Genomic DNA, 97967 nt, shown 5'->3' with positions numbered 1-97967 from the left:
AGGCATGTGGAAAAGATGTGGACTTCGCAAATTCCACGATAACCAGCGAAAACGAGGTCTTTTCGGCAAAAGCCTCAACCTCAGATTCAGGGTTATCCACAACCGGAACCTGTCCGCACACAGCGAAAAGATCGTTGAGAGCCATTGTTACTCACAACCTGTCAGTCGGTCTAGATGAGCCTGTGGTCCAACTTTTGTGATGCCGGTGTGGACATCCGACTTCCGCAGCGTCTCCCGCAAAACTGGGCAGTGACCTGCCCGCAAACACAGTTATGTAATTCCGGGGGTACCCAGGCAGGAGGCGTGGCGTGCGGGGTGTGTCGATTTGTTCGCGCCGCGCCGACTGCCGTAGTCTGAACGGGTCTGTCACATACCTCGAGTCTTTCCGCATGCGGTCGACTCGTCGATGTGCTTGTGAAAGCGGTGACTGCACCGAATCCCCGGACCGCGGCTTTTCCCCGCGCGTCGGTGCCGGCTCCCGCGTCTGTGCAGCTTGAAACTTGTGCGGTTTTGCGACGACCGGGTCCGCGAACCGCAGCGAAGAACAGGAGATCATCGTGGCTAAGGGCAAGATGACGTACCAGCCGAACAACCGCCGTCGCTCCCGCAAGCACGGCTTCCGTACCCGCATGCGCACCCGCGCCGGCCGCGCCATCGTGGCGGCCCGCCGCAAGAAGGGCCGCGCTAAGCTCACCGCTTAAAGCGCCGCCCGTGCTGCCGAAGAAGTATAAGTTCACCTCGCCGGCGGAGTTTTCCCGCACGGTGAAGAAGGGAACGCGGGCAGGCAGCAAAACCGTGGTCGTGCACTTCCATGACCTAAAGGCCGGACCAGGCGCCGCGTTTGTCACCACGGGCGGGCCTCGGTTCGGCCTCATTGTGTCCAAAGCGGTGGGCGGCGCCGTCGTCAGGCACCGCACCTCCCGCCGGTTGCGCCACATCTGCGCCGCGCTTATCGACGACCTTCCGCCCACCGCCGGCATCGTCGTCCGCGCCTTACCCGCCGCCGGTGGTGCGGACAGTGACCAGCTGCGTCGTGACATCGTCAAGTGCCTCACCAAGGCCCGGTCGAAGTGGCCGAGCTAACGAACACCGACGGCGATGAGATCCCCGCCCCGAAAGGGCCGCTGGCCCGGGCCGGGGTAGCGCTAGTCAGCTTCTATCAGGAGCACCTCTCCGGGTTGAAACCGGCGTCCACCTGTCGTTTCGAACCGACGTGCAGCGCCTATACCTTAGAGGCCATCGCTCGGTACGGTTTGTTGCGCGGGATGGTGATGGGCCTGGTTCGTCTGTCGAAGTGTGGTCCCTGGCACCCTGGCGGGTACGATCCCGTACCGGAACACGATTAATCCCCGAATTCATACGCTGATCTAGGAGATTCGAGGCCCCGTGCTCGATTTCATCTACTACCCCATATCGGCCGTCATGTGGTTCTGGCGCGAGGTACTCACGTTCCTCGGCCTCCCGGAAGACGGCGGCTTCACCTGGCTGGCGGCCATCGTGCTGCTCACCGCCACGGTGAAGGCCCTGCTCGTCTACCCCACCGTGAAGTCCCTGCGCTCTGGGCGGCAGATGCAGGAACTCTCGCCGAAGATCCAGGCCCTGCGGGAGCGCTACAAGAACGATAAAGAAAAGCTCGCCCAGGAGACCCAGAAGCTCTACAAGGAATCCGGGTTCAACCCGATCGCGGGCTGTCTGCCGATGCTCGTGCAGATCCCCGTCTTCCTGGGTATCTTCCACGTCCTGCGCTCGTTCAACCGCACCGGCACTGCCTTCAACGGCCTGGGGATGACGCCGGAGGAAAACCGGTCGATTGGGAACTACTTCTTCTCGGTCGAGGACGTCAACTCCTTCCTGGATGCCCGTATCTTCGGCGTGCCGCTGTCGGCCTTCATCGGCATGCCGGAGGAGCAGTACGCGGCCTTCGAACCCGTCGACTTCACCCGCCTGAACATCATCCTGGTGGCGGTGCCTTTCATCGCGCTGATCGCCACCTTCACGCACTTAAACGCCCGGTACACGCTCAACCGGCAGAAGCAGCGTCAGGCCTCCGGTAAGGTCTCCGCCCCCACCGGGGACAACGCCGAGATGATGCAGATGCAGCAGCAGATGATGGGCAAGATGATGCTCTGGGTCTTCCCGATCATAACGATCGCGACCGGCTTCATCTGGGCCATCGGCCTGCTGTCCTACATGCTCACCAACACCCTGTGGACCTTCGTGCAGACCCGCATCGTCTACGCCGCCATGGACCGCGAGGAGGAGAAGGAAGAGCAGGAGCGCCGCGAGGCCGCCCAGGCCAACGCCCCGAAGCCGGGTGCGCGCAAGCGCGACAAGCGCTCCAAGAAGCAGCGCGCCGCCGACCAGGCCCAGCAGAACCAGCAGGCCCAGCAGGTCGACCGGAAGGCCGCCGAAAGAGCCCGCTCCCAGGCCAAGAAGAAGAAAAAGAAAAAGAAGAAGAAATAGCACTAAGACACCGCTCCCGGGCAACCGGCGGGCGGTGTCTTCGTCTCTGGCAGTCAGAGCGGTAAAGTCGAGTTTTGCGAGTACCCCCGGCAGCAAAGGAGCATCATGACCAGCGAGCTTCCCGCCCCGCCCGCGAGCGCCGCAGACGTCTTCGGTGAGCGCTTAGAGCTGGCGATCGCTTATCACCGCCTGCTGGCCACCGACGGCTCCACCCGCGGCTTCATCGGCCCGCGCGAGGTTCCCAAGCTCTGGGAGCGCCACGTGCTCAACTGCGCCGTCATCGGCGAGGCCTTCGATGAGTCTATAAGCGTCGCCGACATCGGCTCGGGCGCCGGCCTGCCGGGCATCCCGCTGGCGATTGCGCGCCCGGATCTTCACATCCGGCTCGTCGAGCCGCTGCTCAAGCGCTCCACGTTCTTGAACGAGGTGCGCGAGGAGCTGGGCCTGGATAACGTCACCGTGCTGCGCGGGCGGGCAGAAGACCGCGAGGTGGTGCAGGCTGAGAAAGTGGACGTCGTCACCTCCCGCGCGGTGGCGCCGCTCGGCCGGCTGGCGCGCTGGTCGCTGCCGCTGGTGAAGCCCCGCGGAGCGATGATCGCGATGAAGGGCGCCTCGGTGGCCGACGAGCTCGAGCGCGATCGCGCCGAGATCACGAAGGCCGGCGGCGGTGAAGCGGAGATCTTCACCGTCGGCGAGCAGCACCTCGAGCAGCCGACGACCCTGATTCGTATACCGCGGGTGCAGTGATTGGTGGAGCAACTAAGGTAGGACAGCATGGATGAAGCGCAGTGGGACGACACCCCGATCGCCGCGGCCGCCCGCCGCGCGGCCGAGGTGCTCACCCCGAACCGCCTCTCGCTTGAGCGCCCGAAAGAAACCCGGCTGATCACGATCGCGAACCAGAAAGGCGGCGTCGGCAAGACCACCTCGTCGGTGAATCTGGCGGCGGCGCTGTCCCACCACGGGCTCAAGGTGCTCGTGGTGGACCTCGACCCGCAGGGTAACGCCTCGACCGCCCTCGGTGTCGAGCACCGCGCCGGCACCGAGAGCTCCTATGAGCTGCTCATCGGCGAGATCTCCCCGCAGGACGCGATCCAGCAGAGCGCGAACGAGAACCTCTTCTGCATTCCGGCCACGATTGATCTCGCCGGCGCGGAGATCGAACTCGTCATGCTCGAGCGCCGCGAGTACCGGCTCGCTGACGCCCTGCGCAAAGGCCACGTCAAAGAGCAGGACTTCGACTTCATCATCATCGACTGCCCGCCTTCGCTCGGCCTTTTGACCATCAACGCGATGGTGGCCGTCGATGAGGTAGTCATCCCCATCCAGTGCGAGTACTACGCGCTGGAGGGCGTGGGCCAGCTGCTCGGCAACATCTCCATGATCCGCGAGCACCTGAACCCCTCGCTGCACATCTCCGGGATCCTGATGACCATGTACGACGGGCGTACCAAGCTCGCCGAGCAGGTCGTCGAGGAGGTGCGCGGCCAGTTCGGCGACGTCGTGCTGAAAAACGTCATCCCGCGCAGCGTGAAGATCTCCGAAGCCCCTGGCTACGGCCAGACCGTCATCGACTACGACCCGGGATCGCGCGGGGCGCTCGCCTATCTGGATGCCGCGCGCGAGTTCGCCACCCGCGGCGACTACCCGGCGCACGAGACTACCGGTCCGATCGGCGTGAGCCCCGCCACGCGCGCGCTTCTCGACGACCCCGCCAACGACACTCACCACGACGCCTGAGAAAGAGAGAGGATGTCACTGTGGCAGACAAGCCGCGTAAGGGAGGCCTCGGCAAGGGCCTCGGAGCCCTGATCCCGTCGGGGCCCGGGCCGGAGGCCGGAGACGCCCCGCGCCCGAAGATCGGCAACGGGGCCGCCGACGTCATCTTCGGCGCCGAGAAGAAGGTCCCCGGCGCCCCCGTGTTCCCGGCCGGAGGCAGCCGCCAGAAGCCGTCGAAGGCGATGCGCAAGGCCGTCCACGCCGAGGACACTAATTCCGAGAACGCCAACGAGGACGTCGGCGCCACCTACGCCGAGCTGCCCATCGGCACGATCGAGCCGAACATCAAAAACCCCCGCGAGGTCTTTGATCCCGACGAGCTTGCCGAGCTCGTCCACTCGATCCGCGAGTTCGGGCTGCTGCAGCCCATCGTCGTGCGTCGCGCCCCAGATGACGACGGCTACCAGCTCATCATGGGCGAGCGCCGCTGGCGCGCCGCCGCGAAGGCGGGCCTCAAGACCATCCCGGCGATCATCCGCGACACCTCGGATGAGAACATGCTGCGCGACGCGCTGCTGGAGAACATCCACCGCGTCCAGCTCAACCCGCTCGAGGAGGCAGCCGCCTACCAGCAGCTCCTCGAGGAATTCGGCGTCACCCAGGCCGAGCTCGCCGACCGCCTCGGCCGCTCGCGTCCCGTGATCACCAACACCATCCGCCTCGTGCAGCTGCCCGTCGGCGTGCAGAAGCGGGTCGCCGCCGGGGTCCTGTCCGCCGGCCACGCCCGCGCCCTGCTCGGCGTGAAGCTCGACGACGACGGCCAGGCCCAAAACGAGCTCGCCGAGCGTATCGTGCGCGAGGGGCTATCCGTGCGCGCGACCGAGGAAGCTGTGACTCTTATCAATCGCGGTGGGAAGGCGCAGGCGGCGCCGTCGAAACGCACGCCCACCCCGACCCCGGAGTTCGCCACCGCCGCCGCCGAGCGCCTGTCCGATACGTGGGATACGAAGGTCTCGGTCTCGATGGGCAAGCGCAAGGGCAAGATCGTCGTCGAGTTCGGCGACCGGGATGACTTCGAGCGCATCATGTCGCTCATCGAGAAAGACGACTAGCCAGCCATGCAGCAGCGGCTGTTTCCGCTCGGCACGCAGAACCTGGATCAGTTGCAGGTCGATGCGGCGGAGAGTGTGTTCTGGGAGATGGAGCCGTCGATACGCGAGCGCCTCGATCGCACCTCGTCGCGCTTCGAGAAGGAAGCCTGGCTCATCGCCCGGCTCACCGACTACGGCCGCTGCGGCTTCCTCGTGCGCTTCCCCGCCGGCCAGCGCGCCAGCATCATCTACTGCGCGCCGGCTGATGCGCCCGGCACCCAAGTTGTCCCCACCGCCCCGGTGAGCCTCGATGCCCAGCTCATCTCGTCGCTTTTTATCGACGAAGCGCTCACCGGCGGCGGCATCGAGTCCATCCTCCTCGACGCCGCGGTCATGGACCTCTCCCAGCGCGAATACCCGGCGGTCGAGGCCTTCGGCCTGCGCTCGGATGTCGAACCCGCCGAAGCCAGCGAGGCGGTGCTCGACATCGTCGCCCGCCGCCGCGAGATCGGGCTTATCGACGCCCACCAGCTCGAAGGCGCCGGCTTCCAGGTCGTGCGCGACCATCCGGTGCTCCCACGCATGCGCCTCGAGCTGCCGCCGATTACCCCGGTGCTCACCGCGCAGGGGCGCGAAACCCGGCTGCGCGAGGCCGAGGTTTTGGTGCAGGCCTAAAACCGCTTTTAGACGCCCTCGGCGCGCAGCAGGTCAGTGAAGTGGTAGGTGCCCGTCGGCTGGTGGTCCTCGTCGACCAAGTAGAGCCGCTTGACCGCCACGACGATGGCCTCCGCGATCACGTCGCGCTTGGCCGGGTCGGTGAGGATGGATACGTCGTGCGGGTTGGTGAGATACCCCAGGACCACCTCGACGGTCGGCATCGTGGTCAGGCGCAGCACCTGCCAGGTGCGGGCGTGGTTGCCGCAGTTGGTCAGCTCGGTGCGGGCGACGATCTCGCGCTGGATGTAGCCGGAGAGCATCTCGCCGGTGAGCGAGTTCGCGCCGATCTCGGAACCGAAGTAGAAGGTGGCCGCGCCGTTGGCCTTCTCGTTCTGGTAGCGATCACAGTGCAGCGAGATCATGAGGTCCGCGCCGAAGGCGTTGGCCATCTCGGAGCGATCGCTCGGCGCGGGGTCGTCGGTACGCGGGCGGGAGATGATGGTCTCCATGCCGGCGGCGATCATCCGGCCCTCGACGCGGGTGGCCAGATCCCACAGGATCTCCTCCTCCGAGATCTCACCGTAGAGGCCCTGGACCACCTGGCCCTTGTGGGAGCCGCCGAGCGCCGGGTCGAGGACCACGCGCTTGCCCGCGAGCTGCGGGCCGGCTTTGCGCATGTACTCGCGCTCGCGCAGCGCCTGCGGGGAACCACCGGTTATGCGCCGGCCGAGCAGCGAGAGGGCGCGCAGGGTATCGGGGCCACACGTGCCGTCGTCCTGCAGCCCGGAGTTGAGCTGGTAGGCGGCGACGGCGGCATGCGTCTGCTTGCCGAACTGGCCATCGACCCGGTGCGAGTAGAAACCCAGATCCTGCAGCTGGGTCTGCAGCTCGATGACATCATCGCCGACCAACTCGTTGTGCGGCTGGTAGCTGAGCACCCGCGCGCCGAGGCGGTAGGAGGCGTGGCGCAGCTCCCGCAGGGTGGTGGTATCGAGGCTTCCCGACGGCAAAATCCCCCGGGACTGCTGGAAAGCTTTGAGGACTTCGGCGAGTTCGGCGTCGAAAAGCTTGTCTTCCTCGCTGAACTTCTGGGACTTCCAGTCCGGGGCGCCGGAGTCGCCGCTTAAGTACCCCAGCCGGGTGAGCGTGGAGCGCGCCTCCGCGACGCGCGCGCTGGAGTCACCAACGCGCAGTGTGTGTTCCACGTCCATCCTCCTGTGCTTTAAAGCCGTGCCCTACGAAGCTTACCCGCTTCGTCGCGGTTGCCCGCCCCAAACAAGTATAAGTGATGAAATATTTATAATTGCGAGGAAATCATGTCGACGATCTCCTCCTTCGGGCGCACGCCCTGGAACTCGTCGACCTTCTCGCCGTCCTTGAACAGCATGACGGTGGGGATGGACATCACCTGATACATCGCCCCGAGCATGCGCTGCGCGTCGACATCTACCTTAGCGACGGTCACCTTGTCGCCCAGCTCCTCGGAAATCTCGTCGATGACCGGGGAGAGCTTCTTGCACGGGCCACACCACTCGGCCCAGAAATCGACGAGCACGGGCTTATCCGACTCGATGACAGTGCTACGGAAGTTGTCCTGCGTGACCTCAACGGGAGGTGTCATGGTTGAATTCTCCTTTCCCCTAAGACTCAGCTAGACGAGCCCACCGAGGTACGCCTCGGCGTCGAGCGCGGCCTTGCAGCCAGAGCCGGCGGCGGTGATCGCCTGGCGGTAGTGATCGTCGACCAGATCCCCGCAGGCGAAGACACCCTCCACGGAGGTGCGGGTCGAGGGGTTGGCGACGGTGACGTATCCGCCGTCGTTAAGCTCCACCTGGCCACCCAAGAACTCCGAACGCGGGTCGTGGCCGATGGCGACGAACATCGCCGAGACATCCAGATCCGAGGTCTTTCCGGTGGCGGTATCCCGCAGCTTGAGGCCGGCGACCTTGCCGTCGTCCTCGATGACGGACTCGACGGTGCGGTTGGTCAGGATCTCGATCTTCTCGTTGTTGCGGGCGCGCTCCAACATGATCGCGGAGGCGCGGAACTCCTCGCGGCGGTGAATGATGTAGACCTTCTCCGCGAACTTGGTGAGGAAGTTCGCCTCCTCCATCGCGGAATCCCCACCGCCGACGACGGCGATATCGTAGCCCTTGAAGAAGAAGCCATCGCAAGTCGCGCAGGTGGACACGCCGCGGCCGGTGAGCTCCTGCTCGCCCGGAATACCCAGGTGGCGCGGGGCGGCGCCGGTGGCGAGGATCACCGCGCGGGCGCGGTAGGTCTCGTCGCCGACGTGGATGGACTTCACCGGGCCGTCGAGCTCCACGCTGTCGACGAGCTCCATGCGTAGGTCAGCGCCGAAGCGGATGGCCTGGGAACGCATCTCCTCCATGAGTTCAGGGCCCATGATGCCCTTCTGGAAACCGGGGTAGTTCTCCACTTCGGTGGTGTTCATGAGCTCGCCACCGTACTCATAACCCTCGAAGACGATCGGGGACAGCTCCGCGCGGGCCGCGTACAGCGCAGCGGTGTAGCCGGCCGGGCCGGAACCGATGATGGCGACATCATGGATGGTTTCGGACATGAAGGTGTACTACTCCTGACATTGGCTGGATTTGTGGTCATATTGTAGCCGCGGAATCGCGGGCGCTTTAATTCCAACCGCACCAGGCGCGACAGTATTTCGCGGCGTTGCAGGACTGTTATACATCCACCGTCTCCTGCAACACGGCCCGCGCCCGCGCCCGGCGCGACTTCACCGTCCCCGGTCTCACCCCGAGCGCGCGGGCGGCGCTGGAGACGTCGTGGCCCAACATGTCCACTAAGACGAGCGCGGTGCGCTGGTACTCCGGCACCTTGGCGAGTATCTGCTGCATGAGCATGGTGTTGACCACGTGCTCGTGCGGGGTGTGCGAGAGCTTCGTCTGCATGCGGTGCGCCGTGTCCTCCTCGTCGAGGACGGGGCGCTCCCTGCGTGAGCGGTGATGCACGAAGTCATAGCCCTGGTTGGAGACAATGCGGTGCAGCCAGGTGGTCAGTTTCGCCTCGGCCCGGTAGCCGTCGAGGCTGGTGGAGGCCTTCAGCCAGGTCTCCTGCATGATGTCTTGGGCATCATCCTCGTTGGCGGCATAGCGCCGGGCCACCGCGATCAACCGGGCGCGGTGACGTTCGATGATGATGCGGAAGGCGCGGACGTCGCCGTCGAGAAAGTCCTCGACGAGTTCGTCGTCCGTGCGGTGGTCGTCGTCTGGGCAGGCGTCGTCGAATACAGGCGCCATGATCGTTTCCCCCCGAAAATGTCGTGGCGTGTGCCTGAAGACATTGTGACCCGAAACTCAGTGGCTGTCGCCTCAACTGCGCCCACCATGTTGGTCAAAAAAGGGGGAACCGAATCTAGCCGCGGACAGTCTGACCTATGAGCTCCACCTCGCGGACTTCGATGTGATCGTCGTTTTCCGGCATGTCGGTAAACCAGATGAGCACGCCGGCGACCGGATCCGCCGACTCGCTGTCGATCTCGATGGTCTCGCGGCCCGGGCCGATCTCGCCGGTGGCCGCGCGCTCGAGCTCGGTGAGGTCGGTGAGCACGGCCGGGTCTTCGCCTTCGCGCAGCAGGTAGACCGAGTAGCGGGCGCCTTGGGACGGGGAATCCAGGCGCACGCGCTCGAGATACATCGGCTCTTCGCGCACAGTGGCAAGCCCCACGCCCGCCTTCGTGCCGAGGCCGTTGGGATAGTCATCGGTCCGCCAGGCGGTCTCCCGGTTGTCGTCGATGACGGTGCCGGCCAGATCCGGGTTGTCGGCTGCCGGGTCCTGGCCCGGGGCCTGCCAGGTGCCCGCGGCATCGGGGTGGACGATGATCGGCAGCTGGCGCGGCGTGCTGGTGGCGCTTTCGCCCTGGATGGACTCGGGATTGACCGGGGCGGTGTCCGAGTTGCCGGCGATCAGCGAGGTCAGGATCGTGGTCGCGGCGGCGACGAGCAACACGAGCGTCGCCACGGCGCCGAGGATGAACGCGATCGCCTTCGTCGAGTAGCCCGAGGAACCGAAGCCGTGCTCCTCGCCCTCCAAATCGGCGTCCGGCATCTGCTCGTCCGCGCGCCCGCGGGCCGCGACGGCGGCGTTCGCGATGGCCTCGGATTCCTCCGGCTTGGCGTCGGCCTCGGCGTCGGGGCCCAGACCGAACTCGCGCAGCCGGGAAGCGAGGTCGCGGATCTTCTCGTTGGCGGTCAGCTCGTTGGAGCTCGACGGCAGGCACACGTCGTTCTCGCCGATCTCCCCGGCCACGGCGTGGGCGTCGTAGGCGATCTGGGCGAGCACGCTATCGACGTCCGCTCCCCCGCTAGCCGTGGCCTCGGAGAGCAGGTTGATCGCCGCGGCCAGAGACTCGCCGTCCTGGGCGGCGGAGGCCTGCGGGAGCACGCCCGGGAAGGCGAGCACCGCGCGGCCGTCGGTGGTGATGCGGATGCGCGAGGAGTTATCGAGGCCCAGCGGGGTGCCGGCGGTCTCGGCTTCTGCGGCAGCCTCGGCCAGCGGCGCCAGCGCCAGGGCGACGGCCCGGGAGTTCAAGGTGACGTCGAGGTCCTCGTCGTTGGAGGCGTCGACGATCGCGCGCAGCGAGGAGCCCTCCACCCAGTCGGCGACGATGAGGCAGCCCGAACGATAGGACAGGATGCGGATGTTATCGGCGATGCCCGGGTGGTCGAGCTCCGCGAGCCAGCGGGTGCGCTTGGCCACCTCGGCGGCGGTGCGGGCGGACTCGGCCGGCGTGCGCGGGGCGAGCGGCGCCTGGCCGGAGGTATCGACGAACGTGAGCGCTACATCCTCGCCCGTGGCGACCTCGCGGGCCTTCCAGAAGCGCGAGCCATACGCCGTGCCGGCAGCGTGGAGCAGGCGGAAGCGGCCGTCGGAAACCGGCGCACCCGGCACGAGCTTCGGGCCACGCACCACGCCGGCGGACATCGGCGGCGGGGTCGGCGAGGCGTTGAAGGCGTCGTAGCTGGCGATCTGCGAGGACATGTCGACCTCGTCGACCGCGCCGACCTCGAGGGCCTTGTCCTCGTCGACGTTGATGAAGAGGCCCAGGATCGGCACGCGGGTGAACATCTGGCCGATGTTGTGCACCTCCGCCAGCCCGGAGCGCGAGAGCACCAGCCCGGTGACGATGAGGAAGACCACGCCCATGATGCCGATGACCACCAGCTGCCCGATCGTGCCGAGCAGCACGAACAGCCCCCCGAGCAGGTTGTTGAGCAGGAAGCGGGTGAGCATCGCGGCGGCCAGGCCGACGAGCGAGGCGGCCATCGCCCACATGGTGGTGCGCATGATCGTGGCCAGCCCCAGCGAGCCCAGCTTCGCGCGCAGAAGCAGCGCGCCGATGGCGGCGCCGGTAACGAAGCCGAAGCCGTTGGCCGCGCCGAGAAGGATGACCACGTGCGCCGGCGAGGAGGCCACGTAAGGCGCCAGGTAGGCCAGCAGCACCTTCGTAAAGGTGATGCCGGCGATGATCCACGTCGGCGTCCAGGCCTGTTCGCGGGCGTAGAAGACACGCAGGTGCAACATCACCAGCGCATAGGGGATGAGCGTGAACGCCGAGAAGCTCAACGTCAGGCCGAGCAAGTCCGCGGATTCTTCGTCGAAGTTGCGGAACTGGAACAGCGCGTGCGAGATCTCCGTGCCGAAGCCGGTGAAGAACACGATGATGGGCACCAGCGCGATGAACGTCAGCTTGGTGGCCATCGTGAGGTCGTTGACGACGGCGCGGTCGTCGCCATCCGCCGCGTTGCGCGACAGGCGCGGCATGATGGCGGTCAGCAGGGTCACGCCGATGACGCCGTAGGGCACCTGCAGCAGCAGCCAGTGGTACTGGTAGATCGTGATCGCGCCGACCGCCGAATCCGAGGCGATGCGGTTGTTGATGATGAAGCCGAGCTGGCTGATCGCCACGTAGACGATGATCGCCAGCGCCATGCCCCCGAACTGCTTGAGGCGGTCGTCGATACCCCACAGCGGGCGCAGGTCCACGCCCGCGCGCCGCAGCGGCATAATCATGATGCCGCACTGCACGACGACGCCGAGGGTGGTGCCCAAGCCGAGCAGCAACACGTGCGGATCCCACACCGGGGCCTGGTCGCTCGGGTCGAGCATGCCGGGCACCGCCATGTAGGTCATGAGCACCGCGATGGAGATGAGGTTGTTCGCCACCGGGGCCCACGCGCCGGGCTTGAAGATGCCCTTGGTGTTCAAAATCGCCATGAACAGCGAGAACAGCCCGTAGAAGAAGATCTGCGGCAGCACCAGAATCGCGAAAGAGGTCGACATGTAGACGTTGACCTCGCCGTCGGATTCCAGCATCAGCCTGGTCAGCAGCGGCGCGCCGAGTACTGCGATCACCGTCACCACGGTGACCAGCGCGAAGGTCAGGGTGAACAGGCGGCGGATGAACTCCGCTCCCCTATCGGCGTCCTCGCGTTCGGCGCGCACGAGCACCGGGACCACCAGGGCCGTGAGCACCGAGCCGAGGACGATCTCCGTAATGAGGTTGGGCAGTGTGTTCGCCGTGTTGAACGCGTCGGCCACGGCCACGCCCAGCGCGCCGCCGATGAGCGCGGTGCGGATGAAGCCGGTGATGCGCGACAGGATCGTGGCGATCGCCATCGAGCCCGTCGAGCGCACCACGTCCGTATCGGAGGCCTTCTGGGCGGCCTCGTCGGCCGGGGCCGCCGTGGCGGTGGCGGTGGCCGAGGCGGCCGTGGAAGCCGAAGCCGTCGCCGCCGTCTCCCCCGGCGCGAGGGTCAGTCCGGAGCGGTCCTCTTCCTGCGTGTTCCGCGCCGGGGTGGGAACGGGCCGCGGGGTGGGCACCGGTGCCGGCGGAGAGGGACGCACGTGGCGGGCCCGCAGTCCCGCGGAGCGGGGGTGGAAGTCCTCGGTCACAGTAGGCAACTTTCTGCATCGAAGGGCTGATAGTTCTTAACAAGGGAAAAGAGGCACAATCAGCCGGTGTCCGGCCCGCGGGCACGCCGGCGCGCGCGGATGGTGCGGATCACCGCGACCATCGCCACGATGCCTAGAAGCAGGCCCGCAAAGATTATGGTGCTGGTCCCGCCGCGGGTCTGCACGGTGACGCTCACCGGGGCGGAGATATGCGCTCCGTCGTCGGTGGCCAGCCACATCCGCACCTGCGAGCGGTCGGCCTCGGCCGGAAGGTCGGCGGTCATCTCGACGGTGATCGAGCCGTGGGCGGGGATGCGGATCACCTCGGGCGTCGATAAGCGCGCCCCGGGCACGTCGACCTCGTAGTCGATTGCCGCCTCCACCGGCAGCGGCAGCCGGTTTTCCGCCACGATGAGCAGCGGGGAGTTATCGGAGGTGCGCGTGAACACGTTGCCCGGCGGCAGCAGCACGATCGACTGGCGCAGCTCCTGGAGCATCGCGCCGTTGCCGTCGAGGAGGTGGGCGGTGGTGGCCACGCGGTCGTCGAAAAGCGAGGCGGCATTGCGGCCGGGGACCGCCAGCGCGCGGATCTGGTCGCGGCGCAGCGGCAGCGTATACGCGTAGCGGGTCAGCGCCAGGGCGGGGTCGTTGGCGAGGATCCGGGTGAGATCGCCCGTGTAGTCGGCCTGCTGGCGCGCCTGCAGGATCTCTGTTTCGGCGTAGGTGCCCGGATCCACAAAAGGCGAGCCGAAGCCTTCTGGGCCGGTCTCGCTCAGCGGGGCCGCCTCGTTGAGACGCTGCTCCTCCTCCGGGGTGGGGGTGAGGTAGTCGGCCACGGGCAGGGGGCGGGCGGCGCCGTCGTCGATCAGCCGGTCGGCGGTGGCGATGAGCTCGCGCGCAGTCTCCGGGCTTAAGGTGAGCGGCAGCTGGGCGAGGACGGGTTGTTCGGAATTATCGACGCTCGCCAGCTGCAGTGCGCCGCTGGCGGTGAGGTTGCGGGCGCGGGGGCTGTCGTCGATCAGCCGGTAGCGCGACTGCGGGTTGGCATAGCCGACGGTCGCCGGGTGCTCGCCGGTCGCCGCCAGCGTAGCGGCCAGCGCGTCGTGGTAGGTCACGGCGGTGACGGTGTCGGTGAGCGGCTGGAACCTCCCCGGGGTGGCGCCGCCGAAGATGGTGTTGTCGGCGACGAGGACGCGCACCTCGTTCGGGCGCTCGGGCGGGGGTGCCTCCGGGTTGGCGACGGCGCGTTCCCATGCCGGGGCCATACCGTCGGCAGCGACCTGGGAGGACTCGTGATCGGCCCAGCGCAGCGCCGGGGCGGCCGGCGGGGTGACATAGCCGGTGGGCGTGATGACGGTGTTGAGCATGCCGGGGGTGCCGAGGATCCGGTGGAGCACCGCTGGGCCGCGCTCCACGGTCTCGCGCATGAGCCACTGCGAGTTGGTGCCGGCCACCGCGTTGGGATCGGCCGCGGCCCAGGGCAGCGAGATCACACAGTGCTGGGCCGCTATGGCGCGCAGGCGCTCGATGAACGCGGCCGCGTCCGCGGAACCGGTGCCAGGCTCGCCGGGGTCCTCGTTCGCGTTGCTGCCCCAGGAGTCACGCAGGCGCTCCGGGCGGCTCGTGCCGGGACGGGTCTCGGAGACGGTGTAGCCCTCGGACATGCGCTGCACCACGTCCACCAGCTCCGGGTCGAGCGCCAGGCACAGCGTTTGGGGGTGGGTGGCGGTGTCGTGGGCGTCGAGAAGCTCATCTAAGCGTCCACCCGGGGCGAGCTCGCCCGCGAGCTGCTCCGAGGCCAGCCGCAGCGGCTGGGTGTCCGGGGCGCTGCCGGTCTCGCCGGGCACGATGTCGACCTCGGCGGTCACCGGCATGATCATGCTCATGCCCTGGGCTTCTGCGGGGCGCGGCGTGCCGACGGGCAGCAGCATGCGCTCCGTGGTGATCAGCTCCGTCGTGCCGAGCGCTGGGTCGATGCCCTGCAGCGAGACGAGCACGGGATACAGCCCGTCCTCGGTGATCGACAGCGTCGATTCCGCCTCCGGGTCCGTGGCGACGGTCAGGGTGATCTCGCGGCTCTCCCCCGGTGAGAGGGGCTCGAGGGTCGTCGATTCGCCGTAGTAGCCGTACGTGGTGCTCTCCGCCGCGAGCGTGGCGCGGCCCTCGCTGACCGTGGCCACCTGCTCCGCGCGCTGCGGGGTGGCGGTCAAAGACTCCAGCGTTTCGCCCGAGTTGTTGGTCACGGTGAGCGTGAGGGTGATCTCGCCGCCCGGGCGCGCCGGGTCCGCGCCGGTGACGTTGGTATTAACCAAATCCAGCTCGACCATGGGGTCCTCTTCGCCCGGGCGGGTGGCCGGGGAGACCCAGTACTCGCGGCTGGCGTCCTCGTCCGGTGACATCGGGGTCGCCGGCGGTAAGGCGGGCACGGCCGGCGCGCTCAACGCGCTCAGCGCAGACACGACTCCCGCGGTGCCGGCGACGAGGGCGCGACGCGCCAGTCTGCGCAGCCGGCTCACCGCGGGGTCGCCTTTCCCTCGGAAAACTCCTTTCGCGCCAGTTCCTCCAACTGATCCAGGGCCTGGCGGGCGAGTTTGCGCTCGTCCGCGTAGGCGAGGTGCTCGATGAGCGTGGTCACCGGCACCCAGGCGACCTCGGTGACCTCCGGGTCCTCGTCGTTGAGGTCCCCGTCGGCATAGCGCAGCAAGAAGTGATGCACCGTCTTATGAATACGCACGCCTTCGGAGACGAACCAGTAGTCGATGACCCCGAGCTCGCTGATCACCTCGCCGGTGACCCCGGTTTCCTCCCAGACCTCGCGCTCGGCGGTGGCGGCGCGGTCTTCGTTCTTCTCGACGTGACCCTTCGGCATCGACCACAAAAGGCGCCCGCGCCGGTCGAGGCGGCCGATGAGGGCGACGTAGATCGTCGACAAGTTGACGGTGCCGTGCTTATCGACGGACTCCGCCAACCCCGACAGCACCAGACCGCCGGCCGAGGTCTCATCCCGGGTCTCCATCCGCGACTCGCGCGCATGCTGGCGCTGCGGGGAACGCGCCTTCTTGCGGTGGCTCGCCGCCCCGCCGCGCCGCCGGCGCCCGCCGCGCTTCGCGGAGCTGGACGAGGACTGTTCCGCGTTCGGGCCCCTCCCCCGCCGCTTCCGGCCGCCGCGCCGGTTACGCCCGCCGCGCTTGCGGCGTCGAGAGCTTTCCGACGAGCTCTCCGCCTGCTCGCTGTCCTTCCGGCTCTGCTCGGCTGTTTGTTTGCCCGCGCTGGGTTTGCCCGCGCCCGACTGCCCACGACGACGCGAGCGGCGGCGCTTACGCCGGCGCTGGGACGAAGGGGTGGAGGCATTGTCGGTCATTGCACTGATCGTATCCGTTCGTGCGTCTACGGTGAATTCCCCGCACCGGGAAGCTAAGGAAATAGGACATGGGAAATAGGCCTGGGCCGGCTTCGGCGGTAGAGTGTTGCGCATGAACGAGACCTCCCTGGCGCAGCTCGTACGGGCGGAACGCACCGTCCGTGGCCTAGAGCCGGTGCTGGGCGCACTCGTCGACGCCTTCGACGAGCGGGGCGCGGAGCTCTACCTCGTCGGCGGCTCCGTGCGCGATGCGCTGCTCGGCCGCCTGGGCAACGACCTAGACTTCACCACCGACGCCCGGCCGGAGACTGTCAAAGAGATCATGGACGGCTACGCCGAGGTGGTCTGGGAGACCGGCATCGAGTTCGGCACCGTCTCGGGGCAGGCGCAGGGCCAGCAGATTGAGATCACCACGTTTCGCTCCGATCTCTACGACGGTGATTCCCGCAACCCCGAGGTCACCTTCGGCGACACCCTCGAGGGCGATCTCGTGCGCCGTGACTTCACCGTCAACGCGATGGCGATCCGGCTGACCAGGGCCCAAGGATCGCTGGAGGTGGAGTTCTGCGATCCCGTGGATGGGCTTAAGGCCTTGGCCGCCGAGGTGTTGGACACGCCGAATACCCCGGAGCAGTCCTTCCGCGACGATCCGCTGCGCATGCTGCGTTGTGCGCGTTTCGTCTCCCAGCTGGGCTTCAAAGTCGCCCCTAGGGTGCGAGAAGCCCTAGAGAACATGGCCGGGGAGATCACCCGCATCACCCCGGAGCGCATCCAGGTGGAGCTGGACAAGCTCATCGGCGGCCAGGACCCGTCGGCGGGTATCGACCTGCTCGTCGAGACCGGCCTCGGCGAGTTCGTCTTTCCCGAAATCGGGGCGATGAAGATGACCTCCGACGAGCACAAGCAGCACAAGGACGTCTACTTGCATTCTTTGCAGGTGATGCGCCAGGCCATCGACCAGGAGGAGCCCGAAGAAAGCCCCGATCTGGTGTTGCGCTGGGCGGCGCTGCTGCATGACGTCGGCAAGCCTGACACCAAGGAGACCAAGCCGGGTGGCGGGGTGAGCTTCCACCACCACGAGGTCGTCGGCGCGAAGAAGGTGCGCCGCCGGCTGCGGAAGCTGAAGTACCCGAAGAAGGTCGTCGAGGACATCTCGCAGCTGGTGTATCTGCACATGCGTTTCCACGGCTTCGGCGATGGGCAGTGGACGGATTCGGCGGTGCGGCGCTATGTCACCGACGCCGGGCACTTGCTGCCGCGGCTGCACAAGCTGGTGCGCGCGGACTCGACTACCCGGAACCCGAAGAAGGCGGCGCGGCTGCAGCGCACCTACGACCACCTCGAGGAGCGCATCGCCGAGATCGCCGAGAAGGAGGATCTCGCCCGCGTGCGCCCGGATCTCGACGGCAACGAGATCATGGAGGTCTTGGGCCTCTCCCCCGGCCCCGAGGTGGGCAAAGCCTGGGCGTATCTCAAGGAGCTGCGCCTGGAGCGCGGGCCTTTAGAGCGCGACGAGGCCATCGCTGAATTGAAGTCCTGGTGGGCTGGCACCAACGAAGACCCGCGCCTAAAGTGATGGGGCACGCGCCGAGAACGTTTTAGAGGGTGAGATTCGCTGTGCACAATTACTACGCTGACCGTCTGTTTACAGCTTTAGAACGCGGCGAACCGGGCCCGGGCCAGCTGCTCGTGGCCGCCCCCGGCATGTTAGATGATACCTTTGCTCGTTCGGTGATCCTCATCATCGAGCACAACGAGCAGATGACGTTCGGCGTGAACCTCACCAAGCGCAGCGAGCTCGCCGTGTACAACGTGATGCCGGATTGGATCTCGGCGGTGGCGAAGCCGCAGGCGCTCTACATTGGCGGGCCGGTCAACCAGCAGTCCGTCGTCGGCGTCGGCCGCACCCGCCAGGGCGTGCGTTTCGACGAGCACCCGCAGATCAACCGGCTGGCCAACCGCCTGGCGCACATCGACTTACGCTCGGACCCGGAAGAGGTCGCCCAGCTTGTCGACGGCATGCGCCTCTTCGCTGGCTACTGCGAATGGGCGCCCGGCCAGCTCGATGGCGAGATCGAACGCGGCGACTGGTACGTCGCGCCCGCCCTGCCGGGCGATGTCATCATGCCGGCGCGCGCGGATCTCTGGGGAGACGTCATGCGCCGCCAGCCCATGCCGCTGCCGCTCTTTTCGACCTATCCCGCCGAAGTCACCGAGAACTGATGACAGATTCATCGCGCTCGGTGCGCGCGGAGGTTGCCGCGGGCCTGCGCGATTCGTGGATCGTCGGTCTGGGCCTGATCCCCCTTGGCCTCGCCTTCGGCCTACTGGTCGTGCAGATGGGTTTCGCGTGGTGGTGGGCGCCGATCTTCTCCTTCGTCATCTACGCGGGCTCGATGGAGTTCCTCGCCCTCGGGTTGGTCACCGCCGGCACCGGATGGCTCTCCGCGTTGGTGACCGGGTTCCTCGTGAACTTCCGCCACATCTTCTACGGCCTGACCTACCCGCGCCACCGCATCCGCAGCCGCGTGGGCAAGGCCTATGCAACGTATGCGCTCACCGATGAGGTCTACGCGATCACCGGCCGCTTCGGCGCCGACGGCCGCGGCATCAGCGGTGCGCGCCTGCTCACCATCACCGCGTTCTGCCAGGCGTTGTGGATCATCCCCGGAATGCTGGGTGCCCTCGGCGGCACCGCGCTCCAGATCGATCTCGAGGGCCTGGATTTCGCTTTGACCGCGTTGTTCGTCGTGTTGGCGCTGGAGGCTTTCGACAACAACCGGGACGTCTCGCTGGTGGTGAGCGCGGTGATTCTGGCGTTGCTGGCGGCGGCGATTGCGCCCGGCCAGCTCCTCATTTTCGCGCTCTGCGCCTACTTCGGCGTGCTGCTGGTGCGCTATCATCTCCCGCGTCTCGACGAGCGGCTCACCTGGCGCCCGCTGGGTAGGAAGGAGGATTAGGTGTCCTCTTTACCTGCCGGGGTGGATCTGGGCATGGTCGCCGCCGTGCTCGTGCCCATCGCGATTGTTACGGTCTTGATTCGCGCGGTTCCTTTCGGGGTGCGGCGCTCGCTCGGCTCCTCGCCGCTGGTGGATTTTTTGGGCGTGACCATGCCCGTCGGGGTGATGACGGTCCTGGTGATTTACACCCTGGCAGGCAGCGCCGGTTCGGTGGCGGGCCTGGCGCCCGCGTTGATCGCCGGGGCGGGGACCGTGGGTGTGCATTTGTGGCTGCGCCGCCCCGCGGTGTCGATCCTGGGCGGTACGGTGTTGTACGTGATCCTGGCGAACTGGGTGTTCTAGGGTTTCGCTTTCCCGTCTAGGGCAGCCGCGGGAACTTCGCGGCGGCCTCCGAATAGAGTCCCTCGAACTCCTCTGGGTCGAGGCGCGTGGCCGTGATGTCCGGGAAGTCGGCGTAGGTATCCGGGTGCGGGACGACCTCGCTGGGGGCGGTGATCTGGCCTTCGGTCACGCCGCCGGCGGCGGCACCCATGATGGTCTCGTCGCCGGCGAGCTCAATGATGCGGAGCATGGTGCACGACTGGGCGTCGATCTCTTCGAGCTCGGCGACGTGGATGGCCGTGCCCACGCCGGGGACGGTGAGTTCGGTGCGAATATAGTGCTTCGGTTTCACGTGAAACATCGTCTCCGATCGGGCGGGCGGAAAGCAAGCGCGCGGGTTAGTGGTCCTGTGCCTGCTTGCCGTAGCGGGCGGCGAGCCAGGAGCAGATCATCAGCTGGACCTGATGGTAGATCATGAGCGGGAGGATCAGCAGGCCCAAAGAGGCGCCGCCGAAGATGACCGTGGCCATCGGCAGGCCGGTGGCGAGCGACTTCTTGGAGCCGCAGAACTCGATGGCGCGCACATCCCGAGTGGAGAACCCGAGCGCCTGGGACGCGGTGCGCGTCAGCCACAGCATGGCGAGCACCAAGACGATGGAGAAGCCGATGAGGAAGACGATCTCCCAGACCGCGACCTCGGACCACACGCCACTGACCATGCCGGAGGAAAACACGGAGTAGACCACCATGGTGATGGAACCACGGTCGACGATCTTCGTCCCCTTCGCCTTCGCGAAGTCCTTCACCCACCGGCGGAAGATCTGGCCGAGCACAAACGGCAGCAGCAGAAGCAGCGCGATGTCGATGAAGACCTGAGCGTCCACCGAGATGCCGTCGCCTTGTCCCATCAACAGCATGACGAGCACCGGCGTGGTGACGACACCCACCAGCGAGGACACCGACGCCGCCACGATCGCCCCCGCCACGTTGCCCTTCGCAATCGAGGTAAACGCAACCGAGGATTGCACCGTCGAGGGCACAAGGGTGAGAAAGAGGATGCCGCGATAGAGGTCGTCGGTAATAAACATCGTCAGTAGCGGTCCGAGCGCTAACCCGATGAGGGGGTACACGAGGAACGTCGCGGCGAGGATCGTCGAGTGCAGTCTCCAGTGGGTGAGACCTTGGAGCGCGTCGCGCGTAGACAGGCGCGCGCCGTAGAGGAAGAACAGCAGCGCGATGGCGAGATTCGTGGCGACGGCGAACCAGTCCGCGAACCACCCACGCGCCGGAGCGATGATCGCGACGATCACCGCGAGGACAATCAGGACGATGAGCGGATCGAGCTTTTTGAAGGGAGCGAGCATGGTACTTCAGTTTAGGGGCGCGGAAGCGCTTGGGCAGGTAAGTTCGGGGGCATGACGCATCTCCACTCCCCCATCACTCTGCGCGAGCTGCACGTGAACAACCGCATCTGGCTGGCGCCGATGTGCCAATACCACTGCATGGAAGAAAACGGCGTTCCCGAAGCGTGGCACTTCGCCCATTACGGCGCGCGAGCGATCGGCGGGTTCGGGCTGATCACCGCCGAGGCCTCCGGCGTGGTCCCCGAGGGGCGGATCTCCCCGAAGTGCGCGGGGATTTGGAACGACGAGCAGCGCGACGCCTGGGCGCCGATCGTCGACTTCGTGCACTCCCAGGGATCGAAGATGGCGATTCAGTTGATTCATGCCGGAAGGAAGGCTTCTTCCGTCGCCAAGCGTCCCGGCGAGAAGAAGTACGCGAACGACACCGTTCCACGTGAAGACGGCGGCTGGGAGACGGTCGCGCCGTCTGCGATTGCGGCCGAGGGGCTGGATGCGCCGCGCGAGTTGAATCGTGACGAGATTCGGGAGATTCCCGACCAGTTCGGCCGCGCGGCCGTCCGCGCGATGGAGGCGGGATTCGACGCAGTCGAGATCTCCGCCGGGCATGGCTACCTGCTCCATCAGTTCCTGGATCCTATTGCGAACCAGCGCGAGGATTCCTGGGGCGGCAGCTTCGATAATCGCACCCGCCTCCTGCGCTTGGTGGTGACGGCGGTGCGCACGGCCGTCGGCGATGGCGTGCCGGTGATCGTGCGGATCTCCGCGACGGACTGGATCGAGGACCGCGAGGCGTGGGACCTCGAGCAGTCGGTGACGCTCGCTCTCCTACTCGAGACGGCGGGCGCCGACATGATTAGCGTGTCGACGGGCGGGATCGCCCCAGCCCAGATTCCGACGGGGCCGAACTACCAAGTGCGCTTCGCGGAGGAGATCAAGCGGCGCACGGGGGTGCGGGTTTCGACCGCCGGGTTGATCACGACTCCTGAGCAGGCGGAGGCGATCGTCGCGGAGGATCGTGCCGATGTTGTGCTGCTGGGCCGAGAGGCGCTGCGCGACCCGAACTGGCCGCTGCGCGCGGGACACGAGCTGGGTCTGGAGCGCGAGGCTATCCCCTACCCCGGCTCGTATCTCCGCGGCGCGCGTTAGGTGCTTGTGCCCTAAGCGGTGGCGGTGACGGTGCCGCCTTCTTCGGTGGCGGTGCCTTCCTGAAGCGGGTCCCGGGCGACGCCGTCGACGACGGAGCCATCTTCAATCGAGAAGGTCGAGTTGTGGGCGGTGCACGTGACGGTGTCGCCGTTGATCTCGTCGATGGTGTTGCCCTGATGCGGGCAGGTACGCGAATATGCGAGGAACTCCCCTTCTTTGGGCTGCGCAATAATGAGGTTGCCCACGAATACTGCGCTGCCGACGGGGACTTCGGTGGCGGCTACTTCCTCACTCGCTTCGGTGCCGCAGGCCGCGAGCGCGGCGCCTGCGACCGTGGTGGCTGCGCCCAAGAGGAAGGTGCGGCGGGAACAGGAGAACCGGGGATTATCCATGTCCCCTATTATGCCCCAGGGGTTATGGGCATGCCTCGTCGGCATGTCTTGGTTGCGTGACGTAAAGGTGACGGAAAGCTGGGGCTGTCTTACATGCGTGTAATTACGTCACGTGGTGGAACGTGGGGCGGACTTAGGGCAGATTAGTCAGGTTTCGTGTGCCCGCTGTCGGTGCTGGTTTAGTCCTGATCTACGGGCGGCCCCCAATTGCCCGATGTGCCCGTCATGAACGCCTCGCCGTCCACTACGCTGCCCAGGTGCGGCGCCGGGCTAATGTGAATCGGTAGCGCGAGGGCGACGTCGAATCCGCAGTCCGCGATGGCTTTGTACCACTTGATGCCGGTGAGATGAATCGTGACCACCTCGATCTCTTTGATCACGGCCTTGAACATCGCGATAGGGCTTGCTTCCTCAGCCTTTGATCGCCCATCGTGCAGAGTGAAGGCATAGGGGCTCAACACCAAGCGCGGTCCGGTTGGTGGGCTGATGGCCCCCGGTTCTTGGGCTTTATCCCATTCTTCCTCGGAGTCATACACGGTGAGGTCTACGGCCACGGCACCGATATGGTACTCGTTGTACCGTGCCGGCTCCCCTATCGCATCTAAGGAATACCAGGGGTACATGTGGGGGTCGTCGACAAAGGAGATAAACCGGGTAAGGAACTCGCCGTTAGAGTCCAGAAGGTTGACCTCCGCGATTCCGGGCATGACCTGCCACACGGCGACGTTGTGGCTCCCGGATGCCTGAAGCGAGAACATCACCTCGACATACCCGTCATGAGTATCGAGGCGACCACAACAGTAGCCTGATTTGTCTAGGTAGACGGAAACGTCGCGGTAGATGGCGTAGTTTTCGATGAGTCTTCTGCGCTGACCGTCAATAGCTTTCTCGACGCCATCCCAGTCTCCGGGCATTCCCAGGGCGCGCAAGTATGTTTCGCTCAGGAACCTATTGTGTCAATCGGTTCCCAGTATGTTGAAGGTTTAGTCGGGATTTTTGTCGGACGTTGGCGGTTTTTCGTTGGATGATTTGGGATCCGTGCTTAGGGAATCGGAAGGAGTTTGTATAGGGGTGTGGCACGATGTGGGCTGGAGAACTCTGGTGTGGTTCTGGCCGCTTCATCGTGATCTGGGTTGATCAGTCTTGCTATTAGTTCCACGTGAAACGGAGCCTGGGGTGCAGGTGTGGTTCGTTGGGGGTTGCGTCCGTTAGCGTGGTGTATCTGTAGCTGCCGGTGAGGACCCCATGGAAGATGTGGGCGGCCACCGCAGTACCTTTCGAATCCGTAACCACACTTCCTCGAAAGGGACACCACGATGGCCGCTGGCTTCCATTCTATCGACCCGACTACCTACCTCGACGAACTACTGGCCCAAGCCTCCCCGGACCTAATGCGCGAGATGCTCCAAGGTTTATCAACCAGATCCTTTTCGACCCAGGCCGACTAAGTCTGCGGCGCCGAGGACGCCACCGTCAGTGACAACCGCACCAACGTCCGAAACGGCTACCGCCACCGCGACCTCGACACCAGAGTCGGCACCGTCGACGTCGTCGTGCCCAAACTCAGAACCGGCTCGTTCTTCCCGGACTGGCTGCTTAAACGGCGCACCCGCACCGAACGGGCCTTGACCACCGTGATCGCCACCTGCTACCTCAAGGGTATCTCCACCCGCAGGATGAACGACCTGGTCGCCAGCCTGGAGATCAACAACCTGTCGAAGTCTCAGGTCTTAAGAGATGGCCAAAGATCTTGATCAGATGGTGGAGGACTTCCGCACCCGACCCCTGGATACCGTCCCCTACCTGTATGTTTCCTGTGACGCGTTGACGATGAAGGTCCGTGAAGGCGGACGGGTGGTCAAGACTTCCGTGCTGCTGGCCACCGGCGTCCATGCCGAAGGGTATCGGGAGTTGTTGGGCATGCAGGTCGCCACATCCGAGTCTGTGGCCTCGTGGACCGGCTTTCTTTCGCGACCTGAAAGCCCGCGGCTTAAACGAGGTGTACCTGGTCACCAGCGACGCACACCTGGGTATCCAGCACGCCATCGGCGAGGTGCTGCCGAACGCGTCCTGGCAACGGTGTCGCACGCATTGCGCGAAGAACCTCTCCGGAGTGGTGCCCAAAAGCCAATGGCCGACCTTGTCGGCGATGTTCCACACGATCTTCCAGCAACCCGATGCCCAGGCTGTATGGGATCAGGCCCGGGACGTAGTGACTTTCTGTGAGCAGAAGTTCCCTCATGTCGCGCACTCACCTCGAAGAAGCGCTCGACGAGCTGCTGGCGTTTACGAACACGCCGAGGACGGTGTGGACGAAGGTGTGGTCGAACAACCCCACCGAGCGGCTGAACCGGGAGATCTGCCGGCGCACCGATGTGGTGGGGATCTTCCCCAACCGCGACGCGGTGATCCGCCTGGTTGGTGCCGTGTTGGCAAAGCAGCATGATGAGAAGGATCCAGCAGAAGCGCTACATGTCGTTGACGAGCCTGGAGCAGACGAAGACCATGATGGCTGCCCACCACATCGATGCCGGCGACATTGTTCAGGAGGTTGCATGAGCCAGTCGCACCATCGGGCTCGTGCCGGTCCCTGAGATCGTCATGCTGCTTGTTTTATCGAAAGGCAGATACACCACTCGCGTGGACTTGACCCTAGGAATCTGAAGAACTGCGTTCAGAAGATCCATAAGTAAGGTAGACGAGTACGCTGGCGATAGCGCCGACAATGATTTTGGTGGGTATGTCCAGATCAAAAGCTACACCCGCGATGATCGGAACGAGAATTGCTGCGATCAGAGGGGCGAAGTAACGGGTCATCCTAATCCCTCCATCTGCGGCGATGTTTGTCGAGAAGCAGTGAGTCCAAATAACGCAGGTGCGTAAAGACTCTACCGCCGTACCGTTGTCGTCGTTGGCAGCCACCCGCTCCGCCGTCACTACGCACGTGCGTAATCCGCTAACGGTGTCCAAAGTCGTCGGAGCATCGCAGTTTCACGTGAAACAAAAAGTCGCCCGCCGTAAACAACGACGAGCGACTGTGTAGAAGCGCTAACCCTAGCGGCGGGTTGCTTCCTTCATCGTGGACACGAAGTCGCGAACCTCAGCCTTGGTAGCCGAGAGGTCCGTGATGTGCCCGGGGTTCGGGTGCTCGTGCTCGCAGTAGCGATCAACGATCTTCGTGATCGCAGAGCCGGTGATGGCGCCGGCGGCGCCAGCGGCGACCGCGTCGGCAACGTGCTCCGGGGTGGAGATGCCGAAGCCGAGCAACACGGGCGGGCCGTCGAAACGCCCGATGTTGGCAACGACCTCATCGAGACCTTTGGTCTCTGAGGCGCGCTCGGTTCCCGTGACACCATCGCGTGAGATCGCGTAGATATATCCCTTGGAACGGGCCGCGACACCCTCGAGCGGCTGCTCGGTCGCGCGCGCCGGCGCGATATAGATCGGATCGATTCCCGCCTTCTCGGCGACCTCGGAGAAGGGCTGGCCTTCACGGACGGGGACGTCGGGAAGCAATACCGAGTCTGCGCCGGCCTCCTTGAACTCACGGTAGAAGCTACCCAAGCCGCGGACATAGGCGACGTTAGAGTAAATGAGCATGCCGATCGGCAGGTCTGGGTGTGCCTCGCGGATGCGGGAGACGAGCTCAAGAGACTTATCGACGGTAGCCCCACCGTCGAGCGCGCGAATGTGGGATTTCTGGATCGTGGGGCCGTCAGCGATCGGGTCCGAGAAGGGCACGCCCAGCTCCAGGGCGTCCGCTCCCCCTTCGATTGCTGCACTGACGATCTCCCAGGACTCCTCGAAAGACGGATCGTTGAGCATCAAAAACGGCACGAACGCGCCTTCGTTCTTCTCACGCAGTGCGTCAAAGAGCTTTTCGTATCGTGTGGTCATGGATTAACCCTCCACCTTGTCGTCGGCGCGGCCGGCAAGGTCCGCGTCGCTGAGGACCCATTCGGGATGTTCGTCGAGCGTCCGGCGGACGTGGTCGACGTCCTTGTCGCCGCGGCCGGACAGGGACACCAGAATGTTGAGCTTCTCACCGCGGGCCTCGGCTTCACGCGCACGGCGAAGCGCATAAGCGAAAGCGTGCGAAGACTCGAGCGCAGGGATGATGCCCTCGTTGCGAGAAAGGATCTGGAACGCGGCCAGTGCCTCGCGGTCGGTCACCGGCACATACTGTGCGCGGCCCGTCTGAGCGAGGTGCGCGTGCTGCGGGCCGACGGCCGGGTAGTCGAGACCGGCCGAGATCGAGTAAGACTCCGTGACCTGGCCATCGGGGTTACGCATCAGATAGGAACGGGTGCCGTGCAGGATGCCGATGTGGCCCTCGGCGATGGCGGCGCCGTGCTTGCCGGATTCGACGCCCTCTCCCCCGGGCTCGGTGCCGACGAGTTCCACGTGGTCGTCGTCAATGAAGTCCGCGAAGATGCCGATGGCGTTCGAGCCACCGCCGACGGAGGCGACGACGACGTCGGGAAGCGCGCCAATCCTCTCCTGCATCTGGGCCTTGGCCTCCTCGCTGATGACGCGGTGGAATTCGCGCACGAGCGTCGGGAACGGGTGCGGGCCGGCGGCGGTGCCGAGCAGGTAGTGCGAATCGTGGAAGGTGGCGGTCCAGTCACGCAGCGCCTCGTTCACCGCGTCCTTTAGGGTGCCGGAACCGGCGTCGACGGAGACCACCTCGGCGCCGTGCAGGCGCATGCGGTAGACATTCGGCTGCTGGCGAGCGACGTCCTTGGCGCCCATGTACACGACGCACTCGAGGCCGAGCAGCGCGCATACCAGGGCGGTCGCGGTTCCGTGCTGGCCCGCGCCGGTCTCGGCGATGATGCGCTTCTTGCCCATCTGTTTCGCGAGCAGCGCCTGGCCGATGACCTGGTTCGTCTTGTGAGCGCCGCCGTGCACGAGGTCCTCGCGCTTCAGGAAGATGCGCGCGTTGTTACCACTGACGGCATTGCGGACCACGGTCAGCGGAGTCGGGCGGCCGAGGAAGTCACGTAGCAGGCCGCGGAACTCGGACATGAACTCCTCGGAGTTCATCGCGTCGACGAAGGCCTTTTCGAGTTGATCGAGGGCCGGGATCAGCGACTCGGGGACATACTGCCCGCCGAACTCACCGAAGTACGCCGAAAGCAGCGTGCGTCCGCCGATCCCGTCCCCGGAGTGGGTGTCGTTTAGAGTCATGAAGATTCCTTGTGGTGGTCGATAGAGAGATCAATAAGAAAACGTTCGGATCACGTGAAACGCCTGCCGCAGCGAACCGGCATCCTTCGCCCCGGCCCAACGTTGCGCCGAGGCCGGGTACTCCACGCCGGAATTGAGATCGAGCCCGGCGCAGCCAAGGCGCAGTGCCTCCGCGATGTTGTCCGGGCCCAGCCCACCGGCGAGCAAAGAGTGCGCCTTTACCTTCTCCGGCACGGTGGACCAGTCGAAGGTTTCTCCCGTGCCGCCGTCGCCGGAGTCGAGGACGAGCTTGTCCACGAGCCCGGACTCCACCAGTGCTTCGGCCAGCGCGGGTCCGTGCTCCGCGGTCATCGACACGGCCCGCCAGATCGACACCTCGGAGCCGAGCTCCGCGCGCACGGAACGAATGAAGTCCAACTCGGCCTCGGTGCTCCCTTGGTAGGGGGCGTGGAGCTGGGCGACGGTGATGGTGTCGTCGATAAGCTCGTCCCACCCGGAGGTCCGCCGCGAGACGGCGACGTACGTCAGATCGGGCTCGTTCGCGATGATCCGCCGCGCGGTTTCACGTGAAACATTGCGCGGGGAGGCCTCCTCGAAGATGAGGCCGCCGTAGACCGCGCCGTGCGCGCGAGCCGCCTGCGCCGCCGACGAGGACGTGAGCCCGCAGACCTTGTTGAGGCCAAAGACGAGTTCGCGGGCGGCGCGGTCGATGTCCGGCTGGCTGGTCAGCTGCGAGCCGACAAGGAAGCCGTTCGAGTGACCGCTTAAGCGCCGGACGGTTTCGGAGTCGCGGATGCCGGACTCGGAGACGACCACGACGTCGTCGGGGATCGAGCGGGTTAGAGTCTTCGAGCGCGAGAGGTCGATGGTGAGGTCGTGAAGATTCCGATGGTTGATCCCGAGGATGCGGGCACCGAGACGCAACGCGCGGGAGACTTCCTCCTCGGTGATGGCCTCGGTGAGAACGTCGAGACCCAAACGCGCGGCCTCGCGGGATAAGGCGAGGTACTCGTCGTCATCGACCACCGAGAGCATGAGCAGCACGGCGTCGGCGCCGAAGTAGCGGGCCGCGTGCAGCTGCACCTCGTCGACGATGAAGTCCTTGCACAGCACCGGCAGGTGCGTCGAGGCGGCGACGGTGGCCAGGTGGTCGTAGTCGCCGCCGAAGCGATCCGGCTCGCAGAGCACCGAGATGCCCGAGGCGTAGCGGGAGTAGACGCGCGCGATGGCGCCCGGCTCGTAGTGCTCGCGGATCATACCGAGCGAGGGCGACGAGGACTTGCACTCCATGATGAAGCGGTTGAGCCCCCTCCCCTGCCCGCCGCCGAGCGAGTCATAGAGCGAGCGGGTCGACGGTGAAAGCGCGAGGGGATCCACGTGGGCGATGCGCGCGCGGATCTCGTCGAGATGCCCGCGACGACCCTCCACGATGGATTCGAGGACCGTCGGCAGCGCGGAGCTATTCGGCATAGTTGGCCTCCTCGTGCTTCTTGAGCCAGGCGGCGGTGACACCGGAATCGAGAAGCTTCTTCGCCCGATCAGTGCCGGCCCGGAACGTGTCCTCCAGGCCGTAGAGATAGAACATGGCGCCGGCGGTGGCGACGATCGCGTCGCGGTGCGCGGGCGCGCCCTCGCCGTTGAAGACCGCGTAGATCAGTTTGGCGTTTTCTTCGCCGTCGCCGCCGGCTAGGTCCTCGAAGGTGTGGGTGTCCACGCCGAAGTCGGAGGGGTTGAGAACGTAGTGCGAGATCTCGCCGTCGGTGTTGAGCTCCCAAACTTGCGTGGGCCCGGTGACGGCGATCTCGTCGGAGCCGTCACCGTGGACGACGAGCGCGCGCTTGCGGCCCAAGTTCCGGAAGGTCTCGGCGATCATCTCGCCCTGAGCCGGGTTGGCGATGCCCATGATCTGGAACTCCGGGTTCGCCGGAGACAGGATCGGTCCCAGGGTGTTGAAGATGGTCGAGAACTTCAGGCCCCGGCGCACCGGTTGCACGTGGCCGACGGCCGGGTTGTAGGCCGGCGCGAACAGGAAGGTGAAGTTGGAGTTCTCGAATTGGCGCACCGCGCGCTCCGGGTCGAGGTCCAGCGGGATGTGCATGGCCTCGAGCACGTCCGCCGAACCGGACTTTGAGGAGACGGAGCGGTTGCCGTGCTTGACCATCTTCACGCCATCCGAGGCCGCCACCAGCGACGCGGCGGTGGTGATGTTGATGGTGTTCTTGCCGTCGCCACCCGTGCCGGCGGTGTCCATGATGCCTTCGCCGGTGATCGGGAACGGGCGCGAGGCCTTGAGGTAGGCGCGGGCGGCGCCGAGCAGATCGTTGGCGGTCTCGCCGCGCACCTTCACCGCGGTGAGCAGGGTGGCGATGTGGATGTCGTCGTACTCGCCTACCGCCAGCGGCGTGAAGGCGGCGATGCACTCCTCCACCGTCGGCGCGGGGTTCTCGATGAAGCTCTTCAGCGTCTGCACGGTATCGGGGTTGGTCATGGTGTGGGTCAGGCCTTTCTTTTAACTATTCAACAATTGAGTAATACAACGATCTAGCATGCGCGGGCCATTTGGCGTCAGGATCGACTCCGGGTGGAACTGGACGCCGAACGCCGTGGAATCTTTTGTCTCGGCGGCCATGGCGACGTCGCCAAGCTTCGTCGCCGTGCGCGCCAGCACCCGCAGCTCACTCGGGGCGTCGACGCAGCCGAGCGAGTGATAGCGCGCGACCGGCACGAGGCGCCCGGGCACGTTGGGCTCCGTGCGATCGGCACCCAGCGCCAGGCCGGCGAAGACAGGGTGGGCCACCCCGGCGTCGGTGAGTTCCATCGCCACCGAACGGCCGTGCTCGGGGCCGCAGGGCTCGACCACGCCGCCGAAGTGCTCGATGAGCGCCTGGAAACCGAGGCAGATGCCCAGAATCGGGATCTCGCCGAGGCCGCGCTCGATAAGCTCCGGCTGGTTGCCGGCCTCCCGCGGATGCCCCGGCCCCGGCGACAGGATCAACAGGTCGGGCTTGGCCTTTAGCACCGTCGAGACCTCCACCGTGTTCCGGAAGACCGTGACCTTATGGCCGGTCTGGCCGGCGGCGTCGACCAGGTTGTAGACGAAGCTGTCGTGGTTGTCGATGAGAACGACGTGTGCCATTAGCGCACCACCTCCAATTCGGCGTTCGCCGCGGCGGCGATCGCGCTGAGCACGGCATAGGCCTTGTGCAGGGTCTCGTCGGCCTCCGACTGCGGGTTGGAATCGCGCACGACGCCGGCCCCGGCCTGCACCGCCGCCACCCCGTCGCGCACATACGCCGAGCGAATGACGATGCAGTTATCCATATCCCCGTTGCCGCGCAGGTACCCGATCGCCCCGCCATAGGAACCGCGGCGCCGCTTCTCGACGCCCCGCAAAAGCTCCATCGCCTTCAACTTCGGGGCGCCGGAGAGCGTGCCCATGTTCATGCACGCCCGGTAGGCGTCCAGCGCATCGAGGGTGGGGTCCAGCTGCGCGACCACCCGCGAGACCAAGTGCATCACGCGGGAGTAGCGATCCACCTGCAAAAGCTCGGCGACCTTGCGGGTCCCCAAGACCCCCACGCGGGCGAGATCGTTGCGCGCCAGATCCACGAGCATCGTGTGCTCGGCGATCTCCTTGGCGTCGGTGCGCAGCTCGAGCTCCATGCGGATATCCAGCTCGTCGTCGATCTCACCGTTGTCGTCCAGCCCCCGGGGTCGGGTGCCCGCGATCGGGTAGAGCTGCACTTCGCGGCTGGCGGAGTCGTACTTCAGATTCGATTCCGGCGAGGCCCCGAACAGTTCGTAGGGCTGGCCGAAACGGTCGAGCCCGCGCGCGTAGAACATATACGGGCTGGGGTTGGCTGCGCGTAGTCGTCGATAAGCGGCGAACGCATCGGGGCAGTCGGCCATAAAGGTGCGCGCCGGCACCACCTGGTAGATGTCGCCGTTGTAGACGGACTCCTTGAGCCCGGTCACGGCGTCGCGGAACTCGGCATCGGAGATGTCGGTGGTCACGCGCAGGGTATCGGCCGGGTGGGGCGAGGCCTGGTAGGCGTGCGCGGCGTGCGGCTCGGCGGCATCGATGCGGGCGGCCAGTTCGTCCAGCTCGGCATCGAGCGTATCGACGCCCGCCTCCAGCCGCACCGCGTGCACCATGGCCTCGCCGCGCTGGTGGTTGATGGTCAGCACCGTCTCGGCCAGCAGAAACTGATAGTCCGGGTAGGTGTTCGCACCCTCGTCGACCTCCGGCAGGGTCTCGAAGGTGGCGAGGTAATCGAAGGCGAAGCCCCCGCCGAGCATGGGCAGCACGTTGTGCTCGTCGTGGTAGTCCGCATCCCGGGTCAGCGCGCGCAGGACCTCGGCGCTGGAGATATCCGCGAGGCGGGCGCGCTCGTCGGCGGCCTCGGAGACCGGGAAGCGGTAGGTGTGCGTATCGACGGCGTAGTCACCCAAACGCTCATACACCTGACGGGCGAAGTGAGCGCCGCTCGCGCTGAGCTCCTCGATTCTGACCTCGTCGCCGTTGCAGGTGATCCGCAGCGACGAAGACAGCACGGCCACCGAGTTCAGCCCGGATTTCGTGGTGATGTCGGCGGATTCGAGCAGCAACGAGTCGGTGGCCTCTACCCCACCGAGGTGCGCGAACAGGCTGGAGGCATCCGCGTGATAGCGCACCGGGCGGTGGCGCACGACCGGAGTGATCCGGGGGTTACTCATGGGCTCTCACCTGCCGAGGTGAGTGCACCTGCTAAAGCTGACAAAGCGTTGACCACCTTTCTGACGCGTCCTATGCCGATGACCGTGGGTTCTTCCCCGGTCACACCGCGTCTTTCAGGTTAGTTGCCTGGAAGGTGGGCCTAAGAGCAAGGCCCGCGGCGCTTCGGGGGAAGAAGCCGGCGGGCCTTGATGAAGAAGTCTTAAGTGCGCAACTCTATCGGTGGCTCGCCGTAGACGGGCGCCACCACCACAGAAATGCTTGTCGGTTGCTCACGGTGGGAAAGTATAGCACTTAGTCCTCGGGGTGGCGCGACTTATCGACGGCCCGCCGCAACGCCGACATATCCACCTCCGGCGCCGGGGCGGGTTCTTGGGCCTTCTGCTGCTCCTGGTATTCCTTCTCGACGTCCAGTGCCGCCGCGGTGCGGGCCCCCACATTCGCGCCGGCGCCCACCGCCACCACGGCGACGATCACCGCGCCGACGGGGATGAGCCACAGCCAGCCCTCGGCGATGAAAGAGATCAACGCGCCGAAGGTCAACGCCACGCCGCCGAAGAGCCAGAAGGTGCCGGCGACGTGGTGCGCGGCCTCCCAGACCTCGGGGGACTTGCGCACCTCCGCGACGCGGATGCCGATGTAGCTGTTGCCGGGAAGCTTGCGGGCGAACGCCATCCCGCCGATGACGAGGAGAGCGATGGCCAGCAGGGACAAAACAACACCGACGACAATCATGGCTTTATATTCTAGGCCCCGCAGCCGCGCGGAAGCACATTCAGAAATAGATCACACCAGTGCTTCGACTATGACTGTGCTAACTGCCGTTGTAGGTTGAAAGTCGTACTGGTTCATAGTGCCATCCCTCAAGGACTCGACATGAAAAACAAGGGCATCCTAGGCTCGCTCCTGGTGCGCATCATCATTGCCATCATCCTCGGCATCATCTGCAGCCTCTTCTTCCCGGAGTGGCTGGCGCGCGTGTTCATCACCTTCAACGGGCTGTTCGGTAACTTCCTGAACTTCTTCGTGCCCGTACTGATCTTCTCGCTGATTACCCCCGCTATCGCCGGCCTGGGCCGCGGCGCCGGCAAGTGGCTGGCGATCACCACGGCGATCGCCTATGGGGCGACCATCGTCGCCGGCTTCATCGCCTACGCCGTCTCGCAGGGCCTTTACCCGTTCCTGCTGGGCCAAGGCGGTGTGCAGTCCGTCAACGATATCGACGAAGGCGCTCTCGAGCCCTACTTCTCCGTCGAGATGCCGCCGCCCTTCGAGGTCATGACGGCCCTGCTTTTGGCCTTCGCGATTGGCGTGGCCATGACCGTCGTCAAGTCCGACACCCTCTACACCGCCGCCCGCGAGCTGGAGTCGGTGATCATGAAGATCATCGAGCGCTTCGTCATCCCGCTGCTGCCGATCTTCATCTACGGCATGTTCTTGGACTTGGGCATGAACGGCAACCTGGTGGATACGCTGGTGACCTTCGCGAAGGTGATCGTCACCGCGATCGTGCTCACGATCCTCTACCTCGCCGTCCAGTTCCTCATCGCCGGCACCATCGCCGGGCGTAACCCGCTGGTCGCGCTGAAGAACATGCTGCCGGCCTACTTCACGGCGCTGGGCACCTCCTCGTCCGCCGCGACCATCCCGATCACCTTAAAGTCCACCCTGAACAACGGCGTGGCCCGCAACGTCGCCGGCTTCGTGGTCCCGCTGTGCGCGACGATTCACCTCTCGGGCTCGATGATCAAGATCGGCCTGTTCGCCTTCGCAATCGTCTACATGTCTGGCATGGAGGTCTCCCTCGGCCTGGCTATCGGCTTCATCCTCATGCTGGGTGTCACCATGATCGCCGCGCCGGGCGTGCCGGGCGGTGCGATCATGGCGGCCGTCGGCCTGCTGGGCTCCTTGCTCGGCTTCGACGAGTCCATGATCGCCCTCATGATCGCCGCCTACATCGCCATCGACTCCTTCGGCACCGCCGCGAACGTCACCGGTGACGGCGCGATCGCGATGATCGTCAACCGCTACGCCAAGGACTCCATCCACAGCCGCGAAGATCAGGTGGAGGTGCGCTAGGTCGTGGCCATCCACATCGGTTCCTCGGCGAGTTTGGCGGACGGCGAATCACTGGTCGTCGATAAGCGGGACACCGGCTACGAGCAGAACATCGCCGTCTTCCGCGACGGTGAGCACCTGCGTGCCGTCGACAACACCTGCACGCACCTCGAGGCCTCGCTGGCCAACGGGCGTTGCGAGGATGGGGTGATCACCTGCTGGCTGCACAAGGCGACCTTCGACGCCACCACCGGCGAGGCGATCGACTACCCCGCCCGCGGCCGGCTCACGGTGCACGAGGTCACCGAGGATGACGGCGAGCTCTACCTCACCGTCAACGACCAGTAGCTAACTTCCGCGCAGGCGCTGGGCGAGCAGCTGCTGGATTTTGATGACGGCATCGTCGGAACGCACCTCCAGCGCCAGGGTCGGGGTGGTCGCCGAAGAGAGGTAGATGTCGATCTCCGCGTCCCGATCCAAGCTGCCGGCCGTTTCCACCGAGAACCGGCTGATCGAGAAATAAGGAATCGACTGGTAGCTCCGCTTCTTGCCCGTCATGCCCTGGACGTCGATGGAGATGATCCGCCAGTCGGTAAACACCGCCAAGTCGCGGTAGAGCTGGAAGGCGTGGATGACGCGCTCGCCCTCCAAAAGCACGCGGGCGCTGGCCAGCTGCTCGACGACTTTCTGCGGGTCGGCGTCGGAGGAAATGCCCATGAGGTTGTCGAAGAGTCCCATGGCGCCGACGGTACTCCCCTTCCCCCTCGCCCGCTGGGCAGTGCCACTAGACTGTGCACTTATGACTGAGGCTAACCAGGCGAACAACCAACCCAGCCACCGCTACGGCGCGCCGCTCGCCGGCGAGATCGAAAAGAAGTGGCGGGACTTCTGGGCAGAAAACGGCACCTTCCACGCCCCCAACCCGGTCGGCGATCTCGCGCCGGGCGCGGGCGAGCACCTCCCCGAGGACAAGCTGTTCGTCCAGGACATGTTCCCCTACCCCTCCGGCGCGGGCCTGCACGTCGGCCACCCGCTCGGCTACATCGCCACCGACGTCTACGCGCGCTACAACCGCATGCTGGGCAAGAACGTGCTGCACACCCTGGGCTATGACGCCTTCGGCTTGCCCGCCGAGCAGTACGCCATCCAGACCGGCACCCACCCGCGCACCACCACGATGGCGAACATCGAGAACATGCGCCGCCAGCTCGACCAGCTGGGCCTGGGCCACGATGAGCGCCGCGCCGTGGCCACCACGGACACCGAGTTCTACCGCTGGACCCAGTGGATCTTCCTCAAGATTTATAACTCCTGGTTCGACCCGGATCAGCAGAAGGCCCGCCCGATCGCGGAGCTTATCGACGAGCTCGAATCCGGCGCCCGCCGCACCGCCGACGGCCGCACCTATTCCGAGCTCAGCGACGCCGAGAAGCGCGCCGCCGTCGACGACTTCCGCCTGGTTTATCTCTCCAACTCGATGGTCAACTGGTGCCCCGGGCTGGGCACGGTGCTGGCGAACGAGGAGGTCACCGCCGAGGGCCGCTCCGAGCGCGGCAACTTCCGGGTCTTCCGCAAGAAGCTCTCGCAGTGGATGATGCGCATCACCGCCTACGCCGATCGCCTGGTCGACGACCTCGAGAAGCTCGACTGGCCCGAGAAGGTCAAGACGATGCAGCGCAACTGGATCGGCCGCTCCCAGGGCGCCGAGGTCACCTTCCGGGCCCCGGGTGCCGACGGCACCGAGGTGCCCATCACCGTCTTCACCACGCGCGCGGACACCCTGTTCGGCGCGACGTTCATGGCGGTGGCCCCCGAAGCCGAGCTCATCGATCAGCTGGTGGCCGAGGGTGAGTACGCGGCGGACGTCGATAAGCGCTGGACCTACGGCGCATCCAGCCCGCGCGAGGCCCTGGCCGCCTACCGCCGCGACATCGCCGCCAAATCCGACGTCGAGCGCCAGGAGAACAAGGACAAGACCGGCGTGTTCTTGGGCACCTACGCCACGAACCCGGTCAACGGCGCGAAGGTGCCGATCTTCGCCGCCGACTACGTCCTCGCCGGCTACGGCACCGGCGCGCTGATGGCCGTGCCCGCCCACGACGAGCGCGACTACGAGTTCGCCCGCGCCTTCGGTCTGGAGATCATCCCGGTTCTCGACGGCGACGTCAGCGAGCAGGCCTTCATCGGCGATGCGGAGCACATCAACTCCGCGAACGATGCCGGGCTGAATCTCAACGGCCTGGGCAAGCAGGAGGCGATCGAGGCGACCGTCGACTGGCTCGTCGTCGAAGGCCACGGCACCGGCAAGGTGCAGTACAAGCTGCGCGACTGGCTGTTCGCCCGCCAGCGCTACTGGGGCGAGCCCTTCCCCATCGTCTACGACGCCGAGGGCCACCCGCACTCGCTGCCCGAGGACATGCTGCCCGTCGAACTGCCGGAGGTCGAGGACTACGCGCCGGCCGCCTTCGACCCGGAGGACGCCACGAGCGAGCCGCAGCCGCCGCTGGCGAAGGTCACCGACTGGGTCGAGGTCGAACTCGATCTGGGCGACGGCCCGCAGACCTACTACCGCGACACCAACGTCATGCCCCAGTGGGCGGGCTCGTCGTGGTACCAGCTGCGCTACATCGACCCGACGAATAAAGACGCGCTCGTCGACATCGAGAACGAACGCTACTGGACCGGCCCGCAGTCCGAAGAAGACTGCGGCGGCGTCGATCTGTACGTCGGCGGCGTCGAGCACGCCGTGTTGCACCTTCTGTACTCGCGTTTCTGGCACAAGGTGCTCTACGACCTGGGCTATGTCACCTCTTCGGAGCCCTACCGCCGCCTGTACAACCAGGGCTACATCCAGGCCTATGCCTACACCGATTCGCGCGGCGTCTACGTCCCGGCCGCCGAGGTCGAAGAGCGTGACGGCACGTTCTACTACCAGGGCGAAGAGGTCACCCAGGAGTACGGCAAGATGGGCAAGTCGCTGAAGAACGCCGTCGCCCCCGACGACATCGTGCGCGACTTCGGCGCGGATACCCTGCGCGTCTACGAGATGTCGATGGGCCCGCTCGATACCTCTCGGCCGTGGGCGACGAAAGACGTCGTCGGCGCCCACCGCTTCCTGCAGCGCCTGTGGCGCCTGATTATCGACGAGGAGACCGGCGAGGTCTACACCCGCGACGCCGAGCTCACCGACGACGACAACAAGGCCCTCCACCGCACCATCGCCGGCGTGCGCGAGGACTACGCCCACCTGCGCGACAACACGGTGGTGGCCAAGCTCATCGAGTACGTCAACTACCTCACCAAGACCTACCCCGGCGAGGTGCCGCTGGCCGCCGTCGAGCCGTTGGTGATCATGGTCGCGCCCGTCGCCCCGCACATCGCCGAGGAACTCTGGTCGCGCCTGGGCCACGACGAGACGATCACGTTCGTCTCCTTCCCCACCTTCGAGGAGAAATGGCTTGTCGACGACGAGATCACCCTCCCCGTCCAGGTCAACGGCAAGGTGCGCGGACGTGTAACCGTACCAGCCGACGCCGATCAGGACGCGGTGGTCGATGCGGCGCTGGCCGATAGCAAGATCGCCTCCCACGTCGAGGGCAAGGACCTGGTCAAAAAGATCGTGGTGCCGGGCCGCATGGTGAACCTGGTGGTGAAGTAGTTAGCGCCGCCGCCAGTTGAGGCAGGTGGCGACGCGCTCGCCAGCCGCCAGCTCATCGCAGAAGCTCAAGCGTTCGAGCAGCGGCAGCGGCTTCACATCGTTGACCCCGGGAGCGATGAACTGGCGGCGCTCGATGGCGTCGGGCACGCCGGCGAGCTCGGCCATGAGGGAGTCGCGGATCGTCGACATGATCCGCGGCGACTCCAGGCCCTCGGCCGTATCCGGGCCGGCGCCGTGCACGAGCCGCGGGGTGGGCTCTTGATCGTTGGGGATCTCCCCGATCGACTGGACCGAGATCACCCAGTCCGTCGAGTGCCCGTAGTGATAGTCCAGCGGGCGACGCAGCTGGCCGAAAGCCTCGGCCAGCGAGGTCTGCGCTAAGGGCTTTTCGCCGGACTCCGCGTCCGGGAACGCGGTGTAGACCACCGACTCGGTGAACACGGGCGGCTTCGGTGGGCGCACGAACAGGCACCGGGCCTCGCCCGTGAGATCGAAGGCCGCGTCGATCACCTGCGCGAACTCGGCGAGGTTGAGCTCGTCATCGCACACGATGAGGCGTTCCGACGTCGGGTGGGCATGCTGCAGGTTCAAATGCACGGCCGTAGAGGTCATGGGCCAAGCTTAACCGCGCACGTCCACCACCGCACGGCCATGGCGACGGCCCGCCAGCAGATCCCGGCCGGCCTGCGGAGCGTCCGCCAAGGAAATGGTCTCGGTCAAGGACGCGAGGACGTCGGTGTCGAGGGCTTCGTCGAGAAGCCCCCAGGCGCGCACGCGCGTCTCGTGGGTGGCGTCGACGGAGTTCGCGCCGAAGAGCCGGACGTTGCGCAGGATGAACGGCAGCACGGAGGTGTTCAGGTCCGTCCCCTGGGCCATGCCGCAGGCGGTGGCGATGCCGCCGAACTGCAGACGCGCGATGGCGTTGGCGAGGATCGTCGAGCCGACCGTATCGACCACACCAGCGTAAGTGCCCTTCTGCATCGGCTTGCCGGGTTCGGTGAAGTCGGCGCGGTCGACGATCTCGTCAGCGCCGAGACCGCGCAGGAAATCCCCCTGCTCTTCGCGACGGCCCGTCAACGCGTGGACCTCGTATCCGAGGGATTTCAGCAGGTGGACAGCCACGCTGCCCACTCCCCCGCTCGCGCCGGTGACCAGCACTGGGCCGGCGTCGGTCTGCAGGTCATCACGGATCTCCAGGACACACAGCGCGGCGGTGAACCCGGCGGTGCCGATGGCCGCGGCCTGGAAGGCGTTGAAACGCTCGGGCACGTCGACGAGGTGCTCGGCGTCGATGCGCAGCTGCGGGGTGTAGCCGCCGTGGCGACGCTCCCCCAGCCCGGCGCCGTTGACGGTGACCAGCCGGTCGTCCTCCGTGGTGCCGACGGCGTCAATCCCCGGCACCAGCGGGTCGATCAGCGCGACGGTCTTCTCGCCGCGCATCGCCAGCGCGTCCTTGTAGTTCAGCGACGAGTGCGTGACGTCGATGAGCGTGTCGCCTTCACCGGCGTGCTCGTCGCGGGTTTCGATGATTTCGGTCGTTTCTCCACTCAGCTGCAAGGTACTCATGTAGGCCACGGTAGAGATTTATGACGTTTTGGGTAGGTGTTGCGGCGTTTGTGCTGGTGAGAGGGTTGTGAGCGGTGGTGGTCGTGCTTTGGGTCTGGGTGTGGTTGGGTGTTTGAAGCGGATGTGGTGAGCTCCAGGCGAGACTGTTGGGGAAGGCGTGACTGGTGGTGCGGCTGGCTGGCTGTGCCTGCCATTCCGCACGCCGATCCCGCATACCGCGCTAGCGCTGGTCGAAATCACCCTCAAGCGCGCGAAAGCGCACAAAACCCCACCACTGCCCCACCGACCCGGTGGTTCCGCCCCGTTGACACGCGTATCCTGAAGAGGAAAACCGACACAGCACCCAGAGACCGGGAGGATGCGGGCGATGGCTGATCCTGAAGACCGTTCGGCGTTGGCGCGCAGGGTCTTTCCCCGCGGCCGGGAGCCGGATCCCCGTTTCACGCTGGCCAACGAGCGGACGTTCTTGGCCTGGGTGCGCACCTCGTTGGCGTTTTTGGCGGGGGCGATCGCGCTCGAGGCGTTCAACATCCCGTCGATCTCGGATGAGTTGCAGACCCTGGCCGCGATCGGGGTGTGCGTAGTGGCGTTGCTCATCGCCTCCGGCGCAGCGATCCGCTGGGTCAACGTCGAGCGCGCCATGCGGGAAGACAAGCCGCTGCCGGTTCCGGGGATCGTGCCGGTGCTGGTGGTGGCGTGCCTGATCGGTGGGGTGATCGTGCTGGTAGGCGTCGCGCGATGAACGCCATCCACCATGATGATCCCGGCCTCCAGCCGGAGCGCACGTCCCTGTTGTGGACGCGGACCGTGCTCAGCATCACGATTGCCTCACTGACCATGCTGCGCTGGTCCTGGGCGTACCCTTGGATGATCTACGTTCAGTCCGTGGTGATGGTACTGCTAGCCTTCGCGGTGCTCACCACTCAAGGTCGCAGATACGCAGCGCACAACCTCGGCTTGGCCCGGGGCGTGGTGAAGCCCAACCCGGGCGGAGTGTTTTTGGTCGCGGGCGCGTTGATCTTGTTTGCCAGCTCCGAGCTCGTGCTCATCATCCTGAGCCCGCCCGGCGTGTACACCCTGGTGGATTAAGGCCCAGGGCCCCACTCGGAATCGGCGACAACGGCGCCACCTCTAACCCCACGCGTGAAGTGACTGAGATCATATTGTGACCAATTTTGTTTTGTCCGTCGTAGCGGTCAAAACTCTCGGATTCATAGCCCATTCACTTCATGGAGGCTCGACATGAGTTCCCTTGTCGATTCGCGCTCGCCAAGTAAACAACGAGCGCATCAATACGCCACGAGGCTTGCCCTCATCGCGACCCTCGGTCCCCTGTTTTACGGATTCGAGGGAATGGTTCTCAACGGCGCGATCGGTGCCGTTGGCTCCGCGTTCGAACTCGGGCCGTTTCTGCAGGGCATCGCAGGCTCCGCCGGCATCATCGGCGCCATCATCGGCTAGTCGCCGCCGGCCGAGAGGCCAGCGAGATCATGCACTCACGCTAGCGGCTCTGGGGGATCACGGCCTGTGGGGCTGAGTGGGCGCGCAGCCGGTTGAGTTCGGCGCGTTCGGCGCGGTCAGCACGGTAGATGTCGCGTAGCCACAGCCAGACAAACACCCCGGTCAGGGTGAAAACTGAGGCGATGAAGAGCACCGCGCCGAGGATCCCCGTAAGGAACAGTACGACCGCCAGCACAGCGAGGGTGAGGACAGTCAGGCGCGGGCGCGAGAAAAGTCCTTGGGGTGCGGCAATCATGTGTCATGAGCTTAGCCCGCTCCGGACAGAGCGTGGAGGGTTTTCTTGAAAACGTTGCGGTTCCGTAATCGGACTGTATCGCGGTTGAGTCTTGGGCGCGGATTAGCGCCCGTAGTCCTCCGCGATCACCCGCGCCAGACGCCGGGCGAAGACCCCGACGCCGGCGATCGTCGCCGACCCGGGCCCGGTCCAGTCACCGTAGCCGACGAGGTGCAGCTTATCGACGCTCGGTTCATACGGGGAATCCAAAAGCGCGCGCACGGGGGTGAGCGCGGGACGGAAACCGGTGGCCCAGATCAGGTGCTCCACGCCGAGTTCTTCCAGCTCGTTGAGGGAGTCGAAGGCTTCACGCCACTGCAGGCGCCCGGCGTCGCGGGCGGTGCGCACCACGTCCGTCATGACGATATCGCCGAACTCGCTGACCGCCGGCGGCAGCTCGCTATCGCCGCGCAGGATCGCCAGCGCCCGGGCCCGGGAGGTGGTGAAGAGGTCGTCGCCGGTAATGTCGTCGGGCATGAAGTTAGGCTCGTCGCGGACGAACCAGTAGACCTCGGAGTTCTCGGACAGCTCCGCGGCGATCTGGGCGCCGGAGTTGCCGGCCCCGAGCACCGCCACCTTCTGCCCGGCGAAGAGCTCCTTGCCCGGGTAGTTGGCGGTATGCCAGGTCAGGCCGGTAAACGAGCCCGGGAAGTCCGGCACACAGGGCGAGGACTGGATGCCGGTGGCCATGATGACGTGATCGGCACGCATCTCGCCCTGGTCGGTGGAGACGATAAGAGGCGCGTCCTCGCCCTCGCGGACATCGTAGACCTGCACCGGCCGATGCACATCGAAGCCGTAGCGCTTCTCGTAGTCCTCGAAGTACTCGACGACATCCGCCGGGTGCAGTGGACGGTCTTTCTCCGGCATCTGCTTGCCGGGGAGGGAGGAGAAGGAGGCGTCGGAAAATAACACCAGATCATCCCACACGTGACGCCAGGAACCACCCGGGGCGATCTGGTTGTCCAGGATCACCGCCTGGACGCCGGCGCGGCGGAGGTAGAAGGCGCAGGCTAAGCCGGCCTGACCGCCGCCGATGATAATGACCTCGTGACGCATAATCGCCACTTTAGATTAGGTGACGCTTACGAGCGACGGTGACCGCCGCAGTGCGGTTATCCACCCCGAGCTTCTGATAGATGTGAATCAGATGCGTCTTCACCGTGGCCAGGGAGATGAACAGCTGATCAGCGAGTTCGCGGTTCGACGCGCCCGAGGCCAGCGCCTGCAGGATCTCCACCTCCCGATCGCTGAGCACCTCGTGCGGGCGGGTCATGCGCTCGGCGAGGGCGGTTGCGACCTCGGGCGCTAGGGTGCGGCGGCCTTCGGCGGTGGCCACGATCGCGTCGTGCAGCGTCTTTTCGGGGGCGTCTTTGAGCAGGTAGCCCACCGCGCCGGCCTCCAGGGCCGCCACGATGTCGGCCTGGGTGTCGAACGTCGTGAGCACCAACACCGGCGGGCCGTCGTGCTCGTGGACGCGCCGGGTGGCCTCGACGCCGTCGACACCCGGCATCTGCAGGTCAGTGACCACGACGTCGGCGCTCACGGTGCCGTCGATCAGCTGATCGACCACCGCCCCGCTGTCGCCCTCGGCGACGACTACGAGGTCGTCGAAGGAATCGACGATGGCGCGCAGACCGGCGCGGACGACGGGGTGGTCGTCGATAAGCATGACGCGGATCATGGCTGCTCCTTGTCCGAGGCGTGGAGGGGGAAAGACGCGGCGACGGCGGTGCCGCGCGCCGGGGTGGATTCGACGGTGAGCACTCCCCCGGTCTCCCGCACGCGGGCGTCCAACCCGCGCAGGCCGAAGCCGTGTTCGGAGGTGCGTTCGGTGGCCGCCGGGTCGAAGCCGCGCCCGTCGTCGACGATATCGAGGGTGATCTCGTCGTCGAGCACCACGTATGTCACCGCGATGCGGCTGGCCTCGGCGTGGCGCAGCGCGTTCGCGAGTGCCTCCTGGGCCACGCGCATCGCGGCGGCGGCGACCTCGTCGTGGGGCCCCGGCCGGTCCTCCCCCACCACCGTGAGCTGAAGGTCCGTGGCCGTGCCGAGCGCGGTGATACGCTGCCGGGTGGTGTCGACGAGGGCGCGCAGGCCGTCGGGAAGCGAGTCGACCAGAACCGGCGAGGTGAGACCGGCGACGAAGTTGCGGGCCTCGGCGAGATTGGGGCTGATGCAGGGATAGGTGACAACTGATCTGGCTCGGTTACCCCGGGCCTGGAAGGATTGTCATCATGCCCAAGCCGTATCCCAAAGAGTTCCGCGACGATGTGGTCCGCGTTGCCCAGAACAGGGACGAGAACACCACGCTGGCCGAAGTAGCTGCTGATTTCGGTCTGCATGAAGGGACCATCCGCAAATGGGTCCGCCAGGCCGAACTGGACGCCGGAAACCCCAATGACCGCAAACCTGGCCTGACCACTGAGGAGAGGGACGAGCTGCGCGCCCTGCGCCGCCGCAACCGCACCCTGGAGCAGGAGCTGGAGGTGATGCGACGGGCTGCTGCCTACTTCGGCCAAGCTCAGATCCCGTCAAAATGAAGTACCCGCTCGTCCGCGATCTCGCCGCTTCAGGAATCCCTGTGGCGGTGACGTGCCGGGTGCTGAAGATCACCCGCCAGCCCTATTACCGGTGGCTGGCCAACCCCATCACCGACGCCGAATGGGAAGAGGCCCACCGGCTCAATGCCCTGATCGATGCTCACCGTGATGATCCTGAGTTCGGGTACCGATACCTGGCCGACACCGTGGAGGAGGTCGCCGGGGTCCACATGGCCCACCGCACCGCCTGGCGGCTCTGCGCCTCTCAGGGCGTGTTCTCGGTGATCAGCAAGCGTAAGAAGGGCAAGGGAACCCGCCCCGGGCCACCGGTCCACGATGATTTGGTGCAGCGGCAGTTCAGCACCGTGAAGAAAGTCAACGAAGTGTGGTTCACCGATATCACCGAACACCACACCGGTGAGGGCAAGCTGTATCTGTGCGCGATCAAAGACGCCTGCTCCAGGCGGATCATCGGCTATTCCATCGACACCAGGATGAAGTCCTCATTGGCGGTGCGGGCCCTGAATAACGCCGTGGCGAACAGGGCTCGATCTGGCGCTGAGGTGGGCGGATGCATAGTCCACAGCGACCGCGGGTCTCAATTTCGAGCAAAGAAGTTCCTCCGGGCTCTGGAGCATCACAGCCTGGTCGGCTCGATGGGCAGAGTCGGTGCTGCCGGAGACAATGCCGCGATGGAGAGCTTCTTCAGCCTGCTGCAGAACAACGTCCTCGACGCGAAGCCCTGGGCCACCCGCGAGGAACTTCGGAGCTCTATAGTCCGGTGGATCGAGAGGACTTATCACCGAAGAAGGAAGCAGAAGGAACTCGGGAAATTGACCCCGGTCAAGTTCGAGGAGAAACTACTGACCCAGGCCCTGACTCTAGCGGCCTGAACAGAAAACCCAACCTGTCACCCGTTCCTGCATCAGCCCCATTTTCGGCCGCCGTGTCCTCGATCGCCGCGACCTGGCTGCGGGCGGTGTCGGGCTGGCCGGCCTCCAGCGAGCGCCCGGCAGCCCGGCTGAGCAGCACGATCGAGCTCAAGCCCTGGGCGAGGGTGTCGTGGATCTCGCGGGCCAGCCGCTCGCGCTCGGCGAGCCGGCCGGCACGGTTCTCCGTAACGGCGAGTTCGCGCCGGGTCGCGCGCAGGGTCTCGGCGATGCGGCGCTGCTCGACGGCGTCGGCACGCAAGAGCTGGTAGAAGCGGAAACCCACCACTGCCGCCAGGGTGCCGATGAGCGGTCCGAGAACCGCCGCGACCTGCACCGGCCACTGCCCCGTCGCCGGCGGTAACACCACCGCCACCAACCAGGCGGCGAGGACCACCAGGTGCCCGCTAACCGGCGGCAACACGTGCAGAATCAGAAAGACCAGCGGAAACAGCAACCAGATGAACTGCGCGGCGTCGAAGACCAGCGCCACCCAGATCGCCAGCACGATGCCCAGCCAGGCGGGGGCGAGGCGCTGGAGTCGTCGATAAGCGTGGCTTCCCGCCATGCGGTGCTCGAAGACGGTGCCCGCGAGATACGCCGCCGCCAGCACCGGGGTCAACAGCCAGGTGGCTACCCCGGCGGTGCCGGCCGTGGCCGCCGTGGCCAGCCCGATGAGCAGCAGGCCGGCGAATAACACGTGCAGGCTGATGCGCATCGAGGCGAGCAGGCCGGGAAGCGATTGTTCTTTCACGACGCCCACCGTAGTGAGCGGGAGGTCGAGCCGTAATCAACCGTGCGGTTGATTCGGGTTTCGACTTGTGAGCCGATTACTTATCGCGCCCGCGCCGCGACGATAGGACTCATGTTTGTGGCACTGAGAGACATCATTCACGCCAAGGGCCGCTTCGGCCTCGTTGTTGCTGTGGTGGGGCTGATTACGCTGCTCGTGGTCATGCTGTCCGGGCTGACCGGCGGGCTGGGTAAGCAGAACACCTCGGCGCTCGAGTCGCTAGAGGCGGATGCCTTTATGATCAATTCCTCCGACGGCGAACACGCCTTCGCCTCCTCCCGCGTCACCCGCGAAGACATCGCCGAGCACGAGGGCCCCGCGACCGACGCCCTGCCGCTCGGCACGGCGCAGACCTCGCTAGATACCCCCGACGGCCGCACCAACGTCGCTGTGTTGAGCCTGCCGGAAGGCACGGAGGTCGCCGGCGGAGCGGCCATCCCGCGCACCGGGGCGGTCGCTTCTCAAGAGCTTCTCGACGACGGCGCCTCCCCCGGCACCGACGTCCGCCTCGGCGGCGAGCCCGTGACCATCGCGGACAACGTCGCCGACAAGTACTACTCCCACTCCCCTGTCATGTGGGTATCCACCCAGACCTGGCGGGATGTCACCCGCGCTGACCACGGCATCCTCGGCAGCGTGCTGGTGCTGAACGGCGAGATCGAAAAAGATGACCCGGACGTCCTCAGCGAGTCCGCGGCCTTCTCCGCGCTTCCCGCCTATGACTCGGAGCAGGGCTCGCTGCAGATGATCCAGGCCTTCCTCTATGTCATCTCCGCGCTGGTCATCGTGTCCTTCCTGACGGTCTGGACCATCCAGCGCACCCGCGATCTGTCGGTCCTGCGCGCCCTCGGCGCCACCCCCGGCTACCTGTTCCGCGACGCGCTCGGCCAGGCCGCCCTCGTTTTGCTGGTCGGCTCCCTGCTCGGTGCCGGCATCGGCGGGGCGCTGGGCTGGCTGGTGGCCGGCGTCGTCCCCTTCGAGATGTCAGTGAGCACCGTGGCGCTGCCGGCCGCCGGAGTCTTCGTCCTCGGCATGCTCGGCGCGCTGCTCGCCACCCGACGCGTCACCCGCGTCGATCCCCTCGTCGCCCTCAACGCATAGGAGAACCCATGACCTCCCCGATTCTCGATCTACACGACATCACCGTCACCTACCCCGACGGCACCGAGACCATCACCGCCCTCGACCGCGCGCGCCTCGAGGCCCACGGCGGCACGATGACCGCGGTGGTCGGCGAGTCCGGCTCCGGCAAGTCGACGCTGCTGGCCGTCGCCGGCGGGCTCACCGTCCCCGACTCTGGGCGCGCCGCCGTCGCCGGCGAGCGACTCGACGGCGCCAGTGACGCCGAGCGCACCCGCATCCGGCGCGAACACATCGGCTTCATCTTCCAAAACCCGGGCCTCATCGGCGCGATGAACGTCCGCGACCAGCTGCTCGTCACCGACCACCTGCGCGGGCGCTCCCTGCGCCGCGACCGGGCGGAGCAGCTTCTCGACGCCGTCGGCCTCGCCGACCACGCCGATCGCCGCATCACGGAGCTCTCCGGCGGGCAGCGCCAGCGCGTCGGCATCGCCCGCGCGCTCATGGCCAGCCCCGAGCTCCTACTCGCCGACGAGCCCACCAGCGCCCTCGACGCTGAGCGCTCGCGCTCGGTGCTCGAGCTGTTGCGCTCGCTTGTCGACGACCTCAACCTCGCCTGCGTCGTGGTCACCCATGATCGCTCGAACCTGCAGATGTTCGACGAGGTCGTCGAGGTCATCGACGGCCGCGCCACCGCTATCTCGACAGTTGCGCACTAGCGCGCGGGATGGCCTCGGCGATCCGGCTCGCTGAGGTCGGCGCGTAGCCCTCCGGCATGCGCGCAGAGATCCGCGCCGCCAGGGCGTGCAGAGCCACCGCCGCGGCGAGCGGCTCGGTGGCATATTCGGCGCCTTTTCTGGCCGTGACCAGGGCCATGACGGCCCCCGCCATACCCGCCATGACGTCTCCCGACCCGGGCGTGGCGGCCCAGGAGCTGGCGGTATCGACGATACGTACGTCCTCTTCATCCGCGATGGCCGTAAACCGGCCCTTGAGCAGCACGGTGCAGTCCAATTCTTGGGCGAGCCGCCGGGCCTTCTCCGCGTGGTTGAGTTCCGCGGCCTCGAGGCCGAGCGCCTCTGCCAGCCGGTCATATTCGCCCAGATGCGGCGTGAGCACGGTGGGGGGCGGTGCGCTGGGCCACCTGCTCGCGCAAGGGTTCGTGGTGGGTGAGCAGGGTGAGGCCGTCGGCGTCGATAAGTACCGGAAGATCGGTGGCGAGTATGTCTGCGAGGGTGTTCGTATCCTCGGTGCCCGAGCCGGGGCCGAAGACCCAGGACTGCACCCGGCCGGCCTCAGCGACGGTGGTGGTGGCGACGACCTCCGGCAGCGCCCGCACGACCTCCAGGGCCTGCGGGCCCGCGTAACGAACCATCGAGCTCGTCGTGCGCACCGCGCCAGTGGTGGCCAGCACCGCCGCGCCGGGATAGGTCTGCGAGCCCGCACAGATGCCGACGACCCCACCCGAGTACTTGTCATCTTCAGCCCGGGGGGTGAGGTCTGGAAGCTCGGGAAACGCCAGCGTGCGCAGCTCAGCGGGGTAGTCGCGGGAAGGGGTGGCGGCCCGGCTGAGCGTGATGTGCGACTTTGGCAGGTGCTCGGAGATGTTGCCGGCATGCGTGTGCGGGTCGGCGAGCAGCACTTCGCCGCAGTGCGCGCTGAGGCCGTGGGCGAGGCGGTAGCCGCCGAAGGTCACGGTGACGTCCGCCGAGACGTGGGTCGGGGTGCCGTCTGCCAGGGGCGGGGGAGTGGTGGGGTCGTCGGCGCCGATGCCGCTGGGTACGTCGACACTAAGGACGGCTCGCTTATCGACGGCCCGCACCAGCCGCGCAGCGTCCTCGCGCAGGTCCCCGGCGCCGCCGAGGCCGAGGATCCCGTCGATGACCAGGTCATAGGTGCCGCTCGGTTCGTCGACGACGGTCGCGCCGGTGTTCTTGCAGGTCGTGAGCGCGAGTTCATGGACTTTCCCGCTGCGGCTGGTCAGAATCACCTCGACGTTGAGGGGCGTAGATTCCAGCAACTCTGCCATGGCATAGAGGGCGTCTCCGCCGTTGCCGCCCGAGCCGGCGAGGACCAGGACGCGGGGGTGGGCGTGGTTGTGGTTGTGGTTGTGGGGGAGGAGCGTGCCGGCGGCTACGGCCACGGCGTGCGCGGCGGAGCGCATGAGCTGGTCCGGTTCGCGCTGCGTAGCGAGCAAAGGCTCCTCCGCCGCGCGAACCTGATCGGCGGTATAAGTGAACGCGTTAAGTGGCATGGTGCCCAGGGTAGTGCGCTCTGGGGTGGGTTGTGCTTGCTCGTGTTGCGCTACCGCTGGTCGAAATCAGCCCCATAGAAAGGAGTCTCGCGCGGTCGAAACCAGGACTCCTTTAGGGGCGACTCCTTTCGACCAGCGCTAGGGCGCTATCGCCGGGAGGGTGCTAGCAGACCGTGCGAGTTTGCCGGGGGAGCTGATGGGGCGGATGGGTCTGGTGTGGCCGAGAGTCAGGCAGCAATCCCCACGCCCTGGCCAGGCCTGCGTGTTGCGCTACCGCTGGTCGAAATCAGCCCCATAGAAAGGAGTCTCGCGCGGTCGAAATCAGGACCCCTTTAGGGGTGACTCCTTTCGACCAGCGCTAGCGCCGCATGGAGGCAGCCCTAGCGCGCTATGCGTAAAAACAACAACGCCTACCGCTTCCGGTACAGACGCTTCTTCCAGTACCGCGGCTCGGAGGTGACGTTGACGCCTAAGTTGCGGAAGATCCCTTCGTCGACGGGACCGAGGATCGTGGAGGTGTGCGCGTCGGTGCCGCGCAGATTCCGCAGCTCAGCCAGGGCGCGCTGGGCTTCCGGGGAGTCCGCGGCGGACACGCTTAAGGCGATGAGCACCTCGTCGGTGTGCAGGCGCGGGTTCTGCGAGCCCAGGTGTTGAGTCTTGAGCGTCTGGATCGGCTCGATCGACGACGGCGAGAGCAGGTGCAGCTCTCGGTCGATGCCGGCGAGGTGCTTCAGAGCGTTGAGCAGCATGCCGGCGGAGCAGCCGAGCAGTTCGGTGGTCTTGCCGGTGACGATGGTGCCGTCGTGGAGCTGCATCGCCGAGCCGGGTAGGCCGCCGGTGCGTTCTTCGATCTCGAGCGCGGGGGCGACCACCGCGCGGTCGGCTGTGGAGCAGTCGGCCTTCGCCATGACGACGGCGGCGCGGTCGGAATAGGTGCGGTCGTCGGTGTCGAGGCGGCGCTCGTCGACAAGCGCGCGGTAGTAGCGGCGGATGATTTCCTGGATGCTGGCTTCGCGGCAGACCTCGTCGTCGATGATGCAGTTGCCCACCATGTTCACGCCCATGTCGGTGGGCGACTGGTAGGGCTCGGTACCGGTGACGCGCGCCAGGATGGACTTGAGCAGCGGGAAGGCCTCGACGTCGCGGTTGTAGTTGACCGTGTATTCGCCGTGGGCTTTGAGGTGGAAGGGGTCGATGACGTTGGAGTCGTTGAGGTCGACGGTCGCGGCCTCGTAGGCGAGGTTGACCGGGTGCTCGAGCGGTAGGTTCCAGACGGGGAAGGTCTCGAACTTCGCGTAGCCGGCCTTAATGCCGCGCTGATTGTCCTGGTAGACCTGGCTCAAACTGGTGGCGAGCTTCCCGGAGCCCGGCCCGGGCGCGGTGACGACGATGACGTCTCGGCTCGTCTCCACCCACTCGTTGCGCCCGAGGCCCTCGTCGGAGACCACCTTGTCGATGTTGGAGGGGTAGCCCTCGATGACGAAGTGGCGTGAGACTTTCAGGCCCAGGTTCTCCAGGCGTTCTTTGAATTCCCAGGCGCGCTGGTTGCCGTCTTCGAACTGGGTCATCACGACGTGGTCGACGAGGAATCCACGGTCGCGGAAGACGTCGATAAGCCGCAGCGTGTCTTCGTCGTAGGGGATGCCCAGGTCGGCGCGCACCTTGCCGCGTTCCAAGTCGTGGGAGTTGATGCAGATGATGATCTCGACGTCGTCGCGGATCTGCTCGAGCATCTCGATCTTGTTGTCCGGCGTGAAGCCGGGCAGGACGCGGGCGGCGTGGTGGTCGTCGAAAAGCTTCCCGCCCATTTCGAGGTAGAGCTTGCCGCCGATCTCCTCCCGGCGGGCGTTGATGTGCTCTGACTGGAGGGTGATGTAGCGTTCGCGGTCGAATCCGAGCTTCCGGTCCATGGGTGCACTTCCTTGCTGCGGCGAGGCGGGTCGTAGGGTGAACACTGCCATAGTAGTGTCCGCCGTTCCAACGATCTATTAGGTGACAGATATGCCCGAGGGTCACGTCCTCCACCGCCTCGCCACGAGGCTCAACCGCGATTTCCGCGATGGCGGGCTCACCGTCACCAGCCCGCAGGGGCGTTTCGCCGACCAGGCGGCGCTTCTCGACGGACACCTCCTCGATATCGCCGAAGCCCTGGGCAAACACCTGTTCCTGCACTTCGTTAACGCCCCGAGCGTGTACGTGCACCTGGGGCTGATCGGCACGTTTCGTTTCGAGGATCCGGTGACGCAGAAAGGCCAGATCCGCCTGCGCATCCTCAACCACGCGGAGACGCTCGCGGCGCACCTGCGTGGACCGCAGGCCTGCCGGCTGCTCGAACCCGGTGAGGCCGAGTCGATACGCGAGCGCTCGGGCGAGGACCCCCTGCGCGCCGATGCCGATCCGGCGAAAGTCACCGCCACCGCCCGGCGCACTCGGCGTTCGATCGCTGCCGTGCTGATGGATCAGTCGGTGTATGCGGGGGTGGGCAACATCTACCGCGCGGAGACCCTGTTTCGCCTCGGGATTTCTCCTTTTACCCCGGCCAACCAGCTCAGCGAAAAAGAGCTCACAGCGATCTGGGAGGACCTGGTGGCCACGATGCGTGTCGGGGAAGAAACGGGGCGCATCGACACGGTGCGCGACGAGCACCGCCCGGAGGCCATGGGCCGGCCGCCGCGTATCGACGAGCACGGCGGCGAGGTTTACGTCTACCGCCGGGCCGGCGATCCGTGCTTGATCTGCGGTACGGAGATCGAGCACACGATGCTGCAGGGTCGGAATCTGTTTTATTGCCCGCGTTGCCAGAACGCGCGTTGCCAGAACGTATAAGTCACATAAGTCACACCTGGACCAGAATCTGCCCCCGGCTGCGGGAAAATTGGGTACTTTCGTTCCCTCCTTGCTGTTGACCCTGTTCAGCGCCTGTGTGCAGGGTTAGCCTCCTAGATATTCCCTTTCAGGATGCCCACAGGACACCGAGACCTAGACAAGGAGAATTCGTCCATCATGACCCGCACTTCCCGCGCCGCCGCGTTCCTCGCGGCTGCCACCATGGCCCTGACCGTCGGCACCGGTATCGCCAACGCCGAGACCATCGAGCACACCTACCCGGAGACCCCGAAGCTCAACCCGAAGCTGCCGATCGTCCACACCTACCACGGCTCGGACCACCTGCGCGCCAACGTGCTCAACCCGGAGCCCGTCTGCAACTCTGGTGAGGACTTCCGCACCACCGTCTACAAGGTGACCGACAACTTCACCCCGGCCGGCACCATCTCCACCACCAACACCTCCAACGGCACCATCCCGCTGACCCAGGACCTCAACCGCACCCAGTCGGTCTCCCTGAGCGTCAACGGCGGCTACGCCCAGACCACCAGCGCCAACCTCGGCGTCAAGGACGACAACTCCGAGGCCGGCATCTCGCATGAGATCGCCAGCAACATCGGCGCCGACTTCGCCTACGAGCTGTCCTGGACCGCCGGCCAGACCATCGGCCCCTACGACGTCCCGGCCGGCCACACCGGTGAGGCCACCTACGGCTTCCGCGTGCTGCACATGTCCGGCGTCCAGCAGTTCTGCAAGGCCAACGGCACCTGGTCCACCCCGACCGCCTGGAGCGCCCTCGCCCCGATGAAGAACGAGGTCCAGGTCTCGATTTACGACGACCCGGCCGACGCCCCGCGCGACAAGGGCGGCCCGGAGCACCCCGAGTTCAACAAGGTCGAGCCGGTCCGCGGCACCGAGGCTCCGGACTTCTCCGACGTTGAGGCCAACGAGGCCCTCGACCTCGAGCCCCGCCTGACCACCGCCGCCGGCAAGTCGGAGGGCTTCGCTGGCGTCGTCGCCCTGCGCGTCAAGAACGTCGGCACCGAGCGTTACGACGTCTCCCAGAACCCCGTCCGCTTCCGCGTCGAGGTCGGCACCGTGGAGGGCCCGGAGGGCGTTGACCGCCTGAACACCGCTGGCCGCTTCAACGGCGCTCACGTCCAGGACTTGGGCTTCGACAAGGCCTCTTCCACCCGCGTCTTCGAGGTCACCCTGTCGAACCCGATCGACCCGGGCCAGGAGGTCCTGCTGGGCAACCTCAACTTCGGCGACGGCAACACCTCCCGCGGCCGCATCATCAACGACATCACCGTGACCCAGATCGGCCGTGCCGCCGGCGATACCTCCACCGACAACGACTGGAACGTCAACTCCGCCGACATCACCTACACCGATGGCGGCAAGAAGCACTCCGGTCGCTTCTAAGGAGTACGTGAGGCAGACGCCGCGGGCGCCCTCTGGCTAGAATTGGTGAACATTTCTAGTCGATGCTGAGTAGAGGGCGCTTACGAACGTGGCACTCAACAAGTCTCTCCGCACGGTCTATCTGACGCTGCTGGCTGTGGTGGCGGTTCTCGTCATCGCCGTCGGCAGCGTTTTCGCCTACCCGCTCGCCGGCATCATCTTGACCTTGTGCCTCATCGGCCTGCTGGCGGCGGCGAACTGGCGCCCGCTGATGAGCGCGGTGTTGTTCGTCGTGGCATTCGTCGTCGCGATCATTCACCCCGAGCTGACCAGCCTCATCGACATCCTGCTCGCGCCGATCATGTGCCTGGTCGTCGCCTGCCGCCTGCCGATCATCCACACCGTCTGGTTCGTCCCCGTCATCACGGTGCTGGGGCTTTTCGATACTAACCAAAGCGCCTGGATCACCGACCCCGTCGCCGTGAGCGTCTGGGTCGTCGTCCTCTTGCTGGCGGTGCTCGTCGGCCGCATCGTGCGCCAGCGCGAGCAGGTCCGCGCCCAGATGGCGGAGAACTATCGACGCCGCCGCGCCGAGCTCGCCCGTGCCCTGCACGATTCGGTGGCGGCCTCGCTGACGAACGTCATCGTCCGCGCCGAGGTCCTGGGCCTCAAGCAGGCGGGCGGCGATCCGGAGAAAGAGCTCCAGCTGCGCGCCATCATCGAGGATTCGCGGCGCTCGATGGGGCAGGTCCGCGAGCTCATCCGCGTGCTGGAATCCTCCGACACCGAGAGCCTGGAGCGCGAGTTCACCCCGGCCGAGGCCGTCTTCAGCGACGAGTATCGACGCCTCAGCTCCCATGGCTTCGACGTCCGCGCCAACACGGCGCCGTCCGTGGTGCTCACCACCGATGCCCGCGCGTTGGTGGAGGACTTCGTGCGCGAGGTGGCCACCAACATCATCAAATACGCCCCGGCGGGCAGCGCGGTCATCATCCACCACGTGGTCCACGACGGCCACTACCTCCTCGAAATCACCAACGACACCGACCCAGTACCCGAACACACCGACCAGGACATGTCCACGCACCGAGGGCTGCGCGATTTGAGCGAACGCGCAGCTCACCTCGGCGGGCGCCTGGAGGCCGGGGCAAGAATCGGGCAGTGGACCACGGTTTTAGAGCTCCCGGCATGACGGATCGCTCAATAGGGCTTATCATTGCCGAGTAAAAGTGATCACTGAGATCAACCACAGTTTTCATATAGGGGACATCATGCAGAAGATGAAAAAGAACCTCACCCGCATCCTCGTCGCCGGTGCCACTGCGGCCGCCGTCGCCACCGCGCCGCAGGCCAGTGCGCTGTCTTCCCACGCGGACACCTCCGTCGTGAAGAAGCAGGCCGCCGCTGACTACTTCGGCTGCCGCTACTACGAAAACGTCTGGTGCCGCTTCCTCTAAATCGCCGCCGTGGCTGAGCACATCCGAGTCCTCATCGCCGACGATGACTGGACCATCCGGGACGGCTACACCGCGTACTTCTCGCTCGCCGACGACATCGAGGTCATCGGCACCGCCGGCAACGGGCGCGAGGCCCTCGAGCTTATCGACGATCCCACCACCGACAACGTCGACATCGTCCTCTCCGACATCCACATGCCGGAGCTCGACGGGCCTGGCCTGCTCGCGGAGCTGCGCCGCCGCATCGATGCGCCGGCCACCATCGCGATCACCGCGCTCGATACCGACGAGTCGCTGGTGCAGATGATCACCGGGGGAGCGGTCGGTTACGTGCTGAAGTCGGCCCCGCCGGCGCAGCTTATCGACGCGGTGCGCGACGGCTACCACGGCGGCACAGCGCTCTCGCCGGAGTGTTTGAGCCGCCTGGTCGCCTACGTGCCCCCGGTGAGCCCGAGTTCGTCTCCGGTTCTGCGCCAGGTCGAGGCGCTGGGTCCCACCGAGCGCGCAATTCTCGACGAGCTGTGCACCGGCAAGTCCAACGCGGAGATCGCGGAGGTCACCTTCTTCGCCGAATCCACCGTGAAGAAGGTCGTCTCCAGGTTGATCCGCCGCTTCGAGGTCGATTCCCGCCTGCGGCTGGCCACCGAGGTCCTCAATGCCCGGCGGGCCAACGGGCGCAACTAAAGTCACTGCACGTGGGTATCAGCAAGATTCTTCTGTACTACCAGTTCACCCCGATCGCGGACCCGCAGGCCGTCATGCTCTGGCAGCGTGACCTCTGCGAATCGCTCGGGCTCAAAGGCCGTATCCTCATCTCGCGCCACGGCATCAACGGCACCGTCGGCGGCGACATCGACGCCTGCAAGCGTTACATCAAAAAGACCCGCGACTACCCCGGTTTCAAGCCGATGGAGTTCAAATGGTCGGAAGGCTCCGCCGAGGACTTCCCGCGCCTTTCGGTGAAGGTGCGCGAGGAGATCGTGGCCTTCGGCGCGCCCGAAGAACTCGAGGTCGATTCCCACGGCGTGGTCGGTGGCGGTGAGCACTTGAGCCCGGAGGAGGTGCACGAGCTCGTCGATAAGCGTGGTGACGACGTCGTGTTTTTCGACGGCCGCAACTCCATGGAAGCCGAGATCGGACGCTTCCGTAACGCGGTGGTGCCGGATGTCGAGACGACCCGCGACTTCATCGCCGAGCTCGACTCCGGCAAGTACGACTGGATGAAAGACAAGCCCGTCGTCTCCTACTGCACCGGCGGGATCCGCTGCGAGGTGCTGAGCTCGCTGATGAAAAACCGCGGGTTCGAGGAGGTCTACCAGATCGACGGCGGCATCGTCCGTTACGGCGAAAAGTACGGCAACCAGGGCTTATGGGAGGGTTCGCTGTATGTCTTCGACAAGCGGATGCACATGGAGTTCGGCGACGGCGACGCCGCCCAGCTTGGCCACTGCGTGCACTGCGCGGCGCCGACGAACACCTTCCACAATTGCATCAACGAAGACACCTGCCGCAAGCAGGTGTTGCTTTGCGACGACTGCGCGTCACACACCGCCACCGCCCACTGCGGCCGAGCCGACTGTGCCGAGGTGGCCGCGCGGCTGGCCGCGCAGGGCTAAGAGCGCGGCGGTGGTGCTCGGGGTCATTACGCATGTGCGTAATGACCGAAGGTCCGGCCCCGGGAGGCCCTTGGGGTTAGTCCGCGTTGATGGTATCCGAATCATCGAAACTCAATGCCCCATCCTCCAACACCTCCACCACGGTCGGCACCTCCACCGGCTCATCCAAACACGACGCCTCCCCCAGCTGTTTCATCGGCAAACGACGCGCCTTCGAGGCATACACCTCACCCGTGCGATACCGAAACAACCACACACCAGAGCTTGCAGGCACAAGCTCCAACAACCCCGCCGTCACCAACGCGTGACAAAAACCACACAACGGTGCCATATTATCCGGTTTCGTCTTCCCATCCATCGACCACGGATGCACATGATGAAACTCCATAAACTGCGTATGGCGACACCCCGGAGCCGCACACTGCATCCCCCAGCGCACCAAAATCGCCAACGCCTGCGCATCGGAGACAAACCTGCGTTTCGTCGTCATCATCAACGGCACACCCTGGGTATCTAAGAAATGATCCCGCAACTCACCATTAATGACCTCCGCACTCAACGCCTTTTCACTAGGAACCGGAAGACCCGGCAAAATAGACTGCCCATCCTCGGTCTGAATCAAATGCACCTGAGTACCCGGGGCTCGACGCTTATTCACCGGCGAGGAGCGGGCAATATTGATTAACCCCAAAAGTGCGGGCAACAACTGCGAGGCACTCGTCCTGCCATACCCACTGACCGACGCTACCCGCCTTGTCTCTGAATCACCGTCACCATCAGCGCCGGCACCATCAGCGTCAACACCATCAGCGTCAGCGTCACCGGTGGCAGCACCAGAGGCCTCGCCCTTCTCACCGGCATCGTCGATGACCTCGGCAACCGGAACGGATTCTGCCCCGTCTTCGGCGGCGAGGGCTTCAGCTTCTGCTTTCGCTAACTCTTCACCCAAGCGTTCATCGTCGCTGAAGACTTCGGGGTCGATGTCATCGAGGTCGACGAGGTTGGCGAGTTCCCCGATTTTCAACGCCGCCATGAACTTCGCCCCCAACATCGGATCCAGATCACCGGAGAACCGGATACGCCCGTTGTGTTTATCAACCCATATCTTAAACGTATTTTTCCTAGGGGCATCGTTGTTCCGGTTGTCTCTTCGGGTCATGAGGATGCGTTCGAGTTCCCGGTAGGAATACTCCTCCGCCAACAAGAGCAACTCGATTTCGTTGTCTTTGTTCAAATAGCTGCTTAACAGGCGGACGGTGGAGTAGGTGATTTTGCCGTCTTCGAAGGATTTCGCCACATACGCGAACTCCAACAACAAGCGTGCGACTCTTAAGTAGTCGTAGGCGGTAGTCGGTGCGATATCAAGGGCACGTGTCATCCAGTCCGCGGTAGTCGGTGCCCCGGCTAGACGGGCAAGTTCGCGGGCATCAAAGACGGCGAGTGCGAGGAGGAATTGGGCTTTGTGGTGTTGCATCATGGCGTAGGCGGTGGTGATGCGGTCGAGGAGTTCGTCGTTGGTGAGGTTGGTGTGGTCGTCCATGAATAACCCCCGGTATTAGTTCATGTGTTCGATGTGGTTTGTACACTAGAATATGGGGTGGACACTGACCCCCGACGGGGGTAAAAGCCGGGGGTGGGAACGCCGGTAGAAAGGCTACTAGCAGTGTAAATACACTAGCCGTTCACGTGGATCCTCAACGTCCCGCGCTCGCACACAAGCCTCGAGGAGGCACCTTTAGGCCAGCGCAGTGCTCCTGAACACTTTCGAAAATGTAATCGGCACCCCGCATGTTGGTTCGGGGTAGGTGATAGCGGGTGTCCGTGTGGTGGGTGCTAGGGTTCCGGCTACCTGGTAGCACCCCTAGGGCGTGTCTGACAATTTCTTCAGCTAGGTCATGACGGCGATAGTCATCACGCCGGCCCGGTAGACAACCGCGAGCTTGTCGTACCGGGTTGCCACACCCCGCCACTGCTTGAGGTTGCCGAAAACCGTTCCACCACGTTGCAGCCCTTGTAGGACTGCGCATCGAACGTCGGTGGACGCCCACCCTTCGAGCCTTTCCGCTTCCGGGCGGCGATCACGTCCTTTTTCTCCGGGATCGTCGCCGTGATCTTGTGCTCGCGCAGATACCTGTGCACAGCCTTCGATGCATACGCCCTATCCGCGCGCAGTTCATCGGGCCGGGTGCGCGGTCGGCCCACCGTCCCGGGCATCCGCAGGCGTTTCAACAACGGGATCAGCACCGGGCAGTCACCGCGGTGGCCCGCAGTGACGATCATGGTCAGGGGCATGCCGTGGCCGTCGACCAGGGCGTGGACCTTGGTAGACAGACCACCCCGTGATCGGCCGACCGCGTGATCAGGCGGCTCGGCCAGCGGGTTGTTGTAATTCGACAAAGCCCCCTGTGACCCGCGTGATGTTCGTGGCGTGCTGATGGGCCCGGGTGATCGTCAAAGTCCACCGACACCGACCAGTCGATCAGGTCTTCCGTATCGGCCTGTGTAGGAAGTCGCTGAAGGATCACGTCCGAGGTGTCCGTCCTTGGCCATCCGGTTGTGCCAGGTGTAGACCGTCTGCCAGGACCCGAAGCAGGCGGGCAGGTCACGCCGCGCGATCCCTGCCCGAAGGCGGTAGAGGATGGCCTCGAGCATCTGCCGGGGATCGGAGAACGGTCGGCCTTTTCTCCCCGTGCGACGGGGCAGAAGCTCTTCGACCATCTCCCACTGGGCATCACTCAACATGTGAAAACGCGACACGGGAGCCAGGGTCCCATGCCACGCTTCCCTCAATTGTCAGACACGCCCTAGCCCCTTCGCATCTCTGATGCGGAGATCCCAGGGTTTGATGTTTCCTGTGTCGGCCATATGGAGGGGAATTCTTCTTGGGTACACAGAGGCTCCGGCGATACGCCTGATTTCACGGCGTGTGGCCCCGCGGAGTTTTTCTTACCGGAATGTGCTTGCTGGAGTGTTTCTCGCATCGTGGCGGTCAGCCGGAAAAGAATTGCTGGATCGCCGTCTTGGGCTGCTGGGCTAGGTGAAGAAACACCATCTACGCGTCTATGCCGCGGCATAGTGCGGATGAGTGGTTTTACGCACGTGCGTAATCCGGATCCAATGGATCCCGGAGAACTCATAGGTATACGAGGACGCGCTGTTGGGGTTACGGGGTCGAGCCTTGCTTTTACGCACGTGCGTAATTAGCAATCGATGAATCCCGATGAACTCATAGGTTCGGTTATCGGAGTCGCTCGGTCCTTCGACCCAACTGGGCCACCGCAACGACCCCGCAAGCAGAACAGTCCCAGATTCCCTATGCCGCCGCACAGTGCGGACCGGGATTTTTACGCACGTGCGTAATCGGAAATCTATGAATCCCGGGGCACTCATAGGTATACGAGCCACATTGTCACCTGAGGCCTCTACTTTTTACGCACGTGCGTAAAACAGGGTCGAACTCCCTCACCCTTCACCTTCACAAGGCCATCGCAACGACCCCCACAACCAGAACAGCCCTAGGCTCACTCTGCCGACACAAAGTACGGGTTGAAAGCTTTACGCACGTGTGTAACCGAAAATCAATGGAATCCGAAAAACTCATAGGCATGCGGGACACACCTTCGCCGTGCGACGAGCACTGGTGCCGCCGCGCTCGGGGGGGGGGGGGGGCAGCTGAGAGTTCGGGAGCCTGCTCCGCCGCCGAGGCTGGGAAGAGCCAGCCGGAGTCGGATCGCTTTACCAACTATCCGGAAACTACCAGGAAACTGCCGAAACCGTCTTGCCGGAGAAGTGCCACCAACAAACCGCAACCACAACAGCACAGCGCTACAGCGCAGGCCCTTCAGCGAGCCAGACTTGGACGGTGGTGAGCAGCACCCACATCGTGAACACGACCAGCACCCAGAACACTCCCATCCAGGGCCGCCAGCGCAGGTATGCGTTGAGCTTGCGCAGCAAGAGTGCCATGCAGCCGAAGAGGAAGGCGATCGGCGGTAGGGACACAAGCACGGCCCAGGTCTTTTGGAGCTGTTCGGTGCATAAGAAGCGTCCGTCGACAGCTGCGCAGGTATCGGCGCCGGCGATCATCCGCATCACCACCAGCAGGATGACCCCGAAGGCTAGCGAGCTCAGGATGGCCAGTGCCAGGTAGCGCCACGCCTGCTTGGAGGAGCGGCGGTTCTTCTCTGCGATGACGAGGGGGTCTTCCTGGTCGGCGAGCTCGTCGAAATCTCGCGGTTCCGGGCGGTAGAGGTTGGCGTAGTCGGCGTCGTCGGAGAGGTCGTTCTCTGGGTGCTCGCGCCCGCCCGCACCGAAGCCGGAGCTGTTCAGGGGTGCTTGGGGGTAGCTGGACGTGTCGTCGTCACCATTGTCGCGGCCGGAGAATCGATGAGACATGGCGCAGAGTCTAGTACCAGCTGTCGGCGGGCGAGGGATGCACGACGACCGGGACCGGGACGTGCTGCATGAACTGCGCGGCGGTCGAGCCGACGAAGACGCGCTCGATGGGGCCGGACTGGGTGGAGCCGAACGTCAGCAGATCACCCTTCTTCCACTTCAACGCGTCGATGGCGCCGGACCAGCCGGCACCGGAGCCGAGCGCGGTGTCGACCTTCAGATCTGGCAGGTGGTCGACGATCATGTCCCGCGCCCGGTCGAGGACGCTGAGGGCCTGTTCGCCCCATTCGTCGGAAAGCTGGCGGGTGAAGTCGATCCGGTCGTCCGGGAAGTTCTCGCTCAAGCCGGTGGGGGAGAAGGCGGTCAAACGCAGGTTGACCCCCAAGCGGGCGGCGAGTTCGCCACCGAAGTACAGGGCCTGGTTGCTCTGGCTCTCTTGGTGGCTGTAGTCAGCGTCGTCGAAGGGGGCGAGGTAGGCGACGTTGACGCGGGTGATGCCGCGCTTCGATAGCTTCACCGCGCGGGGTGCGAGCATCAAAGGGGTTGTCGACGAGTGCAGCAAGGCGTCGGAGGTCGTACCAGTGAGGAAGCGCCCCTTCGGGGCCGCGGTATGGGAGCCGACGATAAGCAGGTCGGCGTCGAAATCCTCCGCCGCCTCGGTGAGCAGTGCGCTCTCGCTGGGGCCGTCGGTGACCACCGCGACCTCGTTATCCCACTGCGCCTTGTCGATGCCGGCCTCGGCGAAAGCCTTGCGCACCTTGCGCGAGTAGGTCTTCGTTTCGTCGGCGAGCCAGTCGTCGTAGCCGGAGCCGAGCTTCGATATCGAGGTGGCGGGCCACAGGCGCAGGATCATGGACACCGCGCGCACGCGCACCAGCAAGGTGCGGGCCAGCCAGGCTGCGGTGCTGATGGCTTCATCGCCGCCGGGTCCCGGCTGCCAGGCCACGAGGAGGCGCAGCGGCGTGTGGGCGGCACGGGTGCGTGGCTCGGCGATGATGTCGTCGCCACTAGTAGAGGAATCCTTGGCCATGACTGAAGGGTCTCGGGTATCGGAGGGCAATAGTGTATTCAGGCGTTTAACCTACACGCCATCTCCTACTCTACTGGCGTTTACCCTATGGCTGGGGAATATCCGGTGCCCCATAGCTATCAGCCAGCCGGTTGATCACATCCGCGAACTCGGCGCACTGGGCGAGGTCCTCCTCATTGAGGGCCGAGAGCATGTCGGCGAGGTAGTTCACTCTTTCGGCGCCGACGCGCTCCAGCTCGCTTTCCCCCAGCTCCGTGAGGTCGACGCGCACGCCGCGGCGGTCCTTCTCATCGCGGACGCGGGTGACGAGCTCGCGGCGCTCCAACTGGTGCAGGGCATTTGAGGCCGTGGGCATGCGAATACCCTCGTCGCGGGCAATCTGGCTGATACGCATCGGCCCCTCCTCACGCAACCGTGTCATGATCGACAACTGCGGCCCAGTCAGGTCCGATTGCTCCGCGATTCGGAAGTAAGTTACGTACAGTTTCGTCATCGCCGGCCGAATGGCGCGGGCGATCTCCTGCGGACTGTCTTTGGGCATGAGACCGATACTAATTCAATTTTCGTAATTAAAGGTACTACGACTCGGCAAAGTTCCCTCCAGACGCCTTATCGTCGTCCCCGTCTGTTTCGTTACCAGCGATGAAGCTCTCCAGGTGGGCGCGGGCTTCGTCGTCACCCAACTGCACCGGCGGCGACTTCATCAGGTACGACGACGCCGCCGTCACCGGCCCGGCCACCCCACGATCGAGCGCGATCTTCGCGGCACGCAGGGCGTCGATGATGATGCCCGCCGAGTTCGGCGAGTCCCAGACCTCCAGCTTGTACTCCAGGTTCAGCGGCACCTCGCCGAAGGCGGAGCCCTCTAGGCGGACGTAGGCCCACTTGCGGTCATCCAGCCACGGCACGTGGTCGGAGGGGCCGATGTGGACGTTGCGGTCGTCGATAAGCCCTGCCAAAGGGGAGGTCTTGAGGTTCGAGGTCACCGACTGGGTCTTGGAGATCTTCTTCGACTCCAGGCGCTCGCGATCGAGCATGTTCTTAAAGTCCATGTTGCCGCCGACGTTGAGCTGCATGGTGCGCTCCAGGCGCACGCCGCGGTCCTCGAAGAGCTTCGCGAGCACCCGGTGGGTGATCGTCGCGCCGACCTGGCTCTTGATGTCGTCGCCGATGATGGGCAGGCCGGCGTCGGTGAACTTCTGCGCCCAGGCGGGATCGGAGGCGATGAACACCGGCAAGGCGTTGACGAAAGCACAGCCGGCGTCGATGGCCGCCTGGGCGTAGTACTTGTCGGCCTCCTCGGAGCCGACCGGGAGGTAGGAGACGACGACGTCGACGTCGGCCTCGCGCAGGGCGGCGGCGACATCGACCGGCTCGGCCGCGGACTCTTCAACCGAGGCGAGGTAGTGCGTGCCCAGGCCGTCGTAGGTGGGGCCGCGCTGGACGGTCACGCCGGTGTCCGGCACGTCGGCGATGTGGATCGTGCTGTTCTGCGAGCTATACAACGCGTCGGCGAGGTCCTTGCCGACCTTGTCGGCATCCACGTCGAACGCGGCGACGAACTCGATGTCGCTGATGTGGTAGTCACCGAAGCGCACGTGCATGAGCCCCGGCACCTGCTGGTCGTCGGCGGCGTCGCGGTAGAACTGCACGCCTTCGACCAGGGAGGTGGCGCAGTTGCCGACGCCGACGATCGCGGCGCGCACAGTGTGGCGAGTCATAGAAAAGAACTCCAACCTTTCTGAAGCTGGACGAAGCTGGAATAGATAACCGTGAACAAGCTTGGCCCCGCTACGCGGCGAAAAGCTACTGCGCGCGCCACTGAACCGATCCAGCGGGTGATCCGGACGTACACTCGGTGGTCATGTCGCTCGTCTACCGTCACGTCGTCTCCCACCGGTGGGAGCGTGCCCGGACGCTGCGCCAGCTGAAGGCGGGGCATATTCGTCGAGAAGCGGTGTGCGACGCCGATTTCCTGCTGCGCACCGCCGCCGCTTACCACGGCTACCGGGTCGAGCGGGCCTGCCCGGTCTGTGGGGAAGAAGACCTGTATGAGGTGCGGTGGATCTATGGGGACAAGCTGGGCAAGCGTTCGGGCACGGCGCGCCAGGAGGACGAGATCGCGCGGATCGCCTCTGAGGTCGACGAGCCGGTGACCGTGCATCTCGTCGAGGTATGCCGCAGCTGTTGGTGGAATCACATCCTCACAGCCGCCGTGGCGGGAATCGAATAGGGGAACAAACGGAATATGTTTCCCGCTCACAGGGTTAGGGACTAACATTGCACGAAGCATCGTTTGACTGACATATCAACGACGTTGCGTGCATCCACCCGGCCCAAACATAGAAGTACGGATATAAACGACGGTGTCTGAAGAAGTGTCCTCGGAATCCATCTCCTCGGGTTCCACCGCCCAGAAATCCGAAAAGCCCCGGCGTGGAGGAGTCTGGAAGATTGTGCTCCTCGTACTGGCGATCATCATCGCGCTGCCGCTGATCGGTTTCGTGGTGTACTACTCGCGCATCCACGTGCCGGAGCCCAACGAAGTCGCCTCTGCGCAGATCTCCACGATCTACGCCGCCGACGGCCAGACTGAACTCGCGCGCATCGTGCCCCCAGAGGGCAACCGCGAGCAGGTCTCACTCGAGAAGATCCCGGATCACCTGCAAAGCGCGGTCCTCGCCGCGGAGGACAGGGAGTTCTGGACGAACCGCGGCTTCTCCCTCACCGGCTTCATCCGCGCGGCCATCGGCCAGCTGACCGGCAACGAATCCGCCGGCGGTGGCTCCACCATCACCCAGCAGTACGTGAAGAACGTCCTGGTGGGCAACGAGCACTCGATCGAGCGCAAGCTCAAAGAGCTCGTCTACTCGATCAAGATGACCAACGAGTGGGATAAGGAGACCATCCTCGAGGCCTACCTCAACGCCGTCTACTTCGGCCGCAACGCCTATGGCGTCGAGGCCGCCTCGAACGCGTACTTCAACAAGTCCGTCGGGGAGCTCGAGCCCGCCGAATCCGCGGTGCTCGCCGCCACCATTCAGCTGCCTAGCCAGCTGGACCCCTGGGAGAACCGGGAGGCTGCAGAGTCTCGCTGGAACTACGTCCTCGACGGGCTGGTGGAAATGGGCGAGCTCGAGCCCGCCGAGCGCATGGGCATGGAGTACCCGGAGACCCGCGACCCGGCCGAGTACTCGGCCTACACCGAGGCCACGGGCACCAACGGTTTGATCAAGGACCACATCATCCGCGAGCTGGAGACCATCGGTATCAGCGAGGAGGATGTGACCACCCGCGGCCTGCAGATCGTGTCCACCATCGATATGGAGACCCAGAACGCCACCTTAGAGTCGGTGGAGGAGAACCTGGCGCCGCTGCAGGAGGACGCCCGCGCCGCCGCCGTGTCCATCGACCCGCGCAACGGTGCGGTCCGCGGCTACTTCGGCGGCGAGGAAGCCAGCGGCTGGGACTATGCAAATGCCGCGCTGCAGACCGGCTCCGTGTTCAAGATCTTCGGCTTGGCCGCTGGACTGCAGCAGGGGATTCCGCTGTCGGCCCAGTACTCCTCGGAGCCGGTGACGCTGCCGGGCAACATCCAGATCAACAACGTCACCGGTTCCTGTGGCGTGTGCTCCATCGAGCAGGCGCTCCTGCACTCCTACAACACCTCGTTCATCCGCCTGCAGGAGGACCTGGTAAACACCACCATGGACACCGCGGACATGGCGCACGCCCTGGGCGTCGCCCGTGAGCTGCCGGGGGTGGGTAAGACACTGCGCGAAAACGGAGAGCAGCCCTACGAGGGTATCATCCTCGGCCAGTACGTCAGCCGCCCGCTGGATATGGCGGTGGCCATGGCGACGATCGCCAACCGCGGCGTGTGGCACCAGCCACACTTCGTGGAGTCGGTGAGCACCGCCGACGGCGAGGTCCTCTACGAGTTCGAGACCGGCGAGGGCGAGCGCCGCGTCTCCACGAAGGTGGCCGACAACCTCATCCAGGCCATGGAGCCCATCGCCGCCTGGTCGCGCGGCAACAGCCTGGCCGGCGGGCGCCCGTCGGCGTCGAAGACCGGCACGGCGCAGCTCGGCGATACCGGCAACAACAAGGACGCCTGGATGGTCGGCGGCACCCCGCAGCTGGCCACCGCCGTCTGGGTCGGCACCGCGGAGAACACCAACGCCATCTTTAACCAGTGGGGTGGCAACATGTACGGCTCCGGAGAGCCGACCACCATCTGGAAGCAGATCCTCGACCGCTCCCTCGAGGGCGAGGAGATCATGGAGTTCCCGACCGCCCAGCCGGTGAACTACGGCACCTTCGGCGGCTACGGCGCCCCGAGCTCCTACGGCTCCGGCTGGCAGGGTGGCACCTCCGGTGGCACCTCGGGCGGTAGCGCCCCGGCGACCACCCAAGAGCAGGAGCCCGCGCCGGCGCCCGAGCCTGAGCCGGAACCGGAACCCGAGCCCGAACCGGCCCCGGAACAGCCTTCGCAGCCGGAGCCGGCGCCGGAGCCCGCCCCGGCCCCGGAGCCCGCCCCGCAACCCGAGCAGCCGCAGCTTCCGGAGGTGCCCGAAGCGCCGAACCTGGAGGAGGCTATCGAGGAACTGCGTGACGCCGTCGGCATCTAAGCAGGTCAGCCCCGCCGCCACCGAGCCGATCGCCCGGCCGGTCGCCGAGTTTTTGGGCGGGCCGACCGGCGTGTACGGCGTGTATGCCCGCGGGGCGTTTTGGACCCCGCTGCGCGTGATCATCGCGCTGGCCAGCGTGTTTCTGGCCCTCGGGTTCCTGCAGAAAGCGCCGTGCTTGCGCTCAGGGATCACCGAAAACGGCGCGGTCGGCCTCAATTGGGACGGCAACCGTCAATACGCCGCCGCCTGCTACAACGACATCCTGCCGCTCTACGAGGGCCGCGGCCTCGACCAGCCCGGCTTCGTCTACGCCTTCTCCTGGACCGAGGGCGGCCTCACCAGGTACATGGAATATCCGGTGCTCGCCGGCTACTTCCAGGGGCTCATGGGGTGGGTTGCGCGCACCACGTACCCGCTTATCGACGCCGTGGGCCTCACCCTCGCCGAAGCCTCGTGGTACTTCATCCTCACCGCGGCCGTGATGGGCGCGCTATGGATGGTGACCATCCGCATGGTCGCCGAGCTGGCCGGCAACCGGATGTGGGACGTCGTGCTCGTCGCCGCCTCCCCGCTGGTGATCGTGCATGCCTTTACTAACTGGGACATACCGTCGATAAGCTTCGTGGTCGGCGCCCTCTACGCGGCGGCGCGCCACCGGCCGGTGCTCGCTGGCGTGCTCATCGGCTTAGGCACGGCGTTTAAGCTCTGGCCGCTGTATCTCCTCGGCGCGTTTGTGGTGCTGGCGGCGCGCCGGGAGCGGTGGCTGCCTGTGCTCAAGATGCTCCTCGGCGCGGCGGCGAGCTGGCTGGTGGTCAACCTGCCGGTGATGATCGCCTACCCGCAGGCCTGGGGCGAGTTTTTGAGGCTCAACTCCGAGCGCGGCTGGGAGTGGACCACGATCTGGGCGGTCATCGGGAGGATGACCGGCTGGGAGGGCTTCGACGCCGGCGAGGGCGAGCCCGTCATCCTCAACACCGTGACCTTCGTGCTGTTCGTGTTCGCCTGCCTGGCTATTGCGATCTTCGGGCTCAAGGTGCGGCGCACCCCGCGCGTGGCGGAGCTTTTCACCCTCATCGTCATCGCGTTCTTGTTGGTGAACAAGGTGTGGTCGCCGCAGTACTCGCTGTGGCTGCTCATCCCGGCGGTGCTCGCGGTGCCGAACTGGCGGCTGATCTTCACCTGGGCGACGGTGGACATGCTCGTCTGGCCGATACTGATGTGGCACATGATGGGTGTCGACGACAACGGCGCCCCCGCCTGGCTGCTCAACGCGGTGATCCTCGCCCGCGACGGGCTGATCATCGCCATCGCCATCCAGGTGATACGGCAGATGCGCGGGGAGGTCGTCGACCGGGTGCTCAGCGCGCATGAGGGCGTTGATCCGCTGGCGGGGCCTTTCGGGGATAATGAGAAGCCTGTAGCCAGTGCAACCAAGGAGGAATCCCGATGAGCGCGGGAGCTATCGTCACCATCGCCGGCATCGTTTCGATTGTCCTCGGCTTCTTCTGTTTCGCTTCCGCCTACCTGTCGGTGATGAAGAAGAAGCCCGCGAAGCTCTCCTGGATATTCGGCATCGCCGGGGCGCTGTTCGTCACCGTCATTCCAGTGACCCTGGCGGTGTTCTTCGCCACCACGATTAACAGCTGAGCTGCGAGAACCGGGATTTCGCCAGCGCGTGCGCGTACGGTAGCCTAAGTCGAGTTGCCTGACGCAACGACCCTCCTGCCATATCCACAAGGGGTATGGCCGATACACATTACGAGACCATAGGAGGTGATGAGGTCCGTGCGTCACTACGAAACCATGATCATCCTGCACCCGAACCAGGATGAGCGCACTGTCGCCCCGTCCCTGGATAAGTACCTGGATATCATCCGCAAGGATGGCGGTAGTGTCGACAATGTCGACGTCTGGGGTAAGCGCCGCCTGGCGTACCCGATCAACAAGATCGAGGAAGGCGTCTACGTCGTGCTCAACCTGACCTGCGAAGCAGACTCCGTCAAGGAGATGGACCGCGTGCTCAACCTGAGCGAGTCGGTCATCCGTACGAAGGTTCTGCGCACTGACAAGTAAGAGCGGATACTGGTGCCTAAGAGTGCACCAGTAATAACTCGTCAAGGCTCCGAAAGGTAAGGCAGAGAAACATGGCACAGGGAGATACCCCGATCACGGTTGTCGGCAACCTCGTTGCGGACCCCGAACTCCGATTCATCCCCTCCGGTGCGGCGGTGGCTAACTTCCGCATCGCGTCCACTCCGCGTCGCTACAACCAGCAGACGAACCAGTGGGAGGACGGCGAAGCGCTGTTTCTCACCTGCAACGTCTGGCGCCAGGCCGCAGAGAACGTCGCCGAGACCCTCACGAAGGGCATGCGCGTGATCGTTAACGGCCGCCTGCGTCAGCGTTCCTACCAGACCAAGGACGGCGAAAACCGCACGTCCTACGAGATCGAGGTCGACGAGGTCGGCCCGTCGCTCAAGTACGCGTCCGCTCAGGTGAACCGCAACCCGCGTGAGGGCGGGAACCGCGGTGGCAACTTCGGCGGAGGCGGTAACTTCGGCGGCGGTGGCAACTTCGGCGGCGGCAACCAAAACCAGGGTGGATTCCAGTCCGGCCAGTACCAGTCCCAGCAGGGAAACTCCGGCCAGCAGTCGAACCAGCCTGATAACGATCCGTGGTCCTCGGCACCGCAGTCCGGCGGTTTCGGCGGGGCCAACGACGACGAGCCTCCGTTCTAGACGTTTCATCGTTCATCGACACCCGCATATAACGAAAGGCAGGGATCATGAAGCTGATCCTCACCGCTGCCGTGGATAACCTCGGTGTCCCTGGAGACATCGTCGAGGTTAAGGACGGCTACGGACGTAACTACCTGCTGCCGCGGGGGCTGGCGATCGTCGCCACCCGCGCCGCGCAGCGCCAGATCGCGGAGATCAAGCGCGCCCAGGAAGCCCGCGCTGTCCGCGACGTTGAGCACGCCCATGAGCTGCGTCAGGCCATCGACGGCCTGGGCCAGGTCGCCGTCAAGGTACGTACCTCGGACAAGGGCAAGCTGTTCGGCTCCGTCACCGCCGCGGACATCGCGGCGGCGGTCCGTGAGGCCGATGGCCCGGTGCTGGACCACCGCAAGATTGACCTCCCGAAGGGCCTGGTGAAGTCGACCGGTAACTACCAGGTCGAGGTTGCCCTGCACCCCGAGGTCAACGCTAAGATCAACTTCTCGGTCGTGGCCGCCTAAGCTCTTAGGTCCCGCGACGGCATCTGGTGAAGCCAGGCGCCCAACGACAACAGCAACCACAGGACCCCGTTTTCCCACGTGGAAAACGGGGTCCTGTGGTCTTTGTGGGGCCTGTGGATAACTTGGGGCATGTCACCGTGATGTAACCCGCGGTTTTCGGGGAGGTTGCGTAGCGACGCCGCCGTTAACCTCCTTAGCAGCAGTTTTGGCAAGTAGTTGTCCACCGCTCAGTGCGTAGTTGTGCACAAGTGCCGCATAGGCCTTGAGCTGCGCAAACGCTGGATTTTGCGATGATACAGTCGGGTTTATCCACAAGTTGTCCACAGACCTTCGGCCTCGCGACACGCCGTGCGAGCACCACGTTCGGCAGTTATCCACAGATTCTGTGGACAACTGCGGGCTCGCGGTGCCCACAGGGGAGTGGAAAAGCCGATGTCCACCCCGCCGCTTACACTGAATGCATGCAGCCGGAGAGTTTCAGCGACGATTATCTGCCCACCACCCCACCGCCCGAAGAAGAGGACTACCAGCCGCGGCGCCCGGCGTCGGCAAGCGAGGAATACCGCCGCCCGCCGCACGACCGGGATGCCGAGCAGGGCGTGCTCGGCTCCATGCTGCTGAGCCCGAATACCGTGATGGAGGTCCTCGACGAGCTCTCCCCGGAAGACTTCTATTATCCTTCGCACCAGCTGATTTATCAGGCGATGCTCGACATGTACGCCGCGGGCACGGACATCGACCCGGTGCTGGTCAACGGGCACCTCGACCGGATGCAGCAGCTCGAACGCGCCGGCGGGGCACCCTATCTGCACACGCTGATGTCGGGGGTGCCCACGGCGGCGAACGCGCGCTACTACGCGGAGATCGTCGCGGAGAAGGCCGTGCTACGCCGGCTTGTCGACGCCGGTACCCGCGTGGTCCAGTGGGGCTACGCAGGTACGGAGGGCGCGGAGATCGAGGCCGTGATCGACCGGGCCCAGCAGGAGGTCTTCGCGGTCGCCCAGAAGCAGACCACGGAGGACTACCGCTCGCTGGAGGATCTCGTGGGCCCGACGGTCGACGAGCTGAGCATCATCCAGCGCGACGGCGGCCTGGATAGCGGTGTGCCCACCGGCTTTACGGACCTCGACCGGCTGACCAACGGACTGCACGCAGGGCAGATGATCATCGTCGCGGCGCGCCCGGGTGTGGGTAAGTCGACGATGGCGCTGGATTTCATGCGCTCGTGCTCGATCAACCACGGTAAAACCTCGATCATCTTTTCGCTGGAGATGAGCGCCTCGGAGATCGTGATGCGCCTGCTCTCCGCGGAGACCGAGGTGAAGCTGGCGGATATGCGCGCGGGCCGCATGGAGCACGCCGACTGGGAGAAACTCACCAACCGCCTAGGCGCGATCCAGGAGGCGCCGCTGTATATCGACGACTCGCCGAACCTCACCATGATGGAGATCCGCTCGAAGGCCCGCCGGCTCAAGCAGCAGGCCGGGCTGGATCTCATCGTGCTCGACTACCTGCAGCTGATGAGCTCGGGTAAGCAGGTTGAGTCCCGTCAGCAGGAGGTCAGTGAGTTCTCGCGTCAGCTCAAGCTGCTCGCGAAGGAGCTGGAGGTGCCCCTGGTGGCGATCTCGCAGCTCAACCGTGGACCAGAGGCGCGTACGGATAAGAAGCCCCAGCTGGCCGACCTACGTGAGTCCGGCTCGCTCGAACAGGATGCGGACATGGTCATGCTGTTGTACCGTCCGGATTCGCAGGACCGTGACAACGAACGTGCGGGAGAGGCGGACATTATCGTCGCCAAGCACCGTGGCGGCCCGATCGATACCGTGCCGGTCGCGCACCAGCTGCACTACTCCCGTTTCGTCAACATGGCTCACGGTTAAGCGCCGGCAAGCCATTTCGGTGTGAGAGTAGTCACATATTAATGGGGCCCGAAAGACCCCTACCTCACTATCTACGTAGGCAAACGTGCAGGACGCGTCTACAAACTTAGGTGAAGCTACCCTATAACCAGGTCATTTAGGTAAAGCTTACCAACCGTGCGGGGATTGATTCGTTGGGTTATAGTCCGGTGCAGGACGTCACCGACCCTCGAAGTAACCGAGAGAACGTGGCAGAATTCACACACTACTGGGGAGTGAGATCGAGACTATGACCATCCGTACCGTCAACGCAGACCCGGCCTGCGCCAGCACCCTGGCGCGGCTGGACGAAACCATTACCGTTGCCCGCACTGAAGACAACCTCCTACTGCTGAACATGCCGCGCAGCATCGCCGAGCTCGCTGAAGCGACCAAGTGCCATCGTCGTGGCGGCTTCTTGGATAGCCTGCGCAACCTGTTTTCGTGGTAGCTAACTAACCCGGAACGCGCCTGAAAGACCCCAGTCACAGGCGCGTTCCGGTTTTTCTTGTCTTAAGGCCTAGCGCTGGGCCGAGAAGTTCCGCAGCCGCAGGGAGTTGGCCACCACGAAGACGGACGAGAACGCCATCGCGATGCCCGCGAGCATCGGGTTGAGAAAGCCCAGCGCCGCGACGGGGATGAGCACCACGTTGTAGGCGAACGCCCAAAACAGGTTCCCCTTGATCGTGCGCAGCGTCTTGCGCGACAGCCGGATCGCGTCCACCGCCGCCGGCAACTCGCTGTTCATCAGGGTGATGTCAGAGGCCTCGATCGCGACGTCCGTGCCGCCGCCCATCGCGATGCCCAGCTCGGCGCGGGCCAGGGCGGCGGCGTCGTTGACTCCGTCACCGATCATCGCTACGTGCCGGCCCTCAGCCTCGAGCTTCTCGACGACTCCAACCTTGTCCGCCGGCATCACCTCGGCCATCACGCGCTCCGGTGCGATGCCCACCTCTTTCGCAATCGCTTGCGCACTCGGCTCGTTATCGCCGGTGACCAAATACGTCTGCAGGCCCATCTCCTCGAGGTGGCGAATCGCCTCGGCCGATGAACCCTTCACCCGGTCCGCGATGACGACCACGCCCACGGGGTCCCCATCGACGTGGAGCACCACCGGGGTCGTGCCCTGCTTTTGGGCGCGGCGGAACTCGGCCTCCAGCGGTTCGGGCAGGTCCGTCGTGGGGCGGCCGATGCGGGTCTCGCGGCCGTCGATAAGCCCCTGAACGCCCTGGCCGGGCACATCGCTGAAGTCTTCGACCTTCGGCAGCGCGAGGCCGGCGGATTCGGCGTGGGCAACGACGGCCTTCGCAATCGGGTGGGCGGAATAAGACTCCACGGCGGCGGCGAAGGCGAGGACGTCGCCCGTCTGCCAGCCGTCGGCGGCGTGGACGGCGCTGAGCGTCATCTCGCCGGTGGTGACGGTGCCGGTCTTATCGAGGATCACCGCATCCGCCTGGCGGGTCGACTCGAGGACCTCGGGGCCGCGGATTAAAAGGCCCAGCTGGGCGCCGCGCGAGGTGCCGACGAGCAGTGCCGTCGGCGTGGCCAAGCCCAAAGCGCACGGGCAGGCGATAATCAGCACGGCGACCGCGGCCATGAACGCCCACTGAAGGCTCTGGCCGGCGAGAAGGTGGGCGACAAACGCGATAATCGAGATGACGATGACCGTCGGCACGAACACCGCCGAGATGCGATCGACCAGGCGCTGGACCGGGGCCTTCTTCTGCTGCGCCTCGGTGACCAGCCGGGCCATCTGCGCCAGGGTGCTGTCCTTGCCGGTGCGGGTCACGCGCACCAGCAGGCGCCCGGAGGCGTTGATCGTGGAGCCGGTGACGCTATCGCCGACGGTGACCTCGACGGGCACGGACTCGCCGGTGATCATCGACTCGTCGACCGCGGAGGAACCCTCCGTGACCACGCCGTCCGCGGCGATCTTTTCCCCGGGGCGCACGACGATGATGTCTCCCGCCGCGAGCTGGTCGGCAGGCTGGCGGGTTTCGGCGCCGTCGATAAGCACCGAGGCATCCTTGGCGCCGAGGCTGAGCAGTGAGCGCAACGCCTGCGAAGACTGGCCCTTGGCGCGGATCTCGAACCAGCGGCCGAGCAGCAGGAAGGTGATGACGACGGCGGTGGTCTCCAAGTAGATCTCGTCGCCCGCGTGCTCATCGGGCAGCAGCGACATCTGCATGGTCATGCCGGGCTCGCCGGCGTCGCCGAGGAACAGCGCCCAGATGCTCCAGACGTAGGCGGCTGTGGTGCCCAGCGAGATGAGCGTGTCCATGGTGGTCGCGCCGTGGCGCAGGTTGATCAGCGTGTTGCGGTGAAAGGGCAGCCCGCCGACGACGTAGACGAGCGTGGTCAGGGTGAGCACCGCCCACTGCCAGTTGAAAAACTGCAGCGCCGGGATCATCGACAGCGCGACGATCGGGACCGTGAGTATGGCCGAGAAAATCAGGCGGCTGCGGATGTCGCGGGCCTCGGAGGAGTGGGCGGCTTCGAAGCGGTCGGTGTCTGCGCCTGTGTCGGCGCCTGTGGCTTCTTCGTCGAGCGGGAACGCGCCGTAGCCGGCCTTCCGGATGGTGGCGATGAGATCATCCGGGGTGGTTGTCGACGGGTCATAGGTGACCGCGGCGGATTCGGTCGCGTAGTTGACGCTGGCCTGCGTGCCTTCGAGCTTGTTGAGCTTGCGCTGCACGCGCGAGGAACAGGACGTGCAGGTCATCCCGGTCACGCCCAGGTTGATCAGAATGTTGTCTGGGGCAGCCATAACCGCAAGTCTATACCCCTAGGGGGTATTAGGAAAGGGAGTAGCCGGCCTCGTCGACGGCGGCGGCGACCTGCGAGTCGTCGAAACCCTCGCCGGTGACGGTGACCGCGCCGGTGGTGTGATCAGCGCTGACCGCGGTGACGCCGGGGATCTCCGCGATCTCTTCCTGAACGGAAAGCTCGCAGTGACCGCAGGTCATACCGGTGACGGTGTAGTTCTTGGTCTCAGCCATGGGGGATCCTTTCTGTGCTTTTCTGGACGGTTTATCTGGCACCTTTCGTGGCCCCAGCCTATCCGCCGGAGCGGGCGGTGATCGCGGTGTCCGCCGTCAGCGAACTCGGTTATTAATCGCGGCGGGAATGATTGGCGGGATTGTACGGTTGTAGCCGAACACAACCTTGTCATCGAGTTACGTGCAGTAACGATTTAAGGAGAGACTTCATGGCCACCATTGATGTCACCGAGGAGAACTTCGAGAAGACCGTGAGCGCCGACGGCATCACCATCGTCGACGCCTGGGCCGATTGGTGCGGGCCCTGCAAGCAGTTCGCCCCCACCTTCGAGAAGGCCTCGGAAAACCACGAGGACGTCACCTTCGCGAAGCTGGACACCGAGAACAACCAGCAGCTGGCCGCCGCCCTGCAGATCCAATCCATCCCGACGCTGATGGCCTTCCGCGACGGCATCCTCGTCTTCCGCGAGGCCGGCGCACTGCCCCCGGCTGCCTTCGAGGACCTCATCACCCAGGTCAAGGGCCTGGACATGGATGACGTGCGCAAGCAGGTCGCCGAACAGCAGAAGCAGGCCGAGGGCGAGAACTAAGCTCTCGTACCAACTGCGCGCTCTCACCCGGTCGCAGCTGCCCTTAGCCTCACGGCGGGCGGCGCGCCGGGTGATTCGTTTGTAGGCTGGAGGCAACTTCAGGCGCTATTGCCTGCGTAATGCTGCCGATAGAAAGTAGGTCCGAGACTCATGGCGAACCCGTTCAGCAAGGGTTGGAAATACCTCATGTCCTCGCTCGATCAGAAGATCGACGAGAACGCCGACCCGAAGGTGCAGATCAAGCAGGCCGTCGACGCGGCCAAGCAGCAGCACCGGGAGATCTCTGAGCAGGCCGCGCAGGTCATCGGTAACCAGCGTCAGCTCGAGATGCAGCTGGACCGGCTGGTGAAGTCTCAGGCCGATTACCAGAAGAAGGCCCAGACCGCCCTGCGCATGGCGGACGAGGCCGCCGCCAACGGCGACGAGGCCAAGGCCGCAGAGCTCAACAACACCGCCGAGGTCATCGCCTCCCAGCTTGTGACCGTCGAGCAGGAGCTCGAGAACACGAAGCAGATGCACGCCTCAGCCACGCAGGCTGCCGAGCAGGCGAAGCAGCAACAGCAGCAGTCCGAGGCGCGGCTGCAGCAGCAGCTCGCGGAGGTGGACAAGCTGCAGGCCCAGGCCGACCAGGCGAAGATGCAGGAAAAGAACGCCGAGGCCATGGACTCGATGAAGCAGTTCAGCGACGACGACAGCGTGCCCACCCTCGACGGTGTGCGCGACAAGATCGAGCGTCGCTACGCCGATGCCCTGGGCGCCCAGGAGCTCACCGAAAACACCGTCCACGACCGCATGGCCGAGATCTCCATGTCAGGCCGCGACATGGCCGCGACCAGCAAACTCGACGAGATTCGCGCGTCGATGAACAAGGAGCTGGACTCGGGCTCCGCCGACTCTGGCTCGACGTCCCGCCAGGACGAGATCGTGGCGGAGATCGAGGCCGAGATGGAGGCGGAGGCGGACGGCGATGCGAACGGCGAGACGCCGTCCGCGAACAAGGACTAGTCCGTCCTAGTCCGTCCGGTTGATGTTGATCAGCACGCCGCGGATGCCGGAGTGAAAACCGTCGCGCAGGTTGACGCGCTGGTTTTCACTCAGGGTGTATTCGTGCAGCGTCTCGCACGCGAACTGCAACAGCGGACGGTCGATCTCTGGGGGCAGCCCGCCGCCGGAGAGCAGGTGGGCGCTGTCGCGCTGGTGGCTGGTGGCGGCGTTGTCGAACCACCAGGTGGCGTACTGCTGGCCGACGTCGAAAGGCGTCTGGAACCCAGCCGAGGTCCACACCTCTTCGGGCAGCGGCACATAGCGCGAGCGCAGCTTGCGACGTGGCGCCATCATCGACGGCTTCGGCGCCGAGCTCGTGCGGTTCATGTTGGCCGGCGAGGGTTTCGGCGTCGACTTCTGCTTCGCGATCTCCGCCTCAGCCTCGGTCGGCTCATCATTCGGTTCGCTGACCTCGTCCGACTTCTTGACCTTCGCCTCGCCCGCGGCGGCCGGAGGTTGCTGCGCCGACGGCGTCTGCGGGGTGGCGGCGTCCTCCGCCGGTCGCTCCTCGCTGGAGACCGGCGGCTCGGCGGCGGTGCTGTCGTACTGCGCGGTCGGCGTCTCGGGGTGCAGCGGCGAACCGGCAGGCACCGGCGTCATGCCCGGATCCTCGACGGGCTCGGCGTCATCGATGGGCCGCTCGCGTATCGACGGCGGCAGCGGCCCCTCCAGAACCTGCAGCTGCATGGCATCCGCGAAGTCCTCGCGCGGGTCGAGGATCGTCGTCGAATCACAGGCGTGGCGCAGCGCCGAGGACATGGAGTCCCAGCCGAAGCCGTAGAGGTGTACGCGCACTCCGTGGTGGGTGGCCTCCTGGACGCCGGGGATCATGTCGGCGTCGCCGGAGACGAGCACGATGTCCGAGACCTCCCGGCGGTAGCCGGTGATGACCATATCCGCGACCAAACGCGTATCGACGCCCTTCTGCGTCCGCCGTTCACCCCACTCGATGAGTTGACCGGTGCGCAGCTGGACTCCGTCGCACGAGCGCAGCGAACGCTGGTAGCGGTGCGGGCCGGAATCCGGGATGCCGTCGTACCAGTTCTGGCGGTGGATGGGCTGGCCGAGTTGTTCCTTGATCATGTTCCCGAGCACGGCCACGACCTCGGGAAGATCGATCTCTAGCTGAGAACGTGCCCCCGTTTCCCACGAGTTATAAAAGCTCGCGAGCAGGTAAGAGGTGTCGACGAAGACGGTTGTACGTTCAAGCATGGCTCCTAATTTCCGTGTTCTCTCTAACTAAAAGGCATTCGTTTGCACTTCCAGCATGCCGGAAAAGCCTGCCCACGTCGATGTTTGCAGGCTGGGGACTTGCGTAAAACTTCCGCGCCGCCTTTTGCGGTTGCGTTGAGGATCCCGCTGGCTCTAGGTTCATTAGTGAGTTAACTAACCGATGAACAGGTAGGGCACGCCCCATGGATAACTCCGCTGACCCGCTTTTTCGCCAAATCGCCGAACTCATCGAGGACTCCATCGCTGATGGCTCCCTCGATACCGGCGACCGGGCCCCGTCGACCAATGAGCTGGCCGCTTTCCACTCCATCAACCCGGCCACTGCTCGGCGCGGGCTCAACCTCCTCGTCGACTCCGGGATCCTAGAAAAGCGTCGCGGTATCGGCATGTTCGTTGCCGCGCAGGCCCGGCAGCGGGTGCTCGCCCGCCGCAAGGAACAGTTCGCGGCCACGTTTCTCGCGCCGCTTATCGACGAAGCCGTCCGCCTCGACTTCACCAGGGCGGCGCTGCACGAGTTGGTGGACAGAGTGGCAGAAAGCCGCGGCATGTACATCTAGCGTGCGGATTGCTGCGGTGATTAATGGTGGCACCATGCTCGCCATAAAGGTGAAAAATAACCCGATGACCTGCCAATTTTGCTTCCTTGAAGGTCTTGTGTAGCTTTATCTCCGTCGCCGACGAGGCCACAGACCGAAAGGTCAATGGCTTCCAGGTAGACAGGAGATGAACTCCAGGTTGACTTCAAAGAAAGTTAGCTGCTAAGGTGAATCTCCGGCCCGCGAGAGCGGAGCCAATGTTGTGTGAGAACTCGATAGTGTGCCAATAGTTTTTGTTGTCCCCGCCTTTGTGTGTGGTGTGGCATCTTGCCCTTTTTTGGGGTGTGTGCCGGGGTCAACCACTGTGATGCTGCATGCGTTTGTTTCGTGTGTGGTGTGCTCTCGTTGCCTGGGGGTTGGTTGGCTTTTTGTTTTTGGCGCATGGATGTTGTGTCTGCTCACTTTTTGTGGGTGGGGATTTTTAGCGTGTGGTTGTGTTTGTCTCGTCGATGGCATGATCATGCGTGTTTGTTCATGTAATTTTTGGATTTACACACACTGTGTGACTGTTTTGTTGTGTGGTGTGTGTTTGTCAGGTTTGGGCTTTTCACGAGCCTTTTGTTTTTGTGGAGAGTTTGATCCTGGCTCAGGATGAACGCTGGCGGCGTGCTTAACACATGCAAGTCGAACGGAAAGGCTAGTGCTTGCACTGGTACTCGAGTGGCGAACGGGTGAGTAACACGTGGGTGATCTGCCTTGTACTCTGGGATAAGCCTGGGAAACTGGGTCTAATACTGGATAGGACTGCACTGTAGGGGTGTGGTGGAAAGCTTTTGCGGTATGAGATGAGCCTGCGGCCTATCAGCTTGTTGGTGGGGTAATGGCCTACCAAGGCGGCGACGGGTAGCCGGCCTGAGAGGGTGTACGGCCACATTGGGACTGAGATACGGCCCAGACTCCTACGGGAGGCAGCAGTGGGGAATATTGCACAATGGGCGCAAGCCTGATGCAGCGACGCCGCGTGGGGGATGACGGCCTTCGGGTTGTAAACTCCTTTTGCCGCTGACGAAGCCCTTTTGGGGTGACGGTAGGTGGAGAAGAAGCACCGGCTAACTACGTGCCAGCAGCCGCGGTAATACGTAGGGTGCGAGCGTTGTCCGGAATTACTGGGCGTAAAGGGCTCGTAGGTGGTTTGTCGCGTCGTCTGTGGAATTCCGGGGCTTAACTTCGGATGTGCAGGCGATACGGGCAATACTTGAGTGCTGTAGGGGAGACTGGAATTCCTGGTGTAGCGGTGAAATGCGCAGATATCAGGAGGAACACCGATGGCGAAGGCAGGTCTCTGGGCAGTGACTGACGCTGAGGAGCGAAAGCATGGGTAGCGAACAGGATTAGATACCCTGGTAGTCCATGCCGTAAACGGTGGGCGCTAGGTGTGAGGGGCTTTCACGTTTCTCGTGCCGTAGCTAACGCATTAAGCGCCCCGCCTGGGGAGTACGGCCGCAAGGCTAAAACTCAAAGGAATTGACGGGGGCCCGCACAAGCGGCGGAGCATGTGGATTAATTCGATGCAACGCGAAGAACCTTACCTGGGCTTGACATGCACTGGATCGCTGCAGAGATGTAGTTTCTCTTTGGAGTCGGTGTACAGGTGGTGCATGGTTGTCGTCAGCTCGTGTCGTGAGATGTTGGGTTAAGTCCCGCAACGAGCGCAACCCTTGTCTTATGTTGCCAGCATTTGGTTGGGGACTCATGAGAGACTGCCGGGGTTAACTCGGAGGAAGGTGGGGATGACGTCAAATCATCATGCCCCTTATGTCCAGGGCTTCACACATGCTACAATGGTCGGTACAACGGGTGGCGATGCCGTGAGGTTGAGCTAATCCTTTAAAGTCGGCCTTAGTTCGGATTGGGGTCTGCAACTCGAGCCCATGAAGTCGGAGTCGCTAGTAATCGTAGATCAGCAATGCTGCGGTGAATACGTTCCCGGGCCTTGTACACACCGCCCGTCACGTCATGAAAGTTGGTAACACCCGAAGCCCACGGCCTAAACCTTTTTGGTGGGGAGTGGTCGAAGGTGGGATCGGCAATTGGGACGAAGTCGTAACAAGGTAGCCGTACCGGAAGGTGCGGCTGGATCACCTCCTTTCTAAGGAGTTTTTGTGTGCCCACAGGCTTTTGTGGGTGTGTGGTTGAGTGACCGTGTGTGTTGCTGCCACGTTATTGTTTTTCGGCGTGTGAAACACACCTGGGTGCGTTTGTTGCGTGCTGGTGGGGTGTCATGTCATGTGTGGGGGCAGCAAAGGGTTTTTTAAGTGACTGTTGGCATGCTGTTGGGTGTCTGGGGCAACATTGTTCCCTGTTGTGCATCATTGATGATTGATTGCCTTGTTGTGGGTGGTTGGTTGTTGGTGGTGGTGTTGTGTGAGAACTGTATAGTGGACGCGAGCAATAATGATTTTCTTCTATTAAGGCACACTCGCTTGCTTTGGTGGGTGGGTGTGTTGTTCTTAGTGTTTTTTGTTCTGGCGTATCTTGTGTGTGTTTGTTTTAGGCGCATGGTGGATGCCTGGGCATGCTGAGCTGATGAAGGACGTGTGAGGCTGCGTTATGCCTCGGGGAGTTGCCAACAAAGCGTTGATCCGAGGATGTCCGAATGGGGTAACCCGGCACTCGTTGTGGGGTGTCACCAACATGTGAATGCATAGTGTGTTGGGGGTGACGCGGGGAAGTGAAACATCTCAGTACCCGTAGGAAGAGAAAATAATAATGATTCTGTTAGTAGCGGCGAGCGAACGTGGATGAGGCTAAACCGTGTGCGTGTGATACCTGGCAGGGGTTGCGTATGCGGGGTTGTGGGCCATGACTGTTCATGCGACTGTCATTGTGTGGTGTTGCTGGTGTGGTTAGTGGAACTGCCTTGGGATGGGTGACCGGAGTAGGTGAGAGTCCTGTACATGAAGACCATGATCAGTGGCATTGGTTGTGTGCCCGAGTAGCAACGGGCTCGTGGAATCTGTTGTGAATCTGCCGGGACCACCCGGTAAGCCTGAATACTCAGTGTGACCGATAGCGGATTGAGTACCGTGAGGGAATGGTGAAAAGTACCCCGGGAGGGGAGTGAAAGAGTTCCTGAAACCGTGTGTTGACAATCCGTCAGAGCCCTTTTTTGTTGGGGTGATGGCGTGCCTTTTGAAGAATGAGCCTGCGAGTCAGCGGCATGTCGCGAGGTTAACCCGTGTGGGGTAGTCGTAGCGAAAGCGAATACTTTTTGTGTGTTTTTAAGTGGCATGTTCTGGACCCGAAGCGGGGTGATCTACCCATGGCCAGTGTGAAGCAAGGGTAAGACTTTGTGGAGGCGCGAACCCACTTAGGTTGAAAACTGAGGGGATGAGTTGTGGGTAGGGGTGAAAGGCTAATCAAACTCCGTGATAGCTGGTTCTCCCCGAAATGCATTTAGGTGCAGCGTTGTGTGTGCTTGCCGGAGGTAGAGCGACTGGTTGGTTGAGCGGGACGATCATCTTAGCAATACCAGCCAAACTCCGAATGCCGGTGAAGTTTTAGCATGGCAGTGAGACTGTGGGGGATAAGCTTCATAGTCGAGAGGGAAACAGCCCAGATCGTCGGCTAAGGCCCCTAAGGGTGTACTAAGTGGAAAAGGATGTGTGATCGCGAAGACAGCCAGGAGGTTGGCTTAGAAGCAGCCATCCTTGAAAGAGTGCGTAATAGCTCACTGGTCGAGTGGTCGTGCGCCGACAATGTAGTGGGGCTCAAGTACACCGCCGAAGCCACGGCAGCAACAGTTGTGTTGTTGGGTAGGGGAGCGTCGTGCATGAGGTGAAGCTTTACTGTGAGGTGGGGTGGATTGTGTGCGAGTGAGAATGCAGGCATGAGTAACGAGTGTGAGGTGAGAATCCTTACCGCTGGATGACTAAGGGTTCCTGGGTCAAGTTCGTCTTCCCAGGGTGAGTCGGGGCCTAAGGCGAGGCCGACAGGCGTAGTCGATGGTTAACGGGTTGATATTCCCGTACCCGTGTGTGTGCGACCCTGATGAATCGGTGATACTAACCACCGCATGCTGCCTTTTAGCTAAGCATTTTTAATGTTTGGTGTTGGTGGTGTGTGGTGGGGCCTGATCTGGTAGTAGTCAAGTGATGGGGTGACGCAGTGGGGTAGCTACGCCACTTATTTGGATTGTGGTGCAAGCGTGTAGCACGGTGTGTTGGTAAATCCGTACACCTTTAAAGTGTGAGGCGTGATGCGTAGCCCTTTTGTGGGTGATGGTGGTGATCCTATGCTGTCGAGAAAAGCCTCTAGCGATGTACATGTACGGCCCGTACCCGAAACCGACACAGGTGGTCAGGTAGAAAATACTAAGGCGGTCGGGTGAACTGTGGTTAAGGAACTCGGCAAATTGGCCCCGTAACTTCGGGAGAAGGGGTGCCACTGGTGGTTGCTCACTCGTTGCGGTGGGTTGGCTTCTGGTGGTCGCAGTGAATAGGAGGGAGCGACTGTTTATCAAAAACACAGGTCTGTGCGAAGACGTTGAAGTTGATGTATACGGACTGACGCCTGCCCGGTGCTGGAAGGTTAAGAGGACCAGTTAGCATGCTTTGGTGTGCGAGGCTGAGAATTTAAGCCCCAGTAAACGGCGGTGGTAACTATAACCATCCTAAGGTAGCGAAATTCCTTGTCGGGTAAGTTCCGACCTGCACGAATGGCGTAACGACTCCCTTGCTGTCTCAACCACAGGCCCGGTGAAATTGCAGTACGAGTAAAGATGCTCGTTTCGCGCGGCAGGACGAAAAGACCCCGGGACCTTCACTATAGCTTGGTATTGGTGTTCGGCATGGTTTGTGTAGGATAGGTGGGAGACGTTGATGTAGCCACGCTAGTGGTTGTGGAGTCGTTGGTGAAATACCACTCTGATTGTGTTGGATGTCTAAACCTTGGCCCATGATCTGGGTTGGGGACAGTGCCTGGTGGGTAGTTTAACTGGGGCGGTTGCCTCCTAAATGGTAACGGAGGCGCCCAAAGGTTTCCTCAGCTTGGTTGGTAATCAGGTGGTGAGTGTAAGTGCACAAGGAAGCTTGACTGTGAGAGGGACTTCTCGAGCAGGGACGAAAGTCGGGACTAGTGATCCGGCATCTACTTGTGGTTGTGGTGTCGCTCAACGGATAAAAGGTACCCCGGGGATAACAGGCTGATCTTCCCCAAGAGTTCATATCGACGGGATGGTTTGGCACCTCGATGTCGGCTCGTCGCATCCTGGGGCTGGAGTAGGTCCCAAGGGTTGGGCTGTTCGCCCATTAAAGCGGCACGCGAGCTGGGTTCAGAACGTCGTGAGACAGTTCGGTCTCTATCCGCCGCGCGCGTTCAAGACTTGTGGAAGGCTGTCCCTAGTACGAGAGGACCGGGATGGACGTACCTCTGGTGTGCCAGTTGTTCTGCCTTGGGCATGGCTGGTTGGCTACGTGCGGGAGGGATAACCGCTGAAAGCATCTAAGCGGGAAGCCTGTTTCGAGATGAGGTCTTGTGTGAGGTTCCCTGTAGATGATGGGGTTGATAGGCCAGGGTTGTAAGCATTGTGAGGTGTTGAGGCGACTGGTACTAATTAACCGAATAACACACACGTGGTGTGTACGCCGCTAAGTGAGCAAGAAATACTAGTGAGATTGTTGTTGTTTGTGTCTGCTGTGCAGTGTCTGGCATGACACCGCCTGCCTTGTGGTGTGGGGTTTGTGTTGTCTTGTGGTTGTGTCGGTGGTTGATAGCGTCAGGGTCACGCCCGGTCCCATTTCGAACCCGGTAGCTAAGTCTGTGCGCGCTGATGGTACTGCACCTGGGAGGGTGTGGGAGAGTAGGTTGCCGCCGGCCACAATTGTGGTATGGATAAGTAAATGTGTGTGTGGTGGTCTGCCTGTGTACCTCTTGTTGGGGGTTGGGTGGGTCACCACACTCTTTTTTGTTTGTGTGTGGGGGTGTTTGGGGTTTTTAGGTGCGTGTGTAAGCCGGATTCTATGGGTTGCGGGGACCGCATAGGTGTACGGGATTTCTCTGGTGGAGGTGTGGAGTCGCTCTCTGGTTTTTACGCACGTTCGTAATTACAAATCAACAATCGCGGAGAACTTATAGGTGTACGAGACACACTGTCACGTGAGGCCTTGGTTTTTACGCGCGTGCGTAATCGGGAAGGGGTGAAACCCGGGGAATTCATAGGTGCGCGGGAAGGATTGTTACCTGAGGCCTTTGTTCATAACAGGCCCACCGCAGCGATCCTGCGAGCGGTGACAGCCCCAGGGGTACTATGCCGCCGCATAGTGCGGAGCGAGTTTTTACGCACGGGCGTGATCCGGATCCAATGGATTCCGGGGAACCTATAGGCATACGAGTGTCATTGGTATCACGGAGTTGATCCCACGACCAGAACAACCCCAGAATTCCTATGCCGTGGCATAGAGAATACGGCGGTGGATGGCAGACCCACCCCTTCGGTAACCGTAGTGCCAGCTTGCCGCCGTTTCGTGATGGGTTTTACGCACGTGCGTAAAACAGGGTTGGCTGTTGGAGGAGTCACTCGGCCGTTCGTCCATAACAGGGCCACCGCAGCTACTCTGCGAGCGGAAACAGGCACGGACTCTCTATGCCGCCGCATAGTGGGGCCGAAAACTTTACGCACGTGTGTAATCGGAAATCTATGGATTCCGGGGAACTGATAGGCGCACGACACACACTGTCACCCGAGGCCCCTGGTTTTTACGCACGTGCGTAATCCGGATCCGATGGATCCCGGGAGGCGCATAGGTACGCGAGAACCCTCTGGTGGAGTTACGGAGTCGCTCTCTGGTTTTTACGCACGTGCGTAATCAGGAATCAATGGATTCCGGGGAACCTATAGGCATACGAGTGTCATTGGTATCACGGAGTTGATCCCATGACCAGAACAACCCCAGGTTGACTATGCCGCGGCATAGTGCGAGCCGAAAACTTTACGCACGTGCGTAATCGCATATCAATGAAACGCGGAGAACTCATAGGTCTACGAGACGCACTGTCACCCGCAGCCTCTGATTTTTACGAACGTGCGTAATACTCCGAGGTAACTATGCGACCGCATAGAGATCGGAACCTCGGGGGAATCATGAAAGCAGTTCGTGGGTTCGAATCCGTTCCGTTTACACACTTGCGAAACTATTGACGCATTATGCCGTGGCATAGAAATCCCGGCGCTGTGCCCCCCGGACTCCCAGCACGGCTCGCATCGATCATCCCTAAGCTCTCCGTTGCAGCCCGCGTCAAAGCGCACAGCACGCGCACGGTTATTCCGCCTTGAAAACAAGGAGGTAGCCGACGAAGGATAGAGAACGCCTTAAAGCGCTAGCATTTCACCCAGAGTTCATCGGCCGGATACCTAGGGTCCCTACCGTACCCATAGGAACAGTTAACCGAACTGAACAAAGGATGTTCACCGTGCGCTCCCGCATCGCCGTCGTCACCGCTTTCTCCCTACTTACACCTCTCGTAGCCGTGCCCTCCCATGCGGAGGAGGACCTCGGCTCCCGCTTCAGCCTTGGCGTTCTGCCGGACACCCAGTTCTACGCCCGGTACGGAACCGAGGCCGCCGGCGACATCTTCGGGTCGCGCTACGGGTCGAACCCCTACGACGTGCAAACCCAGTTCTTCGCCGACAACCACGCGAAGCTGAACATGCCGTTTGTTACGCATCTCGGCGACGTCGTCGACGAGCCCGAGGACGACGCCAGCTGGGACGTCGCCTCCAACGCGATGCAGCGACTGGAGGCCGCGGACGTGGACTACTCCGTCCTGCCCGGCAACCATGACCTAGATATGCGGGGAGAGGCCTCCGCCTTCGAGACGTACTTCCCCGAGTCCCGCGCCGCAGAGAACGAGACGTTCGGGGACGCCATGTTTCAACGACCGACGGCCAGAAGCTCGAGTCCGAATACCACATCTTCGAGGCCGAGGGGCAGCAATGCCTCGTCCTCGCGCTCGGCTTCCGCGCCCCCGACGACACCCTAGATTGGGCGCAGAGCATTATCGACGCCCACCCCACCCTGCCGGTCATCCTCACCGCCCACGAGGTCTCGAATATCGACGGCGAGGGTAACGTGTTCTACTCCGAGGACTACGGCGAGCACCTGTGGGACCGGTTGATCCGCAAAAACGACCAGATCTTCCTCACCCTCGGCGGCCACCACCACGGCGCCGGCTACCACGTGAGCACCAACGACGCCGGCAACCAGGTGATCAACATCCTGCAGGACTACCAGATGGCCTATCTCGGTGGAAACGGCCTCGGCGGCCTAATCCAGTTCGACCTGAGCGGTAACACGCTCGACATGACCGCGTTCTCCCCCTGGGTGCAGTCCAAAGACCGCTCCCAGCTGACCCAGTTCGACGAGCTCCTGCCCGACGGCGCCAGCGACAGCTACTCGATCCCGCTCAACTTCGATGAGCGCTTCGCGGGTTTCAACGAGGAGTGGCAGCCTGGCGAGGAAGACGACCCCGACTACACCGCTGTGCTGCGCGATACCGTGAGCGAGGGCTACACCCCACACCAGATCACCGAGGCCGACAGGCCGCGCTCCACCGAGGACTATGCCCACGTCGAGGGCACCGCCGTGCACTGGCGCCCCGGCATGGCCGAGTTCAACGGCAAGCGGTTCGGTGAGGGCGAGGCTGTGCCGGCCGGGTCGGTTGTGCCGGACGTCGTGAAGCCGCAAAACATGACGCGCGTGCCGCTGAAGCCGGGCACCACCGAGGAGATGGTGACCTACACGAAGGACAAGCACCCGTTGAGCGCGGACGCGGGCTCGCTGCGTTTCGACGAGCCGACGTCGGATCTGGCCGTCTCCTACTTCGAGACCGCCGCCGATGCCGCCATCAACTCGGAGAACTTCGAGAACGGTTACACGCTCGAGGCCTTCCTCAAACTCGACGAGAACTTCAACGGCGACGACAATGGCTGGTCCAATGCGCTCATCCGCAACGCGTCGGGTACCGACATCGACGCAGCGCTTGACGACGGCGACCCCGCCCAGATGCTCGGCGCCTCCAACCTGCGCGAACTGCGCTGGTACGCACTGGGCGAGAACGGGGAGGGCTTCTCCAACTGGACCCACGAGGTGCCCAAGGGCCGCTGGATGCACGTCGCCGTGGTCAACGACCCCGCCGATAAATCCGTGACCATGTATGTCGACGGCGCGCCCATGATGCGCGACGGTTATGGCCCGGTGGGCATGGCCGGGGAGGCCTTCTCCTGGTTGCTCGGCACCTCCGCGTGGGAGGGCATCAAGCAGGACGGCTGGTACGGCTCCATCGGCGAGGTCCGCATGGTGGACCACCCGATTGGCCCGGACCAGTGGCTGACCGCGCGGGCCGCCACGGCGCCAGAGACGGGATCCTCGGCGGAAAAGGTGGCTCTGTGGGCTGTGGTTGGTGGCCTCATCGCGATCATCGCCGTGTGCCTAGGCGGGGCGTTCGCCCCGCTCGCGGAGCAGATCAGGGAGATGCTGCGGCGCTAGGGCGCTGGTATCACGTAGACTAACCCTCGAATGTGACCGCAACCACATTGAGGGTAGATTATGAGCAGGAAAAAATCCGGCTGGCTGGGGCCGGGACTGCTGATCAGCGCGTCCTTCATCGGCCCCGGCACCGTCACCACGGCGACCGTCACCGGCGCGAGTTATGGCTTCGCGCTCACTTGGGCGGTGGCCTTTTCCATTATCGCGACCATCATCCTGCAGGAGATGTCCGTGCGCCTCGGCCTGAGCGCACGGTTGAGCACCGGCGAGGCGCTGCGCGCAACGTTTAGCAACAAGGCCGCCAGGGTGGCGATGATCGCCCTGGTCGTCGCCGCGATCGGCGTCGGCGGCGCCGCCTACGCCGGCGGGGACACCACAGGCACCTCGCTCGCCTTAAGCTCCGTGACCGGCCTGCCGGTGCCCGTGCTGGCCGGCATCATCGCGGCGGTCATCATCGCGCTTTTGCTCTCCGGCAGCTACAAGCTGCTGGAGAAGGTGATGTCCGTGCTGGTGATCCTGCTGGCGGCGGTGTTCCTCGTCACCGTCGTAGCGGTCAAACCGGACCTCGGGGCCCTGCTGCGTGGGACGTTCGTGCCCACCATCCCGGACGGGTCACTGCTGACGGCCATCGCGCTGATCGGCACCACCGTCGTGCCCTACAACGTCTTCCTGCACTCCAACCTGGTGCGCGAGAAGTGGGGCGCGGAGGACCCCGAGACCGCTCTGAAGAAGGGGCGGGTGGATAACGCTGTCTCCATCACGGTGGGAGGGCTGATCACCCTGGCGATCCTCTCGACGGCCGCCGCCGTCATGTTCACCCAGGGGCTTGCCGCCGAATCCGGCGCTGACCTCGCCGAGCCGCTGCGACCCACCCTCGGTGCGTTCGCACCGTGGGCGCTGGCGATTGGTCTGTTCGCGGCGGGGTTGACGTCGGCAATTGCGGGGCCTTTGGGCGCCGCCTACGCCATCACCGGCCTGCTCGGGTGGTCCTTCGACCTGAAGGACCCGAAGTTCCGCGGCATCTTCTTAGTCGTGGTGATCGTGGGCGCGGTCATCGCTATCACTGGCGCCAACCCTATCCAGGTGATCATCCTGGCGCAGGCCGCTAACGGCGTGCTTTTGCCCATCATCGCGTTCTTTCTGCTGGTCACCATGAACAACAGGCGCGTCCTCGGCGAACACGCCAACGGTGCCACCGCGAACATCCTCGGCGGCGCCGTCTTCCTGATCACGCTGGTCCTCGGCGGGATCACGCTCTACGACCTGGCCTAAAGGCGGCCTAGTAGGAGCTGAAACCGTCCTCGCTCAGCGTGTGCCTCTCCTCGCCCGTGATCGCCGGGTTGAACACGCTGACCAAGACGAGGTCCTCGTCCTTGCCGCCGCGCAGAATGTGCGGGTCGTGCTCGTCGAGCACGTAAATCGTGCCCGGGGTGATGGGGTAGACGGTGCCGTCGGTATCCTCCACCTCGCCGGAACCGCTGATGCAGTAGCAGGCCTCTAAGTGATTGCGGTACTGCAGGCGAGACTCAGAGCCGGCGCGCACCACCGTGTGCGCCACGGCGAAGCCCATGTTGTCTTTCGCGGTCAGCAGACGCTCGCTGGTTCCGCCACCCCACTCGACGGTGGGGACGTCAGCTCGGGAACGGGTGAACATGATGTGCCTCCTTCGGGTTGGTGTGTGGGCCAGATTACGCAAAGGTGCTTTGCGACGCTCGGCCTCCGCCCCGCACCGCATCTACTCACCCACACGCGACAACCGACGGCGGGCTTCAGCCATCGTCTCTTGACCCTTGCAATACGTGAAACGCACCAGGTGGGACCACTTCTCCGGGTGATCGGCGAAGACCTCCACCGGAATCGCCGCCACCCCGTACTTTTCGATCAGTGCCCGGCACCAGTCGGCGCCTGTCTGGGAGGGTGAGAGGTGGGTGGTGACGTCGGCAAGCAAGAAGAACGTGCCCTGTGAATCGAGCACCTTCAACCCCGCCTCGCGCAAGGAGGAGGCCAATAGGTCGCGCTGCTCTTGAAGGCTCGAAACCATAGAAGAAACCCAGCCCATTTCCTCCCGGAGCGCATAAGCGATCGCCGGTTGCGCAGGGGTGAAGCCGACGAACGTCAAATACTGCTTCGCCGCCGTGACCTCGGCAATCAACCGTGTGGGCCCCAGCGCCCAACCGGTTTTCCAGCCGGTCACGGCGAAGGTCTTCGCAGCCGAACCGACGGTCACCGTACGCTCGGGCATGCCGGGGTAGGCGGCCGTCGGTACATGACGCCTGCCGTCATAGACGAGGTATTCGTAGGCCTCGTCGGAAAGGACCGTGAGATCGTGCTCGCGGCAGACACCCGAGAACTCGGTGAGATCCAGCACCGCCCCGGTGGGGTTGTGCGGATTGTTGATGATGACGAGGCGGGTGGAGGGGGAGATGGCCCGTCGGAAAGCGTCCGTATCAATCTGCCACCCGGAATCATCGTGGATGAGCGGGACCGACACCCGCCGCCCGCCGGCCAGGTCGATGGCGGCGGCGTAGGCGTCGTAGTAGGGCTCGAAGCAGATGACCTCATCATTGGGGCCCACCTGGCTGAGCACCGTCGCGGCGATCCCCTCGGTGGCACCCACGGTGGCGACGATCTCCGTCTCTGGATCGAAGCTTAAGCCATAGTTGCGCTCGCGTTGTTCGGAAACCGCAGTGAGAAACGTGGGTAAGCCGCGCAATGGGGCGTACTGATTATTTCCGTTCAGGATCTCTTGGCTGGCGATGGACAGCATGCGCTCGGGGCCGGAGAAATCCGGAAAGCCCTGCCCGAGGTTGATCGCGTCGTGCTGCGCGGCGAGCGCGGTGATGGTGGAAAAGATGTTGTCGGCCATAGCGTGTCACCAACGGTGGGTCTCGAATGTGCGGTCAGTGTGGTCGATGGGGTCCCGGAAGGAAAGGCGCCGGGCGGTCAAGCGTAGCGGGGCACAGAAGTCCTCGTCCTCGGGATCGAGGGGAGTGGGGTAGGCGCCGTCGCCGAGGATCGGCACGCCGGCGGTCCACATGTGCAGCCTCAGCTGATGCGTCCGGCCCGTGTGCGGGTGCAGCTCGTAGCGCGCGAGCGGCGGCTGCGGGCCGTGGATGGCTTCGAGGCGGCGCTGTTCTGCGCTGCCGATCCGGTCGACTCGGGCGAGGAGGGTGCGGGCGTTGGCGGGGCCGTCGATAAGCTCCGCCTGGTAGCGCCCGGGCTCCTTGTGAATGCGATTCTCCCAGGTGATGGGGGAAGCTTCGGCCAGTTCGGGCGAGTAGGGCGCGATCGCCTCGTAGACCTTTTCTACCTTCCGCTCCGCGAAGAGGCGCTGATAGGCGCTGCGGATTGCGGGGTATTTCGTGAAGACCAGCAGCCCGGCGGTGAGGCGGTCGAGGCGGTGCGCGGGCACCAAGAGGTTATTTCCAGTCGCGCGGCGCAGGCGCACGGTCGCGGTCTCGGTGATGTGCTGGGCGCGGGGCATCGTCGCGAGGAAGGGAGGCTTATCGACGACCATAAGCCGCTCATCCTCGTGGACCACGACGATCTCGTAGGGTACCGGTTTTTCGGGAGCCGGCATCCGGTAGAACCAGACGTCCGTGCCGGGCGGAACCGGGCTATCGAAGGCGAGCGGGCGCCCGCGGGAGTCGACCACTTCGCCGGCGGAAAAGCGGTTTAAGATGGCCTGGGTATCGTCATGGGGGTGGCGATGCCGCTGCGTCTCGATCAGCCGCGTGACGAACTGACCTGCAGTGATATCCATGACGTCATGCGGTACGCGGACGCGGGTGGGGTTGAGGCCGTCGCGAATGGGCAACGGTGCTATGCTTTTGCGCATGAACTTAGAAGAGATCCTCCAGCCGGCTATCGAATTCTCCTCCGAGGGTATCGGAGCCGCCATCCTCGAGTTTTTCAAGTTCCTCTACGAGCTGCTCTACCCGGCGAACGCGGAGGCTGCCCACCCGATCGAGATCCCGGAGTAAACTCATACCGCCTTTGTCTTCATTAGGTCATAGCCGGATCGCTTCCGTGGGTATATTGGGGAGTGGACAAAAAGGTTTTTGCCGTAGATCCTTCGAAAGGACGAGACAAAATGGCCAAGGAAGACATCGTCGTCGTTGCCGTTGATGGCTCTGACGCCTCCACCAACGCTGTCCGCTGGGCGGCTAACACCGCCATGAAGCGGGACATCCCGCTGCGCCTCGCAACCAGTTACACCATGCCGCAGTACCTCTACGCCGAGGGCATGGTGCCGCCGGACGAGCTGTTCTCGGACTTGCAGGCTGAGTCCATGGAGAAGATCGAAGCGGCCCGCGAGATCGCCCACGAGGTGGCCCCGGACATCCTCATCGGACACACCGTCGCTGAAGGATCGCCGATCGACATGCTGCTCGAGATGAGCCGTGACGTGACCATGGTGGTCTTAGGCTCCCGCGGCCTCGGCGGACTGTCCGGCATGGTCATGGGTTCGGTGTCCGCGGCGGTGGTCTCCCACGCTAGTTGCCCGGTGGTCGTGGTCCGCGAGGACAACCACGTGACCGAGACCAACAAGTACGGCCCAGTCGTCGTCGGTGTCGATGGCTCGGATGTCTCCCAGAAGGCCACCGAGTACGCGTTCGCTGAGGCCAACGCCCGCGGCGCGGAGCTCATCGCCGTGCATACCTGGATGGATATGCAGGCGCAGGCTTCCCTGGCCGGCGTGAACACCGCCCAGAACCAGTGGGAGGCCATCGAGAAGCAGCAGACTGAGATCCTGAGTGAGCGACTGGCTCCGCTGATCGAGAAGTACCCGGACGTGCGCGTGGGCAAGGTCATCGCCCGTGATCGCCCGGTGCGTGCTCTGACCGAGCAGGCTGAGGGTGCCCAGCTCCTCGTGGTCGGCTCCCACGGTCGCGGCGGGTTCAAGGGCATGCTCATCGGCTCGACCTCCCGTGCGCTGCTGCAGTCCGCGCCGTGCCCGATGATGGTGGTGCGCCCCGAGAGCGCTTAAGCGCCCGCCGAAAGGCTAACCCCGGGTTGCACCCCTGAACCTTAAAGGTATGATTTAGCCGGCCGTGCGTACGCCCAGCGTGCGTGCGGTCGCCTTCGCGTGCTCTTTACGGGGGGGATAACGCTAGATGCCCACCGTTTCTATGATTTGCCCCGCCGCCATAAGCGCGAAATGATGGACGGGCACTAAATACGACACATCTGATGAAAGGTGAACTGCAATGGTCTCACTGGGCGGATTTTTCGGCTGGATCATCCTGGGCGGCCTCGCCGGCTGGATCGCTTCGAAGATTAAGAGCGCAGAAACCGGGCTGCTGACCAACATCTTCGCCGGCATTGTCGGCGGACTGCTGGGTGGCTTCCTCATGGGCCTGATCTTCGACGTCGAGCAGTGGGGTATCTTCTTAAGCTTCCTCACCGCGATCTTGGGGGCGGTGATTCTCATCGCCTTGGTGCGCGGCATCAAGCGCTAGCTGCGCCGACCGCACGCGTATACCCCGCTTCGTAGCCATACGGGCGGGGTATTTTTCTATCCGTATTTTCTCCCCGTATTTTCTACCCTGTGGGACAAAACAAACCGGTTTGTCTATATTGTGGAGGAGAAGGAAGACAGGGCCTTTCAGAAAATCCTTTCAGGAAGGATGGTTCGAAGCCTCGTGGCTGCAGCAGGTGCCAGGAAGAAGACCAGTCGCCGCAACCGGCCGTCGCCGCGGCAGCGGTTGCTCACCTCGGCGACGGAACTGTTCACCACGGAAGGAATCCGGGTGATCGGCATTGACCGGATCCTCCGGGAGGCCGATGTGGCGAAGGCTTCGCTGTACTCGTTGTTCGGCTCGAAGGACAACCTCGTCGTCGCCTACCTGCAGCAGCTCGACGAAAAGGCCCGCGCCCGCTGGGCCCAGCGCACCCGTGACATGACGGACCCGCAGGACAAGCTGCTCGCGTTTTTCGACGAGGTTATCGAAACCGAGCCGGAGAAGAACTTCCGCGGCTCCTATTTCTTGAATGCCGCCAACGAGTACCCCAAGCCCGAGACCGAGTCCGAGAAGTGCATCGTCGACGCCTGCCTCGAGCATCGCCGCTGGATGCATGCCACCATGACCGAGGAGCTCAACCGGAAAAACGGCTACCCCTCGGCCACCCAGGCCAACCAGCTGCTCATCTTCCTCGACGGCGGCCAAGCCGGGGCCCGCCTGCTGCATGACACCGGCCCGCTCTACACCGCGCGCGACCTTGCGCGCCAGATGCTCAACGAGCCGCTGGCAGACTACTCCATCTGATACTGCGGGGCCTCGCCTTCAGCGGCCCGGCGCTTCTTCATCTTCTGGGCCCGCTCGCGCGATAGCTGGCAGCTGGCCAAGGCCTCTGCTTGCCGACGCTTCTTCCGCCGCGCCTTCTTCTCCGCCGCCTTATCCTGATCGCGCTTCTTCAGCTCCGCCTTCGCCTTCGCGCGCGTGGAACCGCGCTCTTTCGCACTGCGGATATAGTCGCGGTCTTCCTTCTTCGCCGCCTTCTTATCCCGCCGCGACTGCAGATGCTCTGCGCGCTGGCGCCGCCGCAGCTCGTGATGCTCCTCGGTCTCCGGCCAGCGGCGCTGCACCAGGGTGTTGAGCACCAGAGTCTGCACCACCATCCACAGGTTCGAGACCACCCAGTAGGAGACCAGCGCGAAAGGCAGCGGGCCGGCCAGCCCGAGCCACAGGATGAACAGCGGCAGAAGCCCCGTCATCACGATCATGAACTTGAACATCCCGCGGTTTAAGCGCATGGACCAGTCCATGTGCTTCCACGTGTTGTAGGTACCCGCACACAGGTTGGTGAAGGTCAGCAGTGCTGCGACGATCACAAAAGGAGCAACCACGGGGTGACCTCGGAGGCGGTGGTTCCGAGAATCGCCAAGCGTTCCTCCGTCATGGCGACGTAGGCTGGCACCGGCACCCCGAAGAGCTCTGTCTGCATGAACGAGACGAGATCCGCCTCGCTGAGCACGCCCAACCCGCCGTCGGCCCTTTCGTGGCCGGCGAGCATCTCGGGCCGCGACATCCACATGAGCAGCCGATACAGGCCGATGATGATGGGGATCTGCACCAGCGGCGGCACGCAGCCAACGAGCGGGTTGAACCCGTATCGCTTGTGCATCTCGCGAGTTTTCTGCCGCTTCTCGTAGAGCGCTCCCGGGTCGGTGGTATCGGCGTATTCCTCCTCCAGGGCCTGCTTCTCGGGGCGCATGAGGATCGTCTGGCGCGACGAGCGCTTCTGCGCCCAGAAGAACGGCAACAACAGGGTGCGTACTGTCACCACGAGGCCCACGATGGCGAGGATCCAGGCCATCGAGGCATCCATACCAAAAACGTTGTGCAGCAAAAGGTGCCACAGCTTGATGACCGCCGACACCGGATACGTGAGCACTTCGAGCATGCGCCACACTCTACTTCCTCCCGGCGGCGCGCACCGACCTACTGGGTACCATGAAAGCCCATGAGCACCCCCTTACCCGGCGTCGCCACGGACGAAGACGGCCTGCGCAACGGCATCCACATCTTCACCGCGGTGCTCCTGATGGTCGCGGTGGCGTCGTCTTTCCAAATGGCGCTTATCGACGCCGCCATCAACCTCATCCTCATTGCCGCCTTTGCGGCGGTCTACTTCTTAGGCTCCATCCCCGTGGACAGCTGGCCCGACGGCAAGAAGCAGGCCTGGATCGTCCTACTCACCGCCTTGTGGATCGGGGAGATGGTGGTCTCCCCGGTGGGCATCTACCTGGTGTTCACGCTCTTCTTCGTCTACCTCCAGGTGCTCGATGAGCTGCGCGGAGTCATCTCGGTGGTCTTCGCGGCGTCGGTCGCGGTGATCATGCAGATCCCCAACGGGCTGACCTTCGGCGGGATCATGGGTCCGGCCGTCTCCGCGGTGATCTCCCTGGCCGTCTACTACGCCTACCGATCGATCCAGCGCATCAGCAGCGAGCGCGAACAGCTGATCAACCAGCTCATGGACACCCGCGCGCAGCTCGCCCAGTCCGAGCACGACCAGGGCGTGATCGCTGAGCGCCAGCGCCTCGCCCACGAAATCCATGACACCGTCGCCCAGGGGCTCTCCTCCATCCAGCTGCTCCTGCACGCCGCTGAGCGGGAGGTGCGCGATACGAATAACGCGCACGCCCGCGACAACGCGCTCGAGCGCATCGACCAGGCGCGCCGGGCGGCCTCCGAAAACCTCGCCGAGGCCCGCGCGATGATCGCCGCGCTCACCCCCGACAGCCTGAGCCGCCACTCGCTGAAGGCCGCGCTCGAACGCATGGCGGACTCCTTCGGCCAGGCCGGCGAGCTCAGCATCGAGGTCGATATCGACGGTGAGGTGCGCGAACTGCCCATGCCCGTGGAAGCCGCGCTGCTGCGGATTGCGCAGGGGGCGGTGGGTAACGTCGTCAAGCACGCGGAAGCCAGCCGCTGCCGTATCACCGTCACCTACGAGGAGGACGAGGTGCGTCTCGACGTCGTCGACAACGGCCGCGGCTTCGACCTGCAGTCTGTGAGAACGCGCCGGGCGGAAATGGGTCACGTCGGGGTGGAGGCGATGCGGCGGCGCGCTGAGGAGCGGGGCGGGCAGTTGACGATGGAGTCGCAACCCGGCGGGCCGACGGCCGTCTCCGCGGTGCTGCCCACCCCAGTAGAGGGGTTCGACTAAAGTTTGAGCCAAACCCCACACAATGACGCAGTAAAGGAAGGACAGGCGAATGATCCGGGTACTGCTCGCGGATGACCACGAGATCGTGCGGCTAGGGCTGCGGGCGGTGCTCGAGGACGCCGACGACATCACGGTCGTCGGGGAGGTCGCCACCGCCGAGGCCGCGATCTCCGCGGCGCAGGCCGGCGGCATCGACGTGATCCTCATGGACTTACGCTTCGGCGCCGGCGTCGAAGGCACCAAGGTCACCGGAGGGGCCGAGGCCACCGCGACGATCAAGTCTTCGATGAGCACGCCGCCGAAGGTGCTCGTCGTGACCAACTACGACACCGACGCCGACATCCTCGGCGCCATCGAGGCCGGAGCCGTCGGTTACCTGCTCAAAGACTCGGATCCCGACGAGCTCCTCGCCGCCGTCCGCTCCGCCGCCGAGGGCGACTCGGCGCTCTCGCCCGGCGTGGCCGACCGCCTCATGATGCGCGTGCGCACCCCGCGGATGTCGTTGACGCCGCGCGAACTCGAAGTGCTCGGGCTCGTCGCCTCTGGGTCGTCGAACCGGCAGATCGGGCAAGAGCTCATGCTCAGCGAAGCGACCGTGAAATCGCACCTCGTGCACATCTACGACAAGCTCGGCGTGCGCTCGCGGACCTCCGCCGTCGCCGCCGCCCGCGAGCAGGGCGTGCTGTAGGTTCGTTTCTTGAGGGCTTGTGCTTCTCGACGGAGCGCCTCCGTTTCTGACTGAGCGTTAGCGCACTATGACGGTTGGTGCTGTGGGGTGGTGGTGGGGTGCGTGTTTTTGTGGCGGTGGCCGGGTGTTCATGCCGCGCTAACGCTGGTCGAAAAGAGTCCGTCAGAAAGGAGTACTGGTTTCGACCCCGTGGGACTCGTTTAGGGGCGACTCCTTTCGACCAGGCGTGCGAAAACGCTGCCTCCGTATAGCTATTGGGTCCTGCCTGGCTTTAGTCGCCGGCTTTTCGGCCCGCTTCTGCGGCGTTGGCTTGCAAATGCTTAAAGGATGATGCTTGAAGGGCGCGCCCTTTAAGGTTTTGCGCGAGAAAACGGGGCGATTTGGCGTCCCTCAAGGTTCTTCCTTCAAGCCTTTGCGTCCCAGCTGCGCAGGAGCGCCATGGGGGCGCACGGTAGGCGGAACCAGCCGATCTCTTCCGTATGCCGCGCTAACGCTGGTCGAATTCACCCCTATAGAAAGGAGTGCTGGTTTCGATCGCGTGGGACTCGTTTAGGACCGACTCCTTTCGACCAGGCGTGCGAAGCGCTGCCCAACCGTGCGAAGCGCCGCCCAACCGTGCGAAGCTAACCCGTGATCTTCGCCTGGATCTCGGCGGTGACCTTGTCGATGTCCGAGTTGATCGCGTTGTGCGCGCGGCGGCGCTGGTCGGCGGTCATGAATTCGGCGTTGTCGGTGGCGCTGCGCAGCTCGTTCAAGCGGTCGTCCATGTCGCGGCGGAAACCGGCGGGCAGGTGGGTGCCCTCGAGCGAGTTACGGATGCCCTGGATGCGGGCGTGCAGGCCGGCGCCGTGGCCGGAGAACTGCGCCAGCTGAGCGCGGGTGACACCGGCGCGCTTGGCGCGGGCGTTGGTGGTGGTGTCGCGCAGCTGGGTGATTCCGCGGTAGATGAGCGGAAGGAGCACGGGCAGGGCGATGCGCCCGGCCTTGAGGTAGCGGTTGACGTTGTCGGCGTTGAAACGGCCGTGCTTGCGCTTCTGGTATTCCGCCTTCGCGAGGGCGAGTTCGTGCTTGCGCTTGTTCTTCAGGCCCTTCTTTTCTGCCTTCAGCAGGGCCTTCTCCTGCTTGGCGAGAAGCTTCTCACGACGGTTAAGCGCCTTCGCGCTGGCCTGGACCT

At 64.3% G+C, this 97967-nt stretch carries 95 protein-coding genes, 3 rRNA genes and 1 pseudogene (1 of these 99 running past the window's edge); 53 read left to right on the top strand and 46 right to left on the bottom strand.

All coding sequences use genetic code 11. The annotated features are described in order from the left end of the window. The first annotated feature begins 557 nt into the window (after positions 1 to 557). From rpmH to C3B44_RS11535, 8 genes are all read left to right on the top strand, one after another. Entirely contained in the window at positions 558 to 701 is a 144-nt protein-coding gene (rpmH, locus tag C3B44_RS11570) for a 50S ribosomal protein L34 (RefSeq protein ID WP_108432678.1), read from the top strand. 10 nt (positions 702 to 711) lie between these two features. After that, positions 712 to 1083, top strand: coding sequence for a ribonuclease P protein component (rnpA, locus tag C3B44_RS11565; RefSeq protein ID WP_108432493.1), 372 nt, complete (start codon positions 712 to 714; stop codon positions 1081 to 1083). Next, the gene (gene yidD, locus C3B44_RS11560) at positions 1071 to 1346 is read left to right on the top strand and encodes a membrane protein insertion efficiency factor YidD (RefSeq protein ID WP_108432492.1); all 276 of its coding nucleotides are present in this window, start codon (positions 1071 to 1073) and stop codon (positions 1344 to 1346) included. Before rnpA ends, yidD begins: the two co-directional genes overlap by 13 nt. Before the next feature lie 40 nt (positions 1347 to 1386). After that, a complete protein-coding gene (gene yidC / locus C3B44_RS11555) occupies positions 1387 to 2463 on the top strand; it encodes a membrane protein insertase YidC (RefSeq protein WP_108432491.1) in 1077 nt (358 codons plus the stop codon). A gap of 105 nt (positions 2464 to 2568) precedes the next feature. After that, positions 2569 to 3210: a 16S rRNA (guanine(527)-N(7))-methyltransferase RsmG gene (gene rsmG, locus C3B44_RS11550; protein ID WP_108432490.1), complete on the top strand. Its 642-nt coding sequence runs from the start codon at positions 2569 to 2571 to the stop codon at positions 3208 to 3210. Between the two features lie 27 nt (positions 3211 to 3237). After that, positions 3238 to 4203, top strand: a complete 966-nt coding sequence (locus C3B44_RS11545) for a ParA family protein (protein WP_108432489.1) — start codon at positions 3238 to 3240, stop codon at positions 4201 to 4203. Positions 4204 to 4223: 20 nt separating this feature from the next. Further along, the gene (locus C3B44_RS11540) at positions 4224 to 5294 is read left to right on the top strand and encodes a ParB/RepB/Spo0J family partition protein (protein WP_108432488.1); all 1071 of its coding nucleotides are present in this window, start codon (positions 4224 to 4226) and stop codon (positions 5292 to 5294) included. Positions 5295 to 5300: 6 nt separating this feature from the next. Beyond that, positions 5301 to 5948 carry a hypothetical protein gene (locus tag C3B44_RS11535; protein WP_108432487.1) on the top strand — a complete coding sequence of 216 codons (648 nt, stop codon included), beginning with the start codon at positions 5301 to 5303 and terminating at the stop codon, positions 5946 to 5948. An 8-nt stretch (positions 5949 to 5956) separates the two neighbouring features. On the opposite strand, the gene C3B44_RS11530 is transcribed toward C3B44_RS11535, so the two are convergent. From C3B44_RS11530 to C3B44_RS11500, 7 genes are all read right to left on the bottom strand, one after another. Next, positions 5957 to 7135: an N-acetylmuramoyl-L-alanine amidase gene (locus C3B44_RS11530; RefSeq protein ID WP_108432677.1), complete on the bottom strand. Its 1179-nt coding sequence runs from the start codon at positions 7133 to 7135 to the stop codon at positions 5957 to 5959. Positions 7136 to 7227: 92 nt separating this feature from the next. Next, on the bottom strand, positions 7228 to 7551 hold the full coding sequence (trxA, locus tag C3B44_RS11525) for a thioredoxin (protein WP_108432486.1): 324 nt from the start codon (positions 7549 to 7551) through the stop codon (positions 7228 to 7230). A gap of 30 nt (positions 7552 to 7581) precedes the next feature. Continuing rightward, positions 7582 to 8514 (bottom strand): thioredoxin-disulfide reductase, encoded by a 933-nt coding sequence (gene trxB, locus C3B44_RS11520; protein ID WP_108432485.1) that lies wholly within the window; start codon positions 8512 to 8514, stop codon positions 7582 to 7584. Between the two features lie 118 nt (positions 8515 to 8632). Further along, positions 8633 to 9208 carry an RNA polymerase sigma factor gene (locus C3B44_RS11515; RefSeq protein WP_108432484.1) on the bottom strand — a complete coding sequence of 192 codons (576 nt, stop codon included), beginning with the start codon at positions 9206 to 9208 and terminating at the stop codon, positions 8633 to 8635. Positions 9209 to 9323: 115 nt separating this feature from the next. Further along, positions 9324 to 12863, bottom strand: a complete 3540-nt coding sequence (gene murJ / locus C3B44_RS11510) for a murein biosynthesis integral membrane protein MurJ (protein ID WP_108432483.1) — start codon at positions 12861 to 12863, stop codon at positions 9324 to 9326. A 59-nt stretch (positions 12864 to 12922) separates the two neighbouring features. After that, positions 12923 to 15379, bottom strand: a complete 2457-nt coding sequence (locus C3B44_RS11505; protein ID WP_108432482.1) for a hypothetical protein — start codon at positions 15377 to 15379, stop codon at positions 12923 to 12925. Continuing rightward, the gene (locus tag C3B44_RS11500) at positions 15376 to 16224 is read right to left on the bottom strand and encodes an NUDIX hydrolase (protein WP_108432481.1); all 849 of its coding nucleotides are present in this window, start codon (positions 16222 to 16224) and stop codon (positions 15376 to 15378) included. The genes C3B44_RS11505 and C3B44_RS11500 overlap by 4 nt, the downstream gene beginning before the upstream one ends. A gap of 112 nt (positions 16225 to 16336) precedes the next feature. On the opposite strand from C3B44_RS11500, the gene C3B44_RS11495 reads away from it, so the two are divergent. Genes C3B44_RS11495 through C3B44_RS11480 form a run of 4 tightly spaced genes read left to right on the top strand, consistent with a single transcriptional unit; the run spans position 16337 to position 19526 of the window. Beyond that, on the top strand, positions 16337 to 17800 hold the full coding sequence (locus C3B44_RS11495; protein WP_108432480.1) for a CCA tRNA nucleotidyltransferase: 1464 nt from the start codon (positions 16337 to 16339) through the stop codon (positions 17798 to 17800). 41 nt (positions 17801 to 17841) lie between these two features. Beyond that, the gene (locus tag C3B44_RS11490) at positions 17842 to 18447 is read left to right on the top strand and encodes a YqgE/AlgH family protein (protein WP_108432479.1); all 606 of its coding nucleotides are present in this window, start codon (positions 17842 to 17844) and stop codon (positions 18445 to 18447) included. Next, the gene (locus C3B44_RS11485; RefSeq protein ID WP_108432478.1) at positions 18447 to 19184 is read left to right on the top strand and encodes an AzlC family ABC transporter permease; all 738 of its coding nucleotides are present in this window, start codon (positions 18447 to 18449) and stop codon (positions 19182 to 19184) included. Before C3B44_RS11490 ends, C3B44_RS11485 begins: the two co-directional genes overlap by 1 nt. A 33-nt stretch (positions 19185 to 19217) precedes the next feature. Further along, entirely contained in the window at positions 19218 to 19526 is a 309-nt protein-coding gene (locus C3B44_RS11480; protein ID WP_108432676.1) for a branched-chain amino acid transporter permease, read from the top strand. A gap of 16 nt (positions 19527 to 19542) precedes the next feature. Here the strand turns inward: C3B44_RS11480 and C3B44_RS11475 are convergent, their stop codons facing one another. After that, positions 19543 to 19866 carry a hypothetical protein gene (locus C3B44_RS11475; protein WP_108432477.1) on the bottom strand — a complete coding sequence of 108 codons (324 nt, stop codon included), beginning with the start codon at positions 19864 to 19866 and terminating at the stop codon, positions 19543 to 19545. Positions 19867 to 19903: 37 nt separating this feature from the next. Then, positions 19904 to 20869, bottom strand: a complete 966-nt coding sequence (locus tag C3B44_RS11470) for a bile acid:sodium symporter family protein (RefSeq protein ID WP_108432476.1) — start codon at positions 20867 to 20869, stop codon at positions 19904 to 19906. 51 nt (positions 20870 to 20920) lie between these two features. Here C3B44_RS11470 and C3B44_RS11465 point away from each other — a divergent pair, with 51 nt between their 5' ends. Continuing rightward, entirely contained in the window at positions 20921 to 22015 is a 1095-nt protein-coding gene (locus C3B44_RS11465; protein ID WP_108432475.1) for an NADH:flavin oxidoreductase/NADH oxidase, read from the top strand. A gap of 11 nt (positions 22016 to 22026) precedes the next feature. On the opposite strand, the gene C3B44_RS11460 is transcribed toward C3B44_RS11465, so the two are convergent. Both C3B44_RS11460 and C3B44_RS11455 read right to left on the bottom strand, forming a co-directional pair. Next, entirely contained in the window at positions 22027 to 22407 is a 381-nt protein-coding gene (locus C3B44_RS11460) for a Rieske (2Fe-2S) protein (protein ID WP_108432474.1), read from the bottom strand. 179 nt (positions 22408 to 22586) lie between these two features. Beyond that, on the bottom strand, positions 22587 to 23321 hold the full coding sequence (locus tag C3B44_RS11455; RefSeq protein WP_108432473.1) for a hypothetical protein: 735 nt from the start codon (positions 23319 to 23321) through the stop codon (positions 22587 to 22589). A 402-nt stretch (positions 23322 to 23723) separates the two neighbouring features. Between C3B44_RS11455 and C3B44_RS11450 the strand changes: the two are divergent. Beyond that, a pseudogene (locus C3B44_RS11450) lies at positions 23724 to 24966 on the top strand (IS256 family transposase). A 93-nt stretch (positions 24967 to 25059) separates the two neighbouring features. Here the strand turns inward: C3B44_RS11450 and C3B44_RS11695 are convergent. The 8 genes from C3B44_RS11695 to C3B44_RS11415 all read right to left on the bottom strand — a co-directional run bounded on the left by C3B44_RS11695 (position 25060) and on the right by C3B44_RS11415 (position 33046). Then, positions 25060 to 25224, bottom strand: coding sequence for a hypothetical protein (locus C3B44_RS11695; RefSeq protein ID WP_159077387.1), 165 nt, complete (start codon positions 25222 to 25224; stop codon positions 25060 to 25062). A gap of 237 nt (positions 25225 to 25461) precedes the next feature. After that, positions 25462 to 26304, bottom strand: coding sequence for a tryptophan synthase subunit alpha (gene trpA, locus C3B44_RS11445; protein ID WP_108432472.1), 843 nt, complete (start codon positions 26302 to 26304; stop codon positions 25462 to 25464). Between the two features lie 3 nt (positions 26305 to 26307). Beyond that, positions 26308 to 27597, bottom strand: coding sequence for a tryptophan synthase subunit beta (gene trpB / locus C3B44_RS11440; protein WP_108432471.1), 1290 nt, complete (start codon positions 27595 to 27597; stop codon positions 26308 to 26310). Positions 27598 to 27627: 30 nt separating this feature from the next. Beyond that, on the bottom strand, positions 27628 to 29067 hold the full coding sequence (gene trpCF / locus C3B44_RS11435; protein ID WP_108432470.1) for a bifunctional indole-3-glycerol-phosphate synthase TrpC/phosphoribosylanthranilate isomerase TrpF: 1440 nt from the start codon (positions 29065 to 29067) through the stop codon (positions 27628 to 27630). Beyond that, entirely contained in the window at positions 29057 to 30085 is a 1029-nt protein-coding gene (gene trpD, locus C3B44_RS11430; RefSeq protein ID WP_108432469.1) for an anthranilate phosphoribosyltransferase, read from the bottom strand. Before trpD ends, trpCF begins: the two co-directional genes overlap by 11 nt. 21 nt (positions 30086 to 30106) lie before the next feature. After that, positions 30107 to 30733 (bottom strand): glutamine amidotransferase-related protein, encoded by a 627-nt coding sequence (locus C3B44_RS11425; RefSeq protein ID WP_108432468.1) that lies wholly within the window; start codon positions 30731 to 30733, stop codon positions 30107 to 30109. Beyond that, complete coding sequence (locus tag C3B44_RS11420; RefSeq protein WP_108432467.1) at positions 30733 to 32313, bottom strand: anthranilate synthase component 1; 1581 nt, start codon at positions 32311 to 32313, stop codon at positions 30733 to 30735. Before C3B44_RS11420 ends, C3B44_RS11425 begins: the two co-directional genes overlap by 1 nt. 292 nt (positions 32314 to 32605) lie before the next feature. Then, positions 32606 to 33046 carry an SdpI family protein gene (locus C3B44_RS11415; protein ID WP_108432466.1) on the bottom strand — a complete coding sequence of 147 codons (441 nt, stop codon included), beginning with the start codon at positions 33044 to 33046 and terminating at the stop codon, positions 32606 to 32608. A 141-nt stretch (positions 33047 to 33187) separates the two neighbouring features. Here C3B44_RS11415 and C3B44_RS11410 point away from each other — a divergent pair, with 141 nt between their 5' ends. Further along, positions 33188 to 34390 (top strand): dicarboxylate/amino acid:cation symporter, encoded by a 1203-nt coding sequence (locus C3B44_RS11410; protein WP_108432465.1) that lies wholly within the window; start codon positions 33188 to 33190, stop codon positions 34388 to 34390. 3 nt (positions 34391 to 34393) lie between these two features. Continuing rightward, positions 34394 to 34717 (top strand): Rieske (2Fe-2S) protein, encoded by a 324-nt coding sequence (locus tag C3B44_RS11405; protein ID WP_108432464.1) that lies wholly within the window; start codon positions 34394 to 34396, stop codon positions 34715 to 34717. Here the strand turns inward: C3B44_RS11405 and C3B44_RS11400 are convergent, their stop codons facing one another. Then, positions 34718 to 35107 carry a PH domain-containing protein gene (locus tag C3B44_RS11400; protein WP_108432463.1) on the bottom strand — a complete coding sequence of 130 codons (390 nt, stop codon included), beginning with the start codon at positions 35105 to 35107 and terminating at the stop codon, positions 34718 to 34720. 61 nt (positions 35108 to 35168) lie between these two features. On the opposite strand from C3B44_RS11400, the gene leuS reads away from it, so the two are divergent. Next, entirely contained in the window at positions 35169 to 38027 is a 2859-nt protein-coding gene (leuS, locus tag C3B44_RS11395) for a leucine--tRNA ligase (RefSeq protein WP_108432462.1), read from the top strand. Here the strand turns inward: leuS and C3B44_RS11390 are convergent, their stop codons facing one another. Beyond that, positions 38028 to 38639, bottom strand: coding sequence for a hypothetical protein (locus C3B44_RS11390; RefSeq protein ID WP_108432461.1), 612 nt, complete (start codon positions 38637 to 38639; stop codon positions 38028 to 38030). A gap of 9 nt (positions 38640 to 38648) precedes the next feature. Then, on the bottom strand, positions 38649 to 39593 hold the full coding sequence (locus tag C3B44_RS11385; protein ID WP_108432675.1) for an acrylyl-CoA reductase family protein: 945 nt from the start codon (positions 39591 to 39593) through the stop codon (positions 38649 to 38651). A 367-nt stretch (positions 39594 to 39960) separates the two neighbouring features. On the opposite strand from C3B44_RS11385, the gene C3B44_RS11380 reads away from it, so the two are divergent. From C3B44_RS11380 to C3B44_RS11855, 3 genes are all read left to right on the top strand, one after another. Next, positions 39961 to 40335 (top strand): YidH family protein, encoded by a 375-nt coding sequence (locus C3B44_RS11380; RefSeq protein ID WP_199222468.1) that lies wholly within the window; start codon positions 39961 to 39963, stop codon positions 40333 to 40335. Beyond that, positions 40332 to 40682, top strand: a complete 351-nt coding sequence (locus C3B44_RS11375) for a DUF202 domain-containing protein (RefSeq protein ID WP_108432459.1) — start codon at positions 40332 to 40334, stop codon at positions 40680 to 40682. Before C3B44_RS11380 ends, C3B44_RS11375 begins: the two co-directional genes overlap by 4 nt. 153 nt (positions 40683 to 40835) lie before the next feature. Next, positions 40836 to 41054, top strand: coding sequence for a hypothetical protein (locus C3B44_RS11855; protein ID WP_199222467.1), 219 nt, complete (start codon positions 40836 to 40838; stop codon positions 41052 to 41054). Positions 41055 to 41094: 40 nt separating this feature from the next. Here C3B44_RS11855 and C3B44_RS11365 read toward each other — a convergent pair whose 3' ends face one another. From C3B44_RS11365 to C3B44_RS11350, 4 genes are all read right to left on the bottom strand, one after another. Continuing rightward, positions 41095 to 41349, bottom strand: coding sequence for a hypothetical protein (locus tag C3B44_RS11365; RefSeq protein WP_108432458.1), 255 nt, complete (start codon positions 41347 to 41349; stop codon positions 41095 to 41097). A gap of 102 nt (positions 41350 to 41451) precedes the next feature. Further along, entirely contained in the window at positions 41452 to 42447 is a 996-nt protein-coding gene (locus C3B44_RS11360) for an NAD(P)-binding domain-containing protein (RefSeq protein ID WP_108432674.1), read from the bottom strand. Positions 42448 to 42457: 10 nt separating this feature from the next. Further along, positions 42458 to 43072, bottom strand: coding sequence for a response regulator transcription factor (locus C3B44_RS11355; RefSeq protein WP_108432457.1), 615 nt, complete (start codon positions 43070 to 43072; stop codon positions 42458 to 42460). After that, on the bottom strand, positions 43069 to 43410 hold the full coding sequence (locus C3B44_RS11350) for an ATP-binding protein (protein WP_158268674.1): 342 nt from the start codon (positions 43408 to 43410) through the stop codon (positions 43069 to 43071). The genes C3B44_RS11355 and C3B44_RS11350 overlap by 4 nt, the downstream gene beginning before the upstream one ends. Positions 43411 to 43625: 215 nt before the next feature. On the opposite strand from C3B44_RS11350, the gene C3B44_RS11345 reads away from it, so the two are divergent. Continuing rightward, a protein-coding gene (locus C3B44_RS11345) for an IS3 family transposase (RefSeq protein ID WP_235840523.1) occupies positions 43626 to 44824 on the top strand; the annotation gives its coding sequence in 2 pieces (ribosomal slippage) (positions 43626 to 43922 and positions 43925 to 44824; 1197 coding nt in all). On the opposite strand, the gene C3B44_RS11340 is transcribed toward C3B44_RS11345, so the two are convergent. After that, entirely contained in the window at positions 44775 to 45614 is an 840-nt protein-coding gene (locus tag C3B44_RS11340) for a histidine kinase (RefSeq protein WP_108432455.1), read from the bottom strand. The genes C3B44_RS11345 and C3B44_RS11340 overlap by 50 nt on opposite strands. 111 nt (positions 45615 to 45725) lie before the next feature. On the opposite strand from C3B44_RS11340, the gene C3B44_RS11335 reads away from it, so the two are divergent. Next, a complete protein-coding gene (locus C3B44_RS11335) occupies positions 45726 to 46754 on the top strand; it encodes an ABC transporter permease (protein WP_108432454.1) in 1029 nt (342 codons plus the stop codon). An 8-nt stretch (positions 46755 to 46762) separates the two neighbouring features. Next, positions 46763 to 47452 carry an ABC transporter ATP-binding protein gene (locus C3B44_RS11330; protein WP_108432453.1) on the top strand — a complete coding sequence of 230 codons (690 nt, stop codon included), beginning with the start codon at positions 46763 to 46765 and terminating at the stop codon, positions 47450 to 47452. Here the strand turns inward: C3B44_RS11330 and C3B44_RS12135 are convergent. The 3 genes from C3B44_RS12135 to C3B44_RS11320 all read right to left on the bottom strand — a co-directional run bounded on the left by C3B44_RS12135 (position 47430) and on the right by C3B44_RS11320 (position 50897). Beyond that, on the bottom strand, positions 47430 to 47852 hold the full coding sequence (locus C3B44_RS12135) for an NAD(P)H-hydrate dehydratase (RefSeq protein ID WP_328588300.1): 423 nt from the start codon (positions 47850 to 47852) through the stop codon (positions 47430 to 47432). The two genes, C3B44_RS11330 and C3B44_RS12135, sit on opposite strands and share 23 nt — an antisense overlap. Continuing rightward, positions 47824 to 48987 carry an NAD(P)H-hydrate epimerase gene (locus tag C3B44_RS11325; RefSeq protein WP_328588302.1) on the bottom strand — a complete coding sequence of 388 codons (1164 nt, stop codon included), beginning with the start codon at positions 48985 to 48987 and terminating at the stop codon, positions 47824 to 47826. Before C3B44_RS11325 ends, C3B44_RS12135 begins: the two co-directional genes overlap by 29 nt. A gap of 410 nt (positions 48988 to 49397) precedes the next feature. Further along, a complete protein-coding gene (locus C3B44_RS11320) occupies positions 49398 to 50897 on the bottom strand; it encodes a DUF1846 domain-containing protein (RefSeq protein WP_108432452.1) in 1500 nt (499 codons plus the stop codon). 91 nt (positions 50898 to 50988) lie between these two features. On the opposite strand from C3B44_RS11320, the gene C3B44_RS11315 reads away from it, so the two are divergent. From C3B44_RS11315 to trhO, 6 genes are all read left to right on the top strand, one after another. Continuing rightward, the gene (locus tag C3B44_RS11315) at positions 50989 to 51813 is read left to right on the top strand and encodes an Fpg/Nei family DNA glycosylase (protein ID WP_108432451.1); all 825 of its coding nucleotides are present in this window, start codon (positions 50989 to 50991) and stop codon (positions 51811 to 51813) included. Between the two features lie 177 nt (positions 51814 to 51990). Then, positions 51991 to 53238: a hypothetical protein gene (locus C3B44_RS11310; protein WP_108432450.1), complete on the top strand. Its 1248-nt coding sequence runs from the start codon at positions 51991 to 51993 to the stop codon at positions 53236 to 53238. An 88-nt stretch (positions 53239 to 53326) separates the two neighbouring features. Beyond that, the gene (locus tag C3B44_RS11305; protein ID WP_108432449.1) at positions 53327 to 54409 is read left to right on the top strand and encodes a sensor histidine kinase; all 1083 of its coding nucleotides are present in this window, start codon (positions 53327 to 53329) and stop codon (positions 54407 to 54409) included. A gap of 79 nt (positions 54410 to 54488) precedes the next feature. Beyond that, the gene (locus C3B44_RS11300; RefSeq protein WP_146183502.1) at positions 54489 to 54674 is read left to right on the top strand and encodes a hypothetical protein; all 186 of its coding nucleotides are present in this window, start codon (positions 54489 to 54491) and stop codon (positions 54672 to 54674) included. 9 nt (positions 54675 to 54683) lie between these two features. Then, positions 54684 to 55358: a response regulator transcription factor gene (locus C3B44_RS11295; protein ID WP_108432447.1), complete on the top strand. Its 675-nt coding sequence runs from the start codon at positions 54684 to 54686 to the stop codon at positions 55356 to 55358. An 11-nt stretch (positions 55359 to 55369) separates the two neighbouring features. Continuing rightward, a complete protein-coding gene (gene trhO, locus C3B44_RS11290) occupies positions 55370 to 56290 on the top strand; it encodes an oxygen-dependent tRNA uridine(34) hydroxylase TrhO (protein WP_108432446.1) in 921 nt (306 codons plus the stop codon). A 76-nt stretch (positions 56291 to 56366) separates the two neighbouring features. Here the strand turns inward: trhO and C3B44_RS11285 are convergent, their stop codons facing one another. From C3B44_RS11285 to C3B44_RS11260, 7 genes are all read right to left on the bottom strand, one after another. Continuing rightward, positions 56367 to 57830, bottom strand: coding sequence for an HNH endonuclease signature motif containing protein (locus C3B44_RS11285; RefSeq protein ID WP_108432042.1), 1464 nt, complete (start codon positions 57828 to 57830; stop codon positions 56367 to 56369). Positions 57831 to 58201: 371 nt separating this feature from the next. Next, positions 58202 to 58687: a transposase gene (locus C3B44_RS11850; RefSeq protein WP_199906020.1), complete on the bottom strand. Its 486-nt coding sequence runs from the start codon at positions 58685 to 58687 to the stop codon at positions 58202 to 58204. Positions 58688 to 58741: 54 nt separating this feature from the next. Further along, entirely contained in the window at positions 58742 to 59032 is a 291-nt protein-coding gene (locus tag C3B44_RS11845) for a transposase (protein WP_199906019.1), read from the bottom strand. 1083 nt (positions 59033 to 60115) lie between these two features. Beyond that, positions 60116 to 60685 carry a hypothetical protein gene (locus C3B44_RS11275; protein WP_235840508.1) on the bottom strand — a complete coding sequence of 190 codons (570 nt, stop codon included), beginning with the start codon at positions 60683 to 60685 and terminating at the stop codon, positions 60116 to 60118. Positions 60686 to 60695: 10 nt separating this feature from the next. Beyond that, positions 60696 to 61715: a universal stress protein gene (locus C3B44_RS11270; RefSeq protein ID WP_108432445.1), complete on the bottom strand. Its 1020-nt coding sequence runs from the start codon at positions 61713 to 61715 to the stop codon at positions 60696 to 60698. Between the two features lie 85 nt (positions 61716 to 61800). Then, positions 61801 to 62256, bottom strand: coding sequence for a MarR family winged helix-turn-helix transcriptional regulator (locus C3B44_RS11265; RefSeq protein WP_108432444.1), 456 nt, complete (start codon positions 62254 to 62256; stop codon positions 61801 to 61803). A gap of 37 nt (positions 62257 to 62293) precedes the next feature. Further along, on the bottom strand, positions 62294 to 63436 hold the full coding sequence (locus tag C3B44_RS11260; RefSeq protein WP_108432443.1) for an inositol-3-phosphate synthase: 1143 nt from the start codon (positions 63434 to 63436) through the stop codon (positions 62294 to 62296). A gap of 143 nt (positions 63437 to 63579) precedes the next feature. Between C3B44_RS11260 and C3B44_RS11255 the strand changes: the two genes are divergently transcribed. The 9 genes from C3B44_RS11255 to C3B44_RS11215 all read left to right on the top strand — a co-directional run bounded on the left by C3B44_RS11255 (position 63580) and on the right by C3B44_RS11215 (position 71933). Next, positions 63580 to 63948 (top strand): DUF5318 family protein, encoded by a 369-nt coding sequence (locus C3B44_RS11255; protein WP_108432672.1) that lies wholly within the window; start codon positions 63580 to 63582, stop codon positions 63946 to 63948. A gap of 133 nt (positions 63949 to 64081) precedes the next feature. Then, positions 64082 to 66346 (top strand): transglycosylase domain-containing protein, encoded by a 2265-nt coding sequence (locus tag C3B44_RS11250; protein ID WP_235840507.1) that lies wholly within the window; start codon positions 64082 to 64084, stop codon positions 66344 to 66346. Further along, on the top strand, positions 66327 to 67796 hold the full coding sequence (locus tag C3B44_RS11245; RefSeq protein WP_108432442.1) for a glycosyltransferase family 87 protein: 1470 nt from the start codon (positions 66327 to 66329) through the stop codon (positions 67794 to 67796). The genes C3B44_RS11250 and C3B44_RS11245 overlap by 20 nt, the downstream gene beginning before the upstream one ends. Further along, entirely contained in the window at positions 67793 to 67993 is a 201-nt protein-coding gene (locus C3B44_RS11240; RefSeq protein WP_108432441.1) for a hypothetical protein, read from the top strand. Before C3B44_RS11245 ends, C3B44_RS11240 begins: the two co-directional genes overlap by 4 nt. Positions 67994 to 68122: 129 nt before the next feature. Then, positions 68123 to 68419: a 30S ribosomal protein S6 gene (gene rpsF, locus C3B44_RS11235; RefSeq protein WP_108432440.1), complete on the top strand. Its 297-nt coding sequence runs from the start codon at positions 68123 to 68125 to the stop codon at positions 68417 to 68419. Positions 68420 to 68490: 71 nt separating this feature from the next. After that, entirely contained in the window at positions 68491 to 69084 is a 594-nt protein-coding gene (locus C3B44_RS11230; RefSeq protein ID WP_108432439.1) for a single-stranded DNA-binding protein, read from the top strand. A gap of 47 nt (positions 69085 to 69131) precedes the next feature. Further along, positions 69132 to 69584, top strand: coding sequence for a 50S ribosomal protein L9 (rplI, locus tag C3B44_RS11225; protein ID WP_108432438.1), 453 nt, complete (start codon positions 69132 to 69134; stop codon positions 69582 to 69584). A gap of 461 nt (positions 69585 to 70045) precedes the next feature. Next, a complete protein-coding gene (dnaB, locus tag C3B44_RS11220; RefSeq protein ID WP_108432437.1) occupies positions 70046 to 71464 on the top strand; it encodes a replicative DNA helicase in 1419 nt (472 codons plus the stop codon). A 268-nt stretch (positions 71465 to 71732) separates the two neighbouring features. Continuing rightward, the gene (locus C3B44_RS11215) at positions 71733 to 71933 is read left to right on the top strand and encodes a hypothetical protein (protein WP_108432436.1); all 201 of its coding nucleotides are present in this window, start codon (positions 71733 to 71735) and stop codon (positions 71931 to 71933) included. A gap of 69 nt (positions 71934 to 72002) precedes the next feature. Here the strand turns inward: C3B44_RS11215 and C3B44_RS11210 are convergent, their stop codons facing one another. Together C3B44_RS11210 and C3B44_RS11205 are read right to left on the bottom strand one after the other, a co-directional pair. After that, positions 72003 to 74249 carry a heavy metal translocating P-type ATPase gene (locus C3B44_RS11210; protein WP_108432435.1) on the bottom strand — a complete coding sequence of 749 codons (2247 nt, stop codon included), beginning with the start codon at positions 74247 to 74249 and terminating at the stop codon, positions 72003 to 72005. A 28-nt stretch (positions 74250 to 74277) separates the two neighbouring features. Beyond that, positions 74278 to 74481 (bottom strand): heavy-metal-associated domain-containing protein, encoded by a 204-nt coding sequence (locus C3B44_RS11205; protein WP_108432434.1) that lies wholly within the window; start codon positions 74479 to 74481, stop codon positions 74278 to 74280. A gap of 209 nt (positions 74482 to 74690) precedes the next feature. Between C3B44_RS11205 and trxA (C3B44_RS11200) the strand changes: the two genes are divergently transcribed. Together trxA (C3B44_RS11200) and C3B44_RS11195 are read left to right on the top strand one after the other, a co-directional pair. Beyond that, complete coding sequence (gene trxA, locus C3B44_RS11200) at positions 74691 to 75071, top strand: thioredoxin (protein WP_108432433.1); 381 nt, start codon at positions 74691 to 74693, stop codon at positions 75069 to 75071. Positions 75072 to 75221: 150 nt separating this feature from the next. Then, entirely contained in the window at positions 75222 to 76076 is an 855-nt protein-coding gene (locus C3B44_RS11195; RefSeq protein WP_108432432.1) for a PspA/IM30 family protein, read from the top strand. A gap of 6 nt (positions 76077 to 76082) precedes the next feature. On the opposite strand, the gene C3B44_RS11190 is transcribed toward C3B44_RS11195, so the two are convergent. Continuing rightward, on the bottom strand, positions 76083 to 77327 hold the full coding sequence (locus tag C3B44_RS11190) for an NYN domain-containing protein (protein ID WP_108432431.1): 1245 nt from the start codon (positions 77325 to 77327) through the stop codon (positions 76083 to 76085). Between the two features lie 203 nt (positions 77328 to 77530). On the opposite strand from C3B44_RS11190, the gene C3B44_RS11185 reads away from it, so the two are divergent. From C3B44_RS11185 to C3B44_RS11160, 7 genes are all read left to right on the top strand, one after another. After that, a complete protein-coding gene (locus C3B44_RS11185) occupies positions 77531 to 77905 on the top strand; it encodes a GntR family transcriptional regulator (protein ID WP_108432430.1) in 375 nt (124 codons plus the stop codon). 602 nt (positions 77906 to 78507) lie between these two features. Further along, positions 78508 to 80033 (top strand): 16S ribosomal RNA (locus tag C3B44_RS11180). Positions 80034 to 80421: 388 nt separating this feature from the next. Beyond that, positions 80422 to 83519 (top strand): 23S ribosomal RNA (locus C3B44_RS11175). Between the two features lie 124 nt (positions 83520 to 83643). Beyond that, positions 83644 to 83761 (top strand): 5S ribosomal RNA (rrf, locus tag C3B44_RS11170). Together the 16S, 23S and 5S rRNA genes form the textbook arrangement of a ribosomal RNA operon. Positions 83762 to 85411: 1650 nt before the next feature. Beyond that, positions 85412 to 85924, top strand: coding sequence for a metallophosphoesterase (locus C3B44_RS12035; RefSeq protein ID WP_235840391.1), 513 nt, complete (start codon positions 85412 to 85414; stop codon positions 85922 to 85924). Positions 85925 to 86013: 89 nt separating this feature from the next. Beyond that, a complete protein-coding gene (locus tag C3B44_RS11165; protein WP_235840392.1) occupies positions 86014 to 87429 on the top strand; it encodes a LamG-like jellyroll fold domain-containing protein in 1416 nt (471 codons plus the stop codon). A 60-nt stretch (positions 87430 to 87489) separates the two neighbouring features. Next, the gene (locus C3B44_RS11160) at positions 87490 to 88701 is read left to right on the top strand and encodes an Nramp family divalent metal transporter (RefSeq protein WP_108432429.1); all 1212 of its coding nucleotides are present in this window, start codon (positions 87490 to 87492) and stop codon (positions 88699 to 88701) included. Positions 88702 to 88708: 7 nt separating this feature from the next. Here C3B44_RS11160 and C3B44_RS11155 read toward each other — a convergent pair whose 3' ends face one another. From C3B44_RS11155 to C3B44_RS11145, 3 genes are all read right to left on the bottom strand, one after another. Further along, positions 88709 to 89083 carry an ectoine synthase gene (locus C3B44_RS11155; protein WP_108432428.1) on the bottom strand — a complete coding sequence of 125 codons (375 nt, stop codon included), beginning with the start codon at positions 89081 to 89083 and terminating at the stop codon, positions 88709 to 88711. Between the two features lie 81 nt (positions 89084 to 89164). Next, the gene (locus C3B44_RS11150; RefSeq protein ID WP_108432427.1) at positions 89165 to 90295 is read right to left on the bottom strand and encodes an aminotransferase class I/II-fold pyridoxal phosphate-dependent enzyme; all 1131 of its coding nucleotides are present in this window, start codon (positions 90293 to 90295) and stop codon (positions 89165 to 89167) included. Positions 90296 to 90301: 6 nt separating this feature from the next. Next, positions 90302 to 91330 (bottom strand): pseudouridine synthase, encoded by a 1029-nt coding sequence (locus tag C3B44_RS11145; RefSeq protein WP_108432426.1) that lies wholly within the window; start codon positions 91328 to 91330, stop codon positions 90302 to 90304. Between C3B44_RS11145 and C3B44_RS11840 the strand changes: the two genes are divergently transcribed. From C3B44_RS11840 to C3B44_RS11130, 4 genes are all read left to right on the top strand, one after another. Beyond that, positions 91266 to 91412, top strand: a complete 147-nt coding sequence (locus C3B44_RS11840; protein ID WP_199222398.1) for a hypothetical protein — start codon at positions 91266 to 91268, stop codon at positions 91410 to 91412. The two genes, C3B44_RS11145 and C3B44_RS11840, sit on opposite strands and share 65 nt — an antisense overlap. 110 nt (positions 91413 to 91522) lie before the next feature. Beyond that, positions 91523 to 92419 carry a universal stress protein gene (locus tag C3B44_RS11140; RefSeq protein ID WP_108432425.1) on the top strand — a complete coding sequence of 299 codons (897 nt, stop codon included), beginning with the start codon at positions 91523 to 91525 and terminating at the stop codon, positions 92417 to 92419. Between the two features lie 220 nt (positions 92420 to 92639). Further along, complete coding sequence (locus C3B44_RS11135; protein ID WP_108432424.1) at positions 92640 to 92891, top strand: GlsB/YeaQ/YmgE family stress response membrane protein; 252 nt, start codon at positions 92640 to 92642, stop codon at positions 92889 to 92891. A 168-nt stretch (positions 92892 to 93059) separates the two neighbouring features. Then, positions 93060 to 93698 carry a TetR/AcrR family transcriptional regulator gene (locus C3B44_RS11130; protein ID WP_108432423.1) on the top strand — a complete coding sequence of 213 codons (639 nt, stop codon included), beginning with the start codon at positions 93060 to 93062 and terminating at the stop codon, positions 93696 to 93698. Here the strand turns inward: C3B44_RS11130 and C3B44_RS11125 are convergent. Beyond that, positions 93686 to 94279 (bottom strand): hypothetical protein, encoded by a 594-nt coding sequence (locus tag C3B44_RS11125; RefSeq protein ID WP_158268627.1) that lies wholly within the window; start codon positions 94277 to 94279, stop codon positions 93686 to 93688. The genes C3B44_RS11130 and C3B44_RS11125 overlap by 13 nt on opposite strands. Next, the gene (gene yidC / locus C3B44_RS11120) at positions 94261 to 94836 is read right to left on the bottom strand and encodes a membrane protein insertase YidC (RefSeq protein WP_108432422.1); all 576 of its coding nucleotides are present in this window, start codon (positions 94834 to 94836) and stop codon (positions 94261 to 94263) included. Before yidC (C3B44_RS11120) ends, C3B44_RS11125 begins: the two co-directional genes overlap by 19 nt. A gap of 60 nt (positions 94837 to 94896) precedes the next feature. Here yidC (C3B44_RS11120) and C3B44_RS11115 point away from each other — a divergent pair, with 60 nt between their 5' ends. Then, positions 94897 to 96105: a sensor histidine kinase gene (locus tag C3B44_RS11115; RefSeq protein WP_108432421.1), complete on the top strand. Its 1209-nt coding sequence runs from the start codon at positions 94897 to 94899 to the stop codon at positions 96103 to 96105. A gap of 49 nt (positions 96106 to 96154) precedes the next feature. Further along, positions 96155 to 96793: a LuxR C-terminal-related transcriptional regulator gene (locus C3B44_RS11110; protein ID WP_108432420.1), complete on the top strand. Its 639-nt coding sequence runs from the start codon at positions 96155 to 96157 to the stop codon at positions 96791 to 96793. Between the two features lie 623 nt (positions 96794 to 97416). Here the strand turns inward: C3B44_RS11110 and C3B44_RS11105 are convergent. Beyond that, positions 97417 to 97967: the 3' portion of a DUF6474 family protein gene (locus C3B44_RS11105; RefSeq protein ID WP_412841945.1), read on the bottom strand. Its footprint extends 130 nt past the window's final position; only the last 551 of its 681 coding nucleotides appear in the window; its start codon lies off the right edge, out of view; it ends in the stop codon at positions 97417 to 97419.

Origin of the sequence: Corynebacterium yudongzhengii (assembly GCF_003065405.1) — a bacterium.
Lineage (GTDB): Bacteria > Actinomycetota > Actinomycetes > Mycobacteriales > Mycobacteriaceae > Corynebacterium > Corynebacterium yudongzhengii.
This window is presented reverse-complemented; position numbering and strand designations above follow the sequence as displayed.

What these genes read in the sequence shown, in the direction of transcription:
- rsmG (WP_108432490.1), top strand. Translation starts at nt 2,569, where the DNA reads ATGACCAGCGAGCTTCCCGCCCCGCCCGCGAGCGCCGCAGACGTCTTC.
- C3B44_RS11545 (WP_108432489.1), top strand. Translation starts at nt 3,238, where the DNA reads ATGGATGAAGCGCAGTGGGACGACACCCCGATCGCCGCGGCCGCCCGC.
- C3B44_RS11535 (WP_108432487.1), top strand. Translation starts at nt 5,301, where the DNA reads ATGCAGCAGCGGCTGTTTCCGCTCGGCACGCAGAACCTGGATCAGTTG.
- trxA (WP_108432486.1), bottom strand. Translation starts at nt 7,551, where the DNA reads ATGACACCTCCCGTTGAGGTCACGCAGGACAACTTCCGTAGCACTGTC.
- trxB (WP_108432485.1), bottom strand. Translation starts at nt 8,514, where the DNA reads ATGTCCGAAACCATCCATGATGTCGCCATCATCGGTTCCGGCCCGGCC.
- C3B44_RS11515 (WP_108432484.1), bottom strand. Translation starts at nt 9,208, where the DNA reads ATGGCGCCTGTATTCGACGACGCCTGCCCAGACGACGACCACCGCACG.
- C3B44_RS11500 (WP_108432481.1), bottom strand. Translation starts at nt 16,224, where the DNA reads ATGACCGACAATGCCTCCACCCCTTCGTCCCAGCGCCGGCGTAAGCGC.
- C3B44_RS11495 (WP_108432480.1), top strand. Translation starts at nt 16,337, where the DNA reads ATGAACGAGACCTCCCTGGCGCAGCTCGTACGGGCGGAACGCACCGTC.
- C3B44_RS11485 (WP_108432478.1), top strand. Translation starts at nt 18,447, where the DNA reads ATGACAGATTCATCGCGCTCGGTGCGCGCGGAGGTTGCCGCGGGCCTG.
- C3B44_RS11480 (WP_108432676.1), top strand. Translation starts at nt 19,218, where the DNA reads ATGGTCGCCGCCGTGCTCGTGCCCATCGCGATTGTTACGGTCTTGATT.
- C3B44_RS11475 (WP_108432477.1), bottom strand. Translation starts at nt 19,866, where the DNA reads ATGTTTCACGTGAAACCGAAGCACTATATTCGCACCGAACTCACCGTC.
- C3B44_RS11470 (WP_108432476.1), bottom strand. Translation starts at nt 20,869, where the DNA reads ATGCTCGCTCCCTTCAAAAAGCTCGATCCGCTCATCGTCCTGATTGTC.
- C3B44_RS11465 (WP_108432475.1), top strand. Translation starts at nt 20,921, where the DNA reads ATGACGCATCTCCACTCCCCCATCACTCTGCGCGAGCTGCACGTGAAC.
- C3B44_RS11460 (WP_108432474.1), bottom strand. Translation starts at nt 22,407, where the DNA reads ATGGATAATCCCCGGTTCTCCTGTTCCCGCCGCACCTTCCTCTTGGGC.
- C3B44_RS11455 (WP_108432473.1), bottom strand. Translation starts at nt 23,321, where the DNA reads ATGCCCGGAGACTGGGATGGCGTCGAGAAAGCTATTGACGGTCAGCGC.
- C3B44_RS11695 (WP_159077387.1), bottom strand. Translation starts at nt 25,224, where the DNA reads ATGACCCGTTACTTCGCCCCTCTGATCGCAGCAATTCTCGTTCCGATC.
- trpA (WP_108432472.1), bottom strand. Translation starts at nt 26,304, where the DNA reads ATGACCACACGATACGAAAAGCTCTTTGACGCACTGCGTGAGAAGAAC.
- trpB (WP_108432471.1), bottom strand. Translation starts at nt 27,597, where the DNA reads ATGACTCTAAACGACACCCACTCCGGGGACGGGATCGGCGGACGCACG.
- trpCF (WP_108432470.1), bottom strand. Translation starts at nt 29,067, where the DNA reads ATGCCGAATAGCTCCGCGCTGCCGACGGTCCTCGAATCCATCGTGGAG.
- trpD (WP_108432469.1), bottom strand. Translation starts at nt 30,085, where the DNA reads ATGACCAACCCCGATACCGTGCAGACGCTGAAGAGCTTCATCGAGAAC.
- C3B44_RS11425 (WP_108432468.1), bottom strand. Translation starts at nt 30,733, where the DNA reads ATGGCACACGTCGTTCTCATCGACAACCACGACAGCTTCGTCTACAAC.
- C3B44_RS11420 (WP_108432467.1), bottom strand. Translation starts at nt 32,313, where the DNA reads ATGAGTAACCCCCGGATCACTCCGGTCGTGCGCCACCGCCCGGTGCGC.
- C3B44_RS11415 (WP_108432466.1), bottom strand. Translation starts at nt 33,046, where the DNA reads ATGATTGTCGTCGGTGTTGTTTTGTCCCTGCTGGCCATCGCTCTCCTC.
- C3B44_RS11410 (WP_108432465.1), top strand. Translation starts at nt 33,188, where the DNA reads ATGAAAAACAAGGGCATCCTAGGCTCGCTCCTGGTGCGCATCATCATT.
- C3B44_RS11400 (WP_108432463.1), bottom strand. Translation starts at nt 35,107, where the DNA reads ATGGGACTCTTCGACAACCTCATGGGCATTTCCTCCGACGCCGACCCG.
- leuS (WP_108432462.1), top strand. Translation starts at nt 35,169, where the DNA reads ATGACTGAGGCTAACCAGGCGAACAACCAACCCAGCCACCGCTACGGC.
- C3B44_RS11390 (WP_108432461.1), bottom strand. Translation starts at nt 38,639, where the DNA reads ATGACCTCTACGGCCGTGCATTTGAACCTGCAGCATGCCCACCCGACG.
- C3B44_RS11385 (WP_108432675.1), bottom strand. Translation starts at nt 39,593, where the DNA reads ATGAGTACCTTGCAGCTGAGTGGAGAAACGACCGAAATCATCGAAACC.
- C3B44_RS11380 (WP_199222468.1), top strand. Translation starts at nt 39,961, where the DNA reads ATGGCTGATCCTGAAGACCGTTCGGCGTTGGCGCGCAGGGTCTTTCCC.
- C3B44_RS11375 (WP_108432459.1), top strand. Translation starts at nt 40,332, where the DNA reads ATGAACGCCATCCACCATGATGATCCCGGCCTCCAGCCGGAGCGCACG.
- C3B44_RS11855 (WP_199222467.1), top strand. Translation starts at nt 40,836, where the DNA reads ATGAGTTCCCTTGTCGATTCGCGCTCGCCAAGTAAACAACGAGCGCAT.
- C3B44_RS11365 (WP_108432458.1), bottom strand. Translation starts at nt 41,349, where the DNA reads ATGATTGCCGCACCCCAAGGACTTTTCTCGCGCCCGCGCCTGACTGTC.
- C3B44_RS11360 (WP_108432674.1), bottom strand. Translation starts at nt 42,447, where the DNA reads ATGCGTCACGAGGTCATTATCATCGGCGGCGGTCAGGCCGGCTTAGCC.
- C3B44_RS11355 (WP_108432457.1), bottom strand. Translation starts at nt 43,072, where the DNA reads ATGATCCGCGTCATGCTTATCGACGACCACCCCGTCGTCCGCGCCGGT.
- C3B44_RS11335 (WP_108432454.1), top strand. Translation starts at nt 45,726, where the DNA reads ATGTTTGTGGCACTGAGAGACATCATTCACGCCAAGGGCCGCTTCGGC.
- C3B44_RS11330 (WP_108432453.1), top strand. Translation starts at nt 46,763, where the DNA reads ATGACCTCCCCGATTCTCGATCTACACGACATCACCGTCACCTACCCC.
- C3B44_RS11325 (WP_328588302.1), bottom strand. Translation starts at nt 48,987, where the DNA reads ATGCCACTTAACGCGTTCACTTATACCGCCGATCAGGTTCGCGCGGCG.
- C3B44_RS11320 (WP_108432452.1), bottom strand. Translation starts at nt 50,897, where the DNA reads ATGGACCGGAAGCTCGGATTCGACCGCGAACGCTACATCACCCTCCAG.
- C3B44_RS11315 (WP_108432451.1), top strand. Translation starts at nt 50,989, where the DNA reads ATGCCCGAGGGTCACGTCCTCCACCGCCTCGCCACGAGGCTCAACCGC.
- C3B44_RS11310 (WP_108432450.1), top strand. Translation starts at nt 51,991, where the DNA reads ATGACCCGCACTTCCCGCGCCGCCGCGTTCCTCGCGGCTGCCACCATG.
- C3B44_RS11300 (WP_146183502.1), top strand. Translation starts at nt 54,489, where the DNA reads ATGCAGAAGATGAAAAAGAACCTCACCCGCATCCTCGTCGCCGGTGCC.
- C3B44_RS11285 (WP_108432042.1), bottom strand. Translation starts at nt 57,830, where the DNA reads ATGGACGACCACACCAACCTCACCAACGACGAACTCCTCGACCGCATC.
- C3B44_RS11845 (WP_199906019.1), bottom strand. Translation starts at nt 59,032, where the DNA reads ATGTTGAGTGATGCCCAGTGGGAGATGGTCGAAGAGCTTCTGCCCCGT.
- C3B44_RS11275 (WP_235840508.1), bottom strand. Translation starts at nt 60,685, where the DNA reads ATGTCTCATCGATTCTCCGGCCGCGACAATGGTGACGACGACACGTCC.
- C3B44_RS11270 (WP_108432445.1), bottom strand. Translation starts at nt 61,715, where the DNA reads ATGGCCAAGGATTCCTCTACTAGTGGCGACGACATCATCGCCGAGCCA.
- C3B44_RS11265 (WP_108432444.1), bottom strand. Translation starts at nt 62,256, where the DNA reads ATGCCCAAAGACAGTCCGCAGGAGATCGCCCGCGCCATTCGGCCGGCG.
- C3B44_RS11260 (WP_108432443.1), bottom strand. Translation starts at nt 63,436, where the DNA reads ATGACTCGCCACACTGTGCGCGCCGCGATCGTCGGCGTCGGCAACTGC.
- C3B44_RS11255 (WP_108432672.1), top strand. Translation starts at nt 63,580, where the DNA reads ATGTCGCTCGTCTACCGTCACGTCGTCTCCCACCGGTGGGAGCGTGCC.
- C3B44_RS11240 (WP_108432441.1), top strand. Translation starts at nt 67,793, where the DNA reads ATGAGCGCGGGAGCTATCGTCACCATCGCCGGCATCGTTTCGATTGTC.
- rpsF (WP_108432440.1), top strand. Translation starts at nt 68,123, where the DNA reads ATGAGGTCCGTGCGTCACTACGAAACCATGATCATCCTGCACCCGAAC.
- C3B44_RS11230 (WP_108432439.1), top strand. Translation starts at nt 68,491, where the DNA reads ATGGCACAGGGAGATACCCCGATCACGGTTGTCGGCAACCTCGTTGCG.
- rplI (WP_108432438.1), top strand. Translation starts at nt 69,132, where the DNA reads ATGAAGCTGATCCTCACCGCTGCCGTGGATAACCTCGGTGTCCCTGGA.
- dnaB (WP_108432437.1), top strand. Translation starts at nt 70,046, where the DNA reads ATGCAGCCGGAGAGTTTCAGCGACGATTATCTGCCCACCACCCCACCG.
- C3B44_RS11215 (WP_108432436.1), top strand. Translation starts at nt 71,733, where the DNA reads ATGACCATCCGTACCGTCAACGCAGACCCGGCCTGCGCCAGCACCCTG.
- C3B44_RS11210 (WP_108432435.1), bottom strand. Translation starts at nt 74,249, where the DNA reads ATGGCTGCCCCAGACAACATTCTGATCAACCTGGGCGTGACCGGGATG.
- C3B44_RS11205 (WP_108432434.1), bottom strand. Translation starts at nt 74,481, where the DNA reads ATGGCTGAGACCAAGAACTACACCGTCACCGGTATGACCTGCGGTCAC.
- trxA (WP_108432433.1), top strand. Translation starts at nt 74,691, where the DNA reads ATGGCCACCATTGATGTCACCGAGGAGAACTTCGAGAAGACCGTGAGC.
- C3B44_RS11195 (WP_108432432.1), top strand. Translation starts at nt 75,222, where the DNA reads ATGGCGAACCCGTTCAGCAAGGGTTGGAAATACCTCATGTCCTCGCTC.
- C3B44_RS11190 (WP_108432431.1), bottom strand. Translation starts at nt 77,327, where the DNA reads ATGCTTGAACGTACAACCGTCTTCGTCGACACCTCTTACCTGCTCGCG.
- C3B44_RS11185 (WP_108432430.1), top strand. Translation starts at nt 77,531, where the DNA reads ATGGATAACTCCGCTGACCCGCTTTTTCGCCAAATCGCCGAACTCATC.
- C3B44_RS11160 (WP_108432429.1), top strand. Translation starts at nt 87,490, where the DNA reads ATGAGCAGGAAAAAATCCGGCTGGCTGGGGCCGGGACTGCTGATCAGC.
- C3B44_RS11155 (WP_108432428.1), bottom strand. Translation starts at nt 89,083, where the DNA reads ATGTTCACCCGTTCCCGAGCTGACGTCCCCACCGTCGAGTGGGGTGGC.
- C3B44_RS11150 (WP_108432427.1), bottom strand. Translation starts at nt 90,295, where the DNA reads ATGGCCGACAACATCTTTTCCACCATCACCGCGCTCGCCGCGCAGCAC.
- C3B44_RS11840 (WP_199222398.1), top strand. Translation starts at nt 91,266, where the DNA reads ATGAACTTAGAAGAGATCCTCCAGCCGGCTATCGAATTCTCCTCCGAG.
- C3B44_RS11145 (WP_108432426.1), bottom strand. Translation starts at nt 91,330, where the DNA reads ATGGCGGCTCCGATACCCTCGGAGGAGAATTCGATAGCCGGCTGGAGG.
- C3B44_RS11140 (WP_108432425.1), top strand. Translation starts at nt 91,523, where the DNA reads ATGGCCAAGGAAGACATCGTCGTCGTTGCCGTTGATGGCTCTGACGCC.
- C3B44_RS11135 (WP_108432424.1), top strand. Translation starts at nt 92,640, where the DNA reads ATGGTCTCACTGGGCGGATTTTTCGGCTGGATCATCCTGGGCGGCCTC.
- C3B44_RS11130 (WP_108432423.1), top strand. Translation starts at nt 93,060, where the DNA reads ATGGTTCGAAGCCTCGTGGCTGCAGCAGGTGCCAGGAAGAAGACCAGT.
- yidC (WP_108432422.1), bottom strand. Translation starts at nt 94,836, where the DNA reads ATGCTCGAAGTGCTCACGTATCCGGTGTCGGCGGTCATCAAGCTGTGG.
- C3B44_RS11115 (WP_108432421.1), top strand. Translation starts at nt 94,897, where the DNA reads ATGAGCACCCCCTTACCCGGCGTCGCCACGGACGAAGACGGCCTGCGC.
- C3B44_RS11110 (WP_108432420.1), top strand. Translation starts at nt 96,155, where the DNA reads ATGATCCGGGTACTGCTCGCGGATGACCACGAGATCGTGCGGCTAGGG.